Here is a 115,343-nt window from a genome sequence, read left to right as displayed (position 1 = left end):
CAACCACCTGCTGCAACCCGACTTCTGCGTCCGTCTCGCGCAGGCACTGTCCATGCATCCTGAGGCCAAGCCCTCAACTCTTGAGCTTGAAGTACTGGAAACGGCCGCCATTGGCGACATGCAACAGGCCATTCACATCATGCAATGTTGCCGAAAATTGGGCGTGAGCTTCTCTCTGGATGACTTTGGCACCGGCTATTCATCGCTCACCTACCTGCGCAAGTTGCCGGTGGACACACTCAAGATTGACCAGACTTTTGTCCGCGACATGCTGAGCGATCCGGACGATCTGAGTATCGTGCAAGGCGTCGTGGAACTTGCCGCTGCCTTTCGTCGCAGGGTCATTGCCGAGGGTGTGGAGACCCTTGATCAATGTGATGTGCTGCTGCAGATAGGCTGCCGCCATGTTCAGGGCTACGGCATTGCAAAACCCATGCCGGCACTGCAAATCCCGGTATGGTGTGAAAAGTGGCTTCGATCCGGAAATTGGAAGCATCGCGAACTGGTCTGAGCTTGGCCTGACGCCCCCGGATCAGCTCATGCGGGCGGCAAGTCGCTTGGAGCGGGCCCTGATGTTGAGTGCCTCAACCCCCAGGGAAAATAGCATGGCCGTGTAAACGTAGGCTTTCGGGACATGCATGTCAAACGCCTCGGCGACCAGCAGGGTGCCTACCATGGTCAGAAATGCCAATGCCAGGACCTTGATGGAAGGGTGCCTGTCTACAAATTCACCGATCGGTTTGGCTGCAAACATCATGACAGCCACCGATGCGATCACGGCCGCCACCATCACACCGATCTGGTCCACCATGCCCACCGCGGTAATCACAGAGTCAAGGGAAAAGACAATGTCCACAACGCCAATTTGCACAATCGTCCCCCAAAACAGGCTGGCCCCGGTTTTGACGGTGTCGACCCCGGCACTGACTTCCTTGGGCTGATGGGCTTCAACTTCCAGGAAGATCTCGTGCGAAGCCTTGTAGAGCAGGAATAATCCGCCACCGAGCAGGATCAGGTCGCGGCCGCTGATGGCCTGTGCCGCCACCGTAAAAATTGGACTGGTCAGGGTCATGACCCAGGCCAGGCTGAACAGCAGGGCAATGCGCGAAACCATGGCAAAACCCAGCCCGAGACGACGCGCCAGATCCCGCTTCTCGGGTGGCAGGCGACCGACCAGGATACTGATGAAAATGATGTTGTCGATACCCAGAACAATTTCAAGGGCTGCGAGCATAAAGAAAGCGATCCAGATATTCGGGTCGGTGAGCAGTTCCATTGCGGTCTCGGTTCAGGTAAAGCCCACAAGTCTACTGGCCTGCTGAAATTGCTGCAGGGGATGTGCCTGTGGCAGCGTTGAAGCCACAGAGGTATTAAGGCTTATCCGGGAAAACTCTGCTTATGCCACCACGCGCATCACCATCCGCACCAGCGCGCTGAGCACCAGGGCCACACCCACCGAAAGCAGCACCGAAAACCAGGCTTGCTTGCGCCCCAGCGTTTTGTTCATGATGGCAAAGGTCGAGATGCAGGGTACGTAGAAGGTGATGAACACCAGCAGGGTGAGGATCTGCACCGGTCGCAGCACGGTGTCGATGTCCTGGGTGCCCAGGGCCTGAAAGATCATCAACAGTGAAAGTTCCTTGCGCAGCACGCCAAACAGCAACGGCAGGCCCAGCACCAGCGGCAGGCCAAGCCACCACTGGGTGAGCGGCGTCAGCAAGGTGTTGATGACGCCATCGGCGCCAAAATGGCCCAGCAGTGCCAGTACGATGCTGCCCCCCACCAGCAGCGGCGTGACGATGGTGAGCACATCACTGGAGCGAGCCCAGGTTTCATGCAGCATGGCACGCCAGTTGGGCAAGGTGTAAGGTGGAATCTCTTGTACCTGCCCCGGCCCCACCTCGCTTTGCCGATGCGACAGGATCAGACCCATGACGGCGATCAGCAACAGCGTCAGTGCGTAGATGCCAATCACGCCCAGCACGCCGAGGTACTTGCCCGCTACCGCCAAAATGATGGCCGAGCGCGCCGAACAGGGCACAAATGCGATCAGCACCGAGGCAATCAGGCGTTCGCGGCCCGATGTGCTGCGTGCCACGGCAGAGATCGCCGGCACATTGCAGCCCAGGCCCAGCAAAAACGGCACGGCCACGCCACCGTGCAGGCCGATTTTGTGAAAACCCCGGTCCACCACAAAGGCAATGCGGTGCATCAGTCCCATTTCTTCAAGCGCGATCAGCAACAGCAACAGCGGCAGCATGTAGGGCACCACGATGCCGATCAGTCCGATGAAACCATCGGCAATGGCGCGCCCGACCACCCCGGCGGTGGACTGCGGTTGCCAGCCGCTGCTGACCTCAATGAGGCGCTGTGTGGTTTGGCTGTCGATCCAGCCGCTGACCTCGAACACTACAAACAGCACCCCGGCAAACACCGCCAGGCTGGCCAACAGACCCCATTGCCGGTGCAGCATGAACGCGTCCAGCCAGAAGCGCCAGCCGTGCTCTTTTTCATGGGGTCCCGGTCGCAGCGCCGACTCAAAAATGGTGGCGGCGCGGTGGTGCCGGTCAGCATGGATTTCTTCGGCCAGCGGGCGCGGCAAACCCAGCCCGGAGGCCGCACGCAGCGACAGCAAGGACGGCATCAAGGGGCCAAAGTGCTCTTGCAATTCACGTTCGATATAAGCATGTCCGGAGGCAAACAACATCAGCAAAAACTGATGGGGTACGCGAAAAGCGGCAGCAATGCCGGGCTGCTTGAGTGCGGTGTTCAGCGCCTCCAGGCTGCTGGCAATGTGTGGACTTGATGCCTGCGGCAGTGAGCAGATGGCCTGGCGCGCCGTGGCTACGGCCGTTCTGAAAAGATCGGCAATGCCTTGACCCATGCGTGCGGAGATCGGCACTACGGGCATGCCCAACTGGCTTGACAGCGCCCGCAGGTTGATGTGCAGGCCCTTGCGGCGCACCTCGTCCATGTGGTTGAGCGCCAGCACCACCGGGCGCCCCAACTGGCTCAATTCAAGAGTCAGTTCAAGCTGGCTTTGCAGATTGGTGGCGTCGATCACTTGCACGATCAGGTCGGGCGGCTCGAAAGGCGCCGGCGCGGCACCGGACTCGTGGGCAGTGATCGGCGGACGCTCGTTACCCCATAGCAGGTACTTGAGCGTGCCCAGGTCCTCGTCTTGCAGGGGGTGCAGCGCGCTCAGGCTCGGCAGGTCCACCACACTGGCTTCGTCCAGGCCAATTTGCACCGTGCAGCTGCGGTAAATGCGGTGGGTGTTGGTGAGCTCGCCGGTTTGTGGCGCGGTGCTGGAGACCGCCTTGAACAGCGTGGTCTTGCCAGCGCCCTGCAAGCCGACCAAGGCAATGCGCAGGCGTCGCGCGCCGCGTAGCAGCGGGGTGTGGAGCAGGATGCTGTGCTCAGGCACAGCTGTGTCTGCATGTTTTGTCTGCTTGTGCTTGGCTGCCATGTGTGGCTGTATTGTCAACCAGGGGGGAATGGCTTGTTGATGGGGTGTGTTACTGAAGTAAAGGCAGGTATTGCGTAAAGACTGATGGGTGATGCCGTAAATTAAGTGCGGAAAGTTGTAAATGTTTGTAACGCTTGCATTAACAAAGGTAGACGGCAGTTAGGTGAATGCTAATAATGTTTTTTTAATTCAAGTATTGATTGAAATCAAAGTATTTGATTATTTTTGGTAAATGTTATTAATGTCTATTAATTTTTGGTAATTAATTTCCTGTTTATTTAAAAATAAACAGGAGCGGGATCCAAGGGCAAGATAAGGAGTCGGTCATGAAGACACTGCACACCGTCCGCAAGCTTTTCGAGCGCTCGTCGCTGGCTGGTTATTTGAGCGAGGCCTTCCGACCCAAGCACCCTCACGTTTCCCATTTTCATGACCGAAAAACACCCAAGCGTCTGGACTTTTCCATGGAACCGGTGGAGCCGCGGTTGCTGCTGTCGGCGGATATCAGTTATCCGGATTTAGCAAACGCAGGGGATACTGCGGTCACCAACTTGACGCTGCAAGTTGTAAATGACAGCGGTCTGAAGGTCAAGTTGTTGCAGACCGGTAATCTCAGCAATGAAGTTTTTTCCTCGTCCATTTTGGCGAACGAGAACACCATCAACATTTCGCGCTCGGGTGGGGGTTCGCTATTTGCTGACACCGTCACCATCGACCTCTCGACCCTGGGCTTGTTGACGCCTACCGGTGACGCACTCACGATCAACTTCGCTGGTGGTTTTCAAGATGTGTTCAGCGACACAGTCATTCTGTCCGGCACGGCTTCACTCGGCTACAGCCTGAGCGTGGTATCGGATGCCGATATTTCTGTCACGGGCTCGCTGACGCTCAGCGATCCCGACGACGATATCGCGCTCACGGTCGCCATGACCGACACCGGCCTGCCACCCGATTCGCTCACCCCCAATGATTTTTACGCCGATGCCGATGCAGACATCAATATCAATGGCGTGCTCAATGCCAACGATGTGACCCTGATGGCCACCTCGACCCTGACACTCGACAACGCCAGCCTTGGCATCAGCGCCTTTCAGCTTGCCTTTATTTATGCCGATTCGTCCGCTGAAGTGAACATTGGCAGCGGGGCGCACATCACCACATCCGGTGCTTTAACGGCGATCGCTACATCCGATGTTCGCGCTATCGCGTCGTTGAAGTCCCTTTCGACAAAGACCACCACCGATACCGACGCGGCTGTGGCCAGTGTCATCATCAACAGCGACGCCTTCGCACGGGTCGCCGGCTCGGCCAATCTTGACGTCACCGGTGCGTTCAATCTGATGGCAGACAACGTGGTCATTGGTGCCGCGCTGGCCGACGGCACGCCGGGCGGGGCCGGTGCCACACTTGGCCTGGCCGTGATCACGGGCGGCACCGAAGCCTCCATTGCAGGCAGCGCAACCGTGGATGCAGCCTCGGTGGCTGTTTTGGCCTCATCGCAGAACACCCTGACCGCACTGGCCAAGTCCACTGCCGGAGGGGCTACGGCCGGGACAGAAACGACGCCAGGAACACCGGACAACAAGTCGCAGAAGGCACTGAAGGATAACGACGCCGCCACTTCCGACGGCGATTTGTCGCTGGCTGGCGCTGTGGCGGTGGGCGTCCTGACCAATTCCATCCAGGCCTTTGTCAATACATCGGGCCATGTTATTTCTGCAGGCTTCCTTAATGTGGCGTCCCAAAGCGTCAACAAGGCGCAGACCAGCGCAGATGGCAGCAACACCACAGGCTCTGGGACTTCGGTCGGCATTGCGGCGGCCATTGGTGTCGATGTGTTGGACAACCACGCCTATGTGGACGGCAGCGGTTTGACGGCCGGTGGCTTGAACGTGACCGCCTTGATGGGGGAACGCGCGCCCCTGAGTTTTGACCAGGCCGACGTTACGGTTGCCGACAACACCATCACCCTGCTTGATGGGGGCCACGGGCTAATCACGGGGGATGAAATTGTTTACGAGCAGGGCACTGCTGTCGATGCCATTGGTGGCTTGACCGACGGCGACAGCTACTTCGTGGCGGTGCAGGACGACGGCACCATCAAGCTCTACAGCACCAGCGCCGAAGACGCCATTGCCGGGGATGCCACCGGACTCGTCACCCTGACCGGTGACGGCAGTGCCAGTGGCCACAGCTTTACCGACGTCAGCAAGCTCAACCGCTTTGGTGTGACGGCCATCGCCGGTGCCAGCGGCGGTGCCACCGGTGTTGCGGGCGCCCTGGCCATTGGGGTGGTCATCAGCGACGCCTCCGCCACCGTTCGCGACGGCACGGTGGTGACCATCACTGGCGGCGGCAACGTTGTGGTGAACGCCGAGAATTTCGTCGAGAGCATGGTCAAGTCCACCGGCAAGCAGGAAGGCGGCGGCACCGGTGTTGGCGCGTCGGTGGCGTTGGCCATCGTGGACACCGATACCTTGGCCAAGGTCGGCACTGGCGCCGGGGTCACAGGTGCGCACGATGTCTCGCTGTCAGCGACGTCCAGGAACGATATTGACACCACGGCGGAGGGCGGATCGGCTGGAGGCACGGCCATCACGCCGGTGGTCGCGATTGGCTTGATCTTTGATGACACCGGTGCTGAAATTGGCACGGGTGGACCGTTGAGCATGTCCGGCTCTCTGGCGCTCGAGGCGATTCACGAAGGCGAGGCCAGCACCAACGCCGAAGGCGCCGCCAAGGGTACCAGCACTGCGGTCGGTGCCTCGCTCGGTCTGACGATTGCGGAAGAGGCGGTGGGCGTGGCCTTGATGCGTAGCATCTCGGCGACGGGTGGCGTCGCTGTCCTGTCGCAAGGGACTTCGCGCTCGCGTACCAACGCCAAGGCGAGCGCCGCTGGCGCTGAAGAAGACGACGGCGCGAATTCGGACGGTGTCAACGACCAGAGCAACAGCCAGATCGACTTCGCCAACGCGCAGTCGACGAGCCGCGCAGGCGGCTCCTCGGGCACCACGGACGCTCCAGATGCCTCCAGCGGTGACGGCTCGATCTCGGTCGCCGCCGCGATCTCGATCAGCGTGCAGACGACGAAGATCACCACGGAACTGGGTGATGCCGTCTTGATCACTGCCGGTGGCGCCGCCAGCTTGCGGGCTCTGAGCAACGTCGACACCTGGGCCGAGGCCGACGGCAGCGCGTCGAACGGCACGTCCGGCACGGTCGGCGCAGCGGTGTCGATCAACGTGGCGAACGTCAAGACCGACGCCACGACCGGCAACGCCACCATCACCGCCGATGGCCTGACCGTCGAGGCCGGCATGGTCGATCGCTCGATGGGCCTCGGGGTGGCGACGAGCGAAACCGTGGACGTCGACGCGGACACGATCTTCGTCGGCGAGGACGCGGGCTTGTCCACCGGCGACGAGGTGACCTACGACAACGGGGGCGGCACCAGCATCACTGGCCTGACCGACGACGACGGCGCCACCAAGTACTATGTGCGCGACGTTGGCAACGGCCGGATTGAGCTATACGCTTCCAAGGCAGAGGCCGAGGACACGGCCAACACCACCGGGCGGTGCGACCTGACCGACCAGGGCGCGGGCACCGGCCACAAGCTGCAGCGCACCGGCAAGGAAGACATTACGTTCGACCCGGCCAAGGACGTCTTCGCGCTGACTTCGGACGATTCCGCTGCCCTACGCACCGGCGACGAGATCGTCTACGCCAACGGTAGCGGCAGCGATATCGGCGGCCTGACCGATGGCGACATCTATTTCGTGATCATCGACGCCGAAGGCGACCTCAAGCTCGCCGCCTCACGCGACGACGCGTTCGATGGCAAGGCCGTCGAGATCACCGGTGCGGGCACCGGCACCGACCACACCATGACCGAGCACACCAGCCGCGCCGCGGCGGATGCGACCTCGGGCGCCAGTGGCGGCAACCTCGGCATCGCCGGCTCGATAGCCATCAACGTGACCGAAGTCAACGCGCGCGCCGCTCTCACGGACGGCTCGACGGTGGTGATGGTCGATGGCGGTGGGGTACCAGCCGACACAGGCGCACTGACCGTCACGGCCAGGTCCGACACCATGGCCGGCGCCGATGCGGGCGCCCAGCAGTCGGGCGCCGGCAACGTCGGAGTGGGTGCGTCCTTTGCGCTCAACATCGCCGATCACAGCACCACCGCCGCCATTGAAGGCGCAGCGGTGGTGGATTCCGTCACCGGCACGCCTGGCGACATCAGCGTCAGCGCCGATGGCGCCTACGGCATGCGCACCGACGTGGAAGGCGGTGCCGAGGGCGGCACTGCCGTGTCGCCGGTGGTCGGCATTTCGGTGGCCATGAACGACACCACGGCCTCAGTGGCCGACGGCGCCACGCTCGAGATCAGCGGCGATCTGGCCATCAGCGCCACGCACGTGGCCGACTCGGTGACGGTCGCCAAGGGCGACGCCACCGGATCCAAGGCCGCGGTCGGCATCTCGTTTGGCCTGACCGTGGCCGAAGATACGGTTAGCGCCAGCCTGTCGCGCGACGTGACCTCGACCGGTGGCGGCGTGGCGGTCACGACACAGGGCGCCGCGGCCTCGCGCACCCAGGCGGCTGCCTCGGCGACCGGTGCCAAGGAAGACGACGGCGCCGAGGGAAGCACCGACGACTCTGGCGTGAGCGAGGCCTCGCAGAGCCAGCTCAACACCGCCAACGCCCAGACGGCCACGCGCACTTCCGGCAACACAGGCACCGGCACCACCACCAACCCCGAAGGCGCCTCCACCTCCGACGGCCCGATCTCGGTGGCCGCAGCCATCGGCCTGAACATCGGCACTTTCAACGCCACCGCCAACGTGGCCGGTGTGACCATTGATGCCGACAAGGCGGTCGAGGTCAAGGCGCTGGGCAACATGGACGCGGGCGCCGAGGCGTCCGGCGAAGCCTCGAATTCGAAGGAAGGCGATGCCACCGTCGGCGCCGCCGTGTCCATCAACGTCGCCAACGGCACGGTCGCGGCGAGTCTCACCAACTCGACGGTCACAGCCGAGGGCCTGGCCATCGAGGCCGGCATGTTCGAGCGCGACGGCGACGACATGCACGACTTCTCGGCGAAGGCAACCTCGGGCGCGAGCGGCGGCAACGTCGGCGTGGCCGGCTCCTTTGCGCTGAATGTCTCGAACATCCACACCCTGGCTACGCTCGACGCAAGCTCGACCGTCACCGTCGCCTTGAGCGGTGGCGATCTCGTCGTGAAGGCAGAATCCAAGAGCGGCAGCCTCGCTTCGGGCGAGGCCGCCCAGGAGAAGGGCGAACAGCCGGCCGAGCAGGAGCAGCCGGCCACGACGACACAGGGCGAGGGCAGCCAGACCCAACAGACCAAGCAGACCGGCAGCACCACCGGCGTTGGCGCTTCCATTGCCATCAATGCAGCGGACACGGTCACGACCGCCGTCCTCGACCATGCAACGGTTACTGGTGCGAAAGACGTTACCGTTTCCGCGAGCGACGAGCACGAGGCGAACGCCAACGCCATTGGCGGCTCTGAAGGCGGCACGGCCATCACGCCTGTCGTGAGCATCGTGGTGGTGCAGAACACGGCCAGCGCGACGATCGGTACGGACGCCAGCGTCAACGCCACAGGCGACGTCACGGTCGCCGCCGCGCTCACGGCCGACACCTCGGCCGCTGTCGAAGGCAGCGCCGACGGGACCAAGGCCGCGGTCGGTGCCGCGCTCGGCCTCGTCATCGTGGAAGACAAGGCACTGGCTCGCGTGGCAGGCAGCGTGACCACCACCGCGGGTGGTGTGGACGTCACGGCGCGCGCAGTCACCTCGTCGAGCGCGGATGCCAAGGCCAGCGCCAAGGGCAGCAAGGGCTCCGACCAGAGCGGAACGCAGACCGACGGTGTCCAGCAGCAGGCGGATGCCCAGACCACGCAGGCCAACAGCCGCAATACCAACAGCCAAGGCAACGCGGCACCGAGCAGCGACACCTCGAGCGGCCCGATCAGCGTCGCGGCAGCCATCTCGATCAACGTGGCCAGCACCACCGCACGCGCCGAGATTGCCGGTCAGAACGGCGGCACCGCCAGTGTGAATGCCGACGGTGCGGTCACGGTGAAGAGCGAAGCCAATGCCGATTCCGCTGCCACGGCCGACGGCCGCGCGGCCGGCAAGGCCTCCGACAGCACCAACATCGGTGCAGCGGTGGGTGTCAATGTCGCGCACATCGACAACATTGCCACGATCAATAACGCCACCGTCACCGGCGACGGCGTCTCGGTCCAGGCCCTGATGGCCGAGCGCGCGTACGACGTCGAAGTCACCGCCAAGCCTATCGTCGACAAGGACGCCGACACGATCTACGTCGGCGACCCGGAAGACCTGTTCAAGGACGCCGAGAAGGTCAAGTACAAGATGGGCAGCGGCGGGACTGCCATCGGCGGCCTGACCGACAACACCGATTATTGGGTCATCGTCAAGGGCGACGGCCGCATCCAGCTTGCCGCGTCTGAGCAAGACGCCAAGGACGGCAAGGCGATCGACCTGGACGATCCGGTCGACCTCGGCGACGCACACGTCCTCGACCGCGAAGGCACCTTGCTCGACCCGGTCGACGACGTCACTTTCGACCCGAACGGCGACCACTTCGAGATCGATTTCGGCGACACAAACGGTCTGACCACCGGCGACGCGGTGATCTACAAGGTCGGTGCCGGGAGCACGGCCATTGGCGGACTCACGGCGGATGAAACCTATTACGCCATCGTCAAGGGCGGCCAGTTGAAGCTCGCCAGCAGCTTCGAGAATGCGGTGAAAGGTGAGGCGATCGAGTTGACTGACGCTGGCATCGGCGACAACCATGCGTTCGTGAATGCGAGCCATACGGCCAGCGTGGACGCGCGCTCCGGCGCCGCCGGCGGCAAGACAGGCGTGGCCGGGCATGTGGCGGTCAACATCGTGATCGCCAACACGGTTGGCGAGTACGGCGACAACGCGGAAATCACCATCGCCGAGGGCGTCAACGACGGCAATGCGGATATCGGCGCCTCGACCATCCAGGCCGACGCGACCAGCCTGACGCTCACGCGCGCGCTGCCGGGCACGGCGGCCACCGGCTCGACCACCGGCGTGGGCTTGGGCTTTGCCATCGGCTACAGCGAGTACGACACCGATGCCCAGATCAGCGGCTCGGCCACGGTCTCGGGCACGGCAGGCGACCTGAGCGTCGATGCCAACGGCGACCACACGGTCGTCACGCTGGCGGGTGCCGGTACGGCATCGAACGGCACCGCGGTCGCCGGCGCGATCGCGCTCGGCATCTCGAACAACGACACCGACGCGCGCGTGCTCGCGGGCTCGGACCTTCAGGTCGACGGTGACTTTGCGATCACCGCAGACAACGCCCTGCGCCAGACCACCGAAGCGAACGCCGAGGTCACTGGCAAGGGCGGCACCGGTGTTGGTGCCGCGATCGCGCTCGGCTGGGCCGAGGACGACGTGAGCGCTCGCCTGGAGCGCAGCGTCTCGACGGGTGCGGCCACCGCGGATGACGTCAAGGTCGAGGCCAAGGGCGCCATCACCGCAACCGTGCTTGCCACCGCCAGCGCCAAGGGCGAAAAGAACGCTACCGACGGAGGCCAGACCTCTCAGCAGCAGACCAAGTCACAGACGGACTTCGCCAATGCGCGCACCAATTCCAGCCTGACCGAGCCGACCCCGCAGACCGAGGTTGCGAACGCCAACAACCAGTCGCAGAGCCAGACCAACAATCCGGGCGGGCAGCAGGGGCAGGGCAACACCAACGCCAGCCAGTCGAGCACCCAGACGTCCGGTGGCGTGCTGCGCATTGCCGCCTCGATCGGCGGCGCGGTGATCGTGTCGGACGTGACGGCGGAGATCGCCGATGGCCTGACCATCGACGCCAGCGGCGACCTATCGGTCAAGGCGATCAGCGACACAGACGCGCAGGCCGAAGCAGTGAGCCTGGCCTTCACCCAGAGCTCGTCCGAATCGGACAACGTGAGCGCCGCCGTGGCGTTCAACGTGGCGCTGCTGGATGCGAACGCCTACCTGGGCAACGGCACGACCGTCGCGGGTTCTGTGACGGTTGAGGCCGGCACGACGGCCGGCGAAATGAACGAATTCAAGGCCCTGGCGCTCTCCGGGGCTGGCTCGCAGCAGAGCAGCGGCGGCGGCAGCAGCAGCGGCGGCACCGATGCCGGCAACACCGGAACCAACACCGGCCAAGGCACCGGTGGCGACAGTTCCAGCCTCGGCATTGCCGGCGCCGTGGCCTTCACCGTCTACGGCTCGCCCGCCACCAACGACCCAAACACCTTCAGCGCCGAGATTGCCGACGGGGCGTACGTCACGGCGTCCTCGGGCGATGTCGCCGTCACCGCGCGCCAGGACATCGGCATGCAGAACATCGCCGGCGGCGGTGCGCTGGTCTGGTCGTCCGGCAATGGTCAAGGTCAGAACGGCTCCGACACGACCGTCGGCGCGGCAGTCACCATCGGCGTGGCGGACTACAACACGCTGGCCCGGATCGGCAGCGGTGCCAAGGTCGACGCTGACGGCGACGTGAGCGTCAGTGCCTCCAGCTCGTTGAGCCCGCTCGAGATCATCACCCCCATCGTCAAGGAGGTCGAGACGGGCCTGGACGTCACCTCGCTGGCCATCGGCGCAGCCATCGGTTCCGGCGGCGATGCCGGGGCCGGATCGGCCACCATCAACATCATCAGCCCGACGACGCGGGCCAGCATCGGCGCCGGCGCGGATGTCGACGCGGGTGGCGACGTTGCGGTCACGGCGTCGAGCGACGTCAGGCTGGTCGATGTGGCTGGTTCGCTCGGTGTCTCGCTCAACTCGGGCAAGGAACCCGGCAGCGGCGTGGGCATCGGCCTCAACGTGGGCGTGCACCTGTCCACCACCGAGGCGGCGATCGAGGGCGGCACGCTCGCCGCGCCCACGATGATCGACGCCGGCGGCAACGTGATCGTCGAGGCAGAAGCGTCCGATGAGTTCTTCCAGCTTGCCGTCAACGCAGGCGGGGGCTCGAGCGCCTCAGGGGCGGGCTCGCTGAACGTGCTGGTGAACATCACCAACACCCGCGCGCTGGTGAACGACGATCTCAACAGCCAGACCACAGGGGCGGCGACGATCGACGCTGACGGCAGCGTCGAAGTGGCAGCGGTGTCGCGTACCGAAGTCGACAGCTATGCCGGATCCCTCGGCGTGTCGCTGAGCGAATCGGCCGTCGGCATTTCGGTCGGCGTCGTCGTCGACATTGACGACACGCTCGCCCTGGTGGGCGACGGCACCGATGTGACCGCAAGGGGGAACGGCGACGCGATCAACGTTGCCTCCGGCAACTTCAACACGGTCGAGCCCGTAGTCGATGGTGATCCGCCGCTGGGCGCTTCGATCGACACAATGGCGCGCGGCCTGGCCGTGACGGCCACGAGCCACGACGACATCTTCATGCTGGCGATTGCAGCCTCGGCCTCGCTGGGCCAGGACAACCAGGGCAAGCAGGGCGGCAGCGGCCAGAACGGCGGCGGCGGCGGCAGCACGAACAGTGGCGGCGGCACCAAGGTGGGCCTCGCAGGTTCCGTGACCGTGGCAGTGGTCCTCGGCGAGACCAAGGCCGTGCTGGGCGACGACGTCGATGTCAATGCAGACAACACAGGCGCGCATGCGGACCAGGGTATCCTGGTGCGTGCCACGGACGAGACGAACATCGGCAATGTGGCGGGTGGCCTGGCCTTCAGCCTGAATGGGGACGCGGGCGTCACCGGCTCGGTGGTGGTCAACGTGGTTGAGAGTTCGACCTGGGCGCAAGCGCTGGGCGACAACACACTCAACGCCAGCGGCGGCGTCACTTTCGACGCCAGCGGCAAGAACGACATCGATGCGCTGGCCATCGCGGTGGCCGGGGTGGTCTCCACCGGAAATCAACAGTCTTCCGGCAACAAGAACACCAGCGGCGTCAAGTTCGCGGGGGCCGGTGCGGTCATCGTGGACATCGTCACGAGCGAGGTGCTGGCGGAAGTCGGCGCAGACAGCGCGATCACCACGACTGGCGGGCTCGTCGTCAACGCCGAGGACAACTCGGACATCGTGGCCGACTCGGGTGCGGCGGCCATCGCGGTCGCCACAGGCCAGTCAAGCGGCTCTGGCAATCCCGCGATCGGCATCGGCGCCTCCGTGGCGGTCAATGACATCACCCAGACCATCAAGGCGACGGTGACCGACACGCCGATCACGGCCGCCAGCGTCGACATCGACGCCAGCAACAAGGCCTCGATCGACGCACTGACGATTGCCGGTTCCGGCACGTTTTCGAACAGCTCGACGGCGATGTCTGGTGCAGGCGCCGGGTCGGGCAACTACATCGTCGCCACCACAGAGGCGAGCATCACCAATCCGTCCGGCATCGAGATCGTCAACGCCGCCGGCGGCGCGGTCTCGGTGAACGCACTGGACAACAGCCACGTCAACGCCGACGCCGGTTCGGGCGCAGTGGCGGTGTCGACGGCCAGCAGCGGCAACAACGTCGGGGCCGTGGCCATTGGCGCCTCGGTCGCGGTAAACCACATCACCAAGACCACGACGGCCAGGATCGACCGCGCCGATGTGGATTCGGCAGCCTTCACGGTCGAGGCCGAGTCGACCTCGGATATCGATGCCCTCACCTTCGGCCTGTCGGGCTCGCTCTCGTCGGGCAGCGGCACGCTGGCGCTTGCCGGCGCCGGCTCGGGTTCGGGCAACGAAATCACGTCCGACGTCAATGCCGTCGTGTCCAGGAGCGAGATCGTCGTGACCGGGCCGGTCAAGGTCAACGCCTCGGACGCATCGACCATCGACGCCCTCACCGGGTCGGTGTCGGTGGCGATCAACGCCGGCAGCGGTAGCGGGTCGAAGGTGGGCGTGGCGTTGGGCGCGGCCGTCACGATCAACAAGGTCGATGCCTCGGTCATTGCACAGGTCGACGACACGACCATCACGGCGACCGGGCAAGACGTCGAGATCAGCGCCTCCAACACGGCCTCGATCGACGCGACTGCCTTCGGTGTGGGCTTGACCGTGTCGTCCTCGCAGAGCGGCGCCGCCGTCGGCGTCAGCGCAAACGTGGCGATCACGCTCAACGACATTGACCTGACCACCCAGGCGCTCCTGACGGACAGCGACAGCGTGGTCGACCAGGACGAGATCGTCGCCGCGCGGAACCTTGTCGTGAGCGCGACCGACAGCGGCAACATCACCGCGAACGCCGTCTCGGCGTCGCTGGCTGTGTCGTCGTCGAGCGGCAGCAACATCTCGGTGGCCGGTACCGTGAACGTGTCGGCCTCCGACAACATCATCAAGGCGACGACCGAGGCGCTGGTCGACGATGTCGACGCCACGCTGACCGGCGTGGTCGACATGGATGCCTCCTCCGACAAGGACATCAGTGCCATCGTGGTGGCAGCGTCCGTCAGTGTCAGTGCATCGAGCGGCAGCGGCGCGTCCGTCGGCTTGAGCGGCGCGGGCACCCGCTCCTACAACGAGACCGATAACTCGGTGCTGGCCGTCATCCGCAGTGCCGACGTGCAGGCGGTCGGCGACGTCACGCTTGACGCCGTGGATAAGACGGACATCAGCGCCACCCTGGTCGCGGTGGCCGCCTCGGTGAGCGTCAGCGGCAGCGGCGCTGCCGGCGCGCTGACCGTGGCGGTGAGCGACTCCGACAACGACATCACGAACACCACCCGCGCGGTCATCGAGGGCGCCTCGGATGTCGAGTCCACCGGCGGCAAGCTGGGTCTGAACGCCTCGTCCGAGGGCTCGATCAAGGCCACGGCCATCGCGGCCTCGGTCGGCGTTGGCTCCGGCGGCGGACAGGTTTCCCTGACTGGCGCCGGTGCCGGCGCGAACGCCACCAATGCCATCACGAACACGATCGAGGCCGGTGTCATCGGCGACTCCACGGTCGATGTGAATGGCAATGCCGCCATAAGCGCCACCGACGAGGCCAGCATCAACGCCAACGTCGCGACCGCGGCTGTAAGCGTGACCGCGGGCAGCTCGACGGTCTCGTTGAGCCTGGCCGCGGCAGTGTCCGTGGCGAGCAACATCATCGACAACGACGTCCAGGCGCATGTGCTGGATTCGGCGCTGGATGCCGGTGGCGCGCTCGACATCACGGCGACCTCCGTCAAGATCATCGACGCCTTCGGCCTGGCCGCCAGCGTGGCTGTCACCGCCGGCAGCGGCACGGTCTCGCTCAGCGGCGCCGTCGGTGCGGCGATCGCCACCAACACGATCGGTGGCACGGTGCAGGCAGTGATCGCCTATGCCGATGCGGCTGAGTCGCCTGACGCGCAGTTCGTCAGTGCTGGCGGCCCGATCACCCTGCTGGCCGACAATGACAGCACGATCGACGCCACGCTGGGGACGCTCGCCGCGTCGGTCTCCGTCGGCTCGGGCACGGTCAACCTGTCCCTGGCAGGCGCCGTGTCGGTCACGACGAACACCATCACCACCGAAACACTGGCCGGCATCAGTAATTCCGATGTCGACAGCGGCGGTGCCGTGTCGATCACGGCCAAGGCCGGTAGCGAGATCAACGCCGATACGATCGCCGTGGCACTGGCCGTGGCGGCCGGCAGCGGCACGGTCACCCTGGCAGGCGGCTTTGCTGCGGCTTCGGCCACCAACAGCATCGGCGGCTCCACCGAGGCGCTGATCGAGGGCAACAGTACGCTCGACGCAGTGGGCAGCATCGATGTCGGCGTCACCGACATGGCCGAGATCTCGTCGAACGTGATCGCAGCCGCGGTAGCCGTGTCCGCTTCCAGCGGGTCGGTCTCCGGCTCGCTCGCGTTGGCCGTGTCGCTGGCCCAGAACACCATCGACGGCAGCAGCCGGGCGTCCATCAACGATTCGGACGTGACGGCAACGAGCCTGCTCGGCAACCCCGGCGTGACCGTCTCGGCCCTGGCCGACAACTCGATCGACGCGATTGCCGCGGCCGCCAGCGTCAGCGTGGCGGCCAGCACCAGTGTTGGTGTGGCGATCTCCGGTGCTGGCGCCTGGGCCAAGAACGTCATGACCAACGAGGTCGAGGCCTCGATCGTCAATCACAGCATCGTGGACGCGGATGGCGCGCTGTCCGTGCTGGCGGTCGACAGCTCGTCGATCACGGCCAAGCTGGTGTCAGCCAGCGTCGCAGTGGCCGTGGGCACGACGGCCGCCGTGGCGGTTGGCTTCTCGCTGGCGTTGACCGAAAACGAGATCGGCAGCGACACTGTGGCGACGATCGATGACTCGGTCGTCACAGCAGGTGGTGGGGTCAGCGTGCTCGCCAACGACGGCGGCGTGCGCGACCTGCTCGCAGATCCTTGGGCCGGCGGCAACAACACGCTGGTCGTCGACGGCGACCGGCGCTTCGCCGACCTGAAGTCGCCCGATCAGCCGGTCGACCTGAAGGCTGCCGACCCCTGGAGCAGCGGTACGACCACCCTCGGCGGCGCGACCCTCAACGGCACGGTGTTGGTGGACACCACGACCGACACCCTCTCGCTGGGCGGCGCCACCATCGACCTGCTGGCGGCGGCGCCCTGGGCCGATGGCAAGAGTTCGCTCACCACCAACAAGGGTGCCAAGGTCGAACTGGTCACCACGGCGGTGCCCGCAGACACCACCGTTGCGGTCAACGCCGGCGACAACACGCTGACGTTCACGACGGCACACGGCTTCGCCACGGGTGACCTGGCGACCTATCAGAGCGACCTGCTGTCCGACGGCAGCGGCCTGGTATCGGGGACGAAGTACCGCGTCATCGTGGTAAATGCGACCACCATCAAGCTGCAAAGCGGTCACACCTTTAATGATGGCGACCTCGTCACCTACGACACTAACCTGGGCGGCGACACGAGCGGTCTGGTCGATGGTGCCAAGTACACCGTCCAAGTGGTCGACGAGTTCGGCATCAAGCTGAAACCCCAGGCGCCGATCTGGGCCAGCGGCGCCAACACGCTGGGCGGCGTGACCCTCGACGAGAACGTCGACGTGGACGCCAATGGCGACACGCTCACGTTCGGGGCCGTGGTCGACCTTTCGGCCGTTGACTGGACCGCCGGGACGAATACGCTGACCCGTGCTTCGGGCATCGAGGTAGCGCTGGGCAGCGTCACGCTGAATGCGGGCACGAACGAGCTGGACTTCGGCTCGGCGACGCACGATTTTGATGATGGCGAGATCCTCACCTACCGTAGCAGCCTGGGTGTCGGCGACACCAGCGGGCTCAAGGACGGGCAGCAGTACCGTGTCGAGGTCATCGACGCGAACACGATCAAGCTGCAGACCGGCCACGCCTTCACCGATGGTCAGATCGTCACCTACAGCACCACGCTGCCAAGCGACGCGAGCGGCCTGGTCAACGGTGCGAAGTACCAGGTCGTTGTGGCTGACGACTTCAGCATCAAGCTGAAAGACGTCGCGGTGCTCGACGGCGGCACGAGCGTTCTCGACGACACGATAATCTTTGGTTCGGACCACCACTTCGAGACCGGCGATATCCTCACCTACAGCAGCACCCTGGGCAGTGACACCAGCGGCCTGGTGGACGGCGGGCGCTATCGCGTCACGGTCATCGATGCCAACACGATCGAGCTGAGCGATTCGCGGATCATCGATTCGCTGGCGGTGGCTGCCGCCGTGTCCGTGGCCGTCAGTGGCAGTGGCGCAGCGGTCGGCGTCTCGGTGGCAGGCGCGGTGGCGCTCAACACCATCGAAGGCGGCTACGAGGCGTCGATCACCAGCAGTGACGTCGACGCCACCGGCAGCGTCGACGTGATTGCGCAGGACAGCTCGGCCATCCAGGCCATGCTCTTCGCGGCCGCCGTATCGGTGTCGGCCAGCGGCGGCGCGGCCGCCGTGGGTGTCGCCGCTTCCGTGGCCCTGGCCAGCAACACCATCGATGGCAACACGCTGGCGACGATCGATGATTCCACGGTCGACTCCGCCTCTGGCGCCATCACGGTGGAGGCGCTGTCCGACGACAGCGTCCAGTCCTTTGCCCTTGCTGCTGCCATCTCGGCCGGCGGGGCGAGCGGCGTGTCGGTGCAGGTCGCGGTCGCCGGCGCGGTAGCGTTCAACACCATCACCGGCTCGACCGAGGCCAGCATTGTCCGCAGCGACGACCTCATCGACGACATCGGGGTTCAGGCCGCTGGCGACATCACGGTCTCGGCGTTGGATGAGTCCCACATCCTGTCCATGCTGGGTGCGGTGTCGATTGCCGCAGGCGGTTCCGGCACGGCTTCGATCAACGTCAGCGTCGCTGCCACCTACGCCGAGAACATCATCGGCGGCAACCTGCTGGCGACCATCGACGACTCCACAGTGGTGACCACCGGCGGAGCGGTGACCGTCGGAGCCCTCGCCGACGACCTCATCGAGGCCTTCGGCCTGGCGGTCGGCATCTCGGCCGGCGGATCCGGTGGCGTGTCCATCAACGTGGCGCTCAGCGCCGTGGCAGCGACCAACACCATTGCCAACATCACTGAGGCCAGCATCAAGGGCGTCAGTGATGTCGACGCCATGCACGGATCCAACGGGGCCGTGACGGTGCAGGCGCAGGACGTGTCCGACATCTTTGCGGTGCTGGCAGCGGCCAGCGTCGCCGCCGGCGGTGCCGGTGCGGTGTCGGTCAACGTGGCGGGTGCGTTCGTCTATGCCAGCAACGCGCTGTCGTCGCGGACCGACTTCGACTGGAACAACGACGGCGTCATCGATGCCCGTGACCTGCACGAAGGCGTGGCCATCCTGAGCCGGCTGCACGACCTGCAGGCGGGTGAGGACGGGGCCCTCGGTTCACAATTGGCCGGCTACCTCCCCGGCCCCGACACGATTACCGGTAACTCGCCGGGCGGCGACGGGGTGTATGGAACCGGTGATGACGTCCTCACGTCTGACGATGACGACGTTGCCCTCTACGTCAACGATGACCTGACGGTAGCCGGGGCGATCAACGCCTACGTCCAGGAGCAGGTGGCCGCGCTCCGCAATAGCGTGGGCCGCCTGGAAGCCACGAGAAACCTGATGGCAGGGGACGATGGTGTCGTGGGCGATCGCCCAGGCGCTGACGGCGAATACGGTACGGGCGACGACGTGCTGTCGGGCGCCGATGACCTGACGCTCGACGAGGCCATCGACGCTTACCTCGCGGCGCATCCGACGCTCGTGACGAACCTCGAGACGTCGCTGTCGTACCTGACGGCGCTGAACACGCTCACCAGCTTCGACGTCAACGACGACGGTACGATCGACTATCGCGACCTGCTGCTCACCAGCACGACGTCCGACGACACGGAAGTGGGCAACTCGATGACAGCCACGATCGATTCGTCGACCGTTAACACCGCCGGCACGGTCACCGTGTCGGCCTCCAATCACGACGACGTCACGGGCGACAGCTCGGGTATCACCGCCATCGGCATCGCCCTGGGCATCGCGGCCGGCGGCGCCGGTGGCGTCTCGGTCAACGTGGCCGGAGCCGGTGTCATTGCGTTCAACGAGGTCGGCAGCGGCATCGAAGCCAGCATCGTCGACAGCACGGTCACGGCCGGCGACGACGTAACCGTCATGGCCGTGGACCAGGCCGAGATTGATGCCCTCCTGCTCGCGATCGGGGTGTCCGCCGGCGGTGCCGGCGCGGTGTCGGTCAACGTGGCGGCGTCTCTGACCTACGGAGCCAACACGATGGGTGGCGACGTGCTGGCGACCATCGACGACTCCACGGTGAACAGCACCGGTGGTGAGATCGTCGTCGACGCCTATGCCGACAACGACGTCATGGCCATCGGCGTGGCCGTTGGCGTGTCCGCCGGTGGCGCCGGCGGGGCGTCGATCAACGTCGCCCTGGCCGGTGTCGGTGCAACCAATACCACGACCAATTCGGTCGAGGCCAGCATCCGCAACGGCAGCGACGTCGTTGCCAACGATGCGACCTTTGGCGCGGTCAGCGTCAGTGCGACGGACGTGTCCGACATTTCGGCGATCCTGGTGTCGGCCGCGGTGTCGGCCGGCGGCGCCGGTGCCGCGTCGGTGAACGTCTCGATTGCCGGCGTCTACGCCAACAACAGCATCAGCAGTTCGCTGCTGGCGAGCATCGACGGTGCGACCGTCGACACGGCGGGTGCGGTCACCGTGGCGGCGACCACCGACGACGGTGCCGACCACATGGCGATCGAGTCCTTCGGTATTGCCGTGGGTGTGTCTGCCGGCGGTGCCGGTGGCGTCTCGGTCAACGTGACGGGCGCAGGCGTGATCGCTTTCAACCAGATTGACAACGATATCGAGGCCAGCATTGCCAATGGCAGCACGGTGAACGCCGATGACGACGTGACGGTGGCCGCCGAAGATGGCGCGCATATCCTGTCCGAACTCGGTGCGATCACCGTGGCGGCGGGCGGCGCCGGTGCGGTCTCCGTGAACGTCGCCGTCTCGGCCACCTACGCCGAGAACACGATGGCCGGCAGCCTGCTGGCGACCATCGACAACGCCACGGTGGCAAGCACCGATGGTGCCGTCACGGTCGACGCTTATGCCGACAACACCATCACGGCGCTGGGCCAGGCGGTCGGTGTAGCCGCCGGCGGTGCCGGCGGCGTGTCGATCAACGTCGCGATGAGCGCGGTCGCTGCGACCAATATCAGCGGCAACACGGTCGAGGCCAGCATCAAGGGCGGCAGCGACGTCGATGCCAACGATCTGACCGACGGTGCCGTCACCGTCAGCGCGACGGATGTGTCCGGCATCGAGGCCGTGCTGGTCTCGGTCTCGGCGGCGGCCGGCGGCGCCGGTGCGGTGTCGGTCAACATGGCCGGCGCGCTGGTGTACGCCAGCAACGCCATGTCGTCGAGCCTCGATTTCGACTGGAACGGCGACGGGAGCATCGACTTCCAGGACCTGCACGCAGGCGTGGCTGTGCTGACGCAGCTCAACGAGTTGCGGGCAGGCGCCGACGGTATCTTCGAGGACATGGCAGAGGCTGGTGCCGACGACACCATGGACACGCCCGACGACACATCGACCGCCGACGACAACCTGACGGTGGACCAGGCGATCGACGCGCTGGGCGCTCTGAATGTCTTCGCGGTCGGACAGCCCGATACCAACTACAAGAATGCGCTCAAGGCCAAGATCGGCTCGAGCTTCGACATCAACGGCGATGGCAACATCGACTACCGCGACCTGCAGCCCAACGGCACGACACCCGACGACGTGCGCGTCGGCAATGCCTTGCTGGCCACCATTGCGAACTCGCAAGTGGATACCGCCGGCGAGGTGCATGTGTCGGCGTCCACCGTCGATGGCTCCGACCGGATGGAAATCGATTCCTTCGGCATTGCCGTGGGATTTGCTGCTGGCGGCGCCGGTGGCGTGTCGATCAACGTCGCGGGCGCCGGCGTGATCGCCTTCAACGAGATCAACAACGCGATCGAGGCGAGCATCAATGGCAGCCACGACGTGACCGCCGGTGGCGACATCATGGTCGAAGCCGACAACCAGGCCCACATCCTGTCCGAACTGGGCGCGGTCAGCGTTTCTGCCGGCGGCGCCGGCGGGTTGTCGGTCAATGTCTCGGTCTCGGTCACGTACGCCGAAAACACGCTAGGTGGCAGCTTGCTGGCCACCATCGACGATTCGACGGTGAACAGCACCGCCGGCGACGTGATCGTCGACGCTTCTGCGGCCAGCTCGCTCGAGGCCTATGGCCAATCCGTGGGCGTGGCCGTGGGCGGCGCGGGCGGCGTGTCGATCAATGTGGCGGTCGCTGCAGTACTGGCCGGCAACACGCTGACCAATGATGTGGAGGCCAGCATCGTCAACGGCTCCGATGTCGACGCCAACGGCGGGGTCGAGATCTCGGCGACCGACAGCTCGACCATCGATTCCGAACTGACCGCGGTGTCGGTCAGCGTCGGCGGCGCGGGGGCGGGCGCCTTGAACATGACGCTGGCGCTGTCGATGGCCGAAGTGAACTTTGGCACCAGCACGCGCGCCATGATTTCCGGTTCCGCCGTGACGGCCGACACCGGCAACATCACGCTCGACGCGCTGTCCAACGGCTCGGTCGATTCCACTGGCGTGGCGGTTGGCGTCTCTTTTGGCGGCGCAGGCGGTATATCCGGGTCGGTTTCGGCCGCGGGCGCGCTGGCGTCGGTGACGTCCACCAATCTGGTCGAGGCGTTGATCGCCGATGGCTCGGACGTGGATGCCACGGCCGGCTCGGTGCTGCTCACTGCCACAGATCGGACTGCCTTCACCAACGACGTCTACGGCGTCGCCGTCAGCGGGTCCTTCGCTGGCGGCGGGTCCGTCGCAGTAGCGGTGGCGTATGCCGAGTCGAGTGTGTCGCTGAACGGCACGGTACGCACGCGCATCAGTGACAGCGACGTCGACGCTGGCGTCGACGTCAGGGAAACCGCGCTGGCTGACAGCACGGTCTCGTCCAACGGCAAGGGGGTGGCCATTTCCGTGTCGGTGGCTGGCGGCTTCGCGCTGTCCGGCGCTGGCGCCGGGGCGATCGTCAACAACACGATTAGCCAGATTGTCGAGGCCGACATCCTCGGGGCCTCTTCCGATGTTGACGCGCTGAAGGGCGTGACAGCGGGTGGCGCCGTGATCGTGAAAGCGACCGACTCGATCCACAGTACGGCCGATGCCACGGCGGCATCCGTGTCGATTGCCGCCGGCTTTGCGGCGAGTTCGCTCGCCATTTCAGCTGCGGAGGCGTCCAACACGCTGGCCGGAACCACCAGCGCCGTGATCGACAACAGCCTCGTGCGGGCCACCACTGGTGAACTCACGCTTTTGGCCAGATCCGAGAGCGAACTCTTCGCCACGCCCGATGCCTACGCGATTGCGGGGGCCGTCGGCCTCGGCGGCGCCGTCGGCGGCGCGGGTGCGAGCGGGACGAACATCGTCACGCGCACGACGAAGGCCCAGGTGCGCAACAACTCGGATGTGCGTGCGCTTGCCGGCGCGATGAAGGTCGAAGCGCATGACCGGCTAAGTGCCACGGCCGACGTCAATGCTGCGACCGTTGCCGGCGGTCTGTCCGCCTTTGCCGCGGGCATCGCGCTCGCTGAGAACACCATTTCCTCGGTGACTGTCGCGTCGGTCGAAGACAGTACCGTTAAGTCGGGCGCTGGCGACCTGCAGATCATCGCCGACAGCAAGCAGAACTCTCTTGACGTCGATACTGGCAAGGTCGACACCAAGGCCGACGCGGCTGCCGTGGCTTACGGCATCGGCGGCGCTGCCGCGGGGGCGCGTGCGGTGGAAATTATCAAATCCGACGTCCAGGCCTTTGCCCGGAACGCGACGCTGCTGGCCAGCGGGGCCGTGGAGGTGGATGCGGACAGCGACCATACGGTCACGCCGGAAGTGATCGGCTTCTCGGCTTCGATGGTCGGGTTTGCCGTCTCTGCGATCGAGTCGATCGGCATGATCGAAGGCGCCACGCGTGCTTACATTGACGGCAACACCACCGTGACGACCGGCGACGAAACCTCTGTCACGGCCGACAGCCTCGCGCATGCCAAGCCGACGGGTACTTCGATCTCCGTGGGCGGCGTTGGCATCGGTGGCGCGCTCGCGATCATGGATGCACAGGTGAACCGCGTGACCGAGGCCTATGTGGGCCGGCACGCCGAGACGACACAGGTCGCCGACACCCGGCTTGACCGGCTCCACCTCGCGCCGCAGGCGTCGCCCTTTGTGACCGGCGAAATCGTGACCTATTCGTCTGGTGGTGGCACGGCCATCGGTGGTCTGACCAGCGGCAAGCAGTATTACGTCATTGCCGGCGATACCGGGCAGATCCAGTTGGCTGAAATCCTGCGCAACCCCGACACCAGCGTCAAGCCATTGGCGCACCAGGACAACCTGAACGGCCGCATTGCGATCAACCTGACGTCCACCGGCAGTGGCGCCAGCCATCAGCTAACTCGCAGCGGCCATCCGAGCGTGTTGTTTAACCCGTCGGCGCTGCTGAACCCGTCGCCGCTCACCATCACGACACTGAACATCGGCACGCACAAGCTCAATGTGCTGGCCAACTCCACCTACGAAGCCCGTGCCGACAGCCTGGCCGGTGGCTTCGGCCTGTTGGCTGGCGCAACGGTCACCAAATCCACCGCCAGCGTGGTCGGCGATACGCTGGCCTATGTGGGCGAAGGCGCAACCGTCGTTGCCGGCGAACTCGATCTCGTGGCGACCTCGAACGACCAGGCCTATTCGCTCAACGAGTTTTACGCCATCGGCGGCGCGGCGGCGCTGAACGTCACCATCGCCGATGCGACCATCGACAGCCGCACCGAGGCCTTCACCGGCGCGCAAGCGGGTGTGGCACCGACGGCTGGCGCGCCAACGATCATCACCCTGACCGATGCGGCCGGCGTGGATGGGCGCGCAATGATCGACGCCAACGGCAACCAGACCGCCGTGGCTGCCGCAGAAGGCCTTGGTGCCTCGTTCGGCATCACGGTCAATGTGCTGCTGCCGACGGCGGATGTGTCGGGCGCGGTGCGTGCCTATGTGGGCGAGAACACCACGCTCGTGGCCGATCGACTCGACATCACCGCCAACGGCGATGTCATGGACGCCACCGCCAACGTGAGGTCGGGCTCGATCTCTGGCTTCGCGTCAGTAAGTCTGCTGTCCTCGTTGGCCAAGGTGACCGGTGAGGTCGAGGCCTTCATCGGCGCGCAGAACGACCGCGGCGCCTCTGCCACTGCAGCGCCCTTGCTAACGATTTCCGGTGGTGATGCCGGTGATGGCGTGGTTGTCGTCGACGCTGACGCGACCATGGATGCGGTTGCCAATACCTATCTTGTAGGCGCGAGCTTTGGTCTGACTGTCAACGCGGCAGAACCGACCGCCGAGCTGAGCGGCAAGACCCGCGCCTACCTGCGCGACGGTGTGGCCGTCACGGCGGACTCGCTCATCGTGGAAGCGGGCAACTCGGGCGACCGCGTGCAGTACAACGCCACCGCCACCACCACCATGATGAGCCTGGGTGGGCTGGCGTCGGTGTCGGTCCTGCGGGCCAATGCGCTGGTCGACGGCACGGTTGAAGCCTATGTCGGTGCGCCGTTCAACGGGCCGGTCACCGGCGGGGCTGGCATCACCGACATCACTGGCGCGGTGACCATCAACGCCTGGTCGGACATGAATGCCACCGCCGGTTTCGGCGATGCTGGCTTCACCGGCAATTTAGGTGGTCTGGCAGCGATCAGCATTTTTGACACGCTGACCGATGTTGCGGGCGTGACCCGGGTCTTTGTGGGGCAGGGCGGCACGCTGCAGGCTAGCACGCTCGATATCAAGGCCGACGGCGACTACGACGCGGTTTCCAACACCCGCGCCTTTGCCGTGTCAGCTGGCGTGGCCGCTTCGCACATCACCGCCAATGCCAATGTGACCGGTACCGTCGACGCCCATGTGGGTTCTGCCGCAGGTGTGACACCGTCTGGCAATGCCGGTGTGGTCGATATCGACGGTCAGGTCAACATCACGGCCATCGGCAATATGCTGGCGACACCCACCGTGGTGAATGTCGGCCTGTCGCTCGTCACGCTGTCGAAGATACAACAGAACGCCAACGTGACCGGCGCCGTGCGGGCCTACGTGGGGCAGGGGGTCGATCTTGATGCGAGCGGCCTGGCCATCCTAGCCGACGCGCCCGAGATGAAGGCCAACGTGGCCGGTGCGAGCATCTCCATCGGCGGCCTCGTCGGCGGCAGCGATGTGACGTCGAATGCCACGGTGAATGGCAAGGTCGAGGCCTTTATCGGCGCCGGCAGCGGCCAGGTGGCCAGCAACGTCACCACCGATGTCAACGTCGGCGGTGGCGCCATCACGGTGGTGGCCGACAGCAACATGCACGCCGTGGCCAACCTGCTCGGCGTGGATGCCGGCGGCGTGATCGCAGTGGGCATCTACAAGCCCACGGCCACGGTATCGGGCACCACGTCTGCCTTTGTGCGTGACGGCGTGAACCTCCTGGCCGGCACGCTCGACGTGAACGCAGGCAAACTCGGTGGTGTCGATCGTGTCGTCAACAAGGCCGAGGCTGAGGCCAAGACGATTGCCGTCTCCTTCTTTGCCAGCGCTGCAGATCTCAAGGCGGTGGCGCAAACCACCGGCATCGTCGAAGCCTACATTGGCGCGCCCGAGGGCGTGAACGCCGGAGGGAAACCGGGCTCCGTGGTCAAGGTGACCGGCGGCACTGATGCCGTTGACATTTCGGCGCGCGGCGACATCGACGCGATTGCACGTGCCCAAGGCGCCGCCGGCGCGGGATTCTTCGGAATCAGTCTTTACAAGCCGACCGCCATTGCGGGCGGCACGACGCGCGCCTACGCTGGGGACGGCGCCGAACTGCGCGTGACGGACCTCAACCTCACGGCCGACGGCGACGCCTTGGCCGATGCCAAGCTGTTCAATGTCACGGTGGCCGGTGGCGTGTCGGTTGCGGGCCTACAGCCCACGGCGCTGACCAGCAACAACGTCGAGGCCTACGTCGGCCGCAACGCCGAGGCGGCGGGACCGTCGCTGGTCGACATCGACATCCTGAGCCAGGACGGCAACACCCGCGGCACCGTCGACGCTGTGGCCACCGGCCGCACCGAGGCGCGCGCCGTCACTGAAGGCTTCAACATCGCGGGCCTGGTGGGCGTGTCGATCACCACGGCCGTCGCGGACATGCAGGGCAAGACCCGCGCGTACGTCGGCAGCTACACGGACCTGACCGCGGGCGCTGTGAACCTCACGGCCTCGGAGGCGACTGCAGCAGCCAATTCGACGGTGAAGAGCACCAGCTTTGGTGGCCTGGTCAGCGTCGACAAGCTGGAGTCGCGGGCGACTGCGAGCCGCATCACGGAGGCCTTCGTCGGCAACGGCTCGATCGTCAACCTCGGCGGCGCCGACCTGACGGCCAACGCCACGACCACCACCGGCGCCCCGATGGCGAACGCCAGCATCGACGCCGCCGGCGGCGCCGGCTTGGTGTCGGTGAGCAAGATGGAAGTGGTTGCCACCGTGGGCGATGGTGCAGGGCAGTCGTCTCGGACGCGCTCTTACATCGGCGACGACACGACGGTGAATTTCACCGACGACGTCACCCTCAACGCCACGTCGAACGTGACCGTCACCGCCGATGTGAACAGCGCCAAGGTCGGCGGGCTGGCGGCCATTTCGTCGACCAAGATCACCGCCAAGGCGGCGCACGACACCGAAGTCTTCATTGGCAGCGGCAGCACCGTGACGATCGACGGCGACCTCGGCATGACCGCCATGGGCACGACGACGGCAGCGCCGCAGTCCAAGAACACTGGCATCGCCGGCGGCGTCTCGCTCGCCGCTGCAACGGTTAAGACCGAACTCGACAGCGACACCCGCGCCTACATCGGCAAGGGCGGCACGACTTCTGCCGCCAGCATCACGCTGCTGGCGGATGGCAACTACACCGCAACCGCCGCAGCGCTCAACACGGGCGCGGCAGGGCTGGCCACCGTGAGCCTGCTCGACGTGCAGGTGGTCGACAACGGCGGCGCCGAAATCCGCATCGGCGCCGAAGAGGGCGACGCCAATCAGGGCACGACCACGATCACCTCCCATGTGGGGGGCATCCACCTCGACGCGGATCTGACCACCAATGTGACCGCGATCACGGGCGCCGTGTCGATTGCCGCCGGAGGCACCTTCTCCGGTGCCGACACCAGTGCCACCAACAATGCCCAGGTCATTGGGCGCATCGGCGGCGGCGTTCAGGTCGATTCGGCGACCGATTTCAACCTGCAGGCCAAGCTGGTCGGCAAGTCGGACAGTTCGGCGACCTCGGTCAACGGCGCAGGTGGCGTCTCGATCTCGTCGTCGGATACCCATTCCACCTTCAACGCTGGCGTCGACATCAGCACCGGCACGGGCGGGTCGATCCATGCGGCGCAGAGCGTCGGCATTGTCGGACTCGTGAACTACGACGAAACCTACAACGCCGGCGAAGGCAGGTTCCTGCGCTATACCGATGGCTACGGTGCCTTCGGTTCCGCGGACGCCACCTCTTTTGCGGGTCTGGCTGCAGTCAACACGGTCGTCATCTACATCAACAACACGTCGGCAGTGAGCGTGGAGGTGGGGCAGGACATGTCACTGACCTCGTCGGGCGGCGACATCAACATCGCTGCACGTCACAGCAACGAAGCCTATGGTGCTGCCGATTCCGGGAGCTTCGCCTTTGGCGTCAACGTGGCCAACGTCACGGCCAATGTGTCGACCGGCGGTGCCACGACGCTGACCTTCGAAGGCGACGTCGGAGACGGCACGATCGCGGCAGCGCAGGACATCAACTTCGACGCCATCGCGCTGTCGACCAGCAATTCGACCATGGCAGCCAATGGTGGCTCGCTGCTCGGCGACTTCCGCAACGGCGCGGCGAACGCGACCACGGTGCACACCATGAACGCCACGTTCGGCGGCACCGGCAGCGTGATGCGCGTGAGCCACGACATCATTGGCATGGCGAACCTGCTGACGGATGCCGATGCCTATGGCCGCGCCAGCGGCGGCGGCTTTATCAGCGACAGCTCGGTGGTGACCAAGGCGGGCGCCACCGGAACGGTTAACTTCACCGTGGGCAACACGCAGCAGGTCGAGGCCGGCAACAACATCACCCTGACCGCCTTGCAAGGCGGCACCGGTGGCAATGTATCGGATGGCACGGTGACCGGATCGAGTGATTCGGGCAACTACATCGACTTCGGCAAACCGCACAAGCTCAGCGATGGCTCGGTCGTCACCTGGACCGGCACCACCGGTGGCGGTCTGGCGGCGAACAAGGAGTACACGGTCGTCGTGCGCGATGCCAACACGGTCTATCTCGGTGCCGACTTCAACACGGGCGCCGTGAACACGACCTACGACACGATCTACATCCCGAGCCATACCTTTGTCGATGGCGACCAGGTGATCTATGACGCCAATGGGGGCAGCGCCATCACCGGGTTGACCAACGGCGTCAAGTACCAGGTTAAGGTGGTCGACGTCGACCACATCAAGCTGCAGACCATCGGCTTCGTCGAAGTGACCGACACCTTTACACGCGGCATGATTGACGACGCCAACGACAAGATCCTGGACGCCAGCACGCCATTCAGCAATGGCGACGTGGTGACCTATCACCCGGCCGCAGCGCGCACCTTTGTTTCTGCCTTCGTCGACGCGAATGTCACGCTCGACGATCCAAACACCGATGCCAACGAGTACTCGTCCACCCAGGACTTCGTCAATATGGGCCGGATTTATCTGCCGAATCACGGCTTCGTGAACGGCGAAGAGGTGATCTACACCGCCGTGGACGGCGTCAACGTTGCCGGACTGATCAGCGGTCACCACTATTGGGTCATCAATGGTGGCAGCTTTAACGGCAACGTCGGAACGGCGTACAACTTCAACGGCAACTACATCCGGTTGGCCGCGAGCTATGCCGATACCCAGGGCTATATCGATAACAACGGGACGGTCGACGACGGCGACCCGGACAATGGCGACGAAACCGCAGATGATTTCTACGTCGCGCCGGTCGTTCTCAACCTGTCCTATTCGAGCAGCCTCTATGGGCATTCGCTTCTGGGCGTTGGTGAGCAGACGCTGAGCAACCTGACCCCGGGCCGTGCCTATTACGTGATCAACAAGGACGCTGCGGGTTACCAGTTGTCGACCGATGGTGTGAATGCGGTTCAGCTCAACTTGAGCGGCAATACCTACGGCATCGGCAGCCATTCGCTGGTCAAGGAGAGCATCGACCTGACGGGTACCGGTACCAGCGGTCAGAAGCTGATCTACGACATCACCAGCAACTCGATCTCGGGCCAGTTCGACGGTGTCGGCGGTGCCGCAGGGTTCAACCTGCCGGAGTCTGCCGACGGTGTCGTCACCGGATCGGCCGGCGGCGGCAGCGGTGGTGCCTGGAACAACAAGGACTCCAGGACCTATGCCAGCCAGGTCGTCAGCACCAATTTCACCGTGCTCGCCGGTGCCGACTTGTACGCCAAGAATGTCACGATCACCACCGACAGCCGCATGGGCGCCGTGGCCACTGCCGATGGCGCCGGCGGCGGTGGCATCTCTCTCGAAGGCTCTGAGGCCTACGCCAGGGGTGTGAACACCAGCCTGATCGACATTGCTACCAACGCCAGGATCGAGGCCGTGGACACGCTGACCGTCAGTGGCAAGCTCAACTCCTATGTGTCGAGCCAAGGCCAATCCAGCAGCGGAGGCCTCGGTGCCGGCTCCAACGGCCGCGCCGAATCGTACCTGTACTTCGGTGTCGACCAGAAGATCAACGGTGATTTGACTGCCGGTGGTGCGTTGCTCATCGAAAACAAGGTCGACAACAATGCCACGGCGAATGCCGAAGCCTATGGCGGCGGGCTCGGTGTCAGCACCAACGTCACGGCGATCGCCAGAGTCTACGGCGCCGACTTTATTGATCCCGCGTCATCGATATGGAACAACCAGAAGGTCACGCTGCAGTCAGCCACTTACTACAACCAGTTCAAGGGCGCCGAGATCACGCTGCAGGGCAGCGCCGATCTGATCGGCGACACGGTCACGCTCAACTCCGAGATCGTGCGCAACCGCGCCAGCGCCACCACCAACACCACCGCCGGTGGTGCCGGCGGCGCAGCGGTGGCGCATTCGACAGCGGAGATCAACAGCGACAGCGTCGTCGTTCTCGCGAACAGTTCGAATATTCGCGCCGACGACGCGATCCTGATCCAGTCGATCTACTCCAAGACCGACAACTACGCCCGTGCCAAGGCCCGGCTCTACGCCATTGGCGGATCGACCACCGGTGACGCGAATGCGAACGTGACCAACAACGCCAAGATCGAGGGCTACTGGGAAGCCGTGTTGAGGGCCACCAACGTCGACGTGAATGCGCTCGACTACAACTTCAGCAACACGCGTGACAGCAATCCGGGCGGTGTCTACATCGGCCCGGCCCACCACAACGGAAGCTCGTCGACAACCCGCCAGCGCGACATCTTCTGGGAATCGCACGTCTACCTGTTGGGCGAGCCCAATCCGGAATTGGTGATCGACAAGGACGGTGTAATTCAGTCGCTCAGCAACATCACTTTCCTGGGCGTCAATGCCGGCAAGGGCATCGGCGACATACTGGTCGCCTCCGATCCGAGCAACCCACAAGTCATCCTGGACGACATCGTCTACGACACGGCGGGCAAGCTGACCTTCTACGCCAACGCGATCTCGGGGCATAACGGCCGCATCTGGGGCAATCATGGGCTAGTCGACAGCCAGCGCAGCTGGGACTCGGTGTACATCGAGAACAACAGCGAGTTTGATCTGGTGGTCAACCACATCGACACGCTCGACGGCTCCTCGGTCGTTGACATCAAGGTCGACACCATCCCCTACAACGCGGCCTCGACCAACAACGTCAGCCTCAGTGCGAGTGCCTTTGGAGACACCTTCGAGTTCGACGTGAACCTGCGCCACCCGCAGACCGACGTCAAGATCCTGAACCTGGCTGGCAACGGCGTGCCCGACAGCGACATCCTGCTGTACCGTGGCATCGAGAACACGCTGGGCTTCACGACCATCACCAACGAACGCGGCAACATCCGTGTCGACGAAGCGGCGCTGGTGGCACAACAAAGTGCGGTCGAGTATGGCGACCTGTTCCTGGATACCCACCCGCTCAGCGGCCACGCCTACGATGAAGGCTTGATCCGCACCAACACGCTTGACGTGGTGGCCACGGGTGACATCGGCAATCAGAACGCGACGGGCGGCGTTCGCAAGGCCTTGGAGGTCGAGCTGATCCGCATCACGCATGCGGTAGAGGCGCACCAGACGCCAACCCTGCGGCAGGTCCATCTCAATGCAGAGGCCGGCAGCGACGCCGTGCTTGACATCGCATTCAGCGACCGCTCGCTGGCCTCGGCGGCCACCTTCCTCACGGTGACCATCGACAAGATCACGGCCGGCGATGACGTCGACGTGGTGATCAATGACTCCCGTGCCGGCGACAACCTGTCCGATATCGATGGTGTGCAGGTCAGCACCTATTACCCGCTGGTGAACCTGACCACCAAGCAGGCGTATTCGGGCGAATACTACGATCACTTCCACCCCGACGTGACCGGCATTTCGCTCTACAACTTTGTGCGCCGCAGCCTGGGCACGACCTTCACGGAAGTGGATTCCAGCTACACCTTCACCGAGGTGCGTGCCGGCGACGACATCAACATCGGCCATGTCAACGGCACCGACAGCTACACCGGCGACGAGAACAAGACCTACCGCACCACGTCGATCGGCAGCGTTGCGCTCTATGGCTCCGTGGTGGACAACGACACGCCCGATACCACGATCAACTTCCTGATCAATACCGACGTCGATTGGGCCGGAAAACAGCCCGACAGCGAGGTCGAACAGATCTGGCTGACCACCAATGGCTGGATCACGGCGACCGAGCTGGCGGGCGACATGCTGGTCGGTCACATCAACTCCACCGGGGCCGACGTGACCCTGTATGCGGGTGGCCGCATCATCGACGCCGACACCGATGTCGGCGCCGCGGCGACCGTCGACGTGTCGGGCGTAAACATTTATCTGTACTCGGGCGCCAACGTCGGCGAGACGCCGCAGACAGCCGGCGGCATCGGCGCGGCCGACGACTTCCTGGAAATCAACGTCGACCGCACCAATGCGGTGACGTCGGGAATGCTGTATGCCTACGACAACAACGCAAGCGCGGCAACGCACGACGGCATCTTCATCGACGAACTGACCGGCAAGCTGCCGGTCGCAACCGTGCATTCGCTCGAGAACGTATCGCTGCGCACGGTGGCCGGCTCGATCCTTGACGGCGAGGACGACACGGCGGCCGACGTGCTCGGCCGGTCCATCGACCTCGACGCCAACGGCGCGGGTGCCGACATCGGCGCAACCGGCAACGACCTCGAGATCGACTCGCGCCGCGGTTCGGCTGCAGCCGGGCTCAATGCCGCCGGCGACGACGTGGCCCTGGAAGCCACGGCCGGCATCTACCTGAGCGAGACCGATCAGGAACTGCGGCTGGTGCTTGCGCACAACTACACCGGCAACATTCGCCTGACGGTGCGTGACAGCAGCGATCACGACGAGGATCTGGAGCTGATCGACCACGGCAGCGCGCGCTTTGCGGAGAGCATCAGCCGGCTGCCGGGCGAGCAGGCCGATGCCGAGCGCATCATCGGTCACGGCACGATCTTTGCCGAAGGCGGTTCGGTCACCCTGTACGTGGGCGACGACATTGAATTCGACGCCAACGCCGACGTGCTGGCCAAGAGCACGATCGACATCTACGGTGACGCCAGTGCTGTCGACGGCTTGTTAGGCGACACCAACGGTGACGGCGTCGTCGATGGGTCCGACGGCGACCCGGATGTGCATTACGGCACGAACATGATCCTGCGTGGCCGCATCATTGCGAATGCGACCGTCACGGCGGGCAACCAGATCGACGACCCGGCCATGGGCACGGCAGCGCCGACCTACAGCGCACCGGGCAGCGTGATCACCCGCATCTTCGGCAACGACGATGTCGATACCATCCAGTTCGGCGACACCACCGGCAGCGCCGGCGGCACGGGGCAGAACAGCGACGGCTACATCTTCCTGGGTTCGAAGACGCGGGCCCATGGTTCGCAGACGACATCGGTCCTGCCGACCGACAACGACGGCGAGGACCGCTTCAAGGTCTTCTTCCTGCAGGACACCGCGACGGTCACTTCGCCGTCGATGCTGAGCAATCCCGATGGCAGCGGCTATGGGCCGGATCTCACCGACATGGAGCGCCAGAACGCCGAGCACACGCTGACGCTCGATGGCCAGGCCGACACCGACACCTATGAGGTCTTTACGCTCGGCTCCAACGGCGTGGACGACCGCAACTACATCATCAACGTGCTCGACACCGGCGGTGAACACGACGGCGTCGACGAACTGACGATCTATGGGCTGGACAGCCCGCAGTCTGGACTCGACGGCAACGGCAACCCGTACACCACCGACGACATCTTTCTGCTGCGCGCGGCATCCTACCTGCCCAATGAGACGGCCGACCGGCCCGGTTATGTGGCCCTGCTGCACGGCAGCCTGGGCGCCTACCAGGACGTGGTGCAGTTCAATGAGGACAGCGCCGAGGTCCAGCGCATCAACTACGACACCGGCATCAACGGCCGGCTGATGGTCGAAGGGCGCGGCGGCAACGACGCCTTCTTCACCGACGACACGACCGTGATCACCACGCTCGACGGCGGCGAAGGCGACGACTCGTTCCAGATCGGCCAGATCTTCGGCGAGAAGCGCAACATCGGTGACGGCAACCTGCTGGCGCAGGACGTCTTCCCCGAACTGGTGGCGACCACGCGCGGCTGGCTGTCGCAGGGCATCTCGGCGCCGCTGGTGGCGCAGGGCGGCAGCGGCAACGACACCTTCCGCGTCTACTCCAACCAGGCCGAACTGCGCCTGGAGGGAGACGACGACAACGATCTGTTCATTGTGCGCGCCTTCGCGCTCGCCGCGACGACCGACTTTGACTTCAACGGCGACGGCACGATCGACGCCAAGGACCTCGACGCGGGCGTGCAGGTCATGAAGGCGCTGCAGACGATCCAGTTCGGCGTCAACGGCGTCGAAGGCGGTGACGACCTGACGGTGGCGGCATCGCTCACGGCCCTGACGCAGACGAGTCTCCCGCTCTACATCGGACGCACGGGGTACAGCTTTGCCACTTGGAAGTCCGACCTGCAAGCCCAGCTGGCCGTCGACGGCGTCACGCAGTTCGACATCAACGACGACGGCGGCATCAACTACCTTGACCTCAATCTGACCGCGACCGTGACCGACGACGAGATCGTGCTCGATCCGGACGGTGTCGCCGTGCCACAGATCGGGCTAGGATTCTCGGTGGCGCAGGCGCCTGACATCCGCACCGGCGGCGGGCAGGACGAGGTGCGCTACAACGTCAATGCGCCGGTTTCGGTGGACGGCGGTACCGGATTCGACAAGCTGGTGATCCTGGGCACCGAATTTGCCGACGACATCGTGATCCGCAAGGACGGCATCTTCGGCGCCGGCCTGAACGTGCGCTACAGCAACGTTGAGGTGGTGGAAGTCGACGGTCTGGAGGGCGACGACGAATTCTTCGTGCTCTCCACCGCCTTTGGCGTGTCCTACCGCGTCATCGGCGGCCTGGGTTCCGACACCATCAACGTCGGCGGCGACGTGGTCGAAGACATCATCACGCGCGAACTCGAAGGTGCCTCGGGCGCGGTCGACCACCTGGTCACTTCGCTTGACCCGCTCTACAACGGGCTGGTCGCCGACGGCTTCGACTACAACGTGGCGCGCAATGGCGAAGGTCTCGTGGTCATCAACGAAGAGGCCGATACGGCGAGTAAAGGCCGAACGGTGGTAGGTGAAGTGTCGGATCTGACCAAACAGTACGCCGACTTCTACACGGTGCGCCTGGCCGAAGCACTGACCGGAACCGACGTGGTCTACGTGACGGTCTCTGCCGCGCGCTCGCCGCAGGAGGAACAGGACGACACGCTCGTCAATCCGACACCGCTTTCCAACGGCAAGGGCGAGTCGATTTGGCTGTCGACCAGTGGTCTGGCCGGTGCCCAGCTCAATAACTACGCGGGCCTGCAGACGAAGGCCGACGACGGCTTCATGCACAAGATTGTGGTCAATGGCCAGGACGTCTGGGTCTCGAACAACGCGATCACGCTCAAGTTCGACGCCAGCAACTGGAACAGCGAGCAGAAGGTCTATGTGTTCGCGCCGGACGACACGCGCTCCGAAGGCGAGCGCGTCACGGTGATCCAGCACTCGGTGATCTCGAATGTGGACAAGTACGACGCCATCGACGTGCGCAACGTCGAGGTGTCGGTGCGCGACAACGACACCCCTGGCATGTTCGTCAAGGAGGTCGATGCAGCCGGCAACGACGACGGTCGCACGTTGGTGGTCGAGGGCAGCGGCACGACGCAGCTGACCGACGAGATCCAGCTCACGCTGGCCAAGGCGCCGGCCACCGACAAGACGGTGGTTGTCGACATCGTGCTGAACGACTTTGCCGACAAGGCGATCCAGTTCTACAACATTGCCACCGACAGCCGTCTGAATATTTTCGCCAGCCCGATCTACGACGCGGTCAACGACCGCGTGGTGGTCGGCCAGGTGACGTTCACCGACGCCAACTGGAAAGACCCGATCCGCGTCGGCGTCCAGGCGCGCGATGACTTCGTGCGCGAAGACGCGCAGATTGCCGTGGTCGAGTTCGAACGGAACGCTGACACAACCGATGCCAGCTATGTGTTCCCCAACCTGCGTTCCGGCCTGCAACTGCTGGACATCGAGGTGGTCGACAACGAGACCTCCGGCGCCGTGGTGTTGGAAAGCGGCACCGGCACGCAACTGATCCCGGCACCGTCGGGCCAGAACGACACTTACACCATCCGCCTGACCCGCGAGCCGGGTGACGAGGTGCGGGTAGCCGTGCTGACCGACGGCCTGGCCGATGTGGTCAAGATTGGCAGCGTCGACATCACGCCGGAAGACTACGCGGTGATCGGCGGGCTGCAGGCCACGCAGATGTTCAACGGCAAGGTCGTGTTCGGCACCGAAGGCGGCCACATGACAATCACGCGCGGCGAAGGCTCGGATCTCGGCAACTTCATCGACGAAGGCTTCTCTGGCGTGAGCGAGGCCGCGAACGAGGTGTTCAGCGGCGTGCTGAGCTTCGGCACTTCGGGCGGCAACCTGGCCCTGAATGCCACGGACCTGGGCGCGCTCGGCTTCGGCATCGGCGACAAGATCCGCGTCGACGCACTGTCGACCGGCAACTTCGATGCCAACAACGACGACTACACCGTGCTGTCCATCAGCGCGAACCAGATCGTGCTGAGCCAAACCGGCACCTGGGCCACGCCGGGCGCAACCGCCACGGCCGTGAGCCTGAGCGAATTCGTGCCGGTGGAAGGCCAGCGCATCCGCCTCGGCGGCAGCTACGTGGCCGACGAGCTCTTCAGCGCCCCGCTGACCTTCGGTGACGACGGCGCCAACTTGATGTTGGCACGCACCGCAGGAGACTTCGTCGCCGATGGCTTTGCCGTCGGGCAGAAGATCCGCATCGACGCCACGGGTGGGTTCTCTGGCAACGACGGCGACTACGAGGTCCTCTCGGTCGACGCGCTTGAGATCAAGCTCACGGCGCTGGTGGCCAATCCTTGGGCGACAACCGGCACGACGACCGAGGCTGTTGCAGTCAGCAACCTGGTCAACAACGACGGCGACTACCAGATCCTGTCGGTCTCGGCCGATGGCCAGACCATCGTGCTGACGGCGACGGGTTCGTGGGCCGAAGAGGGCGAGACCGCCGACCCGATCGTGCTGAGCGACCTGACCGAGAAGACCATCTTCGCAGGCACGGTGTCGTTCGGCGAAGTGACCGACATCAACAGCTTCCCGGGCCAGTTCATTGACCGGGGATTGACCGGTGCACAGCAAGGCTGGCTGGCCGAGGGCTTCCTGGAAGGCATGTGGGTTCGGATTGTCAACACAGACAGTCCGGATGGCGAGGGCACGCGCAACATTGAGGCCAAGATCCAGTTGATCCGTGGCGACAACGACAGCCAGGACGCCAAGCTGCAGTTGATCCATGTGACGATCGACGGCACGGAGTCCGACCTGGATGCCACATGGCTCGGCACAGGCTCGCACAACGTGACGGTGGTGCGCATTGCGCCAACCGTCACCTTCAGCGGCGGCGACGAGTCGGCAAGCGATGCCTGGTACAAACAGCAGACCGTCGAGCTGGCGGCCGACGTGGACTACATCGTTCCGCCAATGCGCGACGGCGTGAAGATCTTCCCGGTCTCCACGCATCTGCTGTCCAAGCTGCGCGGCCCGCTGGCCGTCGAAGGCGGCCCGGCGGGGGCCGACCGCTCGCTGACCAACGGCGTCAAGCTGCCGGGCGAAAAAGACGGCTTCCTGATCGCGATTGGCGCGCAGCCGCCCGAAAGCCAGCAGATCGACGTGCTGAACATCTTCAACGATTCGAGCCAGGCCGACACCAGCGGTGTGATGGATCAAACGACGCTGCGCGGCTTCGGCATGGCTGAGGACCTGGTGTTCAAGAACCTCTCCGGCCCGCTGTTCGGCGAAGCCGCCGAAGGCTCTGGCATGATCACCATCCCGGGCGGCATCAGCTTCGGCAAGGTGAACTACGGCTCAAGCAGCGTCGGTACCGATGGCAGCCAGAGCACGATCGAGGTGGTCAACCTGATGCTCGGTCAGGGCAATGACTACATGGACATCAACGGCACGCTCGATCCGGCGCCATTCGTGTCGGCGCAGAACACGTTCGAGTTCTATAACGCTGGCGCGCTGTCGGGCGACGCCTACGACGGCACAGCCAGCATCCGCCGCGCCGGCTTCGACTGGAAGGCGCAGGGCTTCCTGCCCGGCCAGTCGGTGACGATCCAGGGCCTGACGGGCACGTGGACGGTGCTGTCGGTCGAGGACGATGTTTATCGCGACGGCAATGGCGACGTGGTGATGGTCGGCGGCGTGCCGCTGCGCAATCCGAACGACAACTCCATCCTGCGCCTGGTGCAGACGTCGCTTGGCGTGTCGAACTTCACCGGCGAACGCAAGATCGTCGCGGTCGATGCCCCGGTGCTCGAATCCGTCACGTACAGCGTGGCCTACACGACCACCGGCGCGATCCTGACGCGCAGCGGGAACTGGGAAGACCACGGCTTCCTGGAAGGCCACCTGATCCACATCGGCGGCAGCCTCACGGCCGAAGGCAGCTTCGGCGACGCGCCGACCTACCGCGTGCTGAAGATCGATGGCAACACGATGGAGGTGCTGGGCACCCCGATCGCCAGCGCGAGCAGCGTCACCAGCAACATCTGGGTGCAGGGCCCGCACGGCGGCCTGACCGTGGTGCATGGCGGCGGCAACCTGCCGGTGCAGACGATTGGCGATTACGAGACCAAGACGGTCGACAGCGACAACGTGTTGACCCGTATGGATGGCCGTAGCTGGCAGGACGACGGGTACGTGATCGGACAGTTGATCCAGATTGGCGACGAGACCGAAACGCGCGAGATACTGGGCTTTGGCGACACCGGTGACTTTGGCGTCGACACGCCCGATGGCGAATTTGCCACCTGGGGCACCGATGCGGTCCTGATCCTGTCGGGCGATGCCTTCGGCGGCGCCGCAACGATCACCGACATCGACCTGCATCGCTCGATACCGACACGCGTCGAAGTCCAGATTGAGGCGACCCTGTTCGTCGATACGCTGACCCGCGCCGATGGTAGCTGGCTCACTGACGGCTTCACCGTCGGTCAGGTGGTCTATATCGAAGGCTTGCCGGGCAGCTTCACGGTCGCCTCGGTCACTGCGCTCGACCTGGTGCTCAAAGGCGCCGCGATCCAGGACTGCGTCATCAAGGAAGGCAGCCTGATCACGGTCTACCGCATCGACACGCAGTTTGATTCCGGACCGCAGATTGGTGGCGACCACTTCGTCATCGGTCTGGCTGAAGATGCCGATCCCGCCACCAGCGTGCTGGCCGGCCCGAACAGCCCGCTGGTGGTCTATGGCGACACCAGCCAGGACGGCGCGTGGTACTCGGGCCGCAGCTACGATCGGCTCGGGCAAGAGTTCGGCGCCAAGCCGTTCGATCCGTTCCCACACCTGCCCGACGACCAGAACGAGGACAACGAGTGGGTGTTCCCGCTGGCCAACCCCTACGTCTATGCCGGTCATGACATCATCGACGCGCGCGGCCTGTTCGCTGGTGTGGCCATTACCGCGTTGCCCAGCGTGGGCTTCACGGCCTACGGCGGCGCTGGCAACGACTTGATCTACGGCAGCCAGGCGGGTGACCACTTGGCGGGCGGCTCGGGCGACGACACCATCTTTGGTGAAGGCGGCAGCGACCACATCTACGGCGACAGCGGTGTCAACGTCAACATCCTGACGCGCGCGCTGACGATCCCGACTGTCGATGCCAGCCCGGCACCGACCATCGACCCGACGCTCGGCGCGAGCGATCAGACCTTCAAGCCGGTCAAGGTTGGCACGCCGATGCGCGACGACATGATCGCGGGCCAGGACTTCCTGGACGGCAACGGCAGCACCAACCCCGACCTGCCGAATGTGATCTTCGGCGACCACGGCGTGATCACGCAGTATGTCGACGATCCGAACCTGCCGCCCGTGCTGAAGCAGAAGATCCAGACGACCGAGCTGTCGACCATCCTGTCGATCGTGTCGGCCGAGCCGCAGAACGGCGGCGACGATGTGCTCTACGGCTCGGACATCCCCGATGTCCTCATCGGCGGTGCCGGCCATGACATGATCGACGGGCGTGAGGCCGACGACCTGATCTTCGGCGACAACGTCGAACTCACCCGCATGGGCGGCGCCGACAACAACCTGCTCAACGACATCCTGAACCTGCGCTTCCAGACGCTGGCCGGTACCTATCTGTACAGCCGCTCCGACCGAGTGCTGCCCGCGGGCTACGTTACGGATCCGTTGTATCCGTATCCGGGCGAGCTTGACAGTGGGGTCCTGCTGGTGTCGCTCGACGAGGAAGGCAAGCCGATCCCGCTCGCCTTCCGCGATCCGACCGGGCCGCAATGGTGGTCGGAGTACGAGATCGACTACGCCCAGTACCACACCTTCGACATCGCGATGGGGCTGGCGGGCGTGGGCTCGTTCGGCAACGACTACCTCGCCGGCGGTGCAGACCACGACATGATCTTCGGCCAGTTGGGCCTGGACGTGATCCAGGGCGACGGCTCGATCGACTCGGCGGTGAACGCGCAAGCCCATGTGGGCGCCGCCCGCGAGTCGATTGGTCCGGAGGATCCGGTCGGCCCGCTCACCGTGGTGGACACGGTGACCGTGCGTGGAGCGCTGGCCACAGAGCTGGCCTTCGATGGCGAGGACTACATCGAGGGCGGCGGCGGTCAGGACGTCATCTTCGGCGGCCTTGGCCAGGACGACCTGGTGGGCGGCTCGTCCGACTTCTTCAGCCTTGACGATGACCACGCAATGCTGCTCAATGCCGTGTGGACGGGTGCAAACCTGCGGCCCGACAGCGGCGACATCATCTTCGGCGGCACTGGCGTCCAGATCGGCCGCAACAACGGCTTCGATCCGGGTGTGGCACCTGGAGACCCGGCTGACATCATCGTCACCGACCCGACTGCGCAGTACGGCTCCGACCAGACCGAGCTGACCGACGGCACGCCCAACGCGAACCGCCATGGCCGCGACTCGGACGCGATTGCAGGCGACAACGCGAACATCATCCGGCTGGTGGGCATCAACGGCGTAGACGGCGGCACCAAAAATGCGGACGGGGTCATCGTCAGCAACCTGTACCTGGAGTTCGACTACGACCAGAATTCGTCGGTCGAACAGCGGGGTTCCGAGCGGATCATCGTCCGCGGCATCACCCTGCTCGACTACGTGCCGGGCGGCCCCGGCTTCAACCCCGACCAGTACCTGAGCGCCGACAAGTACGATGACATTCCGGTTGGCTACGACAAGCCGTTCTACACGGACGAGGGGAGTGGTATCACCTATCACCGCATGTCGGTCGACGGGTGCAGCGAGGACTTCTGGGTACGGGTGGACATCGGCGGCAACGACGAGATCCACGGTGAGACGGGTGACGACTTCATCTACGCCGCCGCCGGCAACGACATCGCCTTTGGCGACGCCGACGACGACGACGTCATCGGTGGCTGGGGCCACGACTGGATCTCCGGCGGCACCGGCATCGACGGTCTCCTGGGCGACGACGGGCGCATCTTCACCAGCCGGAACAAGGGCATCAACGAGGTCGGTCAGTACGCTGAGAGCCTCTACGCCGTGGAGGCGCTGCTCGACCGCGACCCGGATACGCGCACCAGCCAGGGCGACGTGCTCAACGAGCTGATCCGCACCCCGGGCGGCGTGCAGACCGAACTGATCAACGTCAAGGACCGCCTCAAGAAGTCGGTCGACCTGGTGCCTTATGGACCCAGCCACACTGCGCTGTTGGGCGGTGAACCCGGCGCGGCCGACGCAGCCTACTCCGACGACATCATCTTCGGCGGCCTGGGCGGCGACTTCATCCACGGCGGCGTCGGCAATGACGCCATCGCAGGCGGCGAGGCGCTCGCGGAAAGCTACTCGGTCCGCATCGTCTCGATGGGCGAGGATGCGAGCGGCAACCCGGTCGACGTGCTGGGCCTGATCAAAATCGACTTCAACTCGCCCTACAACCCGGGCAACGTGCTGCTGTTTGGCGACGGCGATCCGCACTGGAACGAGCCCAAGCCGGTGCAGAGCCGGACCGGCGAGTTCTATCTCTATGACGAGTACGACCCGCGCCGGATCATCCTGTTCGACCGGGCCGACGGGCAGGGCGTGGGTGGCGAAGCTGTCGTCTGGAAGGGGGACGTTTATGACCTCAGCGATCCATACAACCAGGGCTCCCTGCTGCGCTACTTCCTGAATCAGGAGTCGGACGAGGGCGTGAGCCACATCGGCTACGTGGCCTTCAAGCCCGATGGGCAGACGCCCGATCCGACCGTCGATCCGGAATTCCGCCAGAGTGACGGCGACGATGCGATCTTCGGCGACCAGGGCAACGACTGGATCGTCGGCGGCACGGGCCGCGACCACATCTACGGCGGCTTCGGCAACGACCTGATGAACGGCGACGACGTGCTCAGCACGATCGATCCGAACCCGCCGGCGAACAACCCGGGCCAGCTGCCCCTGCACACCACCGATCAGACGCCGGACACCCACTGGGTGTACGAAGACCGCGTCTTCGGCGGCGGCGGTCTGGATATCCTGATCGGCAACACCAAGGGCGATAGACTGATTGACTGGGTGGGCGAGTTCAACAGCTTCATCGTGCCGTTCGCGCCCTTTGGCATCGCCACGGTGAGCCGGCAGGTGCCACCGCACCTGTTCGACTTCCTGTACGCGCAGGCCTACGGCGACGGCAGCGACATTACCCGGAACACTGATACCGGCACCCAGAATCACAGCGAGCGCTATTCCAATGTCACCTTCATGCAAGGCGGCCTGGATGGCGAGATCGCCTTGGTGACTCAGCAGGACCACGGCTACTGGCAGGACCAGACCGGCGGCCCGACCGACCCGCAAGCCGGCAATGTGCCGGGCGGCCGACGCGACGTGCTGCGCAGCTCGGACTTCAACAACGCCTCGATGGACCTGTTTGTCCGGGATACGGGCAACTTCAGCGTGGCCAGTGGACGCTTGCAGATGTCGGCTGCCAGCGGCCAGCAGGCCTCGGCCTTCTACAACCTGGACGCCTACCTGCCGACCTACTACGAGGTCCGGGCCAAACTGTCGGCTGACAAGGCGCAAAGCGGCTTCAAGTCCAATGCCTACATCATCTTCGACTACCAGTCGGACCTGGACTTCAAGTACGCCGGCATCAACATCTCGACCAACAAGATCGAGATGGGGTATCGGGATGCGACGGGATGGCATCAGGTCGTTCAGTCGAACAAGCCGGTGCAGCTGAAGCCCGGTACCCAGTACGACGTGCTGGTGGCGGTCAACCGGACGAATGTGACGGTGCAGGTGGCCGGGGTGAACTGGTTCAGCTACACCTTTGCGCCGGTGCTCGACGAGATGGGTCAGGCGATCCCGCTGAACCGGGGCCTGGTCGGAGTTGGCACCAACAGCGGCAAGGCCAGCGTGGACAACTTCGCGGTTCAGGTGCTGCCACCCGCGTTCACGCTCGATGTGACGCAGGACTTCAGTAGTGCGGATGCGGTCGGCGCTTTCATGGTCGAGTCCGGAAGCTGGGCTGTGAAGGGCGACAAGTATGAAGCCTCTGCTACGGCCAGCGATTTGCCGGCACTCAGCTTGGCCAATTTTGGCACCGAACTGCAGGCGAGTTCGATCCTCGAACTGCAGGCCAAGGTGGCAACGTCATCGGTGGCCGGCATTGCGTTCGACGTCTACTTGGCAAATGACTACAAGTTCGTGGCGATCGACGTTGTGGGCGACCGGGTGGTCGTTGGTCATGTCACCTCAAAGGGTGGCATCGCGATCGATATGAGCTGGGCGCGCACGCTCGACGCGGGCACCACTTACACGCTGAAGCTGACCACCAACGGCGCCTCGGTTGGCATTTCCCTCAATGGTGCACTAGTCGGAACCTACGGATTCAACTCGGTGCTGGTCGACGGCCGGTTCGGCCTGATGAGCCGGCTCGGCACGACCAGCTTCGACGACTTTGTGATCCGCACCAACGACCCGGCCTTCAAGGTCGCGACGACCACGACGGCCTCGCTGATGGCCGAGTCGGTGGCCGAGCACGCCAAGGGTGCGCGGGTGACCGCGGCCCAGGCCGAGGCGCTGCTGGACGAAGCGCTGAGCCGCCTGAGCCTGACTGAGGACCCGGCCCTGCTGGCCGCGCTGGCTGATGTGACGGTGCGCATTGATGACCTGGACGGCGCTGAATTGGGCCACTACGAGGACGGCGTGATCACCATCGACATCGATGCCGCCGGCCACGGCTGGTTTGTTGACCACACCCCCGGTGATGATCGCGAGTACCAGTCTCTGGATGGCATGTTGCTGGCATCCAACGGTGTGGCGGCCGGACGTGTTGATCTGCTCAGTGTGATTGCACACGAACTGGGACACGCCGCTGGTATGGATCACCTTGAAGCCGGTCTGATGTCGGAAACACTGGCCACCGGTACCCGCACGATCCCGGCTACTACGTCGATCACGGCGGTTACACCCCTGGCTCCACAAATTGACCCTGTGAGCGTGATGCGTCCGGTGGATGTGATGCGAAGTGAACCTGACATCCCGGGCGTCCTGCCCGCAGCCCCCAGGATCGACTGGACCAACTTCCATGCCGACCCGACACCCCTGATCGTGCTGCCCAGCCCGGCCAGGGCACCGGCATGGCAGAGTGACTTTGTCAACCATCTGGCCCGTACCGAGGCACAGCGCAACCCTAACGCGAACCTGCGGGTTCAAATTAATGTTGCGCCCAAGCTGACAACGCCTTTGAGCGCGCTGCATTCCATCGTATGATTATTTAAAAGGAGATCTTCGATATGACAACCCAGTTGCTTATTTACGAAACCGCAGTCCCTGTATCTAGTGGGCGCCATGGCAAATGCGCCGTCGAGGCAGGCAAGGGTTATGCCTTTGCCCGCAAGCTCAATTCGGTACCGCTCATGGCGGTCGAATTTCCGCAGGCTGCGCCCGAGTACGCTGTTGTCTTTGCCCAGAGCGGCGACGACGTGGTGCCGGTGGTGATTCTGGGCGCACGCCAGAACGAAAATCTTTATCTTTCCAGCGATGATGCTTGGCAGGCCAAGTACATCCCGGCCTTCATCCGCCGCTACCCTTTTGTTTTTTCCCCCAGTGCAGACGGCAAGACCTTCACTCTGTGTGTGGATGAGGCCTTTCAGGGTCTGAACTACATGGGCCGTGGTCAGGCCTTGTTTGATGCCGAAGGCAAACACACACCCTATGTCGACAACGTGCTCAAGTTTCTGCAGGAGTACCGCACACAATTCCTGCGCACCCAGGCTTTCTGCAAGAAGCTTAAGGAGCTTGACCTGCTGGAGCCAATGCAGGCCCAGTTCACTCTCGGTACCGGCGAAAAGATGTCCTTGACCGGTTTCCTGGTGGTGGACCGCAAGCGTCTCAAAGCCTTGTCGGCCGAGACCCTGCACCAGCTGGCTGCCACCGACGAGCTGGAACTCATCTACCTGCACCTGCAGTCCATGCTCAATTTCAATACCGTGAAAAATCGTCTGATCGAGACCCAGGTGGTCACGCCCAGCGTACCAGCGGTCGTGGCGCCAGAAGCCACAGAAGAAACCACAGAAGCATCCGACATCCCTGTGAAGACCGGCAAGCGCGCTGGCGCAAGCAGCACAACCAAGGCAAGCTGAGAACGCCTCTGTGGTGAGCAGCGCCTCCATTCACGCACCGGCTGATGGGGCGCAGACCCGGGCTCAGGTGCAGGACGATTCAGCTGCGTGGTCCAGCTTTTCTGCTCCCGCCAGCACGGTTGAGTTTTGCACCAGCTGGCTGGCCATTCTTTGCGCACAGATCGACCGTGTCAGCGGTGCGCTGATCGTGCTCGGACCTGATCCGGGTGGAGGCTTTAACGCTGTGGCGGTGTGGCCTGATGTGTCGCGCAACATGCAGTATCTGGGCTCAGCTGCCGAGAAGGTGCTGACTGAAAGGCGCGGTTATGTCGCACACCTCGCACAGGGCCAGGCAGCCGGTCTGGCATCGGCCCATGTGGGGTACCCGATTGAAGTGGCCGGGGTACTGCACGGGGCTGTGGTGCTTGACATCGGACACTCGTCCGAACCCGATTTGCAGCGTGCCCTGCGCCTGGTCCATTGGGGCAGCGCCTGGCTAGTTGACTGGTTTCGCCAGCAACAGGTGGCAGAGCAACAGCAACAGGCGGCCAGGTTTGCCCTGGCCTCCGACATCGTGGCGACTGCGCTACAGGAGCGCCGCCTGGGCGCGGCGTCTTTGGCTGTGGCCAACGACCTGGTGGTGCGCCTGGGGTGCGAACGGGTGGATGTGGGTTTTGAGCAGGCGGGTAATGTGGTGGTCAAAGCCATTTCCCACACTGCCACCTTTGATGCCCGCAGTGACTTTGTGCGCCTGATCGGCGAGGCCATGGACGAGGTGCTCGACCTTGACATGGCCATGGTTTATCCGCCGCTCGACAAGGACGTGGTCGGCGGCCTGGCGCACGCCGAATTGTCGGCAACCCGTAACGACGCCAGCCTGATCTCGGTGCCGTTGATGGATGACGGTGCTACGGTGGGCGTCCTGACCCTGGAACGCTTGCGCGACAAACCTTTCGAGCGGGCAGATCTGGAGTTGTGCAAGACGCTGGGTTTGCTGCTGGGCCCCATTTTTGAACTCAAGCGCCAGGACGAACGCAGCCTGTGGCAGCGTGCCCGCCAGCGTACGCGTGAAGGCGCAATGGCCCTGTTCGGGCCGCGACATCCGGGCCTCAAACTGATCACGCTGGTGAGCCTGACCTGTGTCGTGTTGCTCAGCGTGGTCAGCATGTCGTACCGGGTCACATCCAAAACCATGATCGAGGGTGCGGTGCAGCGTGCCATTGTGTCGCCTTTCCAGGGTTATGTGGCCGAAAGCCTGGTGCGCGCCGGCGACACCGTCAGGATGGGCCAGGTGATGGCCAGACTGGACACGCGCGAGCTGGCTCTGGAGCGCACGCGCTGGGCGTCCGAGTTTGAACAAATGCAGGGCCGCTACCGCCTGGCCACAGCCAGCCTTGACCGTGCAGCCATGCTGGTGGCAGCCGCCCAGAGCGAACAGTCGCGGGCCCAGTTGGCGCTGGTGGAAGAGCGGCTGGCGCGGGCCACTTTGACGGCACCGTTTGACGGCATCGTGGTGCTGGGTGATCTGAGCCAGTTGCTGGGTTCACCGGTGGAGCAGGGCAAGGTGCTGTTTGAAGTGGCGCCGCTCGATGCCTACCGCGTGGTCATGAATGTGGACGAACGCGACATTGCCGAGGTGCGCGTCGGCCAGCGTGGCGAGCTGGCTTTGTCGGGTATTCCCAACGAGCTGCTGCCTTTTACGGTGCACCAGATCACACCCATTTCGACACCGCAGGACGGCAGCAACCATTTTCGCGTCGAGGCGCAACTGGACCGGGCCTCGGACCGGTTGCGTCCCGGCATGGAAGGCATTGGCAAGGTGGCGGTGGGCGAGCGCAAGGTGATCTGGATCTGGACCCATTCCCTCGTCGAGTGGCTGCGGCTGTGGACCTGGAAATGGCTGCGGTAAACCTTGGCCTGAGGCGGGCAGAGTGAGCGAGCCGCTGCTCTCAAGCGCCTGGTACCGGGTGGCCACGGTGCGCCCCCGCTTGCGCCAGCACGCACGGTTGCACCGGATGCGTTACCGTGGCGTCCTGTGGTATTTGTTGCAGGACCCGGTGTCCAGCCGGGTGCACCGCTTTACCCCGGCCGCGCGCTTTGTGATTGCTGCCATGGATGGTGAGCGCACGGTGCAGCAATTGTGGGAATTGACGAACCGGCAATTCGGTGAGGATGCGCCCACGCAGGACGAAATCATCCGCCTGTTGGGGCAACTGAACTCGGCTGATTTGCTGCAAAGCGATGCCACGCCCGATGCCAGGGAGTTGTTTGAACGCGGTGAAAAACAGGAACGCGCCACGCGCCGGCGCTCGTTCACGAATCCGATGGCAATCCGTATTCATTTCTGGGATCCCGATGCGGTGCTGAACCGGTTCCGCCCGCTGATTGATCTGTTGTGGAGCCCTTGGGGCGGCCTGTTGTGGCTGGCCGTGGTGTTGCCTGCCTTGCTGCTGCTGGCGCCCAACTGGTCCGAGCTCAGTGGCAACTTTTCTGATCGCCTGCTGGCCAGTGGCAACCTGCTGATGTTGTGGCTGGTGTTTCCGCTGATCAAGGCACTGCATGAGCTGGGTCATGCGGTAGCGGTCAAACGCGGTGGCGGCGAGGTGCACGACCTCGGCGTGGTGATGCTGGTGATGATTCCGGTGCCCTATGTCGAGGCGTCAGCGTCGACGGTGTTCAAGTCGCGCTTCCAGCGGGCGATGGTGGGCGCGGCGGGCATGGTGGTTGAGCTGTTCATTGCCGCCATTGCCTTTTATGTCTGGCTGTTGATCGAGCCCTCGCCCTTGCGTGCGATCCTGTTCAATGTGATGGTGGTGGCAGGTGTCTCGACGCTGATTTTCAACGGCAACCCGTTGCTGCGCTACGACGCCTACTATATTTTGTCGGATCTGTTGGAGATGCCCAACTTGGCGGCCCGGTCGACCCGTTACTGGGGCTACCTGATTGAGCGTTACGCGTTCGGTGCCAAGGAGGCTTCGACCCCCGAAGACAAGAAGCTTGAGAAAGCCTGGTTGCTGGGCTATGGTGTGTTGTCCATTCTTTACCGAGTCTTTGTCACGTTTGCCATTGCCTTGTTCATTGCCAACGAATTCTTCATTGTCGGCGTGGTGCTGGCCTTGTGGGCTGTGGCTGCCATGGCGATCGTGCCGGTTTTCAAGAGTCTGAAACACATGGTGGAGAGTGCGCGATTGCAGAAACAGCGCAAGCGCGTACTGGCGGTATTTTGTGGTTTTTGTGCGCTGCTGCTGGTGCTGCTTTTTGTCGTGCCAGCGCCGTTTCGCACGGTCGCCGAGGGGGTTGCCTGGTTGCCCCAGTCGGCCTTGGTGCGAGCGGGCCATGCTGGTTTTATGGCGCAATTGGTGGCCCAACCCGGCCAGCGGGTACAGGCGGGTGATGTGCTGGTTCAACTCAGCGAACCCGATCTGGAGTCGCAGTTGCGCGTGTCGGAGGCCAAGGTGGCCGAGCTCAATGCCATTTATTCGGCCCAGTTCGTCAGCAATCGCGCTCAGGCCGCCCTGGCGCTGGAGCAGCTTGAGGCCCAAAAATTGGCGCAGGTTTCGTTACGGGAACGGGTTGAGCTTCTGTCGGTTCGCGCACCGTCGGCGGGAACCTTCACCGTGCCCCGGGCGCAGGACCTGCCCGGCCGTTATTTCCGCCAGGGTGAGCTCTTGGGCTACGTGCTTGACAAGCCGGAACTGGTGGCCCGCGTGGTGGTGGAGCAGGAGTCGGTTGATGCGGTGCGCGCCGCCAGCACGCAGGTTCAGGTGCGACTGGCGCATCATCCCGACCAGGTGCTGCAGGGCAGGCTCGGGCGGGAGGTGCCAGCTGGCGACGAGTACCTGCCCAGCCGGGTCCTGGCGGCTGAAGGCGGTGGCCAGCTCATGACCGACCCACGTGATGCCAATGGCGCCCGCACCCTGGCGCGCACCTTCCAGTTTGACGTGGCGGTCGAGGTGCCTGCGGGTGTGGCGGTGCCCATTTTCTTTGGTGAACGTGTGCACGCGCGCTTTCAGCATGCGCCCGAGCCCATTGGTTACCAGTGGTACCGCAGTGTGCGGCGCCTGTTCTTGTCACAGTTCCATGTCTAGGTCACAAACCCTGTTTGGCCATGTGGCGTTTGCCAGCGGTCGGCCTTATGCCGAGCGTGATGAAGTGGAGGCCGGCTGGCACGACCGCCTGGCAGTGGCACTGTACGCGGCAACACTGGCGCCTGCCGTGGCGGCGCTGTCTGGTGTGCAGCGTGAAATGCAGTGGGTTGTGGCCGCAACCAACCGGATCGAAGACAGCTTGATGCCGCTTCCCGACGGGGTTTTGCGCGCGCGCGTGGCTGCGCTGCGAACGCGCTTGCGGTGCGAAGGTTTTGTGCTGGACTGTGTTGCCGAATGCTTTGCCCTGATCCGTGCGGCGGCGCAGCGCACGCTTGGTCAGCGCCACTATGACACGCAACTGATGGCCGGCCATGCGCTGCTGCGGGGCCGATTGGTGGAAATGGCCACCGGGGAAGGCAAAACCTTTTGCGCCACCTTGCCAGCCTGCATTGTGGCGCTGGCGGGCTACCCGGTGCATGTCATCACAGTCAACGATTACCTGGCGCAACGCGATGCCGAGAAGATGAAGCCCTTGTACGAGTTTTTCGGCCTCAGCGTCGGCACCGTGGTGCAGGGCATGGAAAAAGACATGCGGCGCCAGGCCTATGCCTGCTCGATCACCTATGGCACCAACAAGGAAGTTGCTTTTGATTACCTGCGCGATCGCGTCGCGCTGCAGGGACGCCACAGTCGCTTGCACCAGTCACTCAAGCGTCTGGGCGGGGATGCTGAACCGAAAAGTGCCCTGGTGATGCGCGGGCTGTATTTCGCCATCGTCGATGAGGCTGACAGCGTGTTTGTCGACGAGGCGCGCACGCCGCTGATTTTGTCGGCAACGGCACCGGGTAGTGACAACGCCACGCACAGCGAGGTCGCCCTGACGTTTGCCAGAACGCTGGTTGACGGCGAGGATTACGTTGTCAATCCGTTCGAGCGTTCGGTCGCGCTCACCGACCAGGGGTGCGACAAGCTGGACCAGCATGCCGAAGGATATACCGGGCCCTGGACCTCGGTGCGGGCCCGTGAAGACCTGGTGCGCCAAGCCCTGAGCGCCTTGCGGCTGTACCAGCGCGACCTGCATTACGTGGTGGCCGATGGCAAGGTACAGATCGTTGACGAGTCCACCGGCCGCGTCATGCCCGACCGCTCCTGGGAGCGCGGCCTGCACCAGATGATCGAGGTCAAGGAGTCGCTGACACCAACCCCACAGCGCGAAACCCTGGCACGCCTGACTTACCAGCGTTTGTTCAGACGCTATCTGCATCTGTCGGGCATGACGGGAACGGCGGCCGAGGCCGCGCGTGAGATCAAGTCGGTGTATGGGCTAGATGTCGTGCGGGTACCGCTGCACCGGCCCCTGCAGCGGCTGCATCAGGGCGTCACGTTCTTGCCGACGCTGGCAGACAAGTGGGAGCGTGTGGCCGATGTAGCCGAACGTCTGGCCAAAAGGGAAGGGCGCCCGGTGCTGATCGGTACGCGCTCGGTGCGGGCCTCTGAGCAGATCAGTGCCGTGCTGGCGCATCGCGCTGTCGCCCATGCGCTGCTGAACGCCAAACAGGACGTGACCGAGGCTGAGATCATTGCGGCAGCCGGGCAGCCGGGCCGGGTCACGGTGGCCACCAACATGGCGGGCCGGGGCACCGACATCGAGCTCGGGGCAGGCGTGGCGGGTTTGGGGGGCTTGCACGTTATCCTGACCGAGTACCATGACTCGCGGCGCGTTGATCGCCAGCTTTTTGGCCGCTGCGCGCGCCAGGGGGATCCGGGGAGTTGCGAGGCGATTGTTTCGCTCGAAGATGAAATTTTCGAGGTCTGTGCGCCGGCGTTGACCAACTTGCTGCGCCGGTCAATGGACCTGGGTGTGCGTTTGCCGCTGGCTGCGTTTGATGGCTTGCGGATGCTGGCGCAGGGGTCGGCTGAACGGCGCCATGCCGCCATCCGGACGCAACATCTCAAACATGACCGCCAGCTCAATCAGGTGCTGGCATTTACAGGAGCAGGCGAATGAAGTTGCATCATCTATCCGGCCAGTCCGCTGGTGCGCTTGTGGTTTTGCTGGCCAGTGGGGCGGGACCCGCGTGGGCCAATCCGTACGAGTGTCTGATTGAACCGAATCAGACGGTGGAAGTCCGCAGTTCGGTGGAAGGTGTGATCGAGAAAATCATGGTTAAGCGGGGTGACCGGGTGCGCGCCGGGCAACTACTGGTGCAACTGGAGTCGTCAGCCGAGCGTTCTGCGGTGGAGATGGCGCGTTACCGCGCTGAGGCGGGGGGGCGCCTGGCCGCTGCCAAAAACCGCTTCGACTATGCCAGCAAGAAGCAGACACGCTCCGCCGAATTGCACGCCCAGAATTTTGTCTCGGCCCAGGTGCGAGACGAGTCCGATGCCGAAAAACGCATCACCGAGTCCGAATTGCGCGATGCCCAGGAAAACAGCGAGATGGCGCGCTACGAGTATCGCCATGCGCAGGATTTGCTCAACCGGCGCATGCTGCGCAGTCCTTTCGATGGCGTGGTGGTGGACCGCATGCTCAATCCGGGTGATCTGGCGGAGGCCGGCACCGGTCGCAAGCCGATCCTGAAATTGGCCCAGGTGGAGCCGCTGCGGGTTGAGGTGGTGTTGCCGCTTGCCGCCTATGGCAAGCTCAAAATGCGGGACAGTGCCGAGGTCATGCCCGAGGGGCTGGGCGGGCGTTATACCGCCAGGGTGACGGTCATCGACAGCGTGTTTGATTCGGCCAGTGGCACCTTTGGTGCCCGGCTGGAGTTGCCCAATACAGCAGGCAAACTGCCCGCCGGGATTCGTTGCCGGATTGACTTTCCCTCGTTGCAGGAGTTGGCCGCGAAGGGCTCGGGCCCCAAGACCGCGGCGGCCAAATAGGCGTGGTCTGGCTCTGACATAGGTGGCAGGGGCCAACCTGCCTTGCATTATGATCATTTCACCATGCCCACCACCCACTTGCTCTACCTGCACGGTTTTCGTTCCTCGCCCGCCTCCAACAAGGCGCGCCTGATGGCTGCCACGGTGGCCAGTCGCCACCCCGATGTGCGCTGGTGGTGCCCGGCACTGGCGGCTTCGCCCAAACTGGCCATGGAAGAAGTCTTGCAGGGCATTGCCCACTGGCCCCACAGCAGCATGGCCGTGGTTGGCTCGTCGCTGGGTGGTTTTTATGCCACCTGGCTGGCCGAACGCCTGGGTTGCAAAGCGGTGCTGCTCAATCCGGCGGTGCACCCCGCGCGCGACCTGGCCGCCGCTGTTGGTGACAATGCCCTGTGGCACGACCCGGCGCAAAGTTTCAGGTTTGATCCGGCGTTTGTGGATGAACTTCTGGCGCAGGAAGTTGCCTGCATCAGCCGCCCGGAGCGCTACTTTGCCGTCATTGCACGGGGCGACGAGGTGCTGGACTGGCGCGAGATGACCGGCCATTACCCCGGCGCGGCCATCAAGCTGCTGCCCGCCGGCGACCATGCACTGAGCGACTTTGAGCAACATCTGGCAGACATTCTGGACTTTCTGGCGCTGGTTTGAAGTCTGGTTACCTGGTTCAAAACAGGCATGGCTGTTGTCACGACACTGTCATGAAACCAACAAATAATTGAAACAATCGTCTTCAAAAAAATTGGTGCAGCTGATCATGACCTCACTGTCGCGTCAGGTAAAAGTTTCAAGAATTTCACAGGATGTGGTCTTGCTGGACCGCGACCACAGCATTCTGGCATTCAATGCGCGGGTGCTTGACTGGGCCTATCGCCCGGAGGTGCCGTTGCTGGAGCGCCTGCGCTATTTGTGCATCGTTTCATCCAATCTCGATGAATTTTTTGAAGTGCGGGCCGAACCCCATTTGTCGGCTTTTCAAAACCAGGATGACAAGGGCAATTACACCCTGAAATCCTCCGTCAAATTGGCCGAAGCAGCCCATGCCCTGGTGGCGCGCCAGTACGCGCTGTACAACGACGTGCTGACACCGACGCTGGCCCGAAATGGCATTCACATCATCTCGCACGGTGAACGCAATGCCGAGCAGCGGCGCTGGGTGAAACAATACTTCGAGCGTGAAGTACGCCCGCTGCTGATTCCGGTGGGGCTGGACCCGTCGCACCCGTTCCCGCAGGTTGCCAATAAATCGCTCAATTTCATCGTGCGTCTGGGTGGCAAGGACGTCTTTGGCCGCACCAATGAAATTGCCATTGTCAAGGTGCCCCGGGTGCTGCCGCGCATGATCCGCATGGCGGCCAGGGTGGCGGGCCCGGGGGATGTGTTTGTGTCTCTGTCGAGCGTGATCCGGGCGCATCTGTCCGAACTCTTTCCGGGGCGTTCAGTGGGGCAGTTCTCGCAGTTCCGGGTGACGCGCCATTCAGACCTGGCGGTCGATGAAGATGATGTGAGCAACTTGCGCACGGCGTTGCGCCAGGGGCTGGAATCACGGCATTATGGCCAGGCCGTGCGGCTCGAAGTGTCAGCAGGCTGCTCCGAATTTTTGTCTGCCTTTTTGTTGCAACAGTTCGATTTGCCCGAGTTGGCGCTGTACCGGGTGGCGGGTCCGGTGAACCTGGTGCGGCTGAACCAGTTGGTGGACTTGCTGCATCGCCCGGAACTGTGTTTCCCCTCGTATCAGGGCAGCTACCCGACGCAGCTGGTGCCGGGGGAGTCTTTCTTTGCGCGCCTCAAGCAGGGCGATGTGGTTATCCACCAGCCGTTTGAAAGTTTTGCCGGTGTGCTCGACTTCTTACGCGAGGCGGTATATGACCCGCAGGTGCTGGCAATCAAGCAGACGATTTACCGCACCGGCAGTGATTCGCAGCTGATGGATTTGTTGCGCGAAGCGGTCCGGCTTGGCAAAGAGGTGACGGTGGTGGTGGAACTGAAGGCGCGCTTTGACGAAGAGGCCAACATCAACTGGGCCGAGATGCTGGAATCGATTGGCGCCCAGGTGGTGTACGGTGTGATTGGCCTCAAGACGCACGCCAAGATGATGCTCATTACCCGTCGAGAAGGCCGCAGCCTGGTGCGCTACGGCCATTTGTCCACCGGCAACTACAACCCCAAAACGGCGCGCCTGTACACCGACATCAGCCACCTGAGCGCCGACAAGGCACTGACGCTGGACATGGAGCGGGTGTTTGTGCACCTGGCCAGCCACAGCCGTCTGCCCAGACTCAGCCAGGTGTTGCTGGCGCCATTTGATTTGCATCGCAAGATGGTGGCCAGGATCGATGACCTGGCGACATGTGCGGCCGCGGGCGTGGATTGCCGCATTGTGGCCAAAATGAACGCGTTGACTGATGAGGGCTTGATTCATGCGCTGATTCGGGCGGGCAGGGTGGGGGTCAAGGTCGATCTGATTGTGCGTGGCGCCTGCATGCTGCCGGCACAAGTACCGGGGGTTACCGACAACATCCGGGTGCGTTCGGTGATCGGGCGCTTTCTGGAGCATTCGCGGGTGTTTTATTTTCGCCAGGGCACCGAGGATGCGCTGTACCTCTCCAGCGCCGACTGGATGAACCGCAACATGATGCGCCGGGTCGAGCTGGCCTGGCCCATTGTTGACCCGCAGCAACGTCAACGTCTGGTCGATGAATGTCTGGTGGCCTACCTGCATGACGGTATCGATGCCTGGGACCTGCAGCCCGATGGCCATTACGCCCGGGTTTCGCCGGACGCTGCCAACGTGCCGCATGGTGCGCAAGCCGCACTGATGGAACGTTATGACGGCTCAGTCTTCAAGCACGCGCAATGACCATGGGGTTTTTTGCCAGGCCACGCATTCCTCGTTGAGTAAATAGGCGGATTGCGGAAATAGGCCGGCCCAGTTGCTGCGTACCGTGAGGACAAATTGACGGACATTCCTGGCATCCTGGCGCAGGCTGATGCCCGTCAGGTCCGGGTCGCGCCGGGCATGGCACAGCGCGACCGCCAGGCGCAGCGTCAAGAGTTGCTGGATGAACATCTGGTCTTCAAAATCGGTATCCAGTTTGCGCAGTTTGCCACGGTGCCCCAGCACCAGCAGGCTGAGCCTGTGCAATTCGGTGAGTGCAAAGCCCATGACATCGGTGTTGTCCAGGATGTAGGCACCGTGCTTGTGGTAATCGCTGTGTGAAATGTGGCCGCCAATTTCGTGCAGTTGGGCTGCCCAGGTGAGTTTGCGGCTGACGCGCTCATTGACGGCGCCACCGGTGATTTGCCGGAACAGTGCATTGGCAATGCGGCCAACCCGATTGCCGTGCACCGGATCGGCCCCAAATTTGGCGGCCAGGCGCTCCACGGCATGGTCGCGCAAATCAGTGTGTTGCTGCTGGCCAGAGCCCAGCATCTCCTGCAGCAGCCCGTGGCGCAAGCCGCCGCTGGCCTGTTCCAGCCGCTCAATGCCGAGCAGATCGAACAGTGCCCGCAGTACGCTCAGACCTCCGCCGATGATGGGTTTGCGGTCGTCGCGCATGCCTGCCAGGCGCAGGCGGTCGGTGCTTTGCGCTGCCAGCAGTTTGTCCTGCAGCCAGTCGAGGCCTTCGCGCGTGACCGATCCTGCGGGCCAGCCTGCCGCCACCAGCACGTCGGCCACGGCGTTGATGGTGCCGGCCGAGCCGTAAGCCATGTCCCATTGGTCGGGGGTATACAGGGTCAGCGCTTCATCCAGCACCGCCTTGGCGGCAATTTCGGCGGTCTGGAAGGCGCGTCTGGTAAACAGGCCGTCGGCAAAATAACGCATCGACCAGGCAATGCTGCCGACCCGGTAGGACTCCATCTGCAAGGGCTCTCGACCCTGGCCCAGAATGATCTCGGTGGAGCGCCCGCCAATGTCAATCACCAGACGGCGCTCCTGCGTGCGCGGCAGCGCCTGGGCCACGCCCTGGTAGATCAGCCGGGCCTCTTCACGGCCCGAAATGACGTCGATCGGGAAGCCCAGTTTTTGCATGCCGGTGGCGAGGAATTCGTCGCGGTTGCGCGCCTCGCGCAGGGTTTGGGTGGCCACGGCACACACTTCACTTTCGGTAAACCCTGCCAGGCGCTCGCCAAAGCGCGCCAGGCAGTCCCAGCCGCGCTGCATCGCCTGCAATGTCAGGTTGCGGTTGTCGTCCAGGCCATTGCCCTGACGCACGGTTTCCTTGAGGTATTCAGTACGGTAAAACTGGCCGTGTTCAATGCGTCCAATTTCCAGTCTGAAGCTGTTGGAACCGAGGTCAACAGCTGCCAGACGCGTTGTGTTTTGCATGGTCGTCGTTCAATGTTTTCAAAGCTGCCAGCATAGCATCAGAAGCCATGTTGCCGGCGCTACCCCAGGCTCTCAGCGCTCGCAGCAGCGGGCGCTTTTTGGCCTGATGATCCACCATGCGTTTCAGGATGTCATCAAGTGCGCGAATGGCCTGGATAATGTACGGGCCCTTATTGAGCATGACGCATTCGACGCGCACACCCAGTCCGGCATCCGAGATTTCGGCCCGTGACGGCAAGCCGGTCTTGGCCATGAATTCCAGAACTTGGGTGGTCCAGATCACGGGCATATGGGCGGTTTCCGCGCAGCACAGGATTTCTTCCTGCACTTCAGCCAGGCGCTCATAGCCACATTCGACGGCCAGATCGCCGCGCGCAATCATGATCCCCGCCAGCCGGGACGCCATGGCAGACAACATGAGCTCGGGCAGATTTTCAAAACCCTGCAGGGTTTCGATCTTCAGCACAATGCCCATGTCTTGCCGGCCCAAGCGCTGCAAATGGTCGCGCAACAGCGCAATGTCATCGGGTTTTTGGACAAATGACAGGCCCACCATATCGGCTTCTGCCGCCACCGTCGTCAAATCCTCAATGTCCTTGGCGCTGAGCGCTGGTAAATTCAGCTGGCTGTCGGGCAGGTTGATGCTTTTGTCACCGCCGAGTTTTTCGCCCTCCGGACGGGCCTGGGTGATCTCGATATCAATCCAGGCATCGGCCTTGTGGCGAATCACGCCGCCAATACGGCCATCGTCAAACCAGATGCGTTCGCCTACCTTGACCTGGTCTATCACCTGGGGCAAGGTCACCGCCACCTGCGCCATCTCTGGACGTGGCTCGGCGCTGTCGTCTTCAAGCGCTTCTGTTGTACCGGTTGCTTCTTTCGTCAGTCGCAAGCTGTCGCCGGCACGCAGCAGCAGGGCGCCGGGCTGGCTGTTGATCTGGCAAACCAGGGTGGAATGCTTTTTCTTGCCGCCCGTGCCACCGATCGTGAGGGTGGTTTCCGGTGTCAGGTACGCGGTTTGCAGGCTCTCTGCAACCGCCCCTTTTTCATTGTTCTGGATCACCAGAAGGTGGCGTTTGGCACCCCGGGCATCGGAAAAATTGATGCTGGTGCCGAGCTTCAGGCGTGCCAGCCAGACATCCCAGACGCCAATGCTGGCATCTGTCTCCGGCATCAGTTCGGCGCTGTTGATGGGGCGCAGGTGCAGGCGGGCCGGGCGATAGACGCGCCCCAGTTCGTCCTTGCCCGGTTTCAGTTTCAATACCGGTGGCCGACCGGCAAGTTGCCCGGTCCTGATTTTGGGGCCGCCCAGATCCATCAGCAGCTTGACGGGACGCTGTGCCGCCCTCGCGGCCCGACGCACGTTGGCAGCCATGCGCTGCCAGTCAGTGGCGCTGTCGTGCGAACAATTGATCCTGGCTATGTCCATGCCGGCGTCCACCAGATCGCGCACCATGTTGAGATCAGTCGCTGCCTCGGTGGGCAGGGTGACCATGATGCGTACCGGCCGATTGGCAGGCACCTGCCCCAGTAGGTTGAACGTGTGTTTTTTAAGAAGTTCCCGGCTGCTGGCGGGTTCTTCTGCCACGGTGTCCTGCCAGGGCTGGTTCGTGAGCCGGTGCAGCAAGCCAAGCACTTTGTCCAGGTTGGCCAGGACATGGGAACCGGAACGCCCGAGGGACGACAGGCCCAGCCAGGCAAGTTGTTCCTGTTGCGGACGTATATCCACCTGACGCAGTGTCAGGTAGTGAATCAGGTTGCGGGCACTGTCACGGTATTCGGGCCGAACCTTTGCGAGTTCCTCAGCCATGGCCTGTTCCCGGCCCAGCATGCCCTGGCGCAGTGCCCCAAGCTGGTCGATGAGCTTCAGGCAGAGCGCAAGGTCCGGGGAAGTGCCATCTTTCGCAACGGGTGGCGTGCCAAGGCTCGGAGCGGTTTTCGGGGTAGGAGATGGGGAGCGCATGTGGCATTTGTAAATGCCAATCGTGACAATGTCATGAAAACTGCTGCAGCACAGGCCAGCCTTGTCTTGACATGCACCCGCTGGACGGCTTCAAAGCACTTCGGGTGATTGCACGGTGACCACCAGGGTCTGCACGAGGGTTTCCCGCTGGCGGTGACGCAGCCACCAGACCGCGCTTTTTCTGACCGTGCATTCGGTGACGCTCAACCCGATCAACTGGGCAATGGTTTGGCCCAGGGTGGGTTGATGCCCCACCACCAGCACGCATCCCTTGGCGTCTGGCCATTGCGCCATCTCCAGCAATTGCGCCACCGTGCCACCCGGTGCCAATTCAGACCGGACCTTGAATTTTCGATCCAGGGCGCTGGCGGTTTGCTCGGCGCGGCGCGCCGGGCTGACCAGGATGCGGGTGTTGTCAGGCAACTGGCGGTCCAGCCAGCCGGCCATGCGTGCCGCCTGTTTTTCGCCGCGCGAGGTCAGGCGCCGGGCCATGTCATCACAGCCTGGTGTCCATTCCTGCGCCTCTGCATGGCGCCACAAAATCAGGTCCATCGCCATACTTTAGTGGCCCAAGATGACAGTTTAAAGACGGGTCGAATCGACTTGTAATGCCGCCGCACGTCCGCGTTGCATGTTCACCGGCATCAGCAGCAACAATCCGAGCACAAACAGCACCGAGGTGCTGAGGATGGCAGCGCGCTGGTTACCATCGGTGGCCCAGGTGATGAGGCCGTAGCTCAAGGGGCCGACGATGCTGGCGAGCCGGATGGCAAAGGTCCACAGGCCATAAAACTCGGCCACTTGACGTTGCGGTGCAAACAGGCCTGCCATGGCGCGCCCGGCCGACTGGCTGCTGCCCATGCATAGGCCGGCAATGACCGCGGCGTACCAGAAATCACCCTTGGTGGTGGCCAGGGCGGCGATGACGCAGGTGGCAATCCAGCCCAGCAATGTGCTGGCCAGCGCAATCTTGTGGCCGATGCGGTCCTGCAGGTAACCCCAGGCGAAGGCCCCCGCCGCCGCGGCCAGGTTGAGCACAAAGATCAATGCCATGGTTTCCTGCTGTTTGAATCCAATCACCTGCTCGGCATAAATGGCGGCCAGCGCAATCGCCACCGCCACGCCGGCCTGGTAACACACCGCGCAGACCAGCAGCCACATGAAATCCCTGAATTGCCGGGCCTGATGAAAAGTGTGTTGCAGCTGTTTCAGGGCGGCCCTGAAGCCGCCTTGTCCCAGCGCCGTCGGGTTGGCTTGTGCCCGCTCCTTGAGCAGGGCAAAGGTGACCAGCGCGGCCGAACCGTACAGGGCGGCTGTGATCAGCATGGTGACCGGCACAAATTGTGAGGCGGGTTGCCCCTGGTCTTGCGCCCAGAGCACATAAGCCAGACACAGGCCGAGCGCCAGCATGCCGCCAAAGTAGCCAAAACCCCAGCCCCAGCCGCTGACCTTGCCCAGCGACTCGGTGCGCGCCAGTTCCGGCAGAAACGCGGCGGTCATCGATTCACCCCAGGCGTAAAAGGTGTTGGACACCACGATCAGCACCAGCGCCAGCACCACGCTGCCGGGCCCGACCAACGCCAGCGCAGCCGTGGCCAGCACACAGCCCGCCGTGAACAGGGCCAGCAGGCGCTTTTTGGCCGCACGCAGGTCGGCGTAGGCGCCCAGGCTGGGCATGGTGAGCATGACGATGGCATTGGACAGGCTGAGCGCAGCCGTCCAGGCCAGTGTGGCCCAGGTCGCACCCTGTGCCACGCCGCCAACAAAATAGGCGGCAAACACCGCCGTGATGACCACCGTGGTGTAGCCCGAGTTGGCAAAGTCGTACATCGCCCAGCCAAAGACCTCGCGCTTGCGCACGCCGGGCTGGAGGGCTTGTTGGGAAAAAAGTGACATGATGGAGGGCTGGAGTTTAAGACAGCCGCCCACCCCGAAAGGAATCCCAAATACCATCGGACGGACATCGCCCACCGGGGAACGGCGATTGCTTTCTGGCGGTAAAATTCGGCCGCACCATGCAGGTTCCCCGGTGCTGCGCTGGATGTCGATTCATTCAACAACGCCCATCCCCGGTCCGGTAGCTATCGGACATCCGGTACGAGCTGGCAGCCAATGTTGACTTTTTGAATTCCGTTTCCGCACGAAGTGGTTCAGACGGGCTCGCAACTGTCTGAAGCAAGCGTATGTGCAGATAACGGGGTGAGCTTGCAGTTCCCCGATCCCTGTTTTTTCGATTTGAATCACACCACGCCATGATGCGAGCCCTGACCCGCACCAACTTCCATAGCTCAAGACTTGTCCGTGTTCTCGCCGACCTGGCTGTGGTGGATGGGCGCGCGCCGGACGGCGATTTTGCTGAAAAGCTGGGCCTGTGGGTGAAATTTACCGACGCCATTGCCCTGTCTGCGGTGCACAACGCAAGCACCGCAAGCCTGCCAGACACGCCCGCTGGTGCCCAGTCCGCTTGCCGCTTGGCCCTGAGCGAAGCCTACGCCCGGGTGCGGGCAAACCTGGTGAATTCAATCACCAGGTGTGGCTTGTTCGATGCGGACCGGACCCGCATGGAGCCGCCGTCACCAGAACCTGGCGCTGACATGGAAGACGCCACGACTTATAAACCGTATCGCCGAAACTATCTTGCACAGCAACGCGACATCGAATTGAAGGTGCGTCCATTGCGGATCCATGTGCGGGAGGTGCTGGGTCAGTCATCGCCCGCGCTCCGCAAGCTCGCGACACTGGATGCCGCACTTGACGCCATCCTGAGTGAACGCGAGAGCAAATTGTTCTCGACCATCCCCGCGCTGCTCGAAAAACGCTTCCATCAATTGCGCAGCGCACATCAGCAGGCGTTGGTGGAAACGCTGCAAGCCGGCAAACCCGGCGCGCAGATGCAACCCGCTGGTTGGCTGGCTGGCTTTGGGCAAGAGCTGCAGACTGTGCTGCTCGCAGAATTGGACGTTCGCTTGCAACCGACCCTGGGGCTCATTGAAGCCTTCAACCTGAATTCAACCACGACACAACACCATATCAATGTATAAAAATCTGTTCACGGGGGCCTTTTTGCTGGGCGCGATGGCGGTCGTCTGGGTCGGCGCCGGGTTTGTCAACTCCCCTGGCCTGGCGCTGGTGATGACGGCCATCATTGCCGCGGTTTATGGCTTCGGCGCGCACGAGTTACGCCAGTTTCGACAGGCCACTTCGACCTTGTCTGCGGCGCTGGCTGCGATTCCTGAGCCGTTGTCGAACCTGGGTGACTGGCTTGACAAGGTGCATCCCTCGCTCCAGAACCCCGTGCGCCTGCGCATAGAAGGCGAGCGCATCGGCTTGCCCGGTCCTGCGCTCACGCCCTATCTGGTGGGGCTGCTGGTGATGCTGGGGATGCTGGGCACTTTTCTGGGCATGGTCGTCAGCCTCAACGGTGCTGCCTTTTCCCTCGAAGGAACCACCGATCTTCAGGCGATCCGCGCTGCGCTGGCGGCACCGATCAAGGGGCTGGGGCTGGCCTTTGGAACCTCGGTGGCAGGCGTTGCGGCGTCGGCCATGCTGGGCCTGATGTCTGCCATCAGCCGGCGCGAAAGAATGCTGGCGGCACAACGGCTCGATACCAGAATTGCCACGGTGTTGCGCGGCTTTTCGCTCACCCATCAGCGCCAGGAAGCCTACCAAGCGCTGCAGTCCCAGGCCCGGGCCCTGCCTGTGGTGGTTGATCAATTGCAGGCGATGATGGTGCAGATGGAACGGCTGAGCCAGCAGGTGAACGACCGTTTGCTCAGCAACCAGATCAGTTTTCAAAATGAAGTCAAAGATGTTTATACCGGTCTGGCCGCATCCGTGGACCAATCGCTCAGAGCCAGCCTGACGCAAAGTGCCCAGCTCGCCGCAGAGGGCATCAAACCGGTATTCGAAGCCGCCATGACGGGCATGGCACAGGAAGCAAGCTTGCAGCACCAGCGCATGACCGATACCGCGCAAATGCAACTTGACGGGCTTTCTGCCAAGCTTGGGGTGACGGTTGCCACCGTCACAGAGATGTGGACAGCGGCGCTCGCCAGCCACGAAAAGGCCAGCGCCAGCCTGCAAGCCGACCAGGCATTGCGGGATCAACAACGGCAGGCGACGTGGATGGAATCGCTGGAAACCATGGCCGCGACGCTTCAGCGCGAATGGCAGCAGGCTGGTGTGCAGACACATGCGCAGCAGCAGCTTGTCTGCACCACGCTGGCCAGCACAGCGCAGCAAATTTCAGAGCAGGCGCAGGCCGGTGTCAGCCTGTTGCACCACGAGTTCGGCGCGCTCAGAGAGCAGGAAGAGCAGCGGGGAAAGGCGGCGGTTGAACGCCTGGGCGACTTGCAAACTGCGCTGACCCACCATTTGACAACGTTGGGTTGTGCGCTGGAAGACCCGATCACACGACTCATTGAAATCGCGTCAGAGGCGCCACGCGCCGCGGCCGACGTCATTGGGCAAATGCGCCAGGAAATGTCGAACAGTATTGCGCGCGACAAAGAACAGCTGGCAGAACGCAGCCGCATCATGGCCACGCTCAATGTATTGCTTGACGCGACCCATCAGGCGTCTGTTGAGCAGCGCGCAGCCATCGACGCGCTAGTCGCCTCTGCCGCGGTGGCGCTTAAGCATACCGGCAGCCAGTTTGCCGAGCAGGTCGGCACAGAAGCCGCCAGGCTCGCCGACATTGCCACCCACGTCACCCGCAATGCGGCTGAGGTCACCAGCAGCGCGATCGAAGTTGCAAGTCTGGGTGAAACCTTCGGTTTTGCCGTGAAATCGTTCAATGAGGCCAATGAGAAACTGATTGGCAATCTGCAACGCATTGAGGGTGCACTGGACAAATCCATGGCCAGAAGTGACGACCAACTGGCCTACTACGTGGCTCAGGCGCGCGAAATCATCGACCTGAGCCTCATGTCGCAAAAAGAGATTTTTGAAGAACTGCGCCAGTTCCCGGCCAGGCAGGCGCTGTCCGCCGAAGAGGTGATCTGATGGACGAGCGTGACGGCATCGAGCAAACCGCGCCGGTTTGGGCCGTTTTTGGCGACCTGATGTCGGGTTTGCTGGGGGCTTTTGTGCTGATTCTGGTGGGCGTATTGGGCGTTCAGCTGGAACTCGCAACCCACCTCGAAGCCGAGATCCAGAAACGCCAGCTCGAAGAGCAGCGCCGCATGACGCTTGAAAAAGCATTGGCGATTCCGCTGGCCACGGGCCGGATCACGCTCAACAACGGGCGCATTGGCATCAGTGGCCGCGTCCTGTTCTCGTTGAATTCCGACCAGTTGCAGCCGGAGGGCCGGGAGCTGCTCAACAGCCTGGTCACCCCACTGCGGGCCTATCTGGCATCGCGCGATGAACTGCTGATGGTGAGCGGCTTCACCGATGACCGGTCGATACGCGATGGCAATCCCCGTTTTGTTGACAACTGGGAGTTGTCAGCCCAGCGTGCACTGACTGTCACGCGCACTTTGATTGACGAAGGCATGCCTTCGTCCATGGTCTTTGCGGCGGCATTTGGTGCCGAGCAGCCGGTCACCCCCAATAGCAACGATGCGGCGCGGGCGCAAAACCGGCGCGTTGAAATGGCGCCGGTGCCCAAAGCTGCCAATTTGAAAAATGCCGTGCCATGACTGTCGTTGACCAGAGCGGCCCACCGGATGCGCTGTTTGGTCAGCCGGGGGAGGGGAGTCGCCAGATCGCTGTCTTGCGCCTGGCAGGTGCAGACCAGTTTGATCCCGTCGGCCTGCATTACCTGCAAGTGCTGGCTGATCGCGCAAACGCCCAACCGGGTCCGGTGAAACGTCTGCTTGACGACAAACTGGCGCAGGCGCTGGGCGCTTTTCGCGCACGTTTCGATGCAGCACAAGGCGCGGCAGAGGATGCCATCGCGCGCACGGCGCCGCAAAACCCGCAGGCCGTCGCCGATCTGCAGCGGCGCTTTGCCAACGGCGATTTCAAGGGTGTGCACCGAGCCATCGTGAGCCTGAACGCCGGTGTGCCGGGTGCCACTTTGGGCGATTTGCTTCGACATCTTGCGCAACAGGCTCCCGGCCATGTCGACACCGGTCTGGCGGGTGGTTTCAACGCGACGTCCGGAGCGCCCCCCGAGCTGAAAACCATGCATTATTTCCGCAATACCTGGTCAAAGCTCAGCGTTGACAAGCAGGTGGCCAACGCACTGGACCAGGCGCCAAAAAATCCTGGGCCAATCAATTCGCACATGCTGGTGTTGCGCTCATTGACGTTGATGCGCGACATCTCGCCCGATTACCTCAACCGGTTTACGTCTTATACCGATACCTTGCTGTGCCTGGATCACTGCGATAAAGCAAAACAAGTCAACGCCAAAAAGGCTGCTGAGGGTGATGCTGGCAAGAAGATGAAAGCCCGTGGCGCTCGTTCAAAATAAAAAGCCCGGTCCCCTTGCAGGGGCCGGGCAAAGCGGCAGGGCCGCGATCAACTTCGAGTTATCTGCTGAGTTGTCAACGCATCAGGTACCGATTTTTCCGCCGTCGTTCTTGGTGATGACGATGGTGGCCGAGCGCGGGCGCTTGCCAGCGCCGTAACCGGCGTTGCTGGGCCACTGGCTGGTGTACTTGGTCGGGTCGGCAATATTGGCCATGGCGGTCGTTTCGCCCGGGTGCTGGATGTTGACGAAGATCGCCTTGCCGTCGGGGGTTTCGCACAGGCCGGTGATCTCGCAGCCAACGGGGCCGACCAGGAAACGCTTGAGCTTGTCGTCGCCGGGGGTCTTGCCAACAAAAGTGTCCACGGTCAAGATGCTCTTGTCGGCCTTGGTGTAGCTCAGCGTCTTCTTGGCGCCATCGCCCACGCTGCCGGGCAGGGCGGCCAGCATCATGCAGTTGGTGACATCGGTGTAGGCGCCGTCGTCGGTCTGGATCCACATGATGCCGGTGGCTGGGCTGAACACCAGACCGTCGGGGCTGGAGAAATCCTGGTCGTCGGTCAGGCTGGACAGATTGACGGTGCCCGGTGCCGCGCTGGACTCGGCGCCGAACACGTACACGTCCCAGCTGAAACTGGTGGCGGCATTGCCAGCTGCGCCTTCTTTCATGCGCAGCACATGGCCATTCGGATTACCAGTTTGCGTGCTGCTGCCGTTCTTGATGTCACTGTAGACACGCGGGTTGGCGCTGTCGACTGCGAACTGGCTGCCAGTGGGTTCGACACGGCGGTTGCTGTTGTTGGTCAGCGTGAAATAGATCTCGCCGTTGGCCACGTTGGTGGAGCACCACTCGGGGCGGTCCATTTTGGTCGCACCCACCGCGTCGGCGGCCAGGCGCGTGTTCACGCACACATCGGCCTGGTCGGCAAATGCATAGCTGGCGTAGCCCGAGATCAGCGGGTTGCTGGTGGTCAATTCGATCCAATTGCCCGTGCCGTCGCTGTTGAACTTGGCCGCGTAGAGCTTGCCGTCGTCCAGATAGGTGTCGCCGGTGGTGATACGGTCGGTGGGGTTGGCGTCGGCTGTGGCCCAGGTCTTGGTGGACACGAACTTGTAGATGTACTCGCCGCGCGAGTCGTCACCCATGTAGACGGCGAGCGGCTGGCCGACCACCGGCTTGCCGAAGGCGGCGCTCTCGTGCGCGAAGCGGCCCAGCGCGGTGCGCTTGCGGGCGGTCTTGGTCTTGTCGTAGGCGTCGATCTCGACGATGTAGCCGAAGGTGTTCAGTTCGTTGCGGTAGTCGTCGGTGGCTGTGCCTGTGCCCTGGCTGATGTCCCAGCGCGCGTACTTGTCGTCGCTGCCACCGGTTTCCCAGCCATGGCGGCTGCCCGAACCTGCATTGCGGCCATAACGCTTGAGCGCGACTACGCTTTTCGTCGTGGCACCACCGCGCGTCGTGTCGTCGGTGGCACTGCGGGTGAAGTAACCCGCCCAGTTCTCTTCGCCGGTCAAAAAGGTACCCCAGGGCGTCTTGCCGGTGCCGCAGTTGTTCAGCGTGCCGCGGGTCTTGGTGCCGTCGGTCGAGTGCTTGGTGACCATCAGGGCATTGCCACGGGCCGGACCGTTGAGCTGGATGCCTTCGCTCAGGCAGGTCAGGCGGAAGTTGAAGGCCGAGCTTGGCACTGTGGCCCACTTGCTGCTGGTGTTTTTGACTTCGACCACCGAGATGCCGTGAATGGCCGTTTCCTTGTCCACTTCAGCCGCCGGGCGTGGCAGCGTGCTGGTGCCGCCGTTGGCGTGCAGAAAGAAGGAGCTGAGCTTCTCGTCGGTGGTGGCTTCGTGGTTCACCGCCAGCAGGCCACGGTCGGTGGCCGTCAGCGACGGCTTGCCGGAGGCGTCCAGGCCAAACCATTCCATGCCGTCGTGGTGGTCGCCGGCGCGGTTTTCATAGTCGGTGTCGGTGCCGTCGTTCTTGTAGGCGGCCGTGCTGACTGTCAGTGGGTCACCCAGGGCGTAAATCACGCTGGCGGTGTAGCCGGCGGGCACCAGCACGGCGTCGGTCAGGCTCTTGGACACGGCAGTGAACCCCAGCAGCGTGGAGGAGGGCGCGGTCGGTGCGGCCACGGCATCGTCACTGCCACCGCAGGCGCTCAGGCCCACGCTGGCGAGCATCACGGTACCGACGCTGCCCCGCAGTACGCCACGGCGGCTCAAGCGCGCTTGCAGGACTGAGTCGAAGCTCGGGTTGTTGCTGGTATTGGAGTTCTCGTCGTTGAAATCAAATTTTTGGGTCATTGGGGTGTTCCTGGGTATTTCGTTGCGACGACATGATCGCGCTGCAAGCTTAATGAGGCACTGTGACGCTTGCATGAAAAATGAATGATGATTTGGTGACAGTTTTCTCTCTGTGACACATTCGTGACATATAAGGTTGGCAACATTGAGGTGTGACTTCAGTTTCCAACTCCCCTTCTCTGGTGAGCACGCTGCAATGGGAGATTTTCAACGCCTGGTCTGGCGCGTATCCCGAGGCGGCACTCGGCTTCATGAAGGAACTTGCACGGATGGGCATTCGTCGTCTGGGTGCCACATCTCAAGAGTTGCGCGCTGCGATGGAATGAAAGTGCCGACGCACGGCCATCTTCGATGAATCATTGACAGCCCGCATGGTTCAGCCCTTTTGGGGCATGACGCAAAAACATCCTCCCTTCGCCTTGCGAATCATCAAGTGCGCGTTGAACCCAGTCAGGGAAACTGAATGGCGGCACAGTGTGTTTTTGAATTTCTCAGGAGATGCAACATGTTTCGTGATCGCCTTGACGCGGCCCGGCAACTGGCCGACAGACTCAAAAACTACCGGGGCAAGCATCCGCTCATTCTGGGGATTCCGCGTGGCGCGGTGGGCATGGCCAAAGTGATCGCAGACCAGCTCGAAGGTGAACTCGATGTGGTATTGGTACGCAAGCTGCGTGCACCACAGCAGCCGGAGCTGGCCATTGGTTCGGTTGATGAAAGCGGCTGGACCTATCTGTCCGAATATGCACAAGCCTATGGCGGTACGGCCGACTATCTTGCAACCGAAAAACAGGCCCAGATGGCAACCCTGCGCCAGCGTCGCGCCCAGTACACACCGATTCGTCCGCCGATCAGCCCTAGCGGGCGCATTGTGATTGTGGTGGATGATGGTCTGGCCACTGGTGCCACCATGATTTCGGCGCTGCATGGGTTACGGGCGAAAAAGCCCGCCAAACTGATTTGCGCCGTGCCGGTGGCACCACCCGATACGCTGGCTACTGTGGCAGAACTGGCAGACGAGGTGGTGTGCCTTGATGCACCTGCGTTTTTTCGGGCTGTGGGGCAGTTCTACCAGCATTTCGAGCAGGTGGAAGACGAAGAGGTGAGCAGGATACTGCAGCAAGCCTGAAACGCAAGCCGATGCCAATCGGCTGTTGAGTTGAGAATTCGCAATACCCCGATTTCCAGCACCATTACAGTCGGGTTGTGTTCTGGACGGAATGCGAAAGTAGCCCGTAGGAGCACGGAGCTGGGGGATTCAAGCAATTGGATCGAGTCTTGGTGTGTGACATCAAGACGGATGGGAACGTCCCCAGACGTGTCTGCCTGACAACCTGACCCGGGGTTCCCGCCACCACCGCCAGCCCTTGAAAAGGCTGGCGGGTCTGTTTCTGGCCCTGCGTCAATACGCAAGCCAAACCAGCATGTCAGTCGTTAATAAATTTCCGGCACCAGAATTTCATTGGGCACGGGCAGACGCACATAGTCATCGTTGTGCACGCGAGGCGGCAACATGATGGTCGGGTGTTCAAATTCCTCGTATGGCAATTGGTTCAACAGGTGGTGAATGCAGTTGAGGCGGGCTTTTTTCTTGTCATCTGCCTGCACCACCCACCAGGGCGATTCCGGAATGTGGGTGCGCTCAAACATGATTTCCTTGGCCTTGGTGTATTCCTCCCAACGGCGGCGCGACTCCATGTCCATCGGGCTGAGTTTCCATTGTTTCAGTGGATCATGAATCCGTCCCAGAAAACGTATTTGTTGTTCCTCGTCCGAAATGGAAAACCAATACTTGATCAAGGTGATGCCGGAGCGCACCAGCATTTTTTCAAATTCGGGCACCGAGCGAAAAAACTCTTCATACTGCTCGTCGGAACAAAACCCCATGACCCGTTCGACGCCAGCGCGGTTGTACCAACTGCGGTCGAACAAGACCATTTCTCCGGCACCGGGCAGGTGCGCCACATAGCGCTGGAAGTACCACTGGGTTTGCTCGCGGGCATTGGGCGCCGGCAGGGCTGCGACACGGCAGACCCGCGGATTCAACCGTTGTGTGATGCGTTTGATGGTGCCGCCCTTGCCGGCGGCATCACGCCCTTCAAACAGGATCACTATCTTCTGGCCGGTTTTGACGACCCAGTCTTGCAGTTTGACCAGCTCGCCCTGCATTTTGAATAGCTCGCGGAAATACCGCTTTCTGCTGATTCTGTACTGCTCGGACTCGATGTCCAGACCGTTGCCGAAGATTTCGTCAAGATTGCGGTCTTCCAGCTCCATTTCAAATTCTTCGTCATAACTGTCAGCCAGATCGCGACGGATGCGCTGAATCAGTTTTTCATCGTTGTAATCCAACAGCAACTCCTGGGTGGACTGGACTTCTGACGGCCTGGACTAATCAAGACGTTTAGATGGTCCTTGATTCAGAAGCAGCCATTTCGCCCAAGCTTTGGACCATGCTGCTTGAGTCCAGCAGGCGCAGTTTGCTGGCGTAATGTCGGTCCAGTCGCCATTCGTTCAAAATTTCGAGTGCCAGTTCGAAACGTTTGTCATCGAGCTTGTAGAGTTGCGAAACAGAAATGGTGGTCTCGCTTTCAAGCGCGAGCACCAGTGCGGCAATGATCTGGGCTGCCGGGTCGCTCGGATTGGCTTCAATGAGTTTGCGGGCTTTTTTGATGGCAAGCATAGGTTTTCCAGAATTGTTGAGTGGACCTGGTCATTTTGTTTGCCTAGGATAGCCCAGCCCTCTCGATTTTTTGATGACAAGAGGGTGACAAGAAGGTGTAATTTGTTGTGCCCTGATGTCTGAAAACCAGATATTTGTCATATTACTGACACATGATTGACGTAAATTACCTGTGTCGGACCCAAAAAGGTTTTACAACTGATCCATTCAATTTAAGGATTTCCCCATGAACAAAAGTATTTACAAGTCGATTCTGGCAACCACCATCGTGTCGTTTTTTGGCGTCGCGGCTGTGAGCAATCTGGCCAATGCCCAGAGCATCACCGGTGCAGGTGCTACGTTTCCGGCCCCCATTTATGCCAAATGGGCGGCTGAATACAACAAGCAAACCGGTGTCAAGGTGAACTACCAATCTGTGGGTTCTGGTGCCGGCATCAAGCAAATTGACTCCAAGACGGTTGATTTTGGTGCTTCAGACATGCCTCAGACTGACGAAGTACTCAAAGCCAAAGGCCAGTTCCAGTTTCCCACCGTGATTGGCGGTACCGTGCCGGTGATCAACATCAAGGGTATTCAGCCTGGCCAGATGAAACTGGATGGACAGGTGCTGGGCGACATCTATCTGGGCAAGATCACCAAGTGGAATGACGCCGCCATCAAGGCACTGAACCCGACATTGGCACTGCCGGATGCAGATATCGCGCCGGTGCGCCGCGCCGACGGTTCGGGCACCACGTTCAACTTTACCAACTACCTGAGCCGCGTCCACCCGGAATGGAAGACCAAGGTGGGTGAAGGTACGGCGGTGAACTGGCCAGTGGGTGCGGGTGGCAAAGGTAACGAAGGCGTGGCTGCATTTGTGAATCGACTGCCCAATTCGATTGGTTACGTCGAGTATTCGTATGTCATTCAAAACAAAATGACTTACACCCAAATGAAAAATAAAGACGGTGTGTTTGTGTCTCCCAGCGAAGAAGCCTTCAAGGCGGCAGCTGCCGGTGCTGACTGGAACAAATCGTTCTACCAACTCATCACGGACCAGCCTGGCAAAGCTACCTGGCCCATCTCGACGGCTACTTTCATCCTGATGCACTTGCAGCAGGACAAGCCCGCGCAGGCCACTGAAACTTTCAAGTTCTTTACCTGGGCGTTCAAGAGCGGCGATAAGCTGGCCTCTGATCTGGACTACGTACCGTTGCCAGACAGCGTGATCGCCACCATCGAAAAATCCTGGGGCATGGTCAAGGACAGTGCAGGCAAGCCGGTTGCATTGAAATAAGTTGTTTCTGAGGGGCCAAATTGATCTTCAGGAGCGCGAGTCATGTCCACTACACTTTCGACCAGAGAAATGTCGTTAAATTCACCCGAAACTTCTGCTGGACGTGTCATGACTCAAGCTTCTACAGCCAAACTGGCCCCATCAAGCCCATGGGCTGACCGCATTTTTGCGTGGCTTGCCAAGAGTGCAGCGCTGCTCACCCTGGGTTTGTTGATCGCCATTCTGGCTTCACTGACCATGGGGGCCTGGCCGGCCATCCATCAATACGGGCTTGGTTTCCTGACCACGGCTACCTGGGATCCGGTGAAGGAGGAGTTTGGTGGCCTGGTCATGATCTACGGCACACTGATGACTTCTCTCATTGCCTTGGTGATTGCGGTCCCGGTCAGTTTTGGAATTGCCATTTTTTTAACGGAATTGTCGCCAGCCTGGCTGAAGCGCCCGTTGGGCACGGCCATTGAATTGCTGGCAGCGATTCCCTCCATTGTGTACGGCATGTGGGGCCTGTTGGTGTTCGGGCCCATTTTGTCTACCTATGTTCAGCAGCCACTGCAAGCCATGTTCAAAGGCGTGCCTTATCTTGAGGCCTTGTTTTCAGGACCGCCCGTGGGTATCGGCATTTTGTCGGCGGGCATCATTTTGGCCATCATGATCATCCCGTTCATTGCGGCCGTCATGCGTGATGTGTTCGAGGTTACACCGACCTTGCTCAAAGAGTCTGCCTACGGCTTGGGCGCGACCACTTGGGAGGTGGTGTCGACCGTGGTGCTGCCGTACACCAAAACCGGTGTGATTGGCGGCATCATGCTGGGGTTGGGACGCGCCATTGGTGAAACCATGGCGGTCACATTCGTGATCGGCAATTTCAACCAGCTTGATTCGCTGAGCCTGTTTCAGGCGGCCAACAGCATCACATCGGCACTGGCCAATGAATTCGCCGAAGCGGGTGAGGGTTTGCACCAAGCCTCTTTGATGTATCTGGGACTGGTGTTATTTTTTATTACCTTTGTGGTGCTGAGTTTGTCCAAGCTGCTGCTGAGTCAACTGAAAAAAGGCGAGGGCGCAAAATCATGAGCACCCATGAAACTTTGACGCAAGCGTCGCAGTTGGCCCAGGTTCGGCAACAACGCTACGCCAATCGCAAGCGCGTCAACCAGGTAGCCTTGTTGTTATCTCTGCTGGCCATGGGTTTTGGTCTGTTTTGGCTGTTCTGGATTTTGTTTGAAACCATTCGTCTGGGCGCTTCCGGCTTGACCTGGTCCGTGCTGACCGAAATGACCCCGGCTCCCAACGATCCAGGTGGTTTGGCCAACGCCATTTATGGCTCGTTTTTGATGGTTTGCCTGGCCACTTTTGTCGGTACGCCAGTGGGCGTGATGGCTGGCATTTACCTGGCTGAGTTTGAGCCCAAAAGCGCCTTGGCGGCGACCACCCGTTTTGTCAATGACATTTTGTTGTCGGCGCCGTCCATTGTGATCGGCCTGTTTGTCTACGCGGTGATCGTGACCCGGTTCAAGTCGTTTTCAGCTTACGCGGGTATTGCTGCGTTGACCTTGATCGTGATTCCGGTCGTTATTCGGACCACGGAGAACATGTTACAACTGGTTCCGGCGGGTTTGCGAGAAGCCGCCTATGCCCTCGGTGCGCCCAAGTGGAAGGTGATTTTGAGTATCACCATGCGCTGCGCCCGTGCCGGTGTCGTGACGGGCATCCTGCTGGCTGTCGCACGCATTGCCGGTGAAACGGCGCCGTTGTTGTTCACCGCTTTGAGCAACCAGTTCTGGACTTCCAATTTGAGCGAGCCCATGGCGAGTTTGCCGGTGACCATTTTCAAATTTGCCATGAGTCCGTATGAAAACTGGCAGCAACTGGCGTGGGCCGGGGTGTTTTTGATCACCTTGGCGGTGCTGGCGCTCAACGTGCTGGCCCGGGTATTGACCCGAACCAAGGTTTGATGAACATCTGTTGTATTTGAAAAGGTTGTGAGAATGAAGACTGAAAATACCATTGAGAAAAAAGAGCAGCCGAAAATCACGGTCAACAACCTTGACTTTTTTTATGGCAATTTTCATGCGCTCAAGGGCATCAACCTTGAAATTCCTGAAAACAAGGTCACCGCCTTCATTGGCCCGTCGGGTTGCGGCAAATCCACTTTATTGCGCGTTTTTAACCGCATGTTCGAGTTGTACCCCGAGCAACGGGCCCAGGGCGAGGTGATTCTGGATGGCGAAAACCTGCTGACCAGCAAGCAGGATGTGGCGCTGTTGCGCGCCAGAGTCGGCATGGTGTTTCAGAAACCCACCCCCTTTCCGATGTCCATTTTTGACAATATTGCTTTTGGTGTGAAGCTGTTTGAGTCGCTCAACACCACCGATATGGAAGAGCGCGTTGAGTGGGCTTTGCGCAAGGCGGCCTTGTGGACGGAAGTCAAGGACAAACTCAAGCAAAGCGGCTCCAGTTTGTCTGGCGGACAACAGCAACGCCTGTGTATTGCCCGCGGCATTGCCATCAAGCCGGAGGTGCTGCTGCTGGATGAACCTTGTTCGGCGCTTGACCCGATTTCAACGGCCAAGATCGAAGAACTGATCATCGAGCTCAAGACCGACTACACGGTTGTGATCGTGACCCACAACATGCAGCAAGCGGCCCGCTGCAGCGATTACACGGCTTACATGTATCTGGGTGATTTGATCGAGTTTGGTGCCACCGAGCAAATTTTCTTCAAACCCAACCGCCAGGAAACAGAAGACTACATCACCGGCCGGTTTGGTTGATCCAGTGGTTTTTTGCCGTAGCAAGCCATTTTTGACAGACGCTTCTTTCAAGGAACACCATCGTGACCGAAAAACATTTATCGTCCCAGTTTGACAGCGAACTCAGTGCCGTATCAACCCGCGTGATGGAACTTGGCGGACTGGTCGAGTCGCAAATTCGCCAGGCGATTTACGCGTTGTCACAATTCAGTGTGGATGTGGCCAATCAGGTGACTGCGGCAGAGGCGCGCGTGAATGCCATGGAAGTTGAGATTGACCGTGATCTCTCCAGCATCATTGCCAGGCGTCAACCGACTGCGCGCGACCTGCGTTTGTTGATTGCCATCTCGAAAACGACCGCCAATCTGGAACGGGTCGGGGATGAGGCTGAAAAAATTGCGCGCATGGTGCTCTCCATCATTCAAAGTGGCGCGCCGCGCTCTCTCCCTTCGCTGGAATTGCGCGTGGCCTCCGACATGGCTTCGGGCCTGTTGCGCAAGGCACTCGATGCCTTTGCCCGGCTCGACACCACGGCCGCTTTGGCAATCCTCAAGGAAGACGACCTGATTGACCAGGAGTTTGATGGTTTTGTGCGCAAACTCATCACCTACATGATGGAAGACCCGCGCATGATTTCACCGAGTCTGGATTTGCTGTTTTTGGCCAAGGCGATAGAGCGCATTGGCGACCATGCCAAAAACATTGCCGAACTGATCATCTACATCGTCAAGGGTGCCGATGTGCGTCATACCTCGATCGATCAAATTGAATCGGTGGTCAAATGAGACGTTTGCCGGGTGTCCTGATTGTTGAAGACGAGCCCGCCATTGCCGAACTGATTTCGGTCAACCTGCGACACAGTGGTTTCCGGCCCATCTGGGCCATGGACAGTGTCACAGCCCAAGCCGAATTGGAATCCGTTTTGCCGGATGTGATTCTGTTGGACTGGATGTTGCCCGGAGAGAGCGGGTTGATGCTTGCCAAGCGCTGGCGTGCTCACCCCCGCACCAAGGCGATCCCGATCATCATGTTGACAGCCCGAGGCGATGAGGTCGACCGGGTGGCAGGACTGGACGCGGGTGCCGATGACTATATTGCAAAACCGTTTTCCACCAAGGAACTGCTGGCGCGGATACGTGCCGTGCTGCGTCGTCGTGCGCCCGAGCAGGCAGAGGGGCAGGTGACACTTGGTGAGTTGTGCCTTGATGCAGCCACCTACCGTGTCACGTTTCAAGCCCAGCCGCTGAAACTGGGACCGACTGAGTTCAAATTGTTGCACTACCTAATGACGCACGCCGAGCGTGTGCACAGCCGCTCACAATTGCTCGACAAGGTCTGGGGTGACCATGTATTTATTGAAGAACGCACGGTGGACGTGCATGTCAAACGCTTGCGCGAGGCGCTGGGCGAGGCCGGCTCCATGGTTGAAACCGTACGCGGTGCCGGCTATCGCTTGACGGTGCAGGCACTGCTGGCAAAACAGGCGTAACACAGGCGCGCGCATGCTGGGCCGGTTTATTTTCTTTCTCGGTTGCTTGTCAGCCGGGGCTGCACTGGGGGCCTGGCTTGATACATATTGGCCGCAAAGACAAGCCCTGGCATGGGGGCTGCTGATGGCTGCGGTCTTGTGGATGCTGCAGGATATTGTGCGTGCCGGACAATTCTTAAGCTGGTTGCGTCATGACCAGCCCAATGAAGACGGGCCCAAGGCTGGTGTCTGGGGGGATATCACCTCCCGGGTAAGACGCCTGCTGCGGACGCGTGAACGTCAGACCAGCGAGTCCCAGGCGCGCCTGCATGATTTTTTATCTGCCATGCAGGCCTCACCCAATGGTGTCATGTTGCTCGATGGTGGGTCACACATCGAATGGTGTAACCAGACTTCAGCCATGCATTTCGGTCTCGACCCCAAGCGCGACCTGATGCAGACCATAGGTAATCTGGTGCGTGATCCGGGTTTTGCAAGCTATATGGCGGCGCGTGATTTTCGCAGCAGCATGACCATGCCGGGGCGGGACAGCACCCCCTCCAGGCCGGTGACTTTGTCCGTTCAACTGCATCCCTATGGTGATGGACGCAAATTGCTGTTGTCGCGTGACATCACATTGCTGGAACAGGCAGAAGCCATGCGGCGTGATTTTGTGGCCAATGTGTCGCACGAAATCCGCACGCCACTGACGGTGCTGGCAGGTTTTGTGGAAACCCTGCAAACGCTTAAGCTCGGTGAATCCGAACGGCAGCAGTATCTGGCGCTGATGGCGCAACAGGCTGATCGCATGCAATCCCTGGTGAGTGATTTGCTCACGCTGTCCAGACTCGAAGGCAGTGCCCCGCCTGGGGTGGACGCGCTTGTGTCCGTGCCGGCATTGATGCGTCAACTTGAAACGGATGCCTTGTCGCTGTCTCAGGTAATGGGGGAGGCTGGTTCAGCTGACCATCAGTTTGTATTCGACTGTGATTTTGATGGTTTTCTGGCAGGTACGGCCAGTGAATTGTTCAGCGCCATGGGTAATCTTGTCAGCAACGCGGTCCGCTACACCCCTGCCGACGGGCACATCACGGTCAGTATCCGGCCACGGGCAGATGGTTGTCTGGTCTTTTCTGTGGCCGATACGGGGCCGGGCATTGCGGCCGAGCATTTGGGCCGGCTGACGGAACGCTTTTATCGTGTGGACCGCAGCCGTTCGCGTGAAACCGGTGGCACCGGCCTCGGTCTGGCCATCGTCAAGCATGTGGCGCAGCGCCATGGGGCGGTCTTGTCCATTGCGAGTACGATGGGTCGTGGCTCGGTATTTAGCCTTGTTTTTCCGTCGCAACGGGTGGTACTGGCAGCAACTGCAAGCGACGCTCATACAGCCAAATCGAATCCTTTCTTTCCGCTGGATGCCCCATCGAGCGACGCAGCTGCCATATCGGGCCTTGTCTGAGGTCCGGGTGCTTGCTGGCGGTGTCGATGTCGGCGATCAGCCACTGGCATGTGTTGTGCGTATCAAGCACTTGCAGTTCAAGTCGGCTGTGAAACTGAAACGCTGCGATCTGACTGCGGTTCAGGCCCAGTGTCGCCACACAGCCGGGCGACTGCGGCATGGCCGATGTGACAAGTTTCACCATCGGAGCATAGCTGCGTGCAAAATCCAGCAGCGGCAGCCACAAAGTCATCAGCAGCAGCCAGCTCAGGGCGGCGCCACCGGCAGGCAGCACCACACTTTTCCAGATGGCTGCCTGGTGTCGTCCGACACGCCATGTAACCAGCCAGGTCCACACCAGACTGGCGCCAACCGCTATTAAAAAAGGCATCAGGGAAAAGCTGTGATCAAAACCTGGCACCAGCCGTGCCACATTGGCGGCCGGTCGTGCCGGGAAACCCGTTTGCATGGAAATCCAGACGATCCAGATCACCAGCGCACAGCCGGAGAAAAAAATCAGGGCAAACCAGTCAATCAGCGCCCCCACGCTGCGACTCAGAGTGGGCAGGGCAAAGGCCGCCAATGCCGCCAGGGCAGGCAGAGCCAGCAGCAGCGAGCGGTCCGCTGCAGGGGTGGTCAAGGTGGCGGCGCTGGCAACCGCCACGAACCAGATTGGCAACCACAGATGAAGTCCTGTGAAGCGAAGGTTGAAGATTTGTCGGCGCCAGCGCCAAAGCGTCCAGATGGCCAGTGGCCAGGCTGGCCAGGTAAACCATAAAAATAGACGGCCCAGGCTTTGCCATTCCGCCAGGTTGGCGTGGGGCAGGTCAATGCGCCAGCGCCACAAATCCAGATAGCTGGCCAACACAGCGCAGACCAGAGACAGCAGCGCCAGGCCACTCGCCCTGATTTTTTTCTGTGAGGTTTCAGATGCCGGGGCAAGCAGGTAAAGTGCCGTGCCGCCCAACCCCAAAGCCAGAGCGATTGACGGGGCGCCAGAAAGTGTGAGTCCCAGCAGTGCCACAGCAGCGCTCAGCCCTGGGTTAAAAGAGCGGTAGGGCAGGGCCGCAGAGGCATAAAACAGCAAGGCGGCAAAGCACAGCTGTGTCAGTGCCGGCGTGGTTTCGTGGGCCAGTTGTGCCAGTCCAAGGCAGGCAATGAAGGCCAGCAGTCCGCCATCGGCAATGGCGCGTGCGTAATCCGTCGGCTGCGCCTCACCGCCAAAGGCAAAAGCGACAGGTTGTGCCATCGGGCTGCGTGCCAGGTAATAGGTGCCGTACCAGGTTGCCACCAGCGCCAGCACCAGCAGCAGCATAAAGGGCAGGCGCGCGGCCAGCTCTGGCGTCAGCCAGCCAGGGGCCAATTGAAGGGCCCAGGCACCCAACCAATAGGGCAGCAATGCATCAACTTCAGACGGCATGCCGCCCAGCATCGGGCGCCACCAATCTGTGTTGCCACGGGCCAGTTCGGCCATGTAGCCAAACGTGGTGATGTCGTCGCGCTTCCAGGGCGCACGTCCCAAAAAGCCAGGTAGCACATAGGCCAGGCAAAACAGCAGCAGCGCCAGGCGCGGCAAGCGCTTGACGCCGGCTTGTGCGACGATGGCAGGTGTGGGTTGGTCCACGGGGGTGATGTTAAAACAAGGGTTGACGCAAAGAAAAAGGCAGCGCGGAATGACCCGGCTGCCTTTGGCAAAGCGCTAAGTGCTGCTTACTTGGCAGCAGTTTTACCGAAGCGGTTGCGGAAGCGCTCCACGCGGCCACCCATGTTGTCGACGGATTTTTGTGTGCCGGTATAGAAAGGGTGCGACTCGCTGGAGGTATCGAGTTTGAAGAGCGGCAGCTCACGGCCGTCTTCCATTTTGATCATTTCTTTGGCGTTGGCGCAAGAGCGTGTCACGAACTTGAAGCCATTGGACGAATCCAGGAAACAAACTTCGCGGTAGTTGGGGTGAATGCCGTCTTTCATGATTTCTCCATCAGATGCGTTAGCCGCGCCGACCCTTGCCCAAACCATTGCGCAATTCAAAGTCGTTCGTACTTTTCGCTAAAACCAGTAATTATAGTGTAGCCACGCCGTGGCTTGCTTAGCCGCCCCGACGCATCATGTCAAAAAACTCGCTGTTGGTTTTGGTGGCGCGCATTTGTTTGAGCACCATTTCCATGGATTCGACTTCATCCATGTTGTATAAAAACTGGCGCAGGATGCGTGTTTTTTGCAGAATGTCGGGTGCCAGCAGCAGTTCTTCGCGACGGGTGCCGCTGCGGTTGAGCTGGATCGAGGGGAACACGCGCTTTTCGTACAGGCGTCGGTCCAGGTGAATCTCGCTGTTGCCCGTACCCTTGAATTCTTCAAAAATTACCTCGTCCATGCGGCTACCGGTATCAACCAGGGCGGTGGCGATGATGGTGAGGGAGCCGCCTTCTTCCACGTTGCGTGCGGCACCCAGAAAACGTTTGGGGCGCTGCAGCGCGTTGGAGTCAACGCCGCCGGTGAGCACCTTGCCGGAGGACGGCACCACGTTGTTGTAGGCACGCGCCAGACGGGTGATCGAGTCCAGCAAAATCACCACGTCTTTTTTCAGCTCCACCAGGCGTTTGGCACGTTCGATCACCATTTCTGCCACGTGCACGTGGCGGGCAGCGGGTTCGTCGAAGGTGGAGGCAATCACCTCGCCCTTGACGGTACGCTGCATTTCAGTCACTTCCTCGGGGCGCTCGTCAACCAGCAGCACCATCATGTGGCTGTCGGGATAATTGGCGGAAATGGCGTGTGCGATGTGCTGCATCATCACCGTTTTGCCGCTCTTGGGCGGTGCTACCAGCAGCGCGCGCTGGCCTTTGCCGATGGGTGCAATGATGTCAATGATGCGCCCGGTGATGTTTTCCTCACCCTTCATGTCGCGCTCAAGGCGCATTTGCACGTTGGGAAAGAGCGGGGTCAGGTTCTCAAACATGACCTTGTGCTTGTTTTCCTCGGGCCCGCCCCCATTGACTTTTTCCAGCTTGTTCAAGGCAAAGTAACGTTCGCCATCTTTCGGAGTGCGTACTTCGCCTTCGATCATGTCGCCGGTATGCAGGTTGAAGCGGCGTACCTGGCTCGGACTGATGTAAATGTCATCCGTGCTGGCGGTGTAGCTGGTGTCAGGACTCCGCAAAAAACCAAAACCGTCGGGCAAAATTTCCAGCACACCATCGGCAAAAATCTGTTCGCCGGCACGGGCACGCTTTTTGATGATGGCAAACATCAACTCCTGCTTGCGCATGCGGCCGGTGTTTTCAATCTCGAGATCTTCGGCTTGTTTGAGGACTTCTGACACGTGCAGTGCCTTGAGTTCATTTAAATGCATGGAGTGGTTCAGTATTTGTTTGGAATCTGCCAGGAGGGGAATGTTGTGGCGCGACGGACTTGTGCAGGTTCAAGTCGCATTGGCTTTGCGCCTCTGACTCGAGCTGACCCTGGATGGGGGTCAGCGAGTAATTGGGATTATGACAGGAAAAGGACGCCCTTTTTGATGATTGGAGCGGGCAGGCACGCAGCAGGCGCTGCGGCGGTGATCAGGCCAGTTGCTGGTCGATAAAGGCAATCAGCTGTGCTTTGCTCATGGCACCCACTTTGGTGGCTGCCAATTGGCCGCTTTTGAAGATCATCAGGGTGGGGATGCCACGAATGCCAAACTTGGCCGGAATATCGCGGTTTTCATCGACATTCATTTTGGCAATTTGCAGTTTTCCTTCATAGGTCGCCGATACCTCATCGAGGATAGGTGCAATCATTTTGCATGGACCGCACCATTCTGCCCAGTAATCAACCAGCACGGGCACATTGGATTGCAGGACGTCGCCTTCGAACGATGCATCGGACACATGTTTGATCAGTTCACTGGCCATGATTTTTCCTAAATTGATAGTTTGAAAAGAATACAGTGGCGAAATTGTGACAGAAACCAAACCAGTGTTCCAAGGCATGGACTTGTTGAGGGCCAGAGGCTGAATCGGAGACGGTATTGCCAGGACACCGGAGCGGTTCTAATTGGCGGATATCAAAGAGAATCAGGTTGAATGATGAAAAAAGTAGCGGTGGTAGGTGCCGGTCCGGCTGGTTTGATGGCGGCTGAGGTGTTGTCTGGCGCCGGTGTGCAGGTGCTCTTGTTCGACGCCATGCCCAGTATTGGCCGGAAATTCCTGTTGGCAGGCAAAGGCGGCCTGAACCTGACGCATTCCGAGCCGGCCGACTTGTTTGCTGCCCGTTACGGACAGCGCCGTCAGCATATTGAGGCACTCTTCAAGTTCTTCGATGCCGGGCAGGTTCGGTCCTGGGCGGCTTCGCTTGGCATTGAAACCTTTGTTGGTAGTTCCGGGCGTGTTTTTCCAGTTGACATGAAAGCAGCGCCCCTGCTGCGGGCCTGGCTGACGCGTCTGCGTCATCCCAAAAAGGGTCTGCCAGTGACATTTTTCATGCGTCACCGCTGGACCGGCTGGCACAAGACGGTCAAAGCAGATACCAGGGTTGACACCGCAGCCACCTTGCTGGACTTTGACACGCCGCAGGGGCCCATCCAGGTGCGGGCCGATGCTGTCGTGCTGGCGCTGGGTGGGGGCAGTTGGGCGCGTCTGGGTTCTACCGGTGCCTGGGTGCCGTGGCTGAAGGCCCAAGGTGTGGCGGTGGCCCCGTTGCTGCCGGCCAATTGCGGTTTTGATGTGAAAAACGGTTGGAGCACGCACTTTGCTGGCCGTTTTGCGGGTTTGCCGTTCAAGTCCGTGGCGATGGCGTTCACCAGCACGGCGGGGCGCGAATTTGTCCGCAAGGGTGAGTTTGTCGCTACCGCCACGGGGGTTGAGGGTAGCCTGATTTATGCTGCTTCGGGTTTGCTGCGGGATGAGATTCTGGCCAGTGGGTCAGCCACCTTGCATCTGGACTTGCTGCCTGACATGTCCTTTGAACGCGTACTTGCCGAGGTACAGCATCCGCGTGGCTCGCGTTCATTGTCAAGTCACCTCAAGAGCCGGTTGCATATTGATGGCATCAAGGCGGCCATTCTGTATGAGTTGTTGAGCAGGGAACAATTGGCCGATGGGCGGCAGTTGGCGCAGGCGATCAAGGCCCTGCCAATCACCGTGACGGCGGCACGTCCGCTGGACGAAGCCATCAGCAGTGCTGGCGGTGTGTTGTTCGAGGCCATGACCGGGCAATTGATGCTGGAGACTTTGCCGGGTGTGTTTTGCGCCGGTGAAATGCTGGATTGGGAGGCCCCCACAGGAGGGTATTTGTTAACCGCTTGCCTTGCCAGTGGTGTATGCGCGGGGCGGGGGGCTTTGACTTACGTCAGGACCATGCAAGCTGAAAGTTCATAATTATGAATTCAGTTTTATAAATATCGGAGACAGCCCATGACCTCATACGCCGAATTTCACCAACGATCTCTCTCTGACCGCGACGGTTTCTGGGGTGAGCAAGCCCGGTTGGTGGACTGGAAGGTCCAGCCCAGCCAGATCTGCGACTACAGCAAGCCACCGTTTGCCAAGTGGTTCGTGGGGGGTGTTACCAACCTGTGTCACAACGCGGTAGACCGTCATCTGAAAGACCGTGCCGATCAGGCCGCGCTGATTTTTGTCTCGACCGAGACCGATCAGGAAAAGGTGTACTCGTTCCGTGAACTGCACGCCGAGGTCCAGCGCATGGCAGCGGTGCTGAAGGAACTGGGTGTGGGCAAGGGTGACCGGGTCCTGATCTACATGCCGATGATTGCCGAAGCGGCATTTGCCATGCTGGCGTGTGCGCGCATCGGCGCGATCCACTCGGTGGTCTTTGGCGGTTTTGCTTCTGGATCGCTGGCTTCCCGTATTGAAGACGCCGAACCCCGGGTCATCATCAGTGCCGATGCCGGTTCGCGCGGTGGCAAGGCGGTGGGCTACAAGCCGCTGCTGGACGAAGCTATCAGTCTCTCAAAATACAAGCCCGAGTCGGTCCTGCTGGTGGATCGCGGTCTGGTGCCGATGGCACTGGTGGCCGGTCGTGACAAATTGTGGGCACCGCTGCGCAACAAACACCTCGACACGGTGGTTGAATGCGAATGGGTCGACGCTACTCACCCAAGCTATACGCTCTACACCAGTGGCACCACCGGCAAGCCCAAGGGGGTGCAACGCGATACCGGCGGTTATTGTGTGGCACTGGCCGCCAGTATGAAGCACATTTATGCCGGCAACGCGGGGGAAACCTATTTTTCGACCAGCGACATTGGCTGGGTGGTGGGCCACAGCTACATCATTTACGGCCCGTTGATCGCCGGCATGGCGACCATCATGTACGAAGGTCTGCCAACGCGCCCGGATGGTGGTATCTGGTGGAGTCTGGTGGAAAAATACAAGGTGACGGTGATGTTCAGTGCACCCACCGCCGTGCGCGTGCTCAAGAAGCAGGACCCGGCGCTGTTGTCCAAATACGACCTGTCGAGCCTGCGCGCGTTGTTTTTGGCGGGGGAGCCGCTGGATGAACCCACGGCACAGTGGATCAGTGAGGGTCTGGGCAAGCCGATCATCGACAACTACTGGCAAACTGAAACCGGCTGGCCCATTTTGTCGCTGTGCAACGGCGTTGAAAAAGCGGTCAGCAAGTTTGGCTCACCCGGCAAGGCGGTGTATGGCTACAACGTCAAATTGCTCGACGACCAGACCGGTGAAGAGCTGACCGGCGCCAACCAGAAGGGCGTGGTTGCCATCGAAGGCCCGCTGCCACCCGGCTGCATGCAGACCGTGTGGCGTGATGACGAGCGCTTTGTCAACACCTACTGGAAGAGTGTGCCTGGCAGGCTGGTCTACAGCACCTTTGACTGGGGCGTGCGTGATGCCGACGGCTACTACTTTATTTTGGGCCGCACTGACGACGTGATCAACGTCGCCGGCCATCGCCTGGGCACGCGCGAGATCGAGGAAAGCATTTCGGCGCACCCCAATATCGCCGAAGTGGCGGTAGTCGGTGTGGCGGATCAGCTCAAAGGTCAGGTGGCGATGGCGTTTGCCGTGGTCAAGGACGCCAGTCTGCTGACCGATGAAGCCAGTGCGCTCAAGCTGGAAGGCGAAATCATGAAGCTGGTCGATCGCGATCTGGGCGCAGTGGCCCGACCTGCTCGTGTGCGCTTTGTCACGGTGTTGCCCAAGACGCGCAGCGGCAAGTGCCTGCGCCGTGCCATTACCGCGGTGTGCGAGGGACGTGATCCGGGTGATCTGACCACCATGGACGACCCCGCCGCCCTGCAGCAAATCAAGGACCTAGTCAACGCCTGATCTAGGGTCAAAACTTTCTGTCAGGATTGTTCTGCCTTTCGGTGGCACAATCCCGTCCTGCATTCGGCCCTTCCAACGCCACTGTCGCATCCGCCAAACGGTCAAGCCGTGACGCGGGAGGTTAATCAACCATCAGCTTTAACCAGCTAAAGTTTCCTCAAGGGAAATGAAAGTCAGCGAAATATGAGTGAGACCAATACGGTTTATCAAGCCTATCAGGCGAACACCTACCTTTTTGGTGGCAACGCCCCGTACGTCGAAGAGATGTATGAAAACTACCTGGCCAATCCAGGCAGTGTGCCAGAGACCTGGCGTGACTATTTCGATTCCCTGCAAAACGTTCCGGCGGTAGACGGCAGCAATGCCAAAGACGTTGCACACCAGCCTGTCATCGATGCTTTCGCGCAACGCGCCAAGGCGGGTGGCACCAAGGTGGTGGTGGCCAGTGTGGACGCCGAAATGGGCCGCAAGCGCACGGCGGTGCAGCAATTGATTGCTGCCTATCGCAACGTAGGTGCCAGTTGGGCCGATCTGGACCCTTTGAAACGCACCGAGCGGCCGAATATTCCGGAACTCGACCCCGCCTTTTACGGCTTCAAGGATGCCGACCAGGAAACCGTGTTCGACACCAGTAACACGTTTTTCGGCAAGGACAAGATGCCCTTGCGCGAGTTGCTCAATGCGCTGCGCGAAACCTACTGCGGTACCGTGGGCGCAGAGTACCAGTACCTGACCGACCAGACGCAAAAGCGCTGGTGGCAGCAAAAGCTGGAAAGCGTGCGCAGCAAGCCCAATTTCAACGCAGACCAGAAAAAACACATTCTTGACCGTCTCACAGCCGCTGAGGGCCTGGAGCGTTTCCTGCATACCAAGTATGTCGGTCAGAAGCGTTTTTCATTGGAAGGTGGCGAGAGCTTTATTGCCGCCATGGACCAGCTGATCCAGCAGGCCGGCAGTCTGGGCGTGCAGGAAATCGTGATCGGCATGGCTCACCGCGGTCGCCTCAACGTGCTGGTGAACACCCTGGGCAAAATGCCCGCCGACTTGTTTGCCGAGTTTGACCACACGGCACCCGAAGACCTGCCTGCCGGTGACGTGAAGTACCACCAGGGTTTCAGCTCCGACGTGACCACGCCCGGTGGCCCGGTGCACCTGAGCCTGGCGTTCAATCCTTCTCACCTTGAAATTGTCAATCCGGTGGTCGAGGGCTCGGTGCGCGCCCGCATGGACCGGCGTGCCGACCCCACGGGTCGTCAGGTGCTGCCGGTGCTGGTCCATGGTGACGCAGCCTTTGCCGGCCAAGGTGTCAACCAGGAAACCCTGGCGCTGGCGCAAACCCGCGGTTACACCACGGCGGGTACCGTGCACCTGATCATCAACAACCAGATCGGCTTCACCACCTCGGACCCGCGTGACTACCGCTCCACGCTGTATTGCACCGACATCGTCAAGGGCGTTGAAGCGCCGGTGATGCACGTCAACGGCGATGATCCTGAAGCCGTCGTGATGGCCATGCAATGGGCGCTGGAATACCGCATGACGTTCCGCAAGGACGTGGTGCTTGACATCATCTGTTTCCGCAAGCTGGGCCACAACGAGCAGGACACGCCAGCGCTGACCCAGCCGCTCATGTACAAGAAGATTGCGGCTCACCCCGGCACCCGCAAGCTGTACGCCGACAAGCTGGCTGCGCAGGGCCTGGGTGCCACGCTGGGCGATGACATGTTCAAGGCCTTCCGCGCGGCGATGGATGCGGGCAAGCACACCGTGAACCCGGTATTGACCAACTTCAAGAGCAAGTACGCGGTGGATTGGTCACCGTTCCTGGGCAAGAAGTGGACCGACGCGGGTGACACGGCGATTCCTTTGGCCGAATGGAAACGCCTGGCCGAAAAAATCACCACATTGCCGGCCAGCCTGACGGCCCATCCGCTGGTGAAGAAGGTCTACGATGACCGCGCCGCCATGGGGCGCGGTGATATTCCGGTGGATTGGGGCATGGGTGAACACATGGCGTTTGCGTCGTTGGTGGCCAGTGGTTATCCGGTGCGTTTGTCGGGTGAAGACTGTGGCCGGGGCACCTTTACCCACCGTCATGCGGTCATTCATGACCAGAGCCGTGAAAAGTGGGACGAGGGTACCTATGTGCCGCTGCAGAATGTGGCCGAAAACCAGTCGCAGTTTGTCGTCATTGACTCTATCCTGTCGGAAGAAGCGGTGCTGGGTTTTGAGTATGGCTATGCCTCGAACGACCCCAACACGCTGGTGATCTGGGAAGCCCAGTTTGGCGACTTTGCCAACGGCGCCCAGGTGGTGATTGACCAGTTTATTGCCTCGGGTGAAGTCAAGTGGGGGCGTGTCAATGGCTTGACCATGATGCTGCCGCATGGCTATGAAGGCCAGGGTCCTGAGCACTCATCGGCGCGTGTCGAGCGCTTCATGCAACTGGCGGCCGACACCAACATGCAACTGGTGCAGCCGACCACGGCGAGCCAGATTTTCCATGTGCTGCGCCGTCAGATGGTGCGTAACCTGCGCAAACCGCTGGTGATCTTTACGCCCAAATCGCTGTTGCGTCACAAGGATGCGGCTTCCCCGCTGACTGAATTCACCAAGGGTTCCTTCCAGACCATCATTCCGGATCAAAAGGTGCTCAAGGGTGACAAGGTCAAACGTGTGATTGCCTGTTCCGGCAAGGTGTATTACGACCTCGCCAAAAAACGTGACGAAAAGGGCAGCGACGATGTGGCCATTATCCGCGTCGAGCAACTCTACCCGTTCCCGCACAAGGCCTTTGCCACGGAGCTGAAAAAGTACCCTAACGCGACCGAGGTGGTGTGGACGCAGGACGAGCCGCAAAATCAGGGGGCGTGGTTCTTTGTGCAGCACTACATTCACGAGAACATGCTTGAGGGGCAAAAGCTGGGTTACTCCGGCCGGGTGGCATCGGCGTCACCGGCGGTGGGTTATTCGCATCTGCACCAGGAGCAGCAAAAGGCGTTGGTGGAAGGCGCTTTTGGCAAGCTCAAAGGTTTTGTCCTGGCCAAATAAGGTCCAACCCCACGTCAATCCGTTTTGGCCAGACGTTCGTCCGTCGTCCAAACCCTCAAGATTATTTTTGAAAGAATTGTTATGGCAATCGTAGAAGTCAAAGTCCCGCAACTCTCCGAATCAGTGGCCGAAGCCACCCTGTTGCAATGGAAGAAAAAAGTCGGCGACGCTGTCGCTGTGGATGAAATCCTGATCGATGTCGAAACCGACAAGGTTGTGCTCGAAGTACCGGCACCTTCGGCAGGCGTGATTGTCGAAATCATTGAACCCGATGGCAGCACGGTTGCCGCTGACCAGCTGATCGCCCGTATCGATAGCGAAGGCGTGGCGGGTGGTGTGGCTGCGCCGGTGGTACCTGTGGTGGCGGCGATGGCGGCTGCTTCTGCCCCTGCTGCTGTTGCTGCCGTGCCTGCCAGCGCTTCCATGGCTGGCGTGGCCATGCCGGCGGCTGCCAAGCTGATGGCCGACAAGCAGTTGGCTGCTGGTTCTGTGGCCGGCACAGGCAAGGATGGCCGCGTGACCAAGGGTGACGTGCTGGCCGCCGTGGCGGCCCCCAAACCCGCCGTGGCACCTGCGATGCCGGCGGCCAAACCAGCCGCACCTCTGCTGCCCCAGGTGGCAGCCCCCGCCAGCAGCCTGGCGGCTTCACTTGAAGGCCGTCCGGAACAGCGCGTGCCCATGAGCCGTCTGCGCGCCCGCGTCGCCGAGCGTCTGCTGCAGTCGCAGTCCACCAATGCCATTCTGACGACGTTCAACGAGATCAACATGGCACCGGTGATGGAAATGCGCAAGCGCATGCAGGAGCGCTTCGAGAAAGAGCACGGCGTCAAGCTGGGCTTCATGAGCTTCTTCGTCAAGGCCGCGGTGCATGCCCTGAAGAAGTTCCCGGTGCTCAACGCCTCGGTGGACGGTACCGACATTGTTTACCACGGCTTCTTCGACATTGGCATTGCGGTGGGCTCTCCCCGTGGCCTGGTGGTGCCGATCCTGCGCAACGCCGACCAGATGAGCTTTGCCGACATCGAGAAAAAGATTGCCGAATTCGGCGCCAAGGCGCGTGACGGCAAGCTCGGCATGGAAGAAATGACCGGCGGCACCTTCTCGATCAGCAACGGCGGCACCTTTGGTTCCATGATGTCGACCCCCATCATCAACCCGCCGCAAAGCGCGATTCTGGGTGTGCACGCCACCAAAGATCGCGCCATGGTCGAAAACGGTCAGGTCGTGGTGCGTCCCATGAACTACTTTGCCATGAGCTACGACCACCGCATCATCGACGGCCGTGAAGCCGTGCTGGGCCTGGTGGCCATGAAGGAAGCGCTGGAAGATCCGGCCCGCTTGTTGTTTGATATTTGATCTATCTGGCATGACCCACCCGCAACGGCGCGCGACCTGCGCCCGTAATCGGTGGGTTTTTTCAATTTGAAATAATTTTGCGGGACAGACCGCAGTGAATAGGAAGTCAAAAAATGAGCAAGCAATTTGATGTGATCGTGATTGGCGGCGGCCCCGGCGGTTACATTGCCGCCATTCGTGCCGCCCAACTGGGCAAAAACGTGGCCTGTGTGGACGAATGGAAAAACGCCAAGGGTGGACCGGCGCCGGGCGGGACCTGCACCAATGTGGGGTGCATTCCTAGCAAGGCGTTGCTGCAATCGAGCGAGCATTTTGAGCAAGCCAGCCACCACTTTGCCGATCATGGCATCACGGTCAAGGGCCTGAGCATGGACGCCGCCAAGATGGTGGCGCGCAAGGATGCGGTGGTCAAGCAGAACAACGATGGCATCCTGTACCTGTTCAAAAAGAACAAGGTCAGCTTCTTCCACGGTCGTGCTTCGTTTGCCAGGGCCGTTGAGGGGGGCTATGAAATCAAGGTGGCGGGCGCAGCTGAAGAAACGCTGGTCGGTCAACAGATCATTGTGGCCACCGGCTCCAATGCCCGAGCGCTGCCCGGTGCGGCATTTGACGAGTCCATGGTGCTGTCCAACGAAGGCGCCTTGGCATTGACGGCCGTGCCGAAAAAACTGGGCTTGATCGGCTCCGGCGTGATTGGTCTGGAAATGGGTTCGGTCTGGCGCCGTCTGGGTGCCGAGGTGACCATTCTGGAAGGCCTGCCGGAGTTCTTGGGTGCGGTCGACCAGCAAATTGCCAAGGAAGCGCACAAAGCTTTTGTCAAGCAGGGCCTCAAGATCGAACTGGGCGTCAAGGTCGGTGAAGTCAAGGTTGGCAAAAAAGGTGTCAGCGTGGCCTGGACCAGCGCCAAGGGCGAGGTCCAGACGCTTGACGTTGATAAATTGATTGTCTCGATTGGCCGGGTACCCAACACCACCGGCCTGAATGCTGAAGCGGTTGGCCTCAAGCTCGACGAACGCGGCGCGATTGTGGTCGATGCTGACTGTCAGACCAACCTGCCTGGCGTCTGGGCGGTGGGCGACGTGGTACGCGGCCCGATGCTGGCACACAAGGCCGAAGAAGAGGGTGTTGCGGTGGCCGAACGCATTGCGGGTCAGCATGGCCATGTCAACTTCAACACCATCCCCTGGGTGATTTACACCAGCCCCGAGATCGCCTGGGTCGGTCGTACCGAGCAGCAGCTCAAGGCCGATGGCGTCGCCTACAAAGCGGGGACTTTCCCGTTCCTGGCCAATGGTCGCGCCCGTGCCTTGGGCGACACCACAGGCATGGTCAAGATGCTGGCCGATGCCGCTACCGATGAGATTCTGGGTGTGCACATTGTTGGTCCGATGGCCAGCGAACTGATTGCCGAATGCGTGATGGCAATGGAGTTTCGTGCCAGCAGCGAAGACATTGCACGCATCTGTCATGCGCATCCGTCCTTGAGTGAGTCGACCAAGGAAGCAGCCCTGGCGGTTGACAAGCGTACCCTGAACTTTTGAATCGCGATGAAGGTGGCTGCAGGGACTTGACTGGCAAGTTCAGGCAGCCATTTTTTCAGTGGCCAGTCACAAGTGACCGTTAAAAAAATCTACCAAGCTGAGTTGCTGGCGCGTGGTTACAGCGCGGACCCGGCGCAACTGCGCGCCGTGCAGGTACTGGAGACTTGCGCCCGCGAGTGGGGTAAGTTTCGCGAGATGCGCTCCAATGCGCTCAAAAAGCTCATCAACCGCCCACCCATCCCGCGTGGTATCTACATGTTTGGCGGCGTTGGTCGGGGCAAGAGCTTCCTGATGGATTGCTTTTATACAGCCGTGCCATTGAAGCGTAAAACGAGGCTGCATTTTCACGAATTCATGCGCGAGGTGCACCGGGAACTGGCCAGTATGCAGGGCACGGCCAATCCGCTGAATGTTTTGGCCAAACGTATTGCTGCAAAGTACCGGCTGATTTGTTTTGACGAGTTTCATGTGTCAGACATCACCGATGCCATGATATTGCACAGATTGCTCAATGCCTTGTTTGAGCAAGGTGTGGGCTTTGTCACCACTTCCAATTTCAAACCCGATGACTTGTACCTTCACGGCTTGAATCGCGACCGATTTTTGCCCGCCATTGTCTTGTTGAAGGCCCATCTCCATGTGATCAATGTCGACAACGGTACCGACTATCGGGGGCAAACCCTGGCTCAACTTGAGCTTTTCCACTTTCCCTTGGGTGAGGCGGCAGACGAGGCCATGCGCAGCGCTTTCGAGCAACTGGCAGAAACACCGGATGAAGACCCGACCCTGCAGATCGAGGCGCGCAAAATCCATGCCCGACGCAAAGCCGGTGGTCTGGTGTGGTTTGACTTTAATACGCTCTGTGGCGGACCGCGCTCACAAAACGATTACCTTGAAATTGCGAGCCAGTTCCATACGGTGCTGCTCGGCAATGTGCCGCAAATGCCACCCCGCATGTCCTCCGAGGCGCGCCGTTTTACCTGGCTGGTGGATGTGCTTTATGACCGACGGGTTAAACTGATCATGTCTGCGGCTGTGCCCGCAACCGAGCTTTATACGGAGGGTCTGATGGCCAATGAGTTTGCTCGCACCGTGTCGCGTCTGCAGGAAATGCAGTCCGCCGAATTCCTGGCCTTGAGTCGTCGGGATGTTGATACCTGCCTGACATGAGTCAGCGCATCATTTTTGTCCTGGTCTGCCTGCTGGTGTCAACCTTGCAGGCACAGGTCGTCCCCGAACCATTGTCAGCAACCCCATTGCAGTTGCAAGAAGAGCGTTTGCACATTGAGCGTGTGCGTACGCAATTGCTGGCTGAGGCTGAACTGGCCAATGCCGCCTGCTATCAAAAATTTGCGGTATTTGACTGTCAGCGCAACATCCGTTTAAAAAACCGCCGGGTACTTGATGAGCTGCGACGTCAAGAATTGAGGTTGAATGACCTGGAGCGCCGTGCCAAAGCCAACAATGCACTTGACAAGATCAAGGACAAAAGTTTGACTGGGCCCCAAGGTCTGGATTCAAACCCATTGGTACCACCGGCAGATCGTTGAAACCTGCCGGCTCATCCGGGCAAGGGTTCAAATTTGACGACCACCATCGACAGGTTGTCGCCAGTGCCACGGGCTCGAGCCCTGGCTTTTTCGATCAGGAATTCAGAGGCCTCCCGGGGTGCCAGTGTGGACAGGATATCGCCCAGTTCGGTATCGTTGAAGTAATGCCAGAGGCCATCACTGCAGGCCATCAAAATGTCACCCGGGGTCATCTGCGGGATGTGATGCAGGCTGACCGACGGTGCATTGTCCGAACCCAGACAACTGACCAGAATATTTGATTTTGGATGGTTTTGGGCCTGCTCAGGCGTGATTTCCCCGCGATCTACTAGGAGCTGAACGTACGAGTGATCAAGCGTGCGCTTGACCAGATGGTTGCCGTGGAAGTGGTAAATACGGGAGTCGCCTGCATGAATCCAATGACAGTCCCCTGTGGGGTTCAGCAGAAAAGCCGCGATGGTGCTGTGCGGCTCCTGCTCAGATGAAATGGCAATCAGTTTGATCACCGTATGGGCCTCGATGAGCAATTGTTTCAGCATGACCTGTGGGTCATCGGTGGCCGGGTCATAGCGTTCAAAAAGCTGGCGTGCGGTCATCATGACCTGGTCCGAGGCTTTGCGGCCCCCACTGCGGCCCCCCATGCCATCCGCCAGGACGGCCAGCAGACACCCTTTGACGCGGGAATGACTGAGCACAGTCACCTGATCCTGCTGGTAATCGCGGTCTCCTTTGTGAATTCCGGTTGACGCCGTGAGTCGGTAGGCATTGGGCTTCATGCAGTTACCAGATCTTCCACCAAGGGTCATTTCTGGGTTTGAAACCGTGCACCAGATAAGGGGTTTGCGGGTAATTTTTTTCAAGCACACGCAAGCTGTCGTCGCGCAGTGTGGTCATTCCCAGCGCATCATAGGATTTGACCATGATAAACAGGGCTTCTTCGAGGGCTGGAACCCCCTGGTAGTCTGCAAGAGCGGTTTGGGCCCGATTGATTGCCGCCAGATAAGCACCGCGTGCAAAATAGTAGCGTGCCACGTGCACTTCTGATTGCGCCAGGGAGTTCACGATGTAATTCATGCGTTGGCTCGCTTCTGGGGTGTAACGCGAGTCGGGAAAGCGATTCACCAATTCCTTGAACGACTCAAACGAATCCTTGGCTGCTTTCTGATCGCGTTCGGCCAGGTCCTGACGTGTCAAACCGGAGAACAAACCCAGATCATCATTGAAATTGACAATGCCTTTGAGGTAAAGGGCGTAGTCCAGCGCCGGACTAGCAGGGTGCAGTTTGATGAAGCGGTCCAGCGTGGCGATTGCCAGCACCGGCTCGCCAGCCTTGTAGTGGGCATAGGCCTTGTCGAGTTGTGCCTGTTGGGCGAGCGGTGTTCCTGCCGCGCGGCCTTCCAGTTTCTCAAAGAGGGTGACGGCCTTGTCGTACGCCCCTACGCTGAGTTCGTCCTTGGCCTCGGCGTAAATCTTGTTGGGACTCCATTCTGCAGTGGGGTCCGTCACCGTGGTGGCGCAAGCGCTCAGGAAAACAACGCCAGCCGCCAACATCCGGACGCAGAGGGCAGATAATTTGGCATGAGGCATAGCGAAAGACTTTCTTGAACAAAACAGATTTAATTATATCGGGCACCCTGTCCCTGGATGAACTCGATGGCGCCTCTGTGCTGGAGCCACAAGCAGAGCAGCGGAACCTGGTTTTTACGGTTGCCCACCATGGTATGCGATTGGATCGCGCCCTGGTTGAATTGGTGCCAGAGTTTTCACGCAACTATTTGCAGCAACTCATTGAGGCTGGCAGTGTCCGGGTCAACGGGCAGGTGCTGGTCAAGGCATCGCATAAGGTCAGGGTATCGGATGTGGGCTTGATTGAGTTGCGTCCAACCCCGCAAAGCCAGGCCTTCAAGGCAGAAGCCATGATGCTCGATGTGGTTTATGTTGACGCGCATTTGCTCGTGATCAACAAACCCGCCGGTCTGGTGGTGCATCCGGCGCCAGGCAATTGGTCCGGTACCCTGATGAACGGGCTGCTGGCTTATGACCCCCAAGCCTTTGATCTGCCGCGCGCCGGCATTGTGCACCGCCTTGACAAGGAGACCAGTGGCCTGATGGTGGTGGCGCGCAGCCGGCCGGTCATGGACGCGCTGGTGCGCGCCATTGCCGCGCGGGAAGTGAAACGCCAGTACCTGGCCATTGGCCAGGGGGCCTGGTCTGGCGCCGCCAGGCGCGTGGTGGATGCAGCCATTGGCCGTGACCCGGTGAATCGGCTGCGCATGGCAGCGGTTGATCTGGATCTCCACCCGGGTAAACCGGCCCGCACCGATTTTGCACTCTTGTCCAATGCCGCCCAGGCCTGTCTGGTGCAATGCACCCTGCATACCGGGCGCACCCATCAGATCAGGGTGCACATGATGCAACTCAGGCATCCCTTGCTCGGCGACGCGCTGTACGGTGGCACCATGGGCCTGGGCATGACAAGACAAGCCCTGCATGCGTACCGGCTCGCTTTTGTGCACCCTGTCACCCGGCAGGCGCTGTCTTTTACCTCCGATCTACCCCCTGATTTTTCGACGGCGCTGCGCAGCCTGGGTCTCAAGTACAATCAAAGCGATATTTAAACGCTGGTTTCAGTTGCCTTGAACAGCGTCTGCGTCACCGATAGCTCGCTCGGCTTGTTACGCGTCATCCATTCTTTGCCTTGATGTTCTTTGGACATCTTATTTTCAATACGACGACACCATGAAAACGCTGGATGCCAAGTGCATTCTTGAAGCCGCCTTGGTTTGTGCCCAACAGCCCATGTCCCTGCGTGACATGCAGCTTCTTTTGGAGCAGGAGCATAGCCAGGCCGAGATTCGTCTTTTATTGAATCAATTGCAACAGGACTGGTCGCAGCGTGGCGTTGAGCTGGTGGAGCTGGCCAGTGGCTGGCGCTTTCAGAGTTGTGCAGAAATGCGGATTTATCTGGATCGCCTGTACCCGGAAAAACCTCCCCGCTACGCCCGTGCAACCCTCGAGACCCTGGCCATCATTGCCTACCGCCAGCCGGTCACCCGGGGTGATATCGAGGACATTCGGGGCGTCACCGTCAATTCGTTGACGATCAAGCAACTCGAAGACCGGGGCTGGATTGAAGTGATCGGCCATCGCGATACGGTCGGACGGCCAGCGCTGTTTGCCACCACGCGCCAGTTTCTGGATGACCTGAGTTTGTCTTCACTGGACCAATTGCCCGTGCTGGATGCACCGGGTTCGGCTTTTGAGGGCTTGGGGCGTGCGCTGGAGGCAAGTGAAGGCCATGAGACCATGGTTGCTACGCCCGAGTTGAACTGGGCTGAAGACGCCAATACGGTTGAGGTCATGGTGCGAGAGTTGAATTTGGAGTCAAAGGAATCAAGATGAAACACGAAGAGTCAAACCCGCAGACCACGGTTATCCGGTTCGAAGATGTGGTTTCGGGGCAATTTGACGCAGAAGACACACAAACAGTTGCTCACCCCCTCAAGCGGGTGCTGGCCCCTCAGCCAGAATCACCCAAGCTGCACAAGGTGTTGGCCCAGGCCGGCATGGGATCCCGTCTGGAGATGGAGCAGCTGATCATGGAAGGTCGCATCACGGTCAACAACGAGCCTGCACATATTGGCCAACGGGTGCAATTTGGTGACCATGTCAAAGTGAACGGCAAACCGATCCGTTTCCGGATCGAGCCGCCGCCGGCACGCGTGATTGCCTACCACAAGCCGGCTGGTGAAGTCGTGTCCAACGATGATCCGCAAAACCGGCCCACTGTGTTTCGCAAGTTACCCAAGCTGTTTCAGGGTAAATGGCAGTCTGTCGGCCGTCTCGACCTCAACACCGAAGGCCTGCTGCTGTTCACCAGTTCGGGTGAGTTGGCCAACAACCTGATGCACCCGCGTTTTGGGCTGGAGCGTGAATATGCCGTGCGGGTACTGGGTGCTCTTGATCAGGAGGAAAAAAAGCGCCTGCTGGAAGGTGTCAGGCTGGATGACGGCATGGCTAATTTTGGTTCGATCGAAGAGGGCGGTGGCGAGGGTTCGAACTGCTGGTACAGGGTCACTATCTCTGAGGGGCGCAATCGCGAAGTGCGCCGAATGTTTGAAGCCGTTGGCCATGCCGTGAGTCGTTTGATACGGATTCGCTACGGTGCCATGGTATTGCCGCGCGGACTCAAGCGTGGTGCCTGGATGGAACTGGATGCCGGTGACATCAATTCTTTGACGCAAAAAGCAAGAAATTCTGTATCTGCAGCCTTGGCAGATGCCGCAAATCCTGTCGCTGAAGAGGGTATGGCGCGTGAGCGTACACCACGTCCGCCCTTGCGTGGTCGTCGCCCAGCCGGACGCAGCCCGACTGGCCGCGGCAACAAGCCCAATGCTGGCACCAATGCCGCCAATAACTCCCAGCCAGATCCGCTAAAAACGAATTTCGGCTATATCGGGGCCGACAGTTATACCCGCCAAAGACAGGAGCAGGGCAGCAAACGCGGTGCCGGTTCCGGTTCTTCAGGTGCAAGACGCATTGGCAAGGGCCGTTGAATTGGCCCAGAATGGTCATGGATGCATCCCGGTGGTGCCGGCCAGATGGACCAGATCAGGTTAACATCCAAGGTTTGACAAATTGCTCAAAAATTACATTTACCAGGAATAATCATGACTATCGAACGCACTCTTTCCATCATCAAGCCCGATGCCGTTGCCAAAAACGTGATCGGACAAATTTACGCCCGTTTTGAAGCAGCCGGCCTGAAAATTGTGGCCGCCAAAATGGCCCATTTGTCGCGTGGCGAAGCTGAGGCTTTTTATGCTGTTCACAAAGCCCGTCCCTTCTTCAAGGATCTGGTGGATTTCATGGTTTCCGGCCCGGTCATGATCCAGGCACTGGAAGGTGAAAATGCGGTTTTGAGGCACCGTGACCTGATGGGCGCGACCGACCCTAAAAAAGCGGCTCCCGGCACCATCCGCGCTGATTTTGCCGACAGCATTGACGCCAACGCCGTGCACGGCTCCGATGCGGCTGAAACCGCCGCTGTGGAAATCGCGTTTTTCTTCGCTGGCATGAACGTTTACTCACGTTAATACCAGGCATGACGGTTAATCTGCTTGATTTCGATCTTGAAGGCTTGACCGTCTTTTGCGAGCGGTTGGGGGAAAAGCGTTTTCGCGCCGTCCAACTGTTTCGCTGGATACATCAAAAAGGGGCCAGCCAGTTTGATGACATGAGTGATCTGGCCAAGTCGCTGCGTGAAAAACTCAAGGGTGTCGCGTGCATCAAGGCCATGCCCGTGGTCTCGCAGCACATGTCGGCAGACGGCACCATCAAATGGCTCTTTGACGTGGGCGATGGCAATGCTGTCGAGGCCGTGTTTATCCCTGAATCCGATCGTGGCACCCTGTGTGTGTCGTCCCAGGCCGGTTGCGCCGTCGGCTGCCGGTTTTGTTCTACCGGTCACCAGGGTTTCAGTCGCAATCTCACCACTGGTGAGATCGTTGCCCAGCTCTGGTTTGCAGAACATTTTTTACGCCAGCACCTCAAGTGTGATGAGCGCGTGATTTCCAATGTGGTCATGATGGGCATGGGTGAGCCCCTGCAGAACTACAACGCACTGGTTCCGGCACTGCGCGTGATGCTCGATGACCATGCTTACGGTTTGTCCCGGCGTCGGGTGACGGTGTCGACTTCTGGGATTGTGCCGATGATCGACCGGCTCGCGCAAGATTGCCCGGTGGCGCTCGCGGTGTCCTTGCATGCGCCCAACGATGCGCTACGCGACACCCTGGTGCCGCTGAACCTGAAATACCCATTGGCGCAGTTGATTGCGGCATGCCATCGCTATCTGGCTTACGCGCCGCGTGACTTCATCACGCTCGAGTACTGCATGCTGGATGGTGTGAATGATTCCGATGCCTGTGCCCGCCAATTGGTGGAGCGTATCCACGCCCACCCGGGAGCTTGGTGCAAGCTCAACCTGATACCGTTTAACCCTTTCCCGGCTTCGGGTCTGTTGCGTTCCAGGCCGGAACGCGTGCAGGCCTTTGCCAGGATCTTGAATGACGCCGGTATCACAACCACCATTCGTAAAACCCGCGGGGACGATATTGATGCGGCCTGTGGGCAACTGGCAGGTGACGTCAAGGATCGGACCCGGGTGATGGTGCGCATGGAGCGCAACAGAAACTTGCGTGCGCCAACTCCTCAGACCCCAGGCGCCCAGGTCGAAGGATCAAGCGTATGAAATGTGTCCGTGTTTTGGGGAAGCCTGGCTGCTGGCCGCTGTGGCCGCTCATGGCGCTGTTCGGCATTGCAGTTTTGACGGGCTGTGCCAGTGCGCCGGATTCAGGTCAGACCGGCGCCAGTCGTCCGGACCTGGTCACCGATTCGGATGAAACCAGCGCGCGCAAAAGGGCGCGCATCCGGGTGGAACTGGCCCTGGGTTATCTGGAGCAGGGCAAGACCACGATTGCGCTGGATGAAGTCAAGCTGGCGTTGGCGGCCGACCCTGGCTTTGCCGATGCCTACAGTTTGCGCGGTTTGATTTACATGCGCCTCAACGAATTGACACTGGCCCAGGACAGTTTTCTGAAGGCGCTCGCGGTGCAGCCCCGCGACCCCAATATTTTGCACAACCTTGGCTGGCTGAGGTGCCAGCAGGCACGCTACCCGGAAGCCCTGGCTGATTTTTCGGTGGCTTTGGCCAATCCCAATTATGGTGAGCGCGCCAAAACCTACATGGCCCAGGGCCTGTGCCAGATCAGGGCAGGGCTGCGCCGGGACGCAGAACAGAGCCTGCTCAAATCCTACGAGTACGATGCCGCGAATCCCGTCACCGGCTACAACCTGGCGAACCTGCTGTTTCAAAACGCTGATTTCGCACGCGCACAGTTTTATATTCGCCGCCTCAACAATAGCCAATGGTCCAATGCGGAGTCACTTTGGCTTGGTATCAAGGTTGAACAACAAATGGCTGACCGTGTCGCCATGATGCAGTTGGCAACCCAGCTGGAAAAACGTTTCCCGCAGTCCAAAGAAGCTTCCGCTTACCGACGCGGCGCATTTGATGAGTGAGAAATATCCGATGGATCAACCTCAGCAGACCGCTGATGCTGTGCTCAGTACAGCCTCGGCGGGTGCTTTACTAAAAACTGCACGTGAGGCCCAAGGGCTGCATATCGACGCTTTGGCTGTAACACTGAAAGTGCCAGTGCTCAAGCTCGAAGCACTGGAAGCCGATCGCCATGAGGTCTTGTCCGATCTGGTTTTTACACGGGCCCTGGCAGCCAGCGTGTGCCGGGTGTTGAAGGTCGATCCGGCACCGATCATGGCGGCTTTGCCTCATTCTGAACTCCCCCGGTTCAAGAGCGATGTGGCTGGATTGAATACAACGTTCAAAACAGTTGGGGTTGACTTTGGTCTGCAGCACAAAAACCGGTTGACCAGTCCTTTGGGTCTGACGGTGGCACTGCTGTTGTTGGGGGTTTTGGTGCTTTTTCTTTTGCCTGAAAACAGGTTTGCAGAAGTGACAACCGACCAGGCGCCAGCAGTTCCCGATGTGCTGCGTATCGAACCGGTGGCCGATCCTGTCGCGAGCCCCGTTGTGGCCTCGCCAGCGCCACTCTCGCCCGTGGCACAGATCGCGACAATGCCAGCCGAGCAACCTGTGGCCGCCACAGATGAGGCTCCCGCCATTCTGATGCTGCAATCCCGCGGCGCTTCCTGGGTAGAGGTCACGGATGCCCAGGGTGGACTGCAATTGCGCAAAATACTGGAACCCGGTGAGCAGGTCCGATTGAAGGGCCCATTGCCCTTGTCGGTGGTGCTGGGGCGAGCGGATGCGGTGGAGGTGAGCGTTCGCGGCCAGCGTCTTGATGTAACTGCCATGTCCAAGGCCAACGTGGCTCGATTTGAGGTGAAGTAATGCAAGAAGAGCAGCCCATTGCCATGGCCGGTGCAGCGCCGCGTCGCTCACGTCAGGCTCGAATCGTCTGGGGCAACCGGTGTGTGACCGTGGGCGGCGACGCGCCAGTGCGGGTCCAGTCCATGACCAATACCGATACTGTCGACGTCATTGGCACGGCGATCCAGGTCAAGGAGCTGGCCCTGGCCGGCTCAGAACTGGTCCGCCTGACCGTCAACACGCCCGAGGCGGCCCAGGCTGTGGCGCCGATTCGCGAGCAACTTGATCGCATGGGCATTGATGTGCCCCTGGTTGGCGACTTCCATTACAACGGCCACCGGCTGCTGACCGATTACCCGGAGTGCGCCCAGGCCCTGTCCAAGTACCGGATCAATCCCGGCAATGTGGGCAAGGGCGACAAGCACGATCGCCAGTTTGGCGTGATGATCGAAGCGGCCATCCGCTGGAACAAGGCGGTTCGCATTGGGGTTAATTGGGGGAGTCTGGATCAGGAGTTGCTGGCGGACTTGATGGATCAAAACAGCCGTCGCAGCACGCCCTGGGGCGCCAAACCGGTGATGTACGAAGCGCTCATCACGTCGGCGCTGGATTCGGCGCAACAGGCGGTCAATCTGGGCTTGAATCCGGACCAGATCATCCTGTCCTGCAAAGTCAGCGGTGTGCAGGATCTGATTTCGGTCTATCGGGAGCTGGCCAGGCGCAGCACCTATGCCTTGCACCTGGGCCTGACCGAGGCGGGCATGGGGACCAAAGGGGCGGTGGCATCGGCCGCGGCGTTGTCCATTTTGTTGCAAGAGGGGATTGGTGACACCATCCGCGTCTCCTTGACGCCGCAGCCGGGCGAGTCGCGCACCCAGGAGGTCGTGATCGCGTCAGAGATCCTGCAATCCCTGGAACTCCGCTCCTTTGTGCCCAGCGTCACGGCCTGCCCGGGATGTGGCCGCACCACCAGCACCACATTTCAGGAGTTGACGCAGCAGATTGAAGGTTTCCTGCGCGCCCAGATGCCTGTCTGGCGCAGCAAATACCCTGGTGTTGAAAAGATGAAAGTGGCCGTCATGGGCTGCATTGTGAACGGCCCCGGAGAAAGCAAGCAGGCCGATATCGGCATCAGCCTGCCGGGTACCGGTGAGGCGCCCGCCGCGCCGGTCTTCATCGATGGCGAAAAACACATGACTCTGCGCGGTGATCGAATAGCCCAGGAGTTTCAGGTGATTGTTGAAAACTATGTCGAAAAGCGCTATGGCGTGCCAGCGGCCGTCACGCCTTGATTTGAATTGTCATGACCGAACCCATCCTTCCGAAAATAGAAAAACTGACCGCCGTCAAAGGCATGAACGACGTGCTGCCGCCAGACTCGGCAGCCGTCGAATGGCTCGAAGCCAAGGTGCGTGCCCTGATGGCCCGATACGCTTACCGCAATATCCGCACCCCGATCGTCGAGCGCACGCCCTTGTTCATTCGGGGATTGGGCGAAGTGACGGACATTGTCGAGAAGGAAATGTACTGTTTCGAGGACCGGCTCAATGGCGATCCGCTGACGCTGCGCCCCGAGGCCACGGCAGGCGTGGTGCGTGCGGCGCTGGAGCACAACCTGCTGTACGACGGTGGCAAGCGCCTGTACTACATGGGGCCGATGTTTCGCCATGAACGCCCGCAAAAAGGCCGCTACCGGCAATTTGACCAGATCGGCGCGGAGGCGTTGGGCTTTGCCGGTCCCGAGGTCGATGCCGAACTGATTCTGATGGCCCATGCCCTGTGGCAGGAAATCGGGCTGACCGATGTGCGCCTGGAGCTCAACAGCCTGGGACAGGTGCATGAGCGGCTCGAGCATCGCCAGGCCTTGATTGCCCATCTGGAGCAACACACCGAACTGCTCGATGAAGACGCCAGGCGGCGTTTGCACAGCAACCCGTTGCGCATCCTGGACAGCAAGAACCCGGCCATGCAGGCGCTGGTCGAGGCGGCACCCAAACTGCTTGACTTTCTGGGGGTTGAATCGCTGGCACATTTCCGGACACTGACTGACATTCTGCAAGCGAACGGGGTGGCTTACACCATCAACCCGCGATTGGTGCGCGGGATGGATTATTACAACCTGACCGTGTTTGAGTTCACCACCGACCGTCTCGGTTCGCAGGGCACGGTGTGTGCGGGTGGGCGTTATGACTATCTGTTTGAACAGTTGGGCGGCAAGCCGGCACCCGCTGTGGGCTGGGCACTCGGCGTTGACCGGGTGCTGGCCCTGGCCAAAGGAGCAGGCTTGCCCGATGTGGCGCCGCAATTGGATGCGTATGCCATCGTCACCGACGCTCAGGCCATGCCGCTGGTGTTGTCCACGCTGCAGGCCTTGCGTGCTTCGGGTGTCAGTGTGCAGATGCACACCAGCACGGGCGAGGCCATGGGCAGCATGAAGAGTCAATTCAAACGCGCAGATGCCAGTGGCGCACGTTTTGCCCTGATTTTTGGCCAGGATGAAATCAAGGCCCATCAGGTCACGGTGAAACCTCTGCGCGATGCAAGTGCCGCGCAGCAATTGCATTCACTTGCCGATGTGACGACCTGGGCCACGACCCTACAATCAGCCGCTTAACGAAATACCTCTTATGGCAAATCAATTAGACCTTGAAGAACAAGAACAGCTTGACCAGATCAAGCATTTCTGGAAGCAATACGGCAATATCATCACCTGGGTGCTGATCGTTGTCATGGGCGCATTTGCCAGCTGGAATTTTTACAATTACTGGCAACGCAGTCAGGCCCAGCAGGCGGCGGCGCTGTTTGATGAAGTGGACCGTGCTGTGCTGGCCTCGGATGCCTCGCGCATGGACCGTGTTTTCAGCGACATGAAAGACAAGTTTGGTGGTACGGCCTATGCCCAGCAAGCGGGCTTGCTGGTGGCCAGACAATACATCACCTTGGAAAAACCTGATGCCGCCAAAGCTGCATTGGCCTGGGTGGCAGAGCAGTCCTCTGACGCCGGCTACCAGGCCCTGGCACGCTTGCGCCTGGCCGCCATTTCACTGGAATCCAAAAATTTTGAAGAAGCGTTGAAGCTGCTGAACATGTCGTACCCAGCCAGTTTTGAAGCGCTGGTGGCTGATCGCAAAGGCGATGTCCTGGTCTTGCAAGGTGACAAGGCCAAGGCGGTTGCCGAATACGAAAAAGCCTATCGGTTGTTTGACGTGCGTACCGAGTATCGCCGTCTGGTTGAGGTCAAGCTTAACGCCCTGGGTATCGATGTCGGACCCCAAGATCAAGTAGCTACAGCGGCCGGAAAGTAAAAATCATGGCAAATCTTTATTCGGTGGCGACATTGCGGCGCACCCTGTTGGTGTTGCTGGTGGCCGTATTGTCCGCCTGTGCCAGCAGCACCGATGCGCTCAAGCCGGCTGATTTGGGTGCCAACCCGGCCCTGCTCGGGGTGCGTACCGCCTGGAGCAGCAAAATTGCGCCGGTGGATTTTCCTTTGCAGGTCAAGGTCGTTGGCCACACGGTGGCTCTTGCGGCTGCGGATGGTGCCGTTCTTTCGCTTGATGCACGCAGCGGCGCCGTGTTGTGGCGTACCCCGGTCGGCGCACCGATTGCCGCCGGCGTGGGCAGTGACGGTCGCTGGAACGCCGTTGTCACCCGTGACAACGAATTGGTGGTGCTTGCCGCTGACCAAGTCATTTGGCGTGCGGCATTGACCACGCAGGTTTTCACCGCACCGCTGGTGGCCGGGGAGCGGGTCTTTGTACTGGGTGCCGACCGCAGCGTAGCGGCATTTGATGCCAGAAGCGGTCGCAAGCTTTGGCAGCAGCAGCGTCCCGGTGAGGCGCTGGTGTTGCGCCAGGCGGGCATCCTGACGGCAGTCGGCAATACCCTGGTGGCCGGACTGTCAGGTCGTTTGGTTGGCATGAATCCGCTCAATGGCAACACCGTGTGGGATGTGGCGCTGGCCACGCCGCGAGGTACCAACGACATTGAACGACTGGTGGATCTGGTGAGCGGTTTCAGCCGACAGTCCAATGAGATCTGCGTGCGCGCTTTCCAGTCCGCCGTGGGCTGTGTCGATACGCAGCGTGGTGCCGCTATATGGAAGCGTGCAGCGGCGGGTGCTGTGGGTTTGCAGGGCGATGAACTACAGGTTTACGGGGTGGAAGGTGATGGTCGCGTGCTGGCCTGGCGACGCAGCAACGGTGAACCGGTCTGGACATCCGATCGCCTGCGCTACCGTGACCTCAGTGCACCGCTGGTGTTGGGGCGCTCGGTGGTACTCGGTGATGCCACGGGGCTGGTGCACTTTTTGTCTCGTGCCGACGGCACGCCATTGACCCGTCTGGCAACGGATGGCTCGCCGATCCGTGTGACGCCGGTGGTGGCGGCTGACACCCTGGTGGTGGTCACGCGACAGGGGGGTGTTTATGGTTTCCAACCTGAATAACACGGATTCCTTCACGGATATCACGGCATGAAACCTGTATTGGCATTGGTCGGGCGACCCAACGTTGGCAAATCGACGTTGTTCAATCGTCTGACCAAAACGCGCGATGCCATCGTGGCAGATTTTGCGGGTTTGACGCGTGATCGGCATTACGGCAATGGCAAACTGGGCAAGTACGAATACATCGTGATTGACACGGGTGGTTTCGAGCCCGATGCCAGCGCCGGTATCTACAAGGAGATGGCCAAACAAACGCGCCAGGCGGTGGCCGAGGCGGATGTGGTGATTTTTGTGGTGGATGCGCGTGCCGGTGTTTCGGCGCAGGATCACGACATTGCCAACTACCTGCGGCGTCTGGGCAAACCCTGCGTCATGGTTGCCAACAAGGCCGAAGGCATGGTGGCTGGCAGCCAACTGGTCGAGTTTTATGAACTCGGATTTGGTGAAGTTCTTGCGGTGTCAGCGGCCCACGGGCAGGGCATCCGCGAGTTGCTTGATCGGGCCTTGTTGCCGCTGCAGCCAGGCGAAGATGAGATCCAGGAAGCCGAGCAACCTGGTGTCATCAAACTGGCTGTGGCTGGCCGGCCGAATGTGGGCAAATCAACCCTGATCAATGTCTGGCTGGGCGAAGAGCGTCTGGTCGCATTTGACTTGCCGGGTACCACGCGCGATGCGATTTCAGTGCCGTTTGAACGCAATGGTCAGAAGTTTGAATTGATTGATACCGCTGGCCTGCGTCGGCGCGGCAAGATCTTTGAGGCCATTGAAAAATTCTCGGTGGTGAAGACCCTGCAGGCGATTGAGTCGGCCCACGTGGTGTTGCTGCTGATCGATGCGACCCAGGGGGTCACTGACCAGGACGCGCACATTGCCGGCTATATTCTTGAAAACGGCCGCGCTGTGGTGCTGGCCGTCAACAAATGGGATGCAGTGGACGACTACCAACGCGAACTGGTCAAGCGCTCGGTTGAGACCCGCCTGCCTTTCTTGAAGTTTGCCAATATGCATTTCATCTCGGCGCAAAAGCGCCAGGGTCTGGGGCCTTTGTGGGCTTCCATTGCGCAGGCTTACAAGGCGGCCACCTGCAAGATGTCGACCCCGGTGCTGACACGCTTGTTGCTTGAGGCGGTGCAATTTCAAAGTCCGCAACGATCAGGTATGTTTCGGCCAAAATTGCGCTATGCCCACCAGGGCGGCATGAATCCGCCGGTCATCGTGATCCATGGCAATTCCTTGGAGCACGTGACCGATGCCTACAAACGGTTTCTGGAAGGACGTTTTCGCAAGGAATTCGATCTGGTGGGCACGCCGCTGCGCATTGAGATGAAGACTTCCAGCAACCCGTTTGCCGACAAGGTCGCCTGATCAAGCTGCTTTTCGGGTGGCGCTGGACTTCGTGAGGAATTAGATCCGCGAAGCCAGGATATTGGATGGTGCTGTGTTATCGTCACCCCTTCTTAAATTTCCAAACACGGAGAATATCGTGAATAACAAAGGCCAACTCTTGCAAGATCCATTTCTGAACACTTTGCGTCGGGAGCATGTTCCGGTGTCAATTTATCTGGTCAATGGCATCAAGCTACAAGGTCAAATTGAGTCGTTCGATCAGTATGTGGTCCTGTTGCGCAACACCGTGACACAAATGGTCTACAAACACGCCATTTCCACCATTGTGCCCGGACGGGCCGTCAATTTTTCAGCGACAGAGGGTGAACAACCTGCAGCAGTCTGATCGCCAGATCACCCCAACCTTGCTGGTGGGGGTCGATTTCGGTCTTCCATTTTTTGATGCTCAACTCGAAGAACTAGGTCTGCTGGCTCAGACTGCCGGCTTGACGCCGGTTGCGCGCATCACTTGCAAACGCAAGGCCCCGGACGCCGCACTTTTCATTGGCAGCGGCAAAGCTGACGAAATCAAGCAACTTGCGAATCAATTGGGCGTGCAGGAAATCTTGTTTGACCAAAGCCTGAGCCCTGCGCAACAGCGCAATCTGGAGCGTCATCTTGAGCTTCCGGTCAATGACCGCACCTTGCTGATCCTTCAGATTTTTGCCCAGCGCGCGCGCAGCCATGAGGGCAAGCTGCAAGTCGAGCTGGCACGCCTGCAGTATCTGAGTACCCGTCTGGTGCGGCGATGGTCTCATCTGGAGCGTCAAAGTGGCGGCATTGGCATGCGTGGGGGGCCGGGCGAATCGCAAATCGAGCTGGACCGACGCATGATTGCAGACAGCATCAAGCGCATCAAGGAGCGTCTTGTCAAGGTCAAGCGGCAACGGCAGACCCAGCGCCGCCAGCGCGAGCGACGAGACGCCTTCAACATCTCGCTGGTGGGTTATACCAACGCGGGCAAGTCCACGCTGTTCAATGCCCTGGTGAAGGCGCGTGTCTATGCAGCCGACCAATTGTTTGCCACGCTGGATACCACCACCCGGCAGTTGTATCTGGGTGAGCTCGGGCGCGTCGTTTCCTTGTCTGATACCGTTGGATTTATTCGTGACCTGCCGCACGGACTGGTCAATGCCTTTCAGGCAACCTTGCAGGAAGCCGTGGATGCTGATCTGTTGCTGCATGTGGTTGATTTTTCCAGCTCCGGTTACCTTGAGCAAATTGCCGAGGTGCAGCGCGTGTTGTCTGAAATTGGCGCGGGTGATATTCCCCAGGTGTTGGTTTTCAACAAGCTCGATCAGGTTGAACCCGCGCTGCGACCCCATGCGGTCCAGGATGTCTACGATTTGGCGGGGATACCGACCCCCCGCATCTTTCTGAGTGCTCAAACGGGTGACGGCGTGGCCGAGTTGCGCCAGATGCTGGTTGAAAAGATTCAGGTGCCTGAAACGGCACCGGTTTTGCTGCCGGATTTCCATGTGACTCATGAGGCTGACCCTGATTTCGGCACAATGGAGCCAAAATAAATATGAGTGATTCGATGAAACTTCAACGACCGACTATTAGTCTGGCTTTATTGCCTTCCCGACTTCGTGGCATGTTCAACCTGAACGACCCGCGCTGGGGCCGCTCCGATGACAAACCGGATGCATCTGATTCCGAAGGTGCCCAGCCGCCTCCGGAGCAAGCACCCGATGCGCCCCCCCCCAATCAGGCCCCTCATGGCCCCAAGCGTGGTGCCAACCAGGGACCGCCTGATCTCGATGAGTTGTGGCGTGACTTCAATCGCAAACTGGGCGGCCTGTTTGGCAATGTCAAAGGCGGCAGCCGGGGGCCGATGCCGATTCGTGGCGGTGGTGGTTCTGGTGGTGACAACGGGGGCAGCTTTCAACCCGATATGAAAAGCGCCGGTCTTGGCGTGGGTCTGGTGGCGGTTGTTGCGGTCCTGATCTGGCTCGGTACCGGCTTCTTCATTGTGCAGGAAGGTCAGCAGGCGGTCATCACCCAGTTTGGCAAGTACAACTCAACGGTGGGTGCAGGTTTCAATTGGCGCCTGCCTTATCCGATTCAACGCCATGAACTCGTTTTCGTGACCCAGATCCGGTCCGTGGATGTGGGCCGTGACGTCGTCATCAAGGCCACCGGGTTGCGTGAGTCGGCGATGTTGACCGAGGATGAGAACATTGTGGAGATCAAATTTGCCGTGCAGTACCGGCTGAACGATGCACGTGCTTTCTTGTTTGAAAGCAAAAACCCGGCCGATGCCGTGGTGCAGGCCGCTGAAACGGCGGTGCGCGAAGTGGTTGGCAAGATGAAGATGGACAGTGCGCTATCTGAAGAGCGCGATCAGATTGCGCCACGTGTGCGGACCATGATGCAAACCATTCTGGACCGTTACAAGGTGGGGATTGAGGTGGTCGGTATCAACCTGCAACAGGGGGGTGTACGCCCGCCTGAACAGGTGCAAGCCGCGTTCGACGATGTGCTGAAGGCCGGCCAAGAGCGCGAACGTGCCAAAAATGAGGCCCAGGCCTACGCCAATGACGTGATTCCACGCGCCGTGGGTGCTGCCTCCCGTCTGAAAGAAGAAGCAGACGCCTACAAGTCCCGCATCGTGGCGCAGGCCCAGGGTGACTCGCAACGTTTCAAATCGGTGCTCGCCGAGTACCAGAAGGCGCCTCAGGTCACGCGTGACCGCATGTACATCGATGCCATGCAACAAATTTACAGCAGCGTGACCAAAATTATGGTGGACTCCAAACAGGGGTCAAATCTGCTGTACTTGCCGCTTGACAAACTCATTCAGATGACCGGGCAGGTGGCGCAAGACGCGGCTGCTGTGCCTGTGCCGTCGACGCCCAGTCCGGCCAATGCCGCCGCTGCCATTACGGATGCACGTGCCCGTGACGCGGCGCGTGACCGTACCCGTGAAACCCGATAGGAGCCTGGCATGAACCGCGTAGGATTTATTTTTTCAAGCATCCTTTTTGCGCTGGCTATTCTCAGCTCGATGCTCTTTGTGGTGGATCAGCGCCAGTTTGGCGTGGTATTGGCCTTGGGGCAGATCAAGGAAGTGATCACCGAGCCGGGTTTGAATTTCAAATTGCCGCCGCCATTTCAGAATGTCTCTTACATCGACAAGCGCCTGCTCACACTCGACAGCACCGACAATGAACCGGTGCTGACCGCGGAAAAGCAGCGGGTTGTGATTGACTGGTACGTGCGCTGGCGCATTTCCGAACCCACCGAGTACATCCGCAACGTCGGCACTACCGAGGCGGCCGGAGTCAGCCAACTCAATCGGGTGGTACGCAACGCCTTTCAGGAAGAAGTGAACAAACGCACCGTCAAGGAACTGCTGTCGGCCAAGCGAGAAGAAGTGATGAACGATGTCAAGGCTGAAGTTTTGAGCCAGGTGCGTGGCGCCAAGCCCTGGGGTGTGGATGTGATCGACGTGCGCATCACCCGGGTGGACTATGTGGATGCCATCACCGAATCGGTGTACCGTCGTATGGAGGCGGAGCGCAAGCGCGTCGCCAACGAGCTGCGCTCCACCGGCTTTGCCGAAGGTGAAAAGATTCGTGCCGATGCTGACCGCCAGCGCGAGATCACCGTGGCCAATGCCTACCGTGACGCGCAGAAGTTCAAGGGTGAGGGCGATGCCGAGGCGGCACGCCTGTACGCCGATGCGTTTGGCCGCGACCCCCAGTTTGCCCAGTTTTACCGCAGTCTGGATGCCTACAAAGCGTCGTTTGCCAACAAGAGCGACGTGATGGTGCTCGATCCGTCGAGTTCCGAGTTTTTCAAGTCCATGCGCGGTGGTGTGACGGCAAGCCCTAAAAAGTAAAGCTGGAGGCTGGTTTGGACAGCACCATCTTTTGGTTGGCCATGGCATTGGTGCTGCTGATTGAAGGCTTCATGCCTTTCGTGTCGCCGGGCACCTGGCGCCAGACATTTCTCCAGATTCTCAAGCTCAGCGATGGCCAGTTGCGATTCTTTGGTTTGTGCAGCCTGTTGCTGGGTGTCGCACTGATTTGGTGGCTGGCGTGAAGAAATGCCGGGCTTTTGCCCGGTAAAATCACCTATTTAACAGCCCCTCATCTTCTCATGTCCGCTTGGGTTCTGCCGGATCACATTGCCGATGTCCTGCCTTCCGAGGCCCGTCACATCGAAGAACTTCGCCGCGACTTGCTCGATACCGCACGCAGCTATGGCTACGAACTGGTCATGCCGCCGTTGCTGGAACATCTCGAATCCCTGTTGACGGGTGCCGGTTCCGCGCTTGACCTGCAAACCTTCAAGTTGGTTGACCAGCTTTCGGGTCGCATGATGGGTTTGCGCGCCGATAGCACGCCCCAAGTCGCGCGCATCGACGCCCATTTGCTCAATCGTGCCGGGGTTACCCGCCTGTGTTATTGCGGTCCGGTGCTGCATACGCGTGCCAGTGCACCCCATGCCACGCGCGAGCCTTTGCAATTGGGCGCGGAAATTTACGGCCATGCAGGTCTGGAAGCTGACATCGAGATCCTGACACTGGCCTTTGACTGCCTCAAGGCGGCCAAGGTGCAAGCCCCGGGTATCGATCTGGCAGATGCCCGACTGGTCAAGGCCCTGCTCTCAGGGGGAGGTCTGAACACAGCCCGGCTGGCTGATGTGCACGCGGCGCTTGCTGCCAAAGACAGTGCCGAATTGCGTGTGCTCACCCGCGATCTGCCTGATCAGGTCCGCCAGGGCTTGCTGGCCCTGGTGCAGCTCTATGGCGACGAACGCGTCCTGGTGGAGGCTGAAAAAGTCCTGCCGCCTTTGCCCGCGGTGTATGACGCGTTGCAAAGCTTGCGGCAATTGGCGCAGCACCTGCCGGCTGCCAAACTCAGCTTTGATTTGGCGGATTTGCGTGGTTACGCGTATTACACCGGGGTTCGTTTTGCCATGTACGCGCCAGGTGCCAGCGACGCCCTGGTGCGTGGGGGGCGTTATGACGAGGTGGGCGCTGTATTTGGTCGTAATCGGCCTGCGGCAGGTTTCAGTCTCGACCTCAAGGCATTGGTGGCGGTGGTGGCGCCGCGGGCCTTGCAGGCTGCCGTTCGCGCTCCCTGGCGCGACGATGCGAGTCTCAACGCCGCGATTGCCGCGTTGCGCGCACGGGGTGAAATTGTGGTCTGTGTGTTGCCAGGCCATGAGAGTGAAGTTGATGAGTTCCATTGCGACCGCGAGCTGATTGAAGCTGCCGGGCATTGGGTTGTTCAGGCCAAGCATTGAAACTATAGAGAAGCAAAAAAATGACTGCGATCAAAGGACGTAATGTTGTTGTCGTTGGTACCCAGTGGGGCGACGAGGGCAAGGGCAAACTGGTGGATTGGTTGACTGAAAGCGCCCAGGGTGTGGTGCGTTTCCAGGGTGGCCACAATGCCGGCCACACGCTGGTCATCAACGGCGTGAAAACGGCGCTGCACCTGATCCCAAGTGGCATCATGCGTCCCGGCGTTAAATGCTACATCGGCAACGGTGTGGTGCTGTCGGCAGCCAAGCTGTTCGAGGAAATTGCCGGGCTGGAAAAGGTGGGCGTTGACGTGCGTTCTCGCCTGCGCATCAGCGAAGCCTGTCCGCTGATTCTGCCTTTCCATGCGGCGCTTGATGTGGCCCGTGAAGCGGCGCGCGAGCAGGGCGGCAGCGAAAAAATTGGTACCACCGGGCGTGGCATTGGCCCCGCTTATGAGGACAAAATTGCCCGCCGTGCCCTGCGCGTGCAGGACCTCAAGTTTCCTGAGCGTTTTGCCGGCAAACTGCGTGTGCTGCTGAGCCTGCACAACCACGTGCTGACCACGTTTCTGGGTTCGCAAGGTTTTGACTTTGGCCCGACACTGGCGCCTTACATGAAAGACGGCGAAGTCCAGTTTGACGCGGTCTTCGATGAAGCCATGCGCCACGCCGAGTTGCTCAAGCCCATGATGGCCGACGTCTCGCGGGAACTCAACGACGCCCATCTGAATGGCGAAAACCTGCTGTTCGAAGGTGCGCAGGGGACGCTGCTCGATGTCGACCATGGCACTTACCCATTCGTCACCTCCAGCAACTGCGTGGCCGGCAATGCCGCCGCTGGTGCCGGTGTCGGCCCAGGTCTGTTGCACTACATTCTGGGCATCACCAAGGCCTATTGCACACGTGTCGGTGGTGGCCCGTTCCCGACCGAACTCGAATGGGAAGTCGAAGGCACACCGGGTTGGCACATGAGCACCGTGGGCGCTGAAAAAGGCGTTACCACCGGGCGCAGCCGCCGCTGCGGTTGGTTTGATGCGGCGCTCCTCAAGCGCTCGGCGCAGGTCAATGGCCTGACTGGCTTGTGCATCACCAAACTGGATGTTCTTGATGGCTTGAAAGAGCTCAAGCTGTGCACCGGTTACGAACTCGACGGCGAAGTGACCGACATTTTGCCCATGGGGGCCGATGACATTGCGCGTTGCGTGCCGGTCTATGAAACCATGGAAGGCTGGAGCGACAGCACCGTGGGCGTCACGCAATACGACAAGTTGCCGATGGCGGCACGGCTTTACCTGCAGCGCATCGAGCAGGTCACCGGGGTGCCGGTGCATATCATCTCGACCAGCCCGGACCGCGACCACACCATCATGATGCACCATCCTTTTCTGGCTGCCTGATGCTGAACCAGACACCTTTCCATTGACATCCGATCCACGTTGACAACGATTATTCAAGGGGCATTTATGTTGACAGAAGACGGCAAGCACCTGTACGTGAGCTATGACGAGTACCATGGCCTGATTGAAAAACTGGCGATCAAGATTTTTCAGTCCGGCTGGGAATTCGACACCATTCTTTGCCTCGCACGCGGTGGCATGCGCCCCGGCGACATCCTGTCGCGCGTCTTTGACAAGCCGCTGGCCATCATGTCCACCAGTTCCTACCGTGCCGGGTCGGGCACGCAGCAGGGCAACCTTGACATCGCCCACTACATCACCACGCCCAAGGGCGAGATCGCCGGCAAGGTGTTGCTGGTCGATGACCTGGCAGATTCTGGCCTGACGCTTCATGCCGTGATAGATCAACTCAGAAATAATTACAAACCGATCACCGAGCTGCGCAGTGCGGTGATCTGGACCAAGGCGATCTCCAGGTTCACGCCCGATTACTCGGTCGAGTTTTTACCGACCAACCCGTGGATTCACCAGCCTTTTGAGAGCTACGACAGCTTGCGGCCGGAGCAACTGATCAAAAAGTGGAGTGTTTGACCCACACGGTTTGCTGCCATGGCTGACATTACCACCAACCTGATTCACCACCCTTACCAGCCACCATCAGGGTTCGCCGCACCACAGCCGGGGGTTTTCAAAGCCTCCACGGTGTTTTTCCCGAATGTGGCTGCCATGCGCCAGTTTGAGTGGAAAGACAAATCTGCCTACACCTACGGTTTGCACGGCACGCCGACCACCTACACCCTGGAAGAGCGTCTTGGCACGCTCGAGGGCGGTACCCAATGTCTGTTGGTGCCCAGTGGTCTGGCGGCCATTGCGACGGTCAACCTGGCTTTGCTCAGGAGCGGTGATGAGGTGCTCATTCCAGACAACGCCTATGGCCCGTCCAAAGCCCTGGCAGAGGGCGAGTTGGCGCATTGGGGCATTCGTCACCGGTATTTCGACCCGATGGACCCCGCCGACCTGGCCGCCAAAATTTCGCCTCAAACCAGATTGATGTGGCTGGAAGCGGCGGGCTCGGTCACGCTGGAGTTTCCTGATCTTTGTGCGCAGGTACGCCTGTGCAAGGCGGCAGGTGTGCCCTGTGCGCTGGACAATACCTGGGGTGCGGGTCTGGCCTTCAAGCCGTTTGACCTTCAGCCGGGTCAGCTGCCACCGTTGGCGGTTGATATATCCGTACACGCCCTGACCAAATACCCCAGCGGTGGCGGCGATGTCCTGATGGGCAGTGTCATCACCACCGATCAACGCTTGCACATGCAGCTCAAGCTGTGCCACATGCGCCTCGGGCTCGGGGTTGCCGCCAACGATGCCGAGAGCGTGTTGCGGGCATTGCCCAGCCTGTCGCTGCGCTACCGGCAGCACGATGAAAGCACCCGTGCGCTGGCCCATTGGTGCCAGAAGCGCGATGAATTTGCCCAGGTTCTGCATCCGGCTTTGCCGCAGTCGCCCGGCCATGCGCAATGGCAGGCATTGTGTGGCACCGGCCTGGGGGCGGCGGCTGGCTTGTTCAGCGTGATCTTCAAGCCGGACTACAGCCAGGCCCAGGTGGATGCTTTTTGCGATGCCTTGCAATTATTCAAGATTGGCTACAGTTGGGGCGGCCCCATGAGTCTGGTCATGCCTTACCAGCTCGATACCATGCGTTCCAAATGGCCGGCGCATCTGGAGCGGGGCGCGCTGGTTCGGTTTTCCATTGGCCTGGAGTCTGCAGCAGACTTGCAAAACGACCTGTTGCAAGCCTTGCAACAGGTCGTTTGAGTTTCGTTGTGGTCTGCCATGCTGGCTAACCTCGCCCGGGCGGCTAAAATCAGGGCATTAACTTGAAAGCACAACTTGGCAACACCTAATTACGGCTACGAAAAGCGTCAGAAAGAACTGGCAAAGAAGAAGAAAAAAGAAGAGAAACTGAAAGAAAAAGCCCAGCGCAAAGCGGGC

The 115,343-nt window shown here is 61.1% G+C and carries 64 protein-coding genes and 1 pseudogene (1 of these 65 running past the window's edge); 50 read left to right on the top strand and 15 right to left on the bottom strand.

Translation table 11 applies throughout. The features are described from left to right. A protein-coding gene (locus NDJ10_RS07905) for an EAL domain-containing protein (RefSeq protein ID WP_296160877.1) crosses the window boundary here: on the top strand, window positions 1-511 show its 3' end. Its footprint begins 2,633 nt before the window's first position; the window shows 511 of its 3,144 coding nt (coding positions 2,634-3,144); its start codon lies off the left edge, out of view; it ends in the stop codon at window positions 509-511. 21 nt (window positions 512-532) lie between these two features. Here NDJ10_RS07905 and NDJ10_RS07900 read toward each other — a convergent pair whose 3' ends face one another. Together NDJ10_RS07900 and NDJ10_RS07895 are read right to left on the bottom strand one after the other, a co-directional pair. Further along, window positions 533-1,276, bottom strand: coding sequence for a TerC family protein (locus NDJ10_RS07900; RefSeq protein ID WP_296160875.1), 744 nt, complete (start codon window positions 1,274-1,276; stop codon window positions 533-535). A gap of 120 nt (window positions 1,277-1,396) precedes the next feature. Further along, window positions 1,397-3,469 carry a ferrous iron transporter B gene (locus tag NDJ10_RS07895; protein WP_296160872.1) on the bottom strand — a complete coding sequence of 691 codons (2,073 nt, stop codon included), beginning with the start codon at window positions 3,467-3,469 and terminating at the stop codon, window positions 1,397-1,399. A 326-nt stretch (window positions 3,470-3,795) separates the two neighbouring features. Here NDJ10_RS07895 and NDJ10_RS07890 point away from each other — a divergent pair, with 326 nt between their 5' ends. The 8 genes from NDJ10_RS07890 to ppk1 all read left to right on the top strand — a co-directional run bounded on the left by NDJ10_RS07890 (window position 3,796) and on the right by ppk1 (window position 56,399). Next, a complete protein-coding gene (locus NDJ10_RS07890) occupies window positions 3,796-45,723 on the top strand; it encodes an LEPR-XLL domain-containing protein (RefSeq protein ID WP_296160870.1) in 41,928 nt (13,975 codons plus the stop codon). 23 nt (window positions 45,724-45,746) lie between these two features. Next, window positions 45,747-46,595, top strand: coding sequence for a SapC family protein (locus tag NDJ10_RS07885; RefSeq protein WP_296160869.1), 849 nt, complete (start codon window positions 45,747-45,749; stop codon window positions 46,593-46,595). Between the two features lie 13 nt (window positions 46,596-46,608). Further along, a complete protein-coding gene (locus tag NDJ10_RS07880; RefSeq protein ID WP_296160867.1) occupies window positions 46,609-48,483 on the top strand; it encodes an HlyD family efflux transporter periplasmic adaptor subunit in 1,875 nt (624 codons plus the stop codon). A 22-nt stretch (window positions 48,484-48,505) separates the two neighbouring features. Beyond that, the gene (locus tag NDJ10_RS07875; protein ID WP_296160865.1) at window positions 48,506-50,662 is read left to right on the top strand and encodes an efflux RND transporter periplasmic adaptor subunit; all 2,157 of its coding nucleotides are present in this window, start codon (window positions 48,506-48,508) and stop codon (window positions 50,660-50,662) included. After that, window positions 50,655-52,670, top strand: coding sequence for a DEAD/DEAH box helicase (locus NDJ10_RS07870; RefSeq protein ID WP_296160863.1), 2,016 nt, complete (start codon window positions 50,655-50,657; stop codon window positions 52,668-52,670). Before NDJ10_RS07875 ends, NDJ10_RS07870 begins: the two co-directional genes overlap by 8 nt. Next, the gene (locus tag NDJ10_RS07865) at window positions 52,667-53,542 is read left to right on the top strand and encodes an efflux RND transporter periplasmic adaptor subunit (RefSeq protein WP_296160861.1); all 876 of its coding nucleotides are present in this window, start codon (window positions 52,667-52,669) and stop codon (window positions 53,540-53,542) included. The genes NDJ10_RS07870 and NDJ10_RS07865 overlap by 4 nt, the downstream gene beginning before the upstream one ends. A gap of 63 nt (window positions 53,543-53,605) precedes the next feature. Then, window positions 53,606-54,190, top strand: coding sequence for a YqiA/YcfP family alpha/beta fold hydrolase (locus tag NDJ10_RS07860; protein ID WP_296160859.1), 585 nt, complete (start codon window positions 53,606-53,608; stop codon window positions 54,188-54,190). Between the two features lie 106 nt (window positions 54,191-54,296). Beyond that, the gene (gene ppk1, locus NDJ10_RS07855; RefSeq protein ID WP_296160858.1) at window positions 54,297-56,399 is read left to right on the top strand and encodes a polyphosphate kinase 1; all 2,103 of its coding nucleotides are present in this window, start codon (window positions 54,297-54,299) and stop codon (window positions 56,397-56,399) included. On the opposite strand, the gene NDJ10_RS07850 is transcribed toward ppk1, so the two are convergent. The 4 genes from NDJ10_RS07850 to NDJ10_RS07835 all read right to left on the bottom strand — a co-directional run bounded on the left by NDJ10_RS07850 (window position 56,376) and on the right by NDJ10_RS07835 (window position 61,728). After that, window positions 56,376-57,869: a Ppx/GppA phosphatase family protein gene (locus NDJ10_RS07850; protein ID WP_296160855.1), complete on the bottom strand. Its 1,494-nt coding sequence runs from the start codon at window positions 57,867-57,869 to the stop codon at window positions 56,376-56,378. The genes ppk1 and NDJ10_RS07850 overlap by 24 nt on opposite strands. After that, window positions 57,838-59,832, bottom strand: coding sequence for a pyruvate kinase (locus tag NDJ10_RS07845; RefSeq protein ID WP_296160853.1), 1,995 nt, complete (start codon window positions 59,830-59,832; stop codon window positions 57,838-57,840). The genes NDJ10_RS07850 and NDJ10_RS07845 overlap by 32 nt, the downstream gene beginning before the upstream one ends. A gap of 90 nt (window positions 59,833-59,922) precedes the next feature. Beyond that, entirely contained in the window at window positions 59,923-60,384 is a 462-nt protein-coding gene (gene sixA / locus NDJ10_RS07840) for a phosphohistidine phosphatase SixA (RefSeq protein ID WP_296160851.1), read from the bottom strand. A gap of 30 nt (window positions 60,385-60,414) precedes the next feature. After that, a complete protein-coding gene (locus NDJ10_RS07835) occupies window positions 60,415-61,728 on the bottom strand; it encodes an MFS transporter (protein WP_296160849.1) in 1,314 nt (437 codons plus the stop codon). 356 nt (window positions 61,729-62,084) lie between these two features. Here NDJ10_RS07835 and NDJ10_RS07830 point away from each other — a divergent pair, with 356 nt between their 5' ends. Genes NDJ10_RS07830 through NDJ10_RS07815 form a run of 4 tightly spaced genes read left to right on the top strand, consistent with a single transcriptional unit; the run spans window position 62,085 to window position 66,253 of the window. Next, the gene (locus NDJ10_RS07830; RefSeq protein WP_296160847.1) at window positions 62,085-62,873 is read left to right on the top strand and encodes a DUF3348 domain-containing protein; all 789 of its coding nucleotides are present in this window, start codon (window positions 62,085-62,087) and stop codon (window positions 62,871-62,873) included. Continuing rightward, window positions 62,866-64,836 carry a DUF802 domain-containing protein gene (locus tag NDJ10_RS07825; RefSeq protein WP_296160845.1) on the top strand — a complete coding sequence of 657 codons (1,971 nt, stop codon included), beginning with the start codon at window positions 62,866-62,868 and terminating at the stop codon, window positions 64,834-64,836. Before NDJ10_RS07830 ends, NDJ10_RS07825 begins: the two co-directional genes overlap by 8 nt. Beyond that, window positions 64,833-65,474: an OmpA family protein gene (locus NDJ10_RS07820; RefSeq protein ID WP_296160939.1), complete on the top strand. Its 642-nt coding sequence runs from the start codon at window positions 64,833-64,835 to the stop codon at window positions 65,472-65,474. The genes NDJ10_RS07825 and NDJ10_RS07820 overlap by 4 nt, the downstream gene beginning before the upstream one ends. After that, window positions 65,471-66,253: a DUF2894 domain-containing protein gene (locus NDJ10_RS07815; RefSeq protein ID WP_296160843.1), complete on the top strand. Its 783-nt coding sequence runs from the start codon at window positions 65,471-65,473 to the stop codon at window positions 66,251-66,253. The genes NDJ10_RS07820 and NDJ10_RS07815 overlap by 4 nt, the downstream gene beginning before the upstream one ends. Before the next feature lie 81 nt (window positions 66,254-66,334). On the opposite strand, the gene NDJ10_RS07810 is transcribed toward NDJ10_RS07815, so the two are convergent. After that, window positions 66,335-68,545, bottom strand: coding sequence for a PhoX family phosphatase (locus tag NDJ10_RS07810; protein ID WP_296160841.1), 2,211 nt, complete (start codon window positions 68,543-68,545; stop codon window positions 66,335-66,337). 182 nt (window positions 68,546-68,727) lie between these two features. On the opposite strand from NDJ10_RS07810, the gene NDJ10_RS07805 reads away from it, so the two are divergent. Both NDJ10_RS07805 and NDJ10_RS07800 read left to right on the top strand, forming a co-directional pair. Next, complete coding sequence (locus tag NDJ10_RS07805) at window positions 68,728-68,871, top strand: hypothetical protein (protein ID WP_296160840.1); 144 nt, start codon at window positions 68,728-68,730, stop codon at window positions 68,869-68,871. A gap of 179 nt (window positions 68,872-69,050) precedes the next feature. Then, window positions 69,051-69,674, top strand: a complete 624-nt coding sequence (locus NDJ10_RS07800; RefSeq protein WP_296160838.1) for a phosphoribosyltransferase family protein — start codon at window positions 69,051-69,053, stop codon at window positions 69,672-69,674. A gap of 305 nt (window positions 69,675-69,979) precedes the next feature. Here NDJ10_RS07800 and ppk2 read toward each other — a convergent pair whose 3' ends face one another. After that, window positions 69,980-70,897, bottom strand: a complete 918-nt coding sequence (ppk2, locus tag NDJ10_RS07795) for a polyphosphate kinase 2 (RefSeq protein ID WP_296160837.1) — start codon at window positions 70,895-70,897, stop codon at window positions 69,980-69,982. 52 nt (window positions 70,898-70,949) lie between these two features. Beyond that, on the bottom strand, window positions 70,950-71,228 hold the full coding sequence (locus tag NDJ10_RS07790; RefSeq protein WP_296160834.1) for a hypothetical protein: 279 nt from the start codon (window positions 71,226-71,228) through the stop codon (window positions 70,950-70,952). A gap of 226 nt (window positions 71,229-71,454) precedes the next feature. On the opposite strand from NDJ10_RS07790, the gene pstS reads away from it, so the two are divergent. From pstS to phoR, 7 genes and pseudogenes are all read left to right on the top strand, one after another. Further along, on the top strand, window positions 71,455-72,507 hold the full coding sequence (gene pstS, locus NDJ10_RS07785; protein ID WP_296160831.1) for a phosphate ABC transporter substrate-binding protein PstS: 1,053 nt from the start codon (window positions 71,455-71,457) through the stop codon (window positions 72,505-72,507). Window positions 72,508-72,615: 108 nt separating this feature from the next. After that, entirely contained in the window at window positions 72,616-73,581 is a 966-nt protein-coding gene (gene pstC / locus NDJ10_RS07780) for a phosphate ABC transporter permease subunit PstC (protein ID WP_296160829.1), read from the top strand. Then, on the top strand, window positions 73,578-74,462 hold the full coding sequence (gene pstA, locus NDJ10_RS07775) for a phosphate ABC transporter permease PstA (protein WP_296160827.1): 885 nt from the start codon (window positions 73,578-73,580) through the stop codon (window positions 74,460-74,462). The genes pstC and pstA overlap by 4 nt, the downstream gene beginning before the upstream one ends. 33 nt (window positions 74,463-74,495) lie before the next feature. Beyond that, on the top strand, window positions 74,496-75,281 hold the full coding sequence (pstB, locus tag NDJ10_RS07770; RefSeq protein ID WP_296160826.1) for a phosphate ABC transporter ATP-binding protein PstB: 786 nt from the start codon (window positions 74,496-74,498) through the stop codon (window positions 75,279-75,281). Between the two features lie 62 nt (window positions 75,282-75,343). Continuing rightward, on the top strand, window positions 75,344-76,045 hold the full coding sequence (gene phoU, locus NDJ10_RS07765; protein ID WP_296160824.1) for a phosphate signaling complex protein PhoU: 702 nt from the start codon (window positions 75,344-75,346) through the stop codon (window positions 76,043-76,045). Next, window positions 76,042-76,749 carry a phosphate regulon transcriptional regulator PhoB gene (gene phoB, locus NDJ10_RS07760; protein ID WP_296160822.1) on the top strand — a complete coding sequence of 236 codons (708 nt, stop codon included), beginning with the start codon at window positions 76,042-76,044 and terminating at the stop codon, window positions 76,747-76,749. The genes phoU and phoB overlap by 4 nt, the downstream gene beginning before the upstream one ends. Window positions 76,750-76,762: 13 nt before the next feature. Then, a pseudogene (gene phoR / locus NDJ10_RS07755) lies at window positions 76,763-78,016 on the top strand (phosphate regulon sensor histidine kinase PhoR); the annotation flags it as partial. Between the two features lie 37 nt (window positions 78,017-78,053). Here the strand turns inward: phoR and NDJ10_RS07750 are convergent. The 4 genes from NDJ10_RS07750 to trxA all read right to left on the bottom strand — a co-directional run bounded on the left by NDJ10_RS07750 (window position 78,054) and on the right by trxA (window position 82,056). Then, window positions 78,054-79,790, bottom strand: coding sequence for a hypothetical protein (locus NDJ10_RS07750; protein WP_296160819.1), 1,737 nt, complete (start codon window positions 79,788-79,790; stop codon window positions 78,054-78,056). A gap of 86 nt (window positions 79,791-79,876) precedes the next feature. After that, window positions 79,877-80,134 (bottom strand): type B 50S ribosomal protein L31, encoded by a 258-nt coding sequence (locus NDJ10_RS07745; RefSeq protein WP_296160817.1) that lies wholly within the window; start codon window positions 80,132-80,134, stop codon window positions 79,877-79,879. A gap of 118 nt (window positions 80,135-80,252) precedes the next feature. Further along, window positions 80,253-81,515, bottom strand: coding sequence for a transcription termination factor Rho (gene rho / locus NDJ10_RS07740; RefSeq protein WP_296160815.1), 1,263 nt, complete (start codon window positions 81,513-81,515; stop codon window positions 80,253-80,255). A 208-nt stretch (window positions 81,516-81,723) separates the two neighbouring features. Next, window positions 81,724-82,056 carry a thioredoxin TrxA gene (trxA, locus tag NDJ10_RS07735; RefSeq protein WP_296160937.1) on the bottom strand — a complete coding sequence of 111 codons (333 nt, stop codon included), beginning with the start codon at window positions 82,054-82,056 and terminating at the stop codon, window positions 81,724-81,726. 174 nt (window positions 82,057-82,230) lie between these two features. Here trxA and NDJ10_RS07730 point away from each other — a divergent pair, with 174 nt between their 5' ends. From NDJ10_RS07730 to NDJ10_RS07700, 7 genes are all read left to right on the top strand, one after another. Further along, window positions 82,231-83,520 (top strand): TIGR03862 family flavoprotein, encoded by a 1,290-nt coding sequence (locus NDJ10_RS07730; RefSeq protein WP_296160935.1) that lies wholly within the window; start codon window positions 82,231-82,233, stop codon window positions 83,518-83,520. 36 nt (window positions 83,521-83,556) lie between these two features. Further along, a complete protein-coding gene (locus NDJ10_RS07725) occupies window positions 83,557-85,452 on the top strand; it encodes a propionate--CoA ligase (RefSeq protein ID WP_296160813.1) in 1,896 nt (631 codons plus the stop codon). A 183-nt stretch (window positions 85,453-85,635) separates the two neighbouring features. Further along, on the top strand, window positions 85,636-88,503 hold the full coding sequence (locus NDJ10_RS07720) for a 2-oxoglutarate dehydrogenase E1 component (protein WP_296160811.1): 2,868 nt from the start codon (window positions 85,636-85,638) through the stop codon (window positions 88,501-88,503). An 81-nt stretch (window positions 88,504-88,584) separates the two neighbouring features. Further along, window positions 88,585-89,859 (top strand): 2-oxoglutarate dehydrogenase complex dihydrolipoyllysine-residue succinyltransferase, encoded by a 1,275-nt coding sequence (gene odhB, locus NDJ10_RS07715; RefSeq protein WP_296160809.1) that lies wholly within the window; start codon window positions 88,585-88,587, stop codon window positions 89,857-89,859. 113 nt (window positions 89,860-89,972) lie between these two features. Beyond that, window positions 89,973-91,400 (top strand): dihydrolipoyl dehydrogenase, encoded by a 1,428-nt coding sequence (gene lpdA / locus NDJ10_RS07710; protein WP_296160808.1) that lies wholly within the window; start codon window positions 89,973-89,975, stop codon window positions 91,398-91,400. Between the two features lie 72 nt (window positions 91,401-91,472). Beyond that, entirely contained in the window at window positions 91,473-92,570 is a 1,098-nt protein-coding gene (zapE, locus tag NDJ10_RS07705) for a cell division protein ZapE (protein WP_296160806.1), read from the top strand. A 35-nt stretch (window positions 92,571-92,605) separates the two neighbouring features. Further along, window positions 92,606-92,950 carry a hypothetical protein gene (locus NDJ10_RS07700; RefSeq protein WP_296160803.1) on the top strand — a complete coding sequence of 115 codons (345 nt, stop codon included), beginning with the start codon at window positions 92,606-92,608 and terminating at the stop codon, window positions 92,948-92,950. An 11-nt stretch (window positions 92,951-92,961) separates the two neighbouring features. Here the strand turns inward: NDJ10_RS07700 and NDJ10_RS07695 are convergent, their stop codons facing one another. Both NDJ10_RS07695 and NDJ10_RS07690 read right to left on the bottom strand, forming a co-directional pair. Then, window positions 92,962-93,726: a protein phosphatase 2C domain-containing protein gene (locus NDJ10_RS07695; RefSeq protein ID WP_296160801.1), complete on the bottom strand. Its 765-nt coding sequence runs from the start codon at window positions 93,724-93,726 to the stop codon at window positions 92,962-92,964. 4 nt (window positions 93,727-93,730) lie between these two features. After that, the gene (locus NDJ10_RS07690; RefSeq protein WP_296160799.1) at window positions 93,731-94,501 is read right to left on the bottom strand and encodes an outer membrane protein assembly factor BamD; all 771 of its coding nucleotides are present in this window, start codon (window positions 94,499-94,501) and stop codon (window positions 93,731-93,733) included. 113 nt (window positions 94,502-94,614) lie between these two features. Here NDJ10_RS07690 and NDJ10_RS07685 point away from each other — a divergent pair, with 113 nt between their 5' ends. From NDJ10_RS07685 to NDJ10_RS07585, 21 genes are all read left to right on the top strand, one after another. Then, complete coding sequence (locus tag NDJ10_RS07685; RefSeq protein ID WP_296160933.1) at window positions 94,615-95,568, top strand: RluA family pseudouridine synthase; 954 nt, start codon at window positions 94,615-94,617, stop codon at window positions 95,566-95,568. A 121-nt stretch (window positions 95,569-95,689) separates the two neighbouring features. Beyond that, window positions 95,690-96,352 carry an SMC-Scp complex subunit ScpB gene (gene scpB / locus NDJ10_RS07680; RefSeq protein WP_296160797.1) on the top strand — a complete coding sequence of 221 codons (663 nt, stop codon included), beginning with the start codon at window positions 95,690-95,692 and terminating at the stop codon, window positions 96,350-96,352. Next, window positions 96,349-97,506: a pseudouridine synthase gene (locus NDJ10_RS07675; RefSeq protein WP_296160795.1), complete on the top strand. Its 1,158-nt coding sequence runs from the start codon at window positions 96,349-96,351 to the stop codon at window positions 97,504-97,506. Before scpB ends, NDJ10_RS07675 begins: the two co-directional genes overlap by 4 nt. A 114-nt stretch (window positions 97,507-97,620) precedes the next feature. Next, a complete protein-coding gene (gene ndk, locus NDJ10_RS07670) occupies window positions 97,621-98,046 on the top strand; it encodes a nucleoside-diphosphate kinase (RefSeq protein WP_296160793.1) in 426 nt (141 codons plus the stop codon). A gap of 8 nt (window positions 98,047-98,054) precedes the next feature. Beyond that, window positions 98,055-99,203 (top strand): 23S rRNA (adenine(2503)-C(2))-methyltransferase RlmN, encoded by a 1,149-nt coding sequence (gene rlmN / locus NDJ10_RS07665; protein WP_296160789.1) that lies wholly within the window; start codon window positions 98,055-98,057, stop codon window positions 99,201-99,203. Next, window positions 99,200-100,033: a type IV pilus biogenesis/stability protein PilW gene (gene pilW / locus NDJ10_RS07660; protein ID WP_296160787.1), complete on the top strand. Its 834-nt coding sequence runs from the start codon at window positions 99,200-99,202 to the stop codon at window positions 100,031-100,033. The genes rlmN and pilW overlap by 4 nt, the downstream gene beginning before the upstream one ends. Window positions 100,034-100,043: 10 nt before the next feature. Continuing rightward, window positions 100,044-100,883 (top strand): helix-turn-helix domain-containing protein, encoded by an 840-nt coding sequence (locus tag NDJ10_RS07655; RefSeq protein WP_296160785.1) that lies wholly within the window; start codon window positions 100,044-100,046, stop codon window positions 100,881-100,883. Then, a complete protein-coding gene (ispG, locus tag NDJ10_RS07650) occupies window positions 100,883-102,154 on the top strand; it encodes a flavodoxin-dependent (E)-4-hydroxy-3-methylbut-2-enyl-diphosphate synthase (protein WP_296160783.1) in 1,272 nt (423 codons plus the stop codon). The genes NDJ10_RS07655 and ispG overlap by 1 nt, the downstream gene beginning before the upstream one ends. 35 nt (window positions 102,155-102,189) lie before the next feature. Then, entirely contained in the window at window positions 102,190-103,476 is a 1,287-nt protein-coding gene (gene hisS / locus NDJ10_RS07645; RefSeq protein WP_296160931.1) for a histidine--tRNA ligase, read from the top strand. Window positions 103,477-103,489: 13 nt separating this feature from the next. After that, window positions 103,490-104,167 carry a tetratricopeptide repeat protein gene (locus NDJ10_RS07640; RefSeq protein ID WP_296160781.1) on the top strand — a complete coding sequence of 226 codons (678 nt, stop codon included), beginning with the start codon at window positions 103,490-103,492 and terminating at the stop codon, window positions 104,165-104,167. A 5-nt stretch (window positions 104,168-104,172) separates the two neighbouring features. Continuing rightward, the gene (bamB, locus tag NDJ10_RS07635; protein ID WP_296160779.1) at window positions 104,173-105,309 is read left to right on the top strand and encodes an outer membrane protein assembly factor BamB; all 1,137 of its coding nucleotides are present in this window, start codon (window positions 104,173-104,175) and stop codon (window positions 105,307-105,309) included. Between the two features lie 27 nt (window positions 105,310-105,336). Next, window positions 105,337-106,674, top strand: coding sequence for a ribosome biogenesis GTPase Der (gene der / locus NDJ10_RS07630; protein WP_296160776.1), 1,338 nt, complete (start codon window positions 105,337-105,339; stop codon window positions 106,672-106,674). Between the two features lie 118 nt (window positions 106,675-106,792). Continuing rightward, entirely contained in the window at window positions 106,793-107,041 is a 249-nt protein-coding gene (hfq, locus tag NDJ10_RS07625; RefSeq protein ID WP_296160774.1) for an RNA chaperone Hfq, read from the top strand. Then, window positions 107,019-108,221, top strand: coding sequence for a GTPase HflX (hflX, locus tag NDJ10_RS07620; protein WP_296160770.1), 1,203 nt, complete (start codon window positions 107,019-107,021; stop codon window positions 108,219-108,221). The genes hfq and hflX overlap by 23 nt, the downstream gene beginning before the upstream one ends. Window positions 108,222-108,235: 14 nt before the next feature. Next, the gene (hflK, locus tag NDJ10_RS07615) at window positions 108,236-109,636 is read left to right on the top strand and encodes an FtsH protease activity modulator HflK (RefSeq protein ID WP_296160769.1); all 1,401 of its coding nucleotides are present in this window, start codon (window positions 108,236-108,238) and stop codon (window positions 109,634-109,636) included. Between the two features lie 9 nt (window positions 109,637-109,645). Next, the gene (hflC, locus tag NDJ10_RS07610; protein ID WP_296160767.1) at window positions 109,646-110,542 is read left to right on the top strand and encodes a protease modulator HflC; all 897 of its coding nucleotides are present in this window, start codon (window positions 109,646-109,648) and stop codon (window positions 110,540-110,542) included. Window positions 110,543-110,556: 14 nt separating this feature from the next. After that, complete coding sequence (locus tag NDJ10_RS07605) at window positions 110,557-110,745, top strand: DUF2065 domain-containing protein (RefSeq protein ID WP_296160765.1); 189 nt, start codon at window positions 110,557-110,559, stop codon at window positions 110,743-110,745. Window positions 110,746-110,802: 57 nt separating this feature from the next. Beyond that, window positions 110,803-111,954, top strand: coding sequence for an ATP phosphoribosyltransferase regulatory subunit (locus NDJ10_RS07600; protein ID WP_296160763.1), 1,152 nt, complete (start codon window positions 110,803-110,805; stop codon window positions 111,952-111,954). A 20-nt stretch (window positions 111,955-111,974) separates the two neighbouring features. Then, window positions 111,975-113,351: an adenylosuccinate synthase gene (locus NDJ10_RS07595; RefSeq protein ID WP_296160761.1), complete on the top strand. Its 1,377-nt coding sequence runs from the start codon at window positions 111,975-111,977 to the stop codon at window positions 113,349-113,351. Between the two features lie 66 nt (window positions 113,352-113,417). Further along, complete coding sequence (locus NDJ10_RS07590) at window positions 113,418-113,942, top strand: phosphoribosyltransferase (protein ID WP_296160759.1); 525 nt, start codon at window positions 113,418-113,420, stop codon at window positions 113,940-113,942. A gap of 18 nt (window positions 113,943-113,960) precedes the next feature. Then, on the top strand, window positions 113,961-115,166 hold the full coding sequence (locus NDJ10_RS07585) for a PLP-dependent transferase (RefSeq protein WP_296160757.1): 1,206 nt from the start codon (window positions 113,961-113,963) through the stop codon (window positions 115,164-115,166). Window positions 115,167-115,343 lie beyond the last annotated feature (177 nt).

Source organism: Rhodoferax sp. (assembly GCF_023700745.1).
Lineage (GTDB): Bacteria > Pseudomonadota > Gammaproteobacteria > Burkholderiales > Burkholderiaceae_C > Rhodoferax.
Note: the sequence above shows the minus strand (reverse complement) of the source record. Positions and strands in the feature narration are given on the sequence as shown.

Coding starts and splice junctions, on each gene's coding strand:
- NDJ10_RS07900 (WP_296160875.1), bottom strand. CDS start 1,276: ATGGAACTGCTCACCGACCCGAATATCTGGATCGCTTTCTTTATGCTC.
- NDJ10_RS07895 (WP_296160872.1), bottom strand. CDS start 3,469: ATGGCAGCCAAGCACAAGCAGACAAAACATGCAGACACAGCTGTGCCT.
- NDJ10_RS07890 (WP_296160870.1), top strand. CDS start 3,796: ATGAAGACACTGCACACCGTCCGCAAGCTTTTCGAGCGCTCGTCGCTG.
- NDJ10_RS07885 (WP_296160869.1), top strand. CDS start 45,747: ATGACAACCCAGTTGCTTATTTACGAAACCGCAGTCCCTGTATCTAGT.
- NDJ10_RS07870 (WP_296160863.1), top strand. CDS start 50,655: ATGTCTAGGTCACAAACCCTGTTTGGCCATGTGGCGTTTGCCAGCGGT.
- NDJ10_RS07865 (WP_296160861.1), top strand. CDS start 52,667: ATGAAGTTGCATCATCTATCCGGCCAGTCCGCTGGTGCGCTTGTGGTT.
- NDJ10_RS07860 (WP_296160859.1), top strand. CDS start 53,606: ATGCCCACCACCCACTTGCTCTACCTGCACGGTTTTCGTTCCTCGCCC.
- ppk1 (WP_296160858.1), top strand. CDS start 54,297: ATGACCTCACTGTCGCGTCAGGTAAAAGTTTCAAGAATTTCACAGGAT.
- NDJ10_RS07850 (WP_296160855.1), bottom strand. CDS start 57,869: ATGCAAAACACAACGCGTCTGGCAGCTGTTGACCTCGGTTCCAACAGC.
- NDJ10_RS07845 (WP_296160853.1), bottom strand. CDS start 59,832: ATGCGCTCCCCATCTCCTACCCCGAAAACCGCTCCGAGCCTTGGCACG.
- sixA (WP_296160851.1), bottom strand. CDS start 60,384: ATGGACCTGATTTTGTGGCGCCATGCAGAGGCGCAGGAATGGACACCA.
- NDJ10_RS07835 (WP_296160849.1), bottom strand. CDS start 61,728: ATGTCACTTTTTTCCCAACAAGCCCTCCAGCCCGGCGTGCGCAAGCGC.
- NDJ10_RS07830 (WP_296160847.1), top strand. CDS start 62,085: ATGATGCGAGCCCTGACCCGCACCAACTTCCATAGCTCAAGACTTGTC.
- NDJ10_RS07825 (WP_296160845.1), top strand. CDS start 62,866: ATGTATAAAAATCTGTTCACGGGGGCCTTTTTGCTGGGCGCGATGGCG.
- NDJ10_RS07815 (WP_296160843.1), top strand. CDS start 65,471: ATGACTGTCGTTGACCAGAGCGGCCCACCGGATGCGCTGTTTGGTCAG.
- NDJ10_RS07810 (WP_296160841.1), bottom strand. CDS start 68,545: ATGACCCAAAAATTTGATTTCAACGACGAGAACTCCAATACCAGCAAC.
- NDJ10_RS07800 (WP_296160838.1), top strand. CDS start 69,051: ATGTTTCGTGATCGCCTTGACGCGGCCCGGCAACTGGCCGACAGACTC.
- NDJ10_RS07790 (WP_296160834.1), bottom strand. CDS start 71,228: ATGCTTGCCATCAAAAAAGCCCGCAAACTCATTGAAGCCAATCCGAGC.
- pstS (WP_296160831.1), top strand. CDS start 71,455: ATGAACAAAAGTATTTACAAGTCGATTCTGGCAACCACCATCGTGTCG.
- pstC (WP_296160829.1), top strand. CDS start 72,616: ATGACTCAAGCTTCTACAGCCAAACTGGCCCCATCAAGCCCATGGGCT.
- pstA (WP_296160827.1), top strand. CDS start 73,578: ATGAGCACCCATGAAACTTTGACGCAAGCGTCGCAGTTGGCCCAGGTT.
- pstB (WP_296160826.1), top strand. CDS start 74,496: ATGAAGACTGAAAATACCATTGAGAAAAAAGAGCAGCCGAAAATCACG.
- phoB (WP_296160822.1), top strand. CDS start 76,042: ATGAGACGTTTGCCGGGTGTCCTGATTGTTGAAGACGAGCCCGCCATT.
- NDJ10_RS07745 (WP_296160817.1), bottom strand. CDS start 80,134: ATGAAAGACGGCATTCACCCCAACTACCGCGAAGTTTGTTTCCTGGAT.
- rho (WP_296160815.1), bottom strand. CDS start 81,515: ATGCATTTAAATGAACTCAAGGCACTGCACGTGTCAGAAGTCCTCAAA.
- trxA (WP_296160937.1), bottom strand. CDS start 82,056: ATGGCCAGTGAACTGATCAAACATGTGTCCGATGCATCGTTCGAAGGC.
- NDJ10_RS07730 (WP_296160935.1), top strand. CDS start 82,231: ATGAAAAAAGTAGCGGTGGTAGGTGCCGGTCCGGCTGGTTTGATGGCG.
- NDJ10_RS07725 (WP_296160813.1), top strand. CDS start 83,557: ATGACCTCATACGCCGAATTTCACCAACGATCTCTCTCTGACCGCGAC.
- NDJ10_RS07720 (WP_296160811.1), top strand. CDS start 85,636: ATGAGTGAGACCAATACGGTTTATCAAGCCTATCAGGCGAACACCTAC.
- odhB (WP_296160809.1), top strand. CDS start 88,585: ATGGCAATCGTAGAAGTCAAAGTCCCGCAACTCTCCGAATCAGTGGCC.
- lpdA (WP_296160808.1), top strand. CDS start 89,973: ATGAGCAAGCAATTTGATGTGATCGTGATTGGCGGCGGCCCCGGCGGT.
- NDJ10_RS07695 (WP_296160801.1), bottom strand. CDS start 93,726: ATGAAGCCCAATGCCTACCGACTCACGGCGTCAACCGGAATTCACAAA.
- NDJ10_RS07690 (WP_296160799.1), bottom strand. CDS start 94,501: ATGTTGGCGGCTGGCGTTGTTTTCCTGAGCGCTTGCGCCACCACGGTG.
- scpB (WP_296160797.1), top strand. CDS start 95,690: ATGAAAACGCTGGATGCCAAGTGCATTCTTGAAGCCGCCTTGGTTTGT.
- NDJ10_RS07675 (WP_296160795.1), top strand. CDS start 96,349: ATGAAACACGAAGAGTCAAACCCGCAGACCACGGTTATCCGGTTCGAA.
- ndk (WP_296160793.1), top strand. CDS start 97,621: ATGACTATCGAACGCACTCTTTCCATCATCAAGCCCGATGCCGTTGCC.
- rlmN (WP_296160789.1), top strand. CDS start 98,055: ATGACGGTTAATCTGCTTGATTTCGATCTTGAAGGCTTGACCGTCTTT.
- pilW (WP_296160787.1), top strand. CDS start 99,200: ATGAAATGTGTCCGTGTTTTGGGGAAGCCTGGCTGCTGGCCGCTGTGG.
- NDJ10_RS07655 (WP_296160785.1), top strand. CDS start 100,044: ATGGATCAACCTCAGCAGACCGCTGATGCTGTGCTCAGTACAGCCTCG.
- ispG (WP_296160783.1), top strand. CDS start 100,883: ATGCAAGAAGAGCAGCCCATTGCCATGGCCGGTGCAGCGCCGCGTCGC.
- NDJ10_RS07640 (WP_296160781.1), top strand. CDS start 103,490: ATGGCAAATCAATTAGACCTTGAAGAACAAGAACAGCTTGACCAGATC.
- bamB (WP_296160779.1), top strand. CDS start 104,173: ATGGCAAATCTTTATTCGGTGGCGACATTGCGGCGCACCCTGTTGGTG.
- der (WP_296160776.1), top strand. CDS start 105,337: ATGAAACCTGTATTGGCATTGGTCGGGCGACCCAACGTTGGCAAATCG.
- hflK (WP_296160769.1), top strand. CDS start 108,236: ATGAAACTTCAACGACCGACTATTAGTCTGGCTTTATTGCCTTCCCGA.
- hflC (WP_296160767.1), top strand. CDS start 109,646: ATGAACCGCGTAGGATTTATTTTTTCAAGCATCCTTTTTGCGCTGGCT.
- NDJ10_RS07600 (WP_296160763.1), top strand. CDS start 110,803: ATGTCCGCTTGGGTTCTGCCGGATCACATTGCCGATGTCCTGCCTTCC.
- NDJ10_RS07595 (WP_296160761.1), top strand. CDS start 111,975: ATGACTGCGATCAAAGGACGTAATGTTGTTGTCGTTGGTACCCAGTGG.
- NDJ10_RS07590 (WP_296160759.1), top strand. CDS start 113,418: ATGTTGACAGAAGACGGCAAGCACCTGTACGTGAGCTATGACGAGTAC.
- NDJ10_RS07585 (WP_296160757.1), top strand. CDS start 113,961: ATGGCTGACATTACCACCAACCTGATTCACCACCCTTACCAGCCACCA.